The sequence below is a fragment of the Mesorhizobium sp. WSM4810 genome, assembly GCF_055811235.1.
This window is the reverse complement of the sequence record NZ_JBVVQV010000004.1, coordinates 97,960-212,366: the sequence shown is the minus strand read 5'-3', so window position 1 is coordinate 212,366 and position 114,407 is coordinate 97,960. Positions and strand designations below refer to the sequence as shown.

Annotated in this window: 102 protein-coding genes, 1 tRNA gene, 1 pseudogene and 2 riboswitches (1 of these 106 running past the window's edge); of the genes and pseudogenes, 42 read left to right on the top strand and 62 right to left on the bottom strand. The window is 62.9% G+C overall.

Annotation, left to right across the window (positions count from 1 at the left end; genetic code table 11):
• Window positions 1-1,137, top strand: partial view of a GcvT family protein gene (locus tag AC0L3O_RS08230; protein WP_473615315.1) — the end only. Its footprint begins 1,449 nt before the window's first position; only the last 1,137 of its 2,586 coding nucleotides appear in the window; the start codon falls outside the window, past its left edge; the stop codon is at window positions 1,135-1,137.
• A 70-nt stretch (window positions 1,138-1,207) separates the two neighbouring features.
• Window positions 1,208-2,575: a M24 family metallopeptidase gene (locus AC0L3O_RS08225; protein ID WP_473534090.1), complete on the top strand. Its 1,368-nt coding sequence runs from the start codon at window positions 1,208-1,210 to the stop codon at window positions 2,573-2,575.
• Window positions 2,576-2,581: 6 nt separating this feature from the next.
• On the opposite strand, the gene AC0L3O_RS08220 is transcribed toward AC0L3O_RS08225, so the two are convergent.
• Together AC0L3O_RS08220 and AC0L3O_RS08215 are read right to left on the bottom strand one after the other, a co-directional pair.
• Window positions 2,582-3,382, bottom strand: a complete 801-nt coding sequence (locus AC0L3O_RS08220; protein ID WP_473534091.1) for a phosphate/phosphite/phosphonate ABC transporter substrate-binding protein — start codon at window positions 3,380-3,382, stop codon at window positions 2,582-2,584.
• Between the two features lie 85 nt (window positions 3,383-3,467).
• Complete coding sequence (locus AC0L3O_RS08215; protein WP_473534092.1) at window positions 3,468-4,478, bottom strand: fatty acid desaturase; 1,011 nt, start codon at window positions 4,476-4,478, stop codon at window positions 3,468-3,470.
• Between the two features lie 228 nt (window positions 4,479-4,706).
• Between AC0L3O_RS08215 and AC0L3O_RS08210 the strand changes: the two genes are divergently transcribed.
• Window positions 4,707-5,549: a helix-turn-helix domain-containing protein gene (locus tag AC0L3O_RS08210; RefSeq protein WP_027154489.1), complete on the top strand. Its 843-nt coding sequence runs from the start codon at window positions 4,707-4,709 to the stop codon at window positions 5,547-5,549.
• An 83-nt stretch (window positions 5,550-5,632) separates the two neighbouring features.
• Window positions 5,633-6,649: a betaine--homocysteine S-methyltransferase gene (gene bmt / locus AC0L3O_RS08205; protein WP_473534093.1), complete on the top strand. Its 1,017-nt coding sequence runs from the start codon at window positions 5,633-5,635 to the stop codon at window positions 6,647-6,649.
• A gap of 111 nt (window positions 6,650-6,760) precedes the next feature.
• On the opposite strand, the gene AC0L3O_RS08200 is transcribed toward bmt, so the two are convergent.
• The 4 genes from AC0L3O_RS08200 to AC0L3O_RS08185 form a co-directional block, all read right to left on the bottom strand.
• A complete protein-coding gene (locus AC0L3O_RS08200) occupies window positions 6,761-8,854 on the bottom strand; it encodes a vWA domain-containing protein (RefSeq protein ID WP_473534094.1) in 2,094 nt (697 codons plus the stop codon).
• Between the two features lie 2 nt (window positions 8,855-8,856).
• Window positions 8,857-9,417: an RNA polymerase sigma factor gene (locus AC0L3O_RS08195; protein WP_473534095.1), complete on the bottom strand. Its 561-nt coding sequence runs from the start codon at window positions 9,415-9,417 to the stop codon at window positions 8,857-8,859.
• A gap of 137 nt (window positions 9,418-9,554) precedes the next feature.
• Complete coding sequence (locus tag AC0L3O_RS08190; RefSeq protein ID WP_473534096.1) at window positions 9,555-10,226, bottom strand: hypothetical protein; 672 nt, start codon at window positions 10,224-10,226, stop codon at window positions 9,555-9,557.
• Between the two features lie 107 nt (window positions 10,227-10,333).
• Window positions 10,334-11,908, bottom strand: coding sequence for a trimethylamine methyltransferase family protein (locus AC0L3O_RS08185; RefSeq protein WP_287342797.1), 1,575 nt, complete (start codon window positions 11,906-11,908; stop codon window positions 10,334-10,336).
• 271 nt (window positions 11,909-12,179) lie between these two features.
• Between AC0L3O_RS08185 and AC0L3O_RS08180 the strand changes: the two genes are divergently transcribed.
• Entirely contained in the window at window positions 12,180-12,878 is a 699-nt protein-coding gene (locus AC0L3O_RS08180; protein WP_095494578.1) for a corrinoid protein, read from the top strand.
• A 129-nt stretch (window positions 12,879-13,007) separates the two neighbouring features.
• On the opposite strand, the gene AC0L3O_RS08175 is transcribed toward AC0L3O_RS08180, so the two are convergent.
• Both AC0L3O_RS08175 and AC0L3O_RS08170 read right to left on the bottom strand, forming a co-directional pair.
• Window positions 13,008-13,217, bottom strand: coding sequence for a hypothetical protein (locus AC0L3O_RS08175; protein ID WP_287285310.1), 210 nt, complete (start codon window positions 13,215-13,217; stop codon window positions 13,008-13,010).
• A 274-nt stretch (window positions 13,218-13,491) separates the two neighbouring features.
• Window positions 13,492-13,632, bottom strand: coding sequence for an entericidin A/B family lipoprotein (locus AC0L3O_RS08170; RefSeq protein ID WP_036263015.1), 141 nt, complete (start codon window positions 13,630-13,632; stop codon window positions 13,492-13,494).
• Window positions 13,633-13,696: 64 nt separating this feature from the next.
• Between AC0L3O_RS08170 and AC0L3O_RS08165 the strand changes: the two genes are divergently transcribed.
• Complete coding sequence (locus AC0L3O_RS08165) at window positions 13,697-14,326, top strand: DUF1638 domain-containing protein (RefSeq protein WP_473534097.1); 630 nt, start codon at window positions 13,697-13,699, stop codon at window positions 14,324-14,326.
• 4 nt (window positions 14,327-14,330) lie between these two features.
• Here AC0L3O_RS08165 and AC0L3O_RS08160 read toward each other — a convergent pair whose 3' ends face one another.
• On the bottom strand, window positions 14,331-15,254 hold the full coding sequence (locus tag AC0L3O_RS08160; RefSeq protein WP_473534098.1) for an NAD-dependent epimerase/dehydratase family protein: 924 nt from the start codon (window positions 15,252-15,254) through the stop codon (window positions 14,331-14,333).
• Between the two features lie 123 nt (window positions 15,255-15,377).
• Between AC0L3O_RS08160 and AC0L3O_RS08155 the strand changes: the two genes are divergently transcribed.
• The 11 genes from AC0L3O_RS08155 (at window position 15,378) to AC0L3O_RS08105 (ending at window position 28,679) form a co-directional block, all read left to right on the top strand.
• Window positions 15,378-15,950 (top strand): DUF4893 domain-containing protein, encoded by a 573-nt coding sequence (locus AC0L3O_RS08155; RefSeq protein ID WP_287285307.1) that lies wholly within the window; start codon window positions 15,378-15,380, stop codon window positions 15,948-15,950.
• A 412-nt stretch (window positions 15,951-16,362) separates the two neighbouring features.
• Window positions 16,363-19,770, top strand: coding sequence for an AAA family ATPase (locus AC0L3O_RS08150; RefSeq protein WP_287342806.1), 3,408 nt, complete (start codon window positions 16,363-16,365; stop codon window positions 19,768-19,770).
• Window positions 19,771-19,820: 50 nt separating this feature from the next.
• Window positions 19,821-20,357 carry a nuclear transport factor 2 family protein gene (locus AC0L3O_RS08145; protein ID WP_473615314.1) on the top strand — a complete coding sequence of 179 codons (537 nt, stop codon included), beginning with the start codon at window positions 19,821-19,823 and terminating at the stop codon, window positions 20,355-20,357.
• 439 nt (window positions 20,358-20,796) lie between these two features.
• Window positions 20,797-21,708, top strand: a complete 912-nt coding sequence (locus AC0L3O_RS08140; RefSeq protein WP_473534100.1) for a fatty acid desaturase — start codon at window positions 20,797-20,799, stop codon at window positions 21,706-21,708.
• A gap of 247 nt (window positions 21,709-21,955) precedes the next feature.
• Window positions 21,956-22,258, top strand: a complete 303-nt coding sequence (locus AC0L3O_RS08135) for a virulence factor (protein WP_128173850.1) — start codon at window positions 21,956-21,958, stop codon at window positions 22,256-22,258.
• Entirely contained in the window at window positions 22,251-22,850 is a 600-nt protein-coding gene (locus AC0L3O_RS08130; protein WP_027154500.1) for a methylenetetrahydrofolate reductase C-terminal domain-containing protein, read from the top strand. The genes AC0L3O_RS08135 and AC0L3O_RS08130 overlap by 8 nt, the downstream gene beginning before the upstream one ends.
• Window positions 22,847-23,938: a methylenetetrahydrofolate reductase gene (locus tag AC0L3O_RS08125; RefSeq protein ID WP_027154501.1), complete on the top strand. Its 1,092-nt coding sequence runs from the start codon at window positions 22,847-22,849 to the stop codon at window positions 23,936-23,938. The genes AC0L3O_RS08130 and AC0L3O_RS08125 overlap by 4 nt, the downstream gene beginning before the upstream one ends.
• Window positions 23,939-24,016: 78 nt before the next feature.
• Entirely contained in the window at window positions 24,017-24,991 is a 975-nt protein-coding gene (locus AC0L3O_RS08120; RefSeq protein WP_023798928.1) for a methyltetrahydrofolate cobalamin methyltransferase, read from the top strand.
• Window positions 24,942-27,071, top strand: a complete 2,130-nt coding sequence (locus AC0L3O_RS08115) for an ASKHA domain-containing protein (protein WP_473534277.1) — start codon at window positions 24,942-24,944, stop codon at window positions 27,069-27,071. The genes AC0L3O_RS08120 and AC0L3O_RS08115 overlap by 50 nt, the downstream gene beginning before the upstream one ends.
• Window positions 27,072-27,261: 190 nt before the next feature.
• On the top strand, window positions 27,262-27,447 hold the full coding sequence (locus tag AC0L3O_RS08110) for a hypothetical protein (protein WP_473534101.1): 186 nt from the start codon (window positions 27,262-27,264) through the stop codon (window positions 27,445-27,447).
• 248 nt (window positions 27,448-27,695) lie between these two features.
• Complete coding sequence (locus AC0L3O_RS08105) at window positions 27,696-28,679, top strand: alpha/beta hydrolase (protein WP_023798924.1); 984 nt, start codon at window positions 27,696-27,698, stop codon at window positions 28,677-28,679.
• Window position 28,680: 1 nt separating this feature from the next.
• Here AC0L3O_RS08105 and AC0L3O_RS08100 read toward each other — a convergent pair whose 3' ends face one another.
• Window positions 28,681-29,580, bottom strand: a complete 900-nt coding sequence (locus tag AC0L3O_RS08100; RefSeq protein ID WP_023798923.1) for a LysR substrate-binding domain-containing protein — start codon at window positions 29,578-29,580, stop codon at window positions 28,681-28,683.
• 207 nt (window positions 29,581-29,787) lie between these two features.
• Here AC0L3O_RS08100 and AC0L3O_RS08095 point away from each other — a divergent pair, with 207 nt between their 5' ends.
• The 3 genes from AC0L3O_RS08095 (at window position 29,788) to AC0L3O_RS08085 (ending at window position 31,729) form a co-directional block, all read left to right on the top strand.
• Window positions 29,788-29,976 carry a hypothetical protein gene (locus AC0L3O_RS08095; RefSeq protein ID WP_023798922.1) on the top strand — a complete coding sequence of 63 codons (189 nt, stop codon included), beginning with the start codon at window positions 29,788-29,790 and terminating at the stop codon, window positions 29,974-29,976.
• 335 nt (window positions 29,977-30,311) lie between these two features.
• Window positions 30,312-30,446: a hypothetical protein gene (locus AC0L3O_RS08090; RefSeq protein ID WP_023798921.1), complete on the top strand. Its 135-nt coding sequence runs from the start codon at window positions 30,312-30,314 to the stop codon at window positions 30,444-30,446.
• A 344-nt stretch (window positions 30,447-30,790) separates the two neighbouring features.
• Complete coding sequence (locus tag AC0L3O_RS08085) at window positions 30,791-31,729, top strand: GlxA family transcriptional regulator (protein WP_268931722.1); 939 nt, start codon at window positions 30,791-30,793, stop codon at window positions 31,727-31,729.
• 53 nt (window positions 31,730-31,782) lie between these two features.
• Here the strand turns inward: AC0L3O_RS08085 and AC0L3O_RS08080 are convergent, their stop codons facing one another.
• The 11 genes and pseudogenes from AC0L3O_RS08080 to AC0L3O_RS08030 form a co-directional block, all read right to left on the bottom strand.
• Window positions 31,783-32,631: a DUF1194 domain-containing protein gene (locus AC0L3O_RS08080; RefSeq protein ID WP_128166906.1), complete on the bottom strand. Its 849-nt coding sequence runs from the start codon at window positions 32,629-32,631 to the stop codon at window positions 31,783-31,785.
• Between the two features lie 239 nt (window positions 32,632-32,870).
• Window positions 32,871-35,432 (bottom strand): GcvT family protein, encoded by a 2,562-nt coding sequence (locus AC0L3O_RS08075; protein ID WP_128166908.1) that lies wholly within the window; start codon window positions 35,430-35,432, stop codon window positions 32,871-32,873.
• Window positions 35,433-35,588: 156 nt separating this feature from the next.
• A pseudogene (locus AC0L3O_RS08070) lies at window positions 35,589-36,341 on the bottom strand (FkbM family methyltransferase).
• A complete protein-coding gene (locus tag AC0L3O_RS08065; RefSeq protein WP_128166910.1) occupies window positions 36,338-37,573 on the bottom strand; it encodes a hypothetical protein in 1,236 nt (411 codons plus the stop codon). The pseudogene AC0L3O_RS08070 and the gene AC0L3O_RS08065 overlap by 4 nt, the downstream one beginning before the upstream one ends.
• A gap of 21 nt (window positions 37,574-37,594) precedes the next feature.
• Entirely contained in the window at window positions 37,595-39,067 is a 1,473-nt protein-coding gene (locus tag AC0L3O_RS08060) for an aspartate aminotransferase family protein (RefSeq protein WP_473534103.1), read from the bottom strand.
• Window positions 39,068-39,090: 23 nt separating this feature from the next.
• Entirely contained in the window at window positions 39,091-40,098 is a 1,008-nt protein-coding gene (locus AC0L3O_RS08055) for an NAD-dependent epimerase/dehydratase family protein (protein WP_023798914.1), read from the bottom strand.
• Window positions 40,095-40,541 carry an EamA family transporter gene (locus AC0L3O_RS08050; protein ID WP_023798913.1) on the bottom strand — a complete coding sequence of 149 codons (447 nt, stop codon included), beginning with the start codon at window positions 40,539-40,541 and terminating at the stop codon, window positions 40,095-40,097. Before AC0L3O_RS08050 ends, AC0L3O_RS08055 begins: the two co-directional genes overlap by 4 nt.
• A 120-nt stretch (window positions 40,542-40,661) precedes the next feature.
• Window positions 40,662-42,014 carry an FAD-binding oxidoreductase gene (locus tag AC0L3O_RS08045; protein ID WP_473534104.1) on the bottom strand — a complete coding sequence of 451 codons (1,353 nt, stop codon included), beginning with the start codon at window positions 42,012-42,014 and terminating at the stop codon, window positions 40,662-40,664.
• Window positions 42,015-42,016: 2 nt separating this feature from the next.
• Window positions 42,017-43,450, bottom strand: coding sequence for a UbiA family prenyltransferase (locus tag AC0L3O_RS08040; protein WP_473534105.1), 1,434 nt, complete (start codon window positions 43,448-43,450; stop codon window positions 42,017-42,019).
• 260 nt (window positions 43,451-43,710) lie between these two features.
• A complete protein-coding gene (locus tag AC0L3O_RS08035; protein WP_023798910.1) occupies window positions 43,711-43,974 on the bottom strand; it encodes a hypothetical protein in 264 nt (87 codons plus the stop codon).
• Between the two features lie 184 nt (window positions 43,975-44,158).
• The gene (locus tag AC0L3O_RS08030) at window positions 44,159-46,648 is read right to left on the bottom strand and encodes a mechanosensitive ion channel family protein (RefSeq protein ID WP_473534106.1); all 2,490 of its coding nucleotides are present in this window, start codon (window positions 46,646-46,648) and stop codon (window positions 44,159-44,161) included.
• A gap of 215 nt (window positions 46,649-46,863) precedes the next feature.
• Between AC0L3O_RS08030 and AC0L3O_RS08025 the strand changes: the two genes are divergently transcribed.
• The 4 genes from AC0L3O_RS08025 to AC0L3O_RS08010 all read left to right on the top strand — a co-directional run bounded on the left by AC0L3O_RS08025 (window position 46,864) and on the right by AC0L3O_RS08010 (window position 52,108).
• The gene (locus tag AC0L3O_RS08025; protein WP_287174639.1) at window positions 46,864-48,123 is read left to right on the top strand and encodes a sarcosine oxidase subunit beta; all 1,260 of its coding nucleotides are present in this window, start codon (window positions 46,864-46,866) and stop codon (window positions 48,121-48,123) included.
• A gap of 88 nt (window positions 48,124-48,211) precedes the next feature.
• A complete protein-coding gene (locus AC0L3O_RS08020) occupies window positions 48,212-48,508 on the top strand; it encodes a sarcosine oxidase subunit delta (RefSeq protein WP_287174641.1) in 297 nt (98 codons plus the stop codon).
• Complete coding sequence (locus tag AC0L3O_RS08015) at window positions 48,505-51,528, top strand: sarcosine oxidase subunit alpha (RefSeq protein ID WP_473615312.1); 3,024 nt, start codon at window positions 48,505-48,507, stop codon at window positions 51,526-51,528. The genes AC0L3O_RS08020 and AC0L3O_RS08015 overlap by 4 nt, the downstream gene beginning before the upstream one ends.
• Window positions 51,521-52,108, top strand: a complete 588-nt coding sequence (locus tag AC0L3O_RS08010; protein WP_473615311.1) for a sarcosine oxidase subunit gamma — start codon at window positions 51,521-51,523, stop codon at window positions 52,106-52,108. The genes AC0L3O_RS08015 and AC0L3O_RS08010 overlap by 8 nt, the downstream gene beginning before the upstream one ends.
• Before the next feature lie 37 nt (window positions 52,109-52,145).
• On the opposite strand, the gene AC0L3O_RS08005 is transcribed toward AC0L3O_RS08010, so the two are convergent.
• Complete coding sequence (locus AC0L3O_RS08005) at window positions 52,146-52,850, bottom strand: nitroreductase (RefSeq protein WP_023798904.1); 705 nt, start codon at window positions 52,848-52,850, stop codon at window positions 52,146-52,148.
• A 305-nt stretch (window positions 52,851-53,155) separates the two neighbouring features.
• On the opposite strand from AC0L3O_RS08005, the gene AC0L3O_RS08000 reads away from it, so the two are divergent.
• The 5 genes from AC0L3O_RS08000 to AC0L3O_RS07980 are packed head-to-tail and all read left to right on the top strand — an operon-like array spanning window position 53,156 to window position 60,776.
• Window positions 53,156-53,743 (top strand): helix-turn-helix domain-containing protein, encoded by a 588-nt coding sequence (locus AC0L3O_RS08000; protein WP_031254773.1) that lies wholly within the window; start codon window positions 53,156-53,158, stop codon window positions 53,741-53,743.
• A gap of 16 nt (window positions 53,744-53,759) precedes the next feature.
• On the top strand, window positions 53,760-56,213 hold the full coding sequence (locus AC0L3O_RS07995) for a GcvT family protein (RefSeq protein ID WP_473534108.1): 2,454 nt from the start codon (window positions 53,760-53,762) through the stop codon (window positions 56,211-56,213).
• A complete protein-coding gene (locus AC0L3O_RS07990) occupies window positions 56,210-57,109 on the top strand; it encodes a homocysteine S-methyltransferase family protein (protein ID WP_287174649.1) in 900 nt (299 codons plus the stop codon). Before AC0L3O_RS07995 ends, AC0L3O_RS07990 begins: the two co-directional genes overlap by 4 nt.
• The gene (locus tag AC0L3O_RS07985) at window positions 57,109-58,290 is read left to right on the top strand and encodes a pyridoxal phosphate-dependent aminotransferase (RefSeq protein ID WP_473534109.1); all 1,182 of its coding nucleotides are present in this window, start codon (window positions 57,109-57,111) and stop codon (window positions 58,288-58,290) included. Before AC0L3O_RS07990 ends, AC0L3O_RS07985 begins: the two co-directional genes overlap by 1 nt.
• A complete protein-coding gene (locus AC0L3O_RS07980; protein ID WP_473615309.1) occupies window positions 58,287-60,776 on the top strand; it encodes a GcvT family protein in 2,490 nt (829 codons plus the stop codon). The genes AC0L3O_RS07985 and AC0L3O_RS07980 overlap by 4 nt, the downstream gene beginning before the upstream one ends.
• Window positions 60,777-60,920: 144 nt before the next feature.
• Here AC0L3O_RS07980 and AC0L3O_RS07975 read toward each other — a convergent pair whose 3' ends face one another.
• The 7 genes from AC0L3O_RS07975 to AC0L3O_RS07945 form a co-directional block, all read right to left on the bottom strand.
• A complete protein-coding gene (locus tag AC0L3O_RS07975) occupies window positions 60,921-61,508 on the bottom strand; it encodes an NAD(P)H-dependent oxidoreductase (protein WP_287230256.1) in 588 nt (195 codons plus the stop codon).
• Window positions 61,508-62,089, bottom strand: coding sequence for an NAD(P)H-dependent oxidoreductase (locus tag AC0L3O_RS07970; protein ID WP_473615308.1), 582 nt, complete (start codon window positions 62,087-62,089; stop codon window positions 61,508-61,510). Before AC0L3O_RS07970 ends, AC0L3O_RS07975 begins: the two co-directional genes overlap by 1 nt.
• A gap of 203 nt (window positions 62,090-62,292) precedes the next feature.
• Window positions 62,293-63,693 carry an FAD-binding oxidoreductase gene (locus tag AC0L3O_RS07965; protein ID WP_473615306.1) on the bottom strand — a complete coding sequence of 467 codons (1,401 nt, stop codon included), beginning with the start codon at window positions 63,691-63,693 and terminating at the stop codon, window positions 62,293-62,295.
• The gene (locus tag AC0L3O_RS07960) at window positions 63,690-65,003 is read right to left on the bottom strand and encodes a cytosine deaminase (RefSeq protein ID WP_473615305.1); all 1,314 of its coding nucleotides are present in this window, start codon (window positions 65,001-65,003) and stop codon (window positions 63,690-63,692) included. Before AC0L3O_RS07960 ends, AC0L3O_RS07965 begins: the two co-directional genes overlap by 4 nt.
• A gap of 226 nt (window positions 65,004-65,229) precedes the next feature.
• A complete protein-coding gene (locus tag AC0L3O_RS07955) occupies window positions 65,230-66,081 on the bottom strand; it encodes an ABC transporter permease (RefSeq protein ID WP_473615304.1) in 852 nt (283 codons plus the stop codon).
• On the bottom strand, window positions 66,068-66,898 hold the full coding sequence (locus tag AC0L3O_RS07950; protein ID WP_473615302.1) for an ABC transporter ATP-binding protein: 831 nt from the start codon (window positions 66,896-66,898) through the stop codon (window positions 66,068-66,070). The genes AC0L3O_RS07955 and AC0L3O_RS07950 overlap by 14 nt, the downstream gene beginning before the upstream one ends.
• Window positions 66,899-66,907: 9 nt before the next feature.
• A complete protein-coding gene (locus AC0L3O_RS07945) occupies window positions 66,908-67,912 on the bottom strand; it encodes an ABC transporter substrate-binding protein (RefSeq protein ID WP_287230266.1) in 1,005 nt (334 codons plus the stop codon).
• Window positions 67,913-68,168: 256 nt separating this feature from the next.
• Here AC0L3O_RS07945 and AC0L3O_RS07940 point away from each other — a divergent pair, with 256 nt between their 5' ends.
• Both AC0L3O_RS07940 and AC0L3O_RS07935 read left to right on the top strand, forming a co-directional pair.
• Window positions 68,169-68,552: a RidA family protein gene (locus tag AC0L3O_RS07940; protein ID WP_473615301.1), complete on the top strand. Its 384-nt coding sequence runs from the start codon at window positions 68,169-68,171 to the stop codon at window positions 68,550-68,552.
• 212 nt (window positions 68,553-68,764) lie between these two features.
• Window positions 68,765-69,568, top strand: a complete 804-nt coding sequence (locus tag AC0L3O_RS07935; RefSeq protein ID WP_287066384.1) for a creatininase family protein — start codon at window positions 68,765-68,767, stop codon at window positions 69,566-69,568.
• A 282-nt stretch (window positions 69,569-69,850) separates the two neighbouring features.
• Here AC0L3O_RS07935 and AC0L3O_RS07930 read toward each other — a convergent pair whose 3' ends face one another.
• Window positions 69,851-70,360 (bottom strand): tyrosine phosphatase family protein, encoded by a 510-nt coding sequence (locus tag AC0L3O_RS07930; protein WP_473615299.1) that lies wholly within the window; start codon window positions 70,358-70,360, stop codon window positions 69,851-69,853.
• Window positions 70,361-70,475: 115 nt separating this feature from the next.
• Window positions 70,476-71,516 (bottom strand): threonine-phosphate decarboxylase CobD, encoded by a 1,041-nt coding sequence (gene cobD / locus AC0L3O_RS07925; protein WP_473615298.1) that lies wholly within the window; start codon window positions 71,514-71,516, stop codon window positions 70,476-70,478.
• Here cobD and cbiB point away from each other — a divergent pair.
• Entirely contained in the window at window positions 71,515-72,483 is a 969-nt protein-coding gene (cbiB, locus tag AC0L3O_RS07920) for an adenosylcobinamide-phosphate synthase CbiB (protein WP_287219204.1), read from the top strand. The genes cobD and cbiB overlap by 2 nt on opposite strands.
• Window positions 72,484-72,655: 172 nt before the next feature.
• Here cbiB and cobO read toward each other — a convergent pair whose 3' ends face one another.
• Genes cobO through AC0L3O_RS07900 form a run of 4 tightly spaced genes read right to left on the bottom strand, consistent with a single transcriptional unit; the run spans window position 72,656 to window position 74,765 of the window.
• Window positions 72,656-73,270 (bottom strand): cob(I)yrinic acid a,c-diamide adenosyltransferase, encoded by a 615-nt coding sequence (cobO, locus tag AC0L3O_RS07915; RefSeq protein WP_023798885.1) that lies wholly within the window; start codon window positions 73,268-73,270, stop codon window positions 72,656-72,658.
• Between the two features lies 1 nt (window position 73,271).
• Window positions 73,272-73,769 carry a bifunctional adenosylcobinamide kinase/adenosylcobinamide-phosphate guanylyltransferase gene (gene cobU / locus AC0L3O_RS07910; protein WP_473534278.1) on the bottom strand — a complete coding sequence of 166 codons (498 nt, stop codon included), beginning with the start codon at window positions 73,767-73,769 and terminating at the stop codon, window positions 73,272-73,274.
• 22 nt (window positions 73,770-73,791) lie between these two features.
• A complete protein-coding gene (locus tag AC0L3O_RS07905) occupies window positions 73,792-74,556 on the bottom strand; it encodes a CbtA family protein (protein WP_473615296.1) in 765 nt (254 codons plus the stop codon).
• Between the two features lie 29 nt (window positions 74,557-74,585).
• Window positions 74,586-74,765: a CbtB domain-containing protein gene (locus AC0L3O_RS07900; RefSeq protein WP_023798882.1), complete on the bottom strand. Its 180-nt coding sequence runs from the start codon at window positions 74,763-74,765 to the stop codon at window positions 74,586-74,588.
• Between the two features lie 37 nt (window positions 74,766-74,802).
• A riboswitch (cobalamin riboswitch) is annotated at window positions 74,803-75,011 on the bottom strand.
• 318 nt (window positions 75,012-75,329) lie between these two features.
• Between AC0L3O_RS07900 and AC0L3O_RS07895 the strand changes: the two genes are divergently transcribed.
• Together AC0L3O_RS07895 and AC0L3O_RS07890 are read left to right on the top strand one after the other, a co-directional pair.
• Entirely contained in the window at window positions 75,330-76,322 is a 993-nt protein-coding gene (locus AC0L3O_RS07895) for a heparan-alpha-glucosaminide N-acetyltransferase (protein WP_473615295.1), read from the top strand.
• Entirely contained in the window at window positions 76,319-76,825 is a 507-nt protein-coding gene (locus AC0L3O_RS07890) for a methyltransferase family protein (protein WP_051407790.1), read from the top strand. The genes AC0L3O_RS07895 and AC0L3O_RS07890 overlap by 4 nt, the downstream gene beginning before the upstream one ends.
• 3 nt (window positions 76,826-76,828) lie before the next feature.
• On the opposite strand, the gene AC0L3O_RS07885 is transcribed toward AC0L3O_RS07890, so the two are convergent.
• Window positions 76,829-77,215, bottom strand: coding sequence for a MerR family transcriptional regulator (locus AC0L3O_RS07885; protein ID WP_023685221.1), 387 nt, complete (start codon window positions 77,213-77,215; stop codon window positions 76,829-76,831).
• Between the two features lie 135 nt (window positions 77,216-77,350).
• Complete coding sequence (gene mgtE, locus AC0L3O_RS07880) at window positions 77,351-78,763, bottom strand: magnesium transporter (RefSeq protein ID WP_023798879.1); 1,413 nt, start codon at window positions 78,761-78,763, stop codon at window positions 77,351-77,353.
• Window positions 78,764-79,160: 397 nt separating this feature from the next.
• On the opposite strand from mgtE, the gene AC0L3O_RS07875 reads away from it, so the two are divergent.
• Both AC0L3O_RS07875 and AC0L3O_RS07870 read left to right on the top strand, forming a co-directional pair.
• Window positions 79,161-80,492, top strand: coding sequence for a glycosyltransferase family 4 protein (locus tag AC0L3O_RS07875; protein ID WP_236377083.1), 1,332 nt, complete (start codon window positions 79,161-79,163; stop codon window positions 80,490-80,492).
• A complete protein-coding gene (locus AC0L3O_RS07870; RefSeq protein ID WP_287230289.1) occupies window positions 80,489-81,262 on the top strand; it encodes an HAD-IIB family hydrolase in 774 nt (257 codons plus the stop codon). Before AC0L3O_RS07875 ends, AC0L3O_RS07870 begins: the two co-directional genes overlap by 4 nt.
• A gap of 22 nt (window positions 81,263-81,284) precedes the next feature.
• Here the strand turns inward: AC0L3O_RS07870 and AC0L3O_RS07865 are convergent, their stop codons facing one another.
• Window positions 81,285-82,997: a GH32 C-terminal domain-containing protein gene (locus tag AC0L3O_RS07865; protein WP_287230290.1), complete on the bottom strand. Its 1,713-nt coding sequence runs from the start codon at window positions 82,995-82,997 to the stop codon at window positions 81,285-81,287.
• A 409-nt stretch (window positions 82,998-83,406) separates the two neighbouring features.
• Between AC0L3O_RS07865 and AC0L3O_RS07860 the strand changes: the two genes are divergently transcribed.
• Window positions 83,407-84,336: a dihydrodipicolinate synthase family protein gene (locus AC0L3O_RS07860; protein ID WP_287230292.1), complete on the top strand. Its 930-nt coding sequence runs from the start codon at window positions 83,407-83,409 to the stop codon at window positions 84,334-84,336.
• 281 nt (window positions 84,337-84,617) lie between these two features.
• Here AC0L3O_RS07860 and AC0L3O_RS07855 read toward each other — a convergent pair.
• Window positions 84,618-84,702 (bottom strand) — tRNA-Leu (locus AC0L3O_RS07855).
• 180 nt (window positions 84,703-84,882) lie between these two features.
• Here AC0L3O_RS07855 and lipB point away from each other — a divergent pair.
• Window positions 84,883-85,626, top strand: a complete 744-nt coding sequence (gene lipB, locus AC0L3O_RS07850; protein ID WP_473615293.1) for a lipoyl(octanoyl) transferase LipB — start codon at window positions 84,883-84,885, stop codon at window positions 85,624-85,626.
• 334 nt (window positions 85,627-85,960) lie between these two features.
• Here the strand turns inward: lipB and AC0L3O_RS07845 are convergent, their stop codons facing one another.
• The 23 genes from AC0L3O_RS07845 to AC0L3O_RS07735 form a co-directional block, all read right to left on the bottom strand.
• Entirely contained in the window at window positions 85,961-86,641 is a 681-nt protein-coding gene (locus AC0L3O_RS07845; RefSeq protein WP_036269595.1) for an ABC transporter ATP-binding protein, read from the bottom strand.
• Window positions 86,641-87,927, bottom strand: coding sequence for a lipoprotein-releasing ABC transporter permease subunit (locus AC0L3O_RS07840; protein WP_023798872.1), 1,287 nt, complete (start codon window positions 87,925-87,927; stop codon window positions 86,641-86,643). The genes AC0L3O_RS07845 and AC0L3O_RS07840 overlap by 1 nt, the downstream gene beginning before the upstream one ends.
• Complete coding sequence (gene proS / locus AC0L3O_RS07835) at window positions 87,924-89,252, bottom strand: proline--tRNA ligase (RefSeq protein ID WP_473615292.1); 1,329 nt, start codon at window positions 89,250-89,252, stop codon at window positions 87,924-87,926. Before proS ends, AC0L3O_RS07840 begins: the two co-directional genes overlap by 4 nt.
• A gap of 578 nt (window positions 89,253-89,830) precedes the next feature.
• The gene (locus AC0L3O_RS07830; protein ID WP_023798870.1) at window positions 89,831-90,115 is read right to left on the bottom strand and encodes a DUF1467 family protein; all 285 of its coding nucleotides are present in this window, start codon (window positions 90,113-90,115) and stop codon (window positions 89,831-89,833) included.
• Window positions 90,112-90,516 carry a methylmalonyl-CoA epimerase gene (mce, locus tag AC0L3O_RS07825; RefSeq protein WP_287230295.1) on the bottom strand — a complete coding sequence of 135 codons (405 nt, stop codon included), beginning with the start codon at window positions 90,514-90,516 and terminating at the stop codon, window positions 90,112-90,114. The genes AC0L3O_RS07830 and mce overlap by 4 nt, the downstream gene beginning before the upstream one ends.
• 105 nt (window positions 90,517-90,621) lie before the next feature.
• The gene (locus tag AC0L3O_RS07820) at window positions 90,622-92,292 is read right to left on the bottom strand and encodes a ribonuclease J (RefSeq protein WP_287174687.1); all 1,671 of its coding nucleotides are present in this window, start codon (window positions 92,290-92,292) and stop codon (window positions 90,622-90,624) included.
• Between the two features lie 117 nt (window positions 92,293-92,409).
• Entirely contained in the window at window positions 92,410-93,231 is an 822-nt protein-coding gene (locus tag AC0L3O_RS07815; protein WP_287230301.1) for a biotin--[acetyl-CoA-carboxylase] ligase, read from the bottom strand.
• Between the two features lie 4 nt (window positions 93,232-93,235).
• Window positions 93,236-94,672 (bottom strand): NADH-quinone oxidoreductase subunit NuoN, encoded by a 1,437-nt coding sequence (gene nuoN, locus AC0L3O_RS07810; protein ID WP_091594340.1) that lies wholly within the window; start codon window positions 94,670-94,672, stop codon window positions 93,236-93,238.
• A gap of 19 nt (window positions 94,673-94,691) precedes the next feature.
• Window positions 94,692-96,197, bottom strand: coding sequence for an NADH-quinone oxidoreductase subunit M (locus AC0L3O_RS07805; protein WP_023798865.1), 1,506 nt, complete (start codon window positions 96,195-96,197; stop codon window positions 94,692-94,694).
• Window positions 96,197-98,170, bottom strand: a complete 1,974-nt coding sequence (nuoL, locus tag AC0L3O_RS07800; protein ID WP_287259834.1) for an NADH-quinone oxidoreductase subunit L — start codon at window positions 98,168-98,170, stop codon at window positions 96,197-96,199. The genes AC0L3O_RS07805 and nuoL overlap by 1 nt, the downstream gene beginning before the upstream one ends.
• An 11-nt stretch (window positions 98,171-98,181) precedes the next feature.
• The gene (gene nuoK / locus AC0L3O_RS07795) at window positions 98,182-98,490 is read right to left on the bottom strand and encodes an NADH-quinone oxidoreductase subunit NuoK (RefSeq protein WP_023798863.1); all 309 of its coding nucleotides are present in this window, start codon (window positions 98,488-98,490) and stop codon (window positions 98,182-98,184) included.
• A gap of 1 nt (window position 98,491) precedes the next feature.
• Entirely contained in the window at window positions 98,492-99,112 is a 621-nt protein-coding gene (locus AC0L3O_RS07790; RefSeq protein WP_091594336.1) for an NADH-quinone oxidoreductase subunit J, read from the bottom strand.
• Window positions 99,113-99,237: 125 nt separating this feature from the next.
• Window positions 99,238-99,729, bottom strand: a complete 492-nt coding sequence (nuoI, locus tag AC0L3O_RS07785) for an NADH-quinone oxidoreductase subunit NuoI (RefSeq protein ID WP_023798861.1) — start codon at window positions 99,727-99,729, stop codon at window positions 99,238-99,240.
• On the bottom strand, window positions 99,729-100,772 hold the full coding sequence (gene nuoH, locus AC0L3O_RS07780) for an NADH-quinone oxidoreductase subunit NuoH (protein ID WP_023798860.1): 1,044 nt from the start codon (window positions 100,770-100,772) through the stop codon (window positions 99,729-99,731). Before nuoH ends, nuoI begins: the two co-directional genes overlap by 1 nt.
• A gap of 1 nt (window position 100,773) precedes the next feature.
• Window positions 100,774-102,855 carry an NADH-quinone oxidoreductase subunit NuoG gene (nuoG, locus tag AC0L3O_RS07775; RefSeq protein WP_287056155.1) on the bottom strand — a complete coding sequence of 694 codons (2,082 nt, stop codon included), beginning with the start codon at window positions 102,853-102,855 and terminating at the stop codon, window positions 100,774-100,776.
• Complete coding sequence (locus AC0L3O_RS07770; RefSeq protein WP_023798858.1) at window positions 102,855-103,163, bottom strand: pentapeptide repeat-containing protein; 309 nt, start codon at window positions 103,161-103,163, stop codon at window positions 102,855-102,857. The genes nuoG and AC0L3O_RS07770 overlap by 1 nt, the downstream gene beginning before the upstream one ends.
• Before the next feature lie 8 nt (window positions 103,164-103,171).
• Window positions 103,172-103,864: an NADH-ubiquinone dehydrogenase gene (locus AC0L3O_RS07765; protein WP_128173885.1), complete on the bottom strand. Its 693-nt coding sequence runs from the start codon at window positions 103,862-103,864 to the stop codon at window positions 103,172-103,174.
• Window positions 103,865-103,992: 128 nt separating this feature from the next.
• Window positions 103,993-105,297: an NADH-quinone oxidoreductase subunit NuoF gene (gene nuoF / locus AC0L3O_RS07760; RefSeq protein ID WP_023798856.1), complete on the bottom strand. Its 1,305-nt coding sequence runs from the start codon at window positions 105,295-105,297 to the stop codon at window positions 103,993-103,995.
• A gap of 10 nt (window positions 105,298-105,307) precedes the next feature.
• On the bottom strand, window positions 105,308-106,639 hold the full coding sequence (locus AC0L3O_RS07755; protein WP_473615289.1) for an NADH-quinone oxidoreductase subunit E: 1,332 nt from the start codon (window positions 106,637-106,639) through the stop codon (window positions 105,308-105,310).
• On the bottom strand, window positions 106,640-107,830 hold the full coding sequence (locus tag AC0L3O_RS07750) for an NADH-quinone oxidoreductase subunit D (RefSeq protein ID WP_128166991.1): 1,191 nt from the start codon (window positions 107,828-107,830) through the stop codon (window positions 106,640-106,642). It abuts the gene before it with no gap.
• A 9-nt stretch (window positions 107,831-107,839) separates the two neighbouring features.
• The gene (locus tag AC0L3O_RS07745; RefSeq protein ID WP_287174710.1) at window positions 107,840-108,439 is read right to left on the bottom strand and encodes an NADH-quinone oxidoreductase subunit C; all 600 of its coding nucleotides are present in this window, start codon (window positions 108,437-108,439) and stop codon (window positions 107,840-107,842) included.
• Window positions 108,440-108,447: 8 nt separating this feature from the next.
• A complete protein-coding gene (locus AC0L3O_RS07740) occupies window positions 108,448-109,029 on the bottom strand; it encodes a NuoB/complex I 20 kDa subunit family protein (protein ID WP_027156092.1) in 582 nt (193 codons plus the stop codon).
• Window positions 109,020-109,385 (bottom strand): NADH-quinone oxidoreductase subunit A, encoded by a 366-nt coding sequence (locus AC0L3O_RS07735; RefSeq protein WP_128166995.1) that lies wholly within the window; start codon window positions 109,383-109,385, stop codon window positions 109,020-109,022. The genes AC0L3O_RS07740 and AC0L3O_RS07735 overlap by 10 nt, the downstream gene beginning before the upstream one ends.
• Window positions 109,386-109,720: 335 nt before the next feature.
• On the opposite strand from AC0L3O_RS07735, the gene AC0L3O_RS07730 reads away from it, so the two are divergent.
• From AC0L3O_RS07730 to AC0L3O_RS07715, 4 genes are all read left to right on the top strand, one after another.
• Entirely contained in the window at window positions 109,721-110,920 is a 1,200-nt protein-coding gene (locus AC0L3O_RS07730; RefSeq protein WP_023798849.1) for a winged helix-turn-helix domain-containing protein, read from the top strand.
• Between the two features lie 29 nt (window positions 110,921-110,949).
• Window positions 110,950-111,154: riboswitch (cobalamin riboswitch) on the top strand.
• Between the two features lie 38 nt (window positions 111,155-111,192).
• Complete coding sequence (locus tag AC0L3O_RS07725) at window positions 111,193-111,627, top strand: DUF1636 family protein (protein ID WP_128173888.1); 435 nt, start codon at window positions 111,193-111,195, stop codon at window positions 111,625-111,627.
• Entirely contained in the window at window positions 111,624-112,661 is a 1,038-nt protein-coding gene (cobW, locus tag AC0L3O_RS07720; protein ID WP_473615288.1) for a cobalamin biosynthesis protein CobW, read from the top strand. The genes AC0L3O_RS07725 and cobW overlap by 4 nt, the downstream gene beginning before the upstream one ends.
• Before the next feature lie 18 nt (window positions 112,662-112,679).
• On the top strand, window positions 112,680-114,407 hold a 1,728-nt coding region (locus tag AC0L3O_RS07715), incomplete at its 3' end, for a cobaltochelatase subunit CobN (protein WP_473615287.1).

Genomic DNA, 114,407 nt, shown 5'->3' with positions numbered 1-114,407 from the left:
GGCGTCACCGAGATCGCCAATTTCGCCAAATACGAAGTCTCCGGGCCGGGATCGGAAGATTTCCTCAACCGGCTGATGACCAACCGCATGCCGAAGACCGGCCGCATTGTGCTGACCCCGATGCTAAACGAGTTCGGCAGGCTGATCGGCGATTTCACCATCGCCAAGGCGGGCGAAGAGCGCTTCATGATCTGGAGCTCGTCGGCGGCGCAGAAGTATCATATGCGCTGGTTCGAGAAGCACCTGCCGAAGGATGGTCCAGGGGCGTCACAGGTCCGCATTCACCGCTTCGACCAGACGCTGGTCGGCTTGTCGATCGCCGGGCCGAAATCACGCGACCTGCTGCAGAAACTGGTTGACGCCGACATCTCGACCAAGGCCTTCCGCTTCATGGACTTCCGCGAGATGGCGGTCGGCGGCGCGCCCTGCATGGTCAATCGCATCACCTATACCGGTGACCTCGGCTACGAGATCTGGATGGCGCCGGCCTACCAGCGTCTCGTCTACAAGGCGATCAAGGATGCCGGCGAAGAGTTTGGCCTGGTCGATTTCGGCATGCGCGCCCTGCTCTCGATGCGCCTGGAAAAGAATTTTCCGACCTGGTTCCGCGAACTGCGCCCGATCTACGGGCCGTTCGAGGGGGAGATGGACCGCTTCGTCAAGCTGGAGAAGAACGACTTCATCGGACGCGACGCGGCAGCGAGGGAGCAGGCAGAAGGGCCAAAACTGCGCCGTGTCTCCTTCATCGTCGATGCCGCAGACGCGGACGTGATGGGCGACGAACCAATCTGGGCCAAGGTCGGCGGCAAGGACTACGGCACGGTGGAAAAGCCGCACGGCTATGGTGCGGCGCGTTTCGATACGGACGGCAAGGAAGTGCGCGGCTCGAGCGCCGCGGAAGGCGCTTCGGCCGTGCGCGGCATCGTCGACGGCGACTGGCGCGTGGTCGGCTGGGTCACCTCCGGCGGCTATGCCCATTACGTCCAGGAATCGATGGCGCAAGGCTATGTGCCGGCGGCCTTGGCCGCGGACGAGAGCGCCGGACTGTTCGAGATCGAGATCCTCGGAAGCCGACGACCAGCCCGCATCAATGTCGAGCCGCCTTTCGACCCGAGCGGCGAGAAGATGCGGGCCTGAAAGCATTGGACCCAAAGGCCCGCCCTCGGGCCTGACCCGCGCGGCCGATTGATATCGGGAGGATAGGAAAATGAGCGATCCGGGCGTCGAGCGACGGTTCGGTCGTCATCGCAGGATCGCGCCGTTCGAGCCAGACGAAGCAGGCTCAATCGATGCGTTGCGCCTGAAGTCGCGGCAGAAGGCCGCTGAACTCAACCAGCATGTGCTTGGCTACGGCGCACTGGCGGAAGCCGAGTGGCACGCCGCCGGCATTGCTGCTCCCGACCTGCCCGCCATGCGCCAATACCGGCTCGACCGCATCCGCGCCGAGCTGAAGCGCCGCGGCTATGCGGGAGCCTTGCTCTACGATCCGATCAACATCCGCTATGCGACCGACTCGACCAATATGCAGCTCTGGGTCGCGCACAATCCGACAAGACATTGTTTCGTTGCCACCGAAGGTCCGGTGGTGCTGTTCGACTATTTTTCCTGCGAGCACCTTTCCGACCACTCCGGCGTCGTCGACGAGGTTCGGCCGGCAGTGTCTTGGATGTATCTCTACAGCGGCGACCTCACCGAGCAAAAAGTCCGCCGCTGGGCCGCCGGGATTGCCGATCTGGTCAAGCAGCATGGCGGCGGTGTCAGTCGCATCGCCGTCGATCACATCAATCCCGAGGGCGTCGAAGCGCTCGCCCGCCTCGGCATCTCGATCGCCAATGGCGAAGCGCTGATGGAAAACGCACGCCTGATCAAATCGCCCGACGAAATCCTGGCCATGCGCCGGTCGATCGTCGCCTGCGAGGCGGCGATGGGCGAGATGGAAGCAGCTTTGAGGCCAGGGATTTCCGAAAACGAATTGTGGGCCGAACTCCATCGCGGCAACATTGCGCGTGGCGGCGAATGGGTCGAAACCCGGCTCTTGACGTCCGGCCCGCGCACCAATCCCTGGTTCCAGGAATGCTCGTCGCGAACGATCGCAGCCGGCGACCTCGTCGCTTTCGATACCGATTTGATCGGCCCTTACGGTTTCTGCGCCGACCTGTCGCGCACTTGGCTCTGCGGCGACACCGAGCCGTCCAACGAGCAACGCGAGCTGTTTCGCATCGCCGCCGACCAGATCGCCCACAACATCGGCCTGATGCAGCCGGGCACATCGTTCCGCGATCTTGTCGAATGCTCGGCGGTGCCGCCCGGAGATTGTTTCCCGACGCGTTACGGCGTGCTCTATCATGGCGTCGGCCTGGCAGACGAATACCCGACGCTGCCGCATGCCATCGACTGGACCGAAGACACGCCCGACGGCGTGCTTGTGTCGGGCATGGTGCTTTGCGTCGAGAGCTATATCGGCCGGCTTGGCGGACGCGAGGGCGTCAAGATCGAGGAGCAGATCCTGATCACCGAAACCGGCAACGAGCAGCTTTCGACCTATCCGCTCGATGAGCGGCTGCTCGGCGGCTGATTGTCTTTATGCGGTCGCCGCGACCGCCTCGCGCAGCGCCACCACGACCGTTTCCGGTGTCGTTCTGGCAGTGATGAACGGCAGGCCCTTGCGCCGCGTTGTCCAGCCGACGACCGTGACCGCTTCCGCTGCCGGCTCGAAGCGCCGCGCATTGGCCCAGCTCTGGCAGTCTATGGCCGCGACATCGGCCTTGCCCTCGGCAATGGCGACGATCGAGGCGCGGTGGCCACCGCTTTCGCTGCGCTCGGAGAAGATGTCCAGGCTTTCGCCCAGCGCCTCCAGGTCACGCGTCGGCGCGATAATGCCCGACATGGAATCGAGGCTGTTGAAGGTAAAATGCTTGTCACGCAGGACATCGAGCGGGATGAGCGGGCTGCCATCGGACGGTGAGGCAACCGTCGGCGCTTCACCTGCACGCATCACGAGCGCGCTCGAATAGAGTTCACCCTGCCCGCCCTCGAACGCGTCGTAACGCGGCTGGCCGATCAGTTGAACATGCGTCGCCAGCCCGAGTTCCATCGGACCCCAGCAGGTCTGAGCGAGCAGCAGCGCCGGATGCAGCCAGAGGCCGAAAAAATCCAACTCGTCCGGCGGCAGCGTCGCCGGATCGGGCGCGATGACCTTTCCGGCGGCGTCGCGGATGCCGCCTTCCACAGGCCGCAGATCGGCATTGACGCGAGCGATGGTCTGCGGCGCGTCGATGCCTTTTTGCCGGAAGGCATCACGCAGCCGCGCCCATTGGGCGTCGACCTCGCTCCGCATTTCAGACCAGTCATACATCGGCAAGCCGGCAACGAAATCGCTCATGCCGGGACTTTAATCGTTACGCTGAGAAAAATTGACGAGGCCATTGACGCGCACCTGGGCATCGCTGTCGGCAATACCCAAAAATTCATTCTTTCGGCGGCTCGGCCGGTACCGGCGCACTGCCAAGCCCATTGAGGCTGCGCGCCCTGACGCGCGGCTTGAACGCCCGGCCCGGTTCCGGCGTGCGCCGCAGCACCGGGTGGACGATCGGCTCCTTGGCCTTGAAGGCATATGCCCTAAGCAGCGCGAAATAGTTCGGATAGGCATAGCCATTGTTCATCCGCAGCCACTCGTCACGGCGCTCGCGAAACAGCTTCGGCAGCCGGTACCAGGCCACCGTCGGGCTCTTGTGATGAACGAAATGCAGATTGTTGTTGAGGAACAGGAACGACAGCGGCGAACGCTCGACGATCACCGTACGGCCTTCCGGATGCTCCGACCACTGATGCTCGGCAAAGGTGCGGATCGAGATCAGCGACTGGCCCAGCCACACCGGCACCAGGATGTAGAGCCATAGCGGGATGCCGAAGCCGAACTGCACGACCGGCAGCACCACGGCGAGGCCGATGGCGTGCAGCAGCCATGCCTTGCGGATCACCTTGTCGCCGGCAAGCATCTGCCTGGCATCGTCGATGAAGAAGCCGGTGCACGACAGCCACGGGCCGAGAATGAGCCGGCCGATCATGGTGTTGTTGATCTTCAGCAGGAACTTCATCGCCGGCGGCAATTCGTCATGGTGCCACAGCGCCTTGTAGTAGCTTTCAGGATCGTCAAGCGGATCGGTCAGCCGTTCGTCGGCATGATGGCGCAGATGAATGGTCTTGAACCGCCGGAACGGCCAGACGAGACCAATCGGCAGGAAGACGAAAGCTTCGTTGAACTGCGCATTGCGGGTTGGATGGCCGTGCAGGACTTCGTGCGCCAGCGAGGATTGCAGCGCCGCCATCAGGGCCAGAACGACGAGCGCCAGCAGCGGATAGGACGGCCACAGGAACAGGCCGGCTGCGAGCCAGGTGCCGTAGCAGAAAAACGCGAGGAAGACCGTCGGCCATTCGATGGCCGGTGCATTGCGCCGTCTGTTATTCCTGCTTGTCATCGATCGACCACTGCCCTTCCAGTCGCCGGAACCGTTTTGATTCCTGACAGCATTGTGTCAGGAGCGTCGTGATGCTGCAACGCGACAAAGCGCACAAAATGTTGCGATTGCGCATTTTCAGCTGCATGTGTTATCTATTGTAAACAGGCTTGAGGATTCATTTACGCCCAAAGTGCCAGGTCGGCGGGTTCGGCGAATTTTTTTTCTCCCAATGGCTGGAATGACGATATGGACAAACGCGACCTGTCGACGGTCTTTCGGGAGCGCCTGAAAATGCTCCTGACACGATCCGATCTGAACCAGTCCGCTTTCGCGACTGCGGTGGGCATCGACCGCTCGGCGCTTTCGCAGCTGCTGTCCGGCGCCTCGACACGCCTTCCCCGCGCCGAAACGCTGCTCAACATCGCCGCCGAATTCAAAGTGTCGCTCGACTGGCTGCTCGGCCTCAGCCAGGACGAAGGCCTCACCGGTGAAATCCGCGAGAGCCTGGAGATCGAGGAAGCGCCTGACGGCTTCGACCGCACGCTGCTGGCCAGATGGCATGCCGAGGCCGCGGGCACGAAAATCCGTTACGTGCCGGCCGGCATTCCCGATCTTCTGCGCACCGAAGCGCTCGTCGACTACGAGGCCGGTATCGCCAACAAGAGCCGTGAGGCCCAGGCCGGCGAGACGCAGTACCGCATCGACTACAACCGGCGGCCGGAAACCGACATGGAAGTCTGCATGCCGCGCCATACGCTGGAGATCTTTGCGCGCGGCCTGGGCGTCTGGGACCGTTTCCCTGAGGCCGCCCGCCACCAGCAGCTTCTTCATATGGCGACGCTGCTCGACGACCTTTATCCCACCTTCCGCCTGTTTCTCTATGACGGACGGATGCGTTATTCGATCCCCTACACCATCTTCGGGCCTTATCGCGCCGCCATCTATGTCGGCGACATGTATCTGGTGCTGAACGCGACCCAGCCGGTCCGCAAGCTGACCAGCCATTTCGACAATCTGATCCGCGCCGCCGACATCAATGCGCACGAAGCAGCCAGCTTCACCCAAAGGCTGGCGGAAATGCGATTTTGACGGCTTGCTTCCTGCACCGACATTGACGTCATATAAAGATTTCTTTATATCCCGACAAAGAATCCCGGAAGGCGTGATTTCCAATGACCAATCCAATCGACGCTTTGCTTGCCGAAAAGGGCGTTCTGCTCGCCGATGGCGCCACCGGCACCAATCTGTTCGCCATGGGGCTAGAGGCCGGCGAGGCTCCAGAGTTGCTGAACGAGACGGCGCCGGACACCATCACCAGTCTGCACCAGAACTTCGTCGATGCCGGCGCCGACATCATCCTGACCAACTCCTTCGGCGGCACCCGCCACCGGCTGAAGCTGCACCATGCGCAGGACCGGGTTTACGCGCTGAACAAGCGCGCCGCCGAGATCGCCCGCGCTGTCGCCGATAAGGCCGGCCGCAAGGTCATCGTCGCCGGCTCGGTCGGCCCGACCGGCGAGCTGCTGGTGCCGCTCGGCGCCATGACCTATGACGAGGCGGTCGACGCCTTTGCCGAACAGATAGAGGGCCTGAAGGCCGGCGGCGCCGAAGTCGCCTGGATCGAGACCATGTCGGCGCCGGACGAAATCCGTGCCGCAGCCGAAGCCGCGATCCGCGTCGGCCTGCCCTATACCTATACCGGCTCCTTCGACACCGCCGGCCGCACCATGATGGGGCTGTTGCCGAAGGACATCCACGGCGTCACCGATGGCTTGTCGCAGGCGCCGCTCGGTGTCGGCGCCAATTGCGGCGTCGGCGCCTCCGACATCCTCGCTTCACTGCTCGACATGACCGAGGCGAAGCCGGAGGCGACGGTGATCGTCAAGGGCAATTGCGGCATTCCGGAATTTCGCGGCGCCGAAATCCACTATTCCGGCACGCCCGAGCTGATGGCCGACTATGTCAGGCTGGCCGTCGATGCCGGCGCAAAGATCGTCGGCGGTTGCTGCGGCACCTCGTTCGCCCACCTCGCCGCCATGTGCAAGGCACTCGATGCGCACACAAGGTCGGATCGCCCTACCGTCGAAAAAATTGTCGAGCGCATCGGCCCGATGCGCAACAAGCAGGCGACGGTCAACACCGTCGAGACCAGCGAAGCCCGCCGCGAGCGCCGGCGCAGCCGCGCCTGACGCAATTGAAAAGGCCGGCAAGGTTTTCCCTGCCGGCCTGCCTCACCGCCCATCGGTGGTTTTCCGTATCAGAACGATCCCATCTGAGGAAAACCGGCCGTCACACACCCACTACCGGTTACCGCCGAGCGCCGAGGCAAGGCGCACCAGCGAGAGGAACTCGGACCGGTACCCGAACGGGTCGGCTCCACGGGCGGCAGTGGCAATCTCGATGATCTTGTCGTAGCCGAACTTCGCGGTCGCATCCTCGTCGCGCAGCTTCTGGCCAAAAGCTGCGACGGCAACGGAGAATCGCTGGTCGATGCTGGCCTGGTCGAAACCAGCCACTTCGTTGGCCGATGTCACCGGCGTGGTGATCAGCTTCGAGGCATCCTCGTTCGGCAACTTGTAGCGGATCTTGACGAAGGCATATTCGTCGGCATTGGCGACGCCGCCATTGTTCACTGCAGCCTGGCCGTAGCGCAGCGGATCGATCTTCTCGCCGCCACTGTCCTTCGGCGTGATCTCGTAGATCGCGGTAACCGAATGCCCCGAACCGATCTCGCCGGCATCGACGCGGTCATTGTTGAAATCCTCGCGGTTCAAGGCCCGGGTCTCGTAGCCGATCAGCCGGTATTCCGAGACTTTTTGCGGGTTGAACTCGACCTGGATCTTCACGTCCTTGGCGATGGTGAACAATGTCGAGGACGCATCCTCGACCAGCACCTTCTCCGCCTCGGCCAAAGTGTCGATATAGGCGGCGGTGCCGTTGCCGTTCTGGGCGATGGCCTGCATCATCTGATCGTTCAGGTTGCCGCGGCCGAAACCGAACACCGACAGGAACACCCCGGTCTTGCGCTCCTTTTCGATCAACCGCTTCAGATCGTCATCGTCGGTCTGGCCGACATTGAAGTCGCCGTCCGTCGCCAGCATCACGCGATTGATGCCGTCGTTGACAAAGGATTTCTGCGCCAGCCGATAGGCTTGCCTGATACCCGCCTCGCCGGCCGTGCTGCCGCCGGGCGCCAACGTGTCGATGGCATTGAGGATCTTGTCCTTCTCCGAAACCTTCGTCGGCTCCAGGACAGTGCCGGCATCGCCCGCATAGGTGACGATCGAGACGGTATCGTCGGGCTTCAATTTGTTGACCAGAAGCCGGAAGGCCGACTGCAGGAGCGGCAGCTTGTCCTGCTCGTTCATCGAGCCCGACACGTCGATCAGGAAGACCAGGTTGGCCTTGGGCTGCTCGGCCGGCTTGGCGTCGAAACCCTTGATGGCGACATGCATCAGCCTGGTGTGCTCGTTCCACGGCGTCGGCATGACGCTGACGGTCGAGTTGAACGGCGTCGAGGCAACGTCCGGACCTTTCCAGTGATAGGGGAAGTAGTTGATCATCTCCTCGACGCGGACGGTGTCGGCCTGCGGCAAAGCACCTTCCCTGAGCGAGCGCCGCACGAAGGAATAGGAGGCCGTGTCGACATCGATCGAAAAGGTCGACACCGGGTCTTCGAGCGCGGCACGCACCGGATTGCTCTTGAATTCCTCGACGCGGTCGCGGTTTTGCTCTGGGAGCGGCATCTGGTCAGCTGGGGCGGTCGAAGGCTGAGCCATCAACTTGGATTCAGCGCCCTGCATGCGGCCAGCCTGCGTGGCTCCGTCGGCTTTCGGAGGAGAATTAGACATCATCACTCTGCCAGACGGCGCAGCTCCACCATCCTGTGCGAACTCACCTTTCGGCGCAGGTGCCGGCTCGGGCGCCACATTGCGGGCCAGAGCGTCCTGCTGCGCCAGGCCGGCAGCCGATTGTGGCTTCGGCGGCGATGCCGGGGCAAGCGCCTCGGCTGCGACGCGGCTTTCGGCGTCGGCATCGGCTTTCTTCGTAGCCAGTGGTTTATCGGCCAGCGTTTCGCTGATCTTCTCGTTCCCACCGGAATAGAACGGCTGCTCCTGCAGCATATAGATGGTGGCGTATCCGGCGATCGGCAGGGCGACGAGCCCGGCAATGGCCGGGGTAGCGAAGAGTTTCTTTTGCATGATTTCGCTCCAGAGCTTTTGTGCTCGCTCTGTGAGACGAAGCCCTTTCGCCGTTCCTTGGGCGGCAGGTGAAGTTTTTTCGCCCAGGTCGTAAGCCCGCATGGCGGCCTCGAAGGCACGCGCCTTCGCGTCGATACCGGGTGCCGGTGCTGCGATGTTGCGCAGCCTGTTGAGTTGGTTGTCGTCGACCATGATCACACTTCCCCGGCTGAAAGCATGAGCGCCTTCAACCGTTTCTTCGCTTCATGGATGTGCCAGGAAACCGTCGTCTCCGAGATGCCCATCGCCTCGGAAGCGAGTGCGTGGCTCAGCCCTTCGCCATAGACGAGCAGCACTGCATCGCGCTGCTTGTCCGGCAGCATCCGCACCGCCACCCAAAGCGCCTCGGCTGGATCTTCGGGCTCGGCCGGGGCCTCTCCCGAGATCAGCTCGTAAGCCCCATAGGCTTCGGTCTTGATCGCCTCGCGGACGCTCTTGCGCATCATGTCGCGTGCCGCATTCAGCGTCATGGTGTAGAGCCAGGTGGTGAAGGCGCCGCTGCCATGATAGTCACGGATCGCCCGGCCGAGCCGGACGCAGACTTCCTGGGCGATATCCTCGGCATCGGCCTTTTTCCCGCACCAGCGATAGGCGGCGCGATAGACGAAGTCATAGTGCCTTTCGAGCAATTTGCCGAAAGCCCCCCTGTCACCGCCCTTCGCACGACCGATCAGCTCGGCGTCGGAGGCTTCGCTTTCATCCAGCATCATCGCCATCATTTGCCTGTTGGACGAAGGCTAATGGCGATTCCTTGGGATGATGGAAGGATTTTTTTGCAGGGCGGTCAGATGACCACCAGCGGGCTATCGGGGTCGCAATGCGGTGTTCAAGTTTCGTGCGGCATTCGGCGACGCTACAGGCCCGCGAACGCGACCATGTGGAAGGCTTGAACCTGTGGCGGATAGCGATAGGCCGCGCCGTAGGGACAGGCGTTGCGGTCGAGACAACCGCCGGTTCGGCAAGGCGCGCCGTTGTGCCCACGCACATGCGCCAGACAGGTCTTGTGCGCGAAACCATCCGCAGAATAGGCATCGACCGGACAGGATTTCAGGCAAGGTTTGTCGACACATGCATCGCAAAGGTGAACCACTTCGCGAGTTTCCCCAAACGCAATCTCGTCCTCGAACAGCAGCGCGCCGCGATAGGCGTGCCACAGCCCGTATTGCGGATGCATGAGGATACCGAGCGGCGACGGTTTCAGACCCTCCGCCTGCATCGCCCATTGCTGGAACGGCAGATACGGTCTGTCGGACGGCGAAACGGCGCGCGCGCCGAATGTCTTCGCCACTGCGCCGATCACTTCGCGCGACCATGCATCGAGCGGATCGGCAACAGTTTGCGATTGGCCTTCCCGCCAGCGCAGAAAATGCGGCCACGGCGCGGCGCCCGCCTGCCCCACCAGCAGGACGGATCTGGCGGCAGCGCCGGAGAGACCGGAGGGTGTTTCCTCACCGCCTGCAAAATTGAAGCCGCCGCGCAGGATGAGGCCGTGGGCGGAAAGCGCCGCCGCTATATCTTCGACCATGCTGCGCTCAAGGATCATCCCTTCCTGTCCGGCTCGGAGAAGGCGCTCCGCCAGACTTCCTTGTGGATGATGTTGGCGACTTTAGCCCCGCCTGACTCGGGCTCCTTTCAGGTGAAGGCGTCGGCCATCGACGCCTTCTTGCTGGCGATGAAGTCCTTCAGCCCATCGTCGATGCCCTGATCGAGATGCGGCGCCTCGTAGCTTTCCAGCCAGCGGCGGGCGAGTTCGTTGGCGCGCTGCGGTGCCGACTTTTCGCCTTCGGCCAGCCACTGCTCGTAGGAATTGTTGTCGGCGATGCTGGAACGGTAGAAGGCGGTCTGGAAATTGGCCTGGGTGTGGTCACAGCCGAGATAGTGGCTGCCCGGGCCTACCTGGCGGATGGCGTCCATCGCCTGGCCGTTCTCCGACAGGTCGAGGCCTTCGGAGAACTTCTGGGTCATGCCGAGCTGGTCGATGTCCATCATGAACTTTTCGTAGCAGGAAGCGAGCCCGCCCTCGAGCCAGCCGGCCGAGTGCAGCACGAAATTGGTGCCGGCGAGGATCGTCGAGTTCAGCGTGTTGGCGCTCTCATAGGCCGCCTGCGCGTCCGGGATTTTGGAGGCGCAGAGCGAACCGCCGGTGCGGAACGGCAGGCCAAGCCGGCGCGCGAGCTGCGCCGCGCCATAGGAAACCAGTGACGGCTCCGGCGTGCCGAAGGTCGGCGCGCCAGACTGCATCGAGATCGACGAGGCGAAGGTGCCGAACAGCACCGGTGCGCCCGGCCGGATCAGCTGCGTGAACGACGCGCCAGCCAGCACTTCGGCCAGGACCTGGGTCAGCGTGCCAGCGACCGTCACCGGGCTCATTGCGCCGGCGAGGATGAACGGCGTGACGATACAGGCCTGGTTGTGGCGCGAATAGACTTTCAGCGCCCCCAGCATGGTCTCGTCGAACACCATCGGCGAATTGGCGTTGATCAGGCTGGTCAGCACCGTGTTGTTCTCGACGAAATCGTCGCCGAACACGATCTTGGCCATCGCAACCGTATCTTCGGCGCGCTCCGGCGCGGTGACCGAACCCATGAACGGCTTGTCCGAATATTTGATGTGGCTGTAGATCATGTCGAGATGGCGCTTGTTGACCGGCACGTCGACCGGCTCGCACACCGTGCCGCCCGAATGGTGGATCGACGGCGCCATATAGGCGAGCTTCACGAAATTGCGGAAATCCTCGATCGTCGCATAGCGCCTGACGCCGTCGAGGTCGCGCACGAAGGGCGGGCCGTAGACCGGTGCGAAGACCGTGGCGTTGCCACCAATCTGCACCGAACGTTCGGCATTGCGGGCATGCTGGGTGTAGACGGACGGCGCGGTCTTGAGAAGTGAGCGGCAGAGCCCCTTCGGGAAGTGCACGCGCTCGCCCTTGACGTCCGCGCCGGCCTCTTTCCACAGCTGCAGCGCCTCGGCGTCGTCGCGAAAGATGATGCCGATCTCCTCGAGCACCGTGTCGGTGTTCTTCTCGATCAGCGCCAGCCCTTCCTCGTCCAGCACCTCATAGACGTTGATCTTGCGCTTGATGTAGGTGAGCTGGGTGCCGGGGCCGCCACCCGACCGCGCCGCCCGCCGGGCAGCGGCACCACCACTGGCGGCGCGCCCGCGCCGCGCGTTTGACGCTTCCTGGTCGACCGGCGCGTTCTCACTCATGATCGTTCTTCCCTGACTTTTGTTCTGGCACAATTATTATGGCCGCATATCGCGGCTTCTGGCCGGATCGTAATCATGCACCCTATTCGAAACGGCCCGCCAGCGCCAACGCCTGTCGCAAAATCGACAAGAATTCCAATAGATTTGCAGTCGCTTTCCTTTTGCGGGAAGTCGCAAATCAGCTATGGACGCAAGCCTGTAGCGGGTTAGGTATTGACGTGATATTTGAGGCCCCGCAATTGCATCTGTGCGGCAAGGAGCTGGATTAAAAATGGCCGACGACGAGATCATCCTTTCCGAGCTTTCCGACGACGAACTCGTGCAACAGATGCACGACGACCTTTATGACGGGCTGAAGGAAGAGATCGAGGAAGGCACCAACATCCTGCTCGAGCGCGGCTGGGCGCCTTACAAGGTGCTGACCGAGGCGCTGGTCGAGGGCATGCGCATCGTCGGCGAGGATTTCCGCGATGGCATCCTGTTCGTGCCGGAAGTGCTGTTGTCGGCCAACGCAATGAAGGCGGGCATGTTCATCCTGCGTCCGCTGCTTGTCGCCACCGGCGCGCCGAAGCAGGGCAAGATGGTGATCGGCACCGTCAAGGGCGACATCCACGACATCGGCAAGAACCTTGTCGGCATGATGATGGAGGGCGCCGGCTTCGACGTCATCGACCTCGGCATCAACAATGCGGTGGAAAAATATCTCGACGCCATCGAACAGCACCAGCCCGACATCATCGGCATGTCGGCGCTTTTGACCACGACCATGCCCTACATGAAGGTCGTCATCGACACGATGAAGGAAAAGGGCATCCGCGACGACTACGTCGTGCTGGTCGGCGGTGCCCCGCTCAACGAGGAATTCGGCAAGGCCGTCGGCGCCGACGCCTATTGCCGCGACGCGGCCGTGGCAGTCGAGACCGCTAAGGATTTCATGAAGCGCAAGCACAACGTCCGCGCTTCGGCCTGAACTGACGAGGAGAACACAAGAGCATAAGTACGGAGCCCGTACTTATGCTCTTGCAGACGAGGCGCCGCGTAGCGCCGGCATGTCAAGACTTCAACAAGCAACAGCGACCCGCGTAACGGCTTGAAGTGCCTATTCAGACTCTTTCGCCTCTTCCTTTTTCAGGATCGGCGTGTCGGCGGTTGTATTCGCGACGCTTGCGACTGTGGTTTGCTGATCTACGCTTGCAGCTTTGGTTTGCTGATCTACGGAAGCCGTCGTTTTGTTGTGGCCGACACATTCCGCTGCGGCGCCGGATACCGATAGGCCCAGAGCGGCGACAACCAAGAGAGCGGTCTTCATTCTATGCTCCTAGCTTCGTTGTTGAGGTACAGGGAAAGACTACCGGCATGTCCCGCATTGGAAAAGTCAACTTTTTGTGCCTGCCGTGACGATAGGGAATTGCGGAGAGGTGGACACCCAAGCCTGCGCTTCGGCCCATCTCCGCGAACTCGCATGGACAACAGAACGAACCACGCCTTGCGGCGCGGCTTTGTTGCTCCCATATGTTACAAGGGCTTAACGCGCATCGCTTGAACTTCCTCGACAGCGGTGCGCCTTGTTGATATCCGCGGGATCAGGGATTTTGGACCGTATCCTCGACCGCGTTGGCTGTCGATTTGACATCCCTGCCGACACCGCGGACGGTGTTGGCGCAGGCCGAAAGAGCCAGGGCGCAAGCGAGGATGGCGATCGGCGCAATGCGTAGCGGTTTCATGAATGGTATCTCCCTCAACAGATAGATTCGTGGGATAGCAACGAAAATCGGTTAGACTGGTTCCATGAGCATTGCGCGAAAACTACACCCCGATCAAGGTGACAGGCTGCTTGTCATCGCCTGCGGGATGATTGCGCGCGAAGTTCTGGCCGTTACGGAGCAGCTGGGGCTCGACCATCTCGACCTGACCTGCCTGCCGGCGGAGTTCCATTTCTACCCGGACCGCATCGCGCCGGCCATGGACAAGGCAATCGAGAAGGCCAAGGCGGACGGCTACACCAATATTTTCGTCGGCTATGCCGATTGCGGCACCGGCGGCCTGCTCGACCGCGTCTGCGAGAAGCATGGGGTCGAGCGCATGGCCGGTCCGCATTGCTTTGCCTTCTACCAGGGCATGGAAGCCTATGCGAAAATCGCCGACGACGACATGATGTCGTTCTACATGACTGATTTCCTGTGCCGGCAGTTCGATGCCTTCTTCATGAAGCCGCTCGGCCTCGACAGGCATCCGGAGCTGATCAAGGACTATTTCGGCAATTACCAGAAGCTGGTCTATATCGCCCAGACCGACGATCCGGAACTAGACAAGGTCGCCGAGAAAGCCGCGAAAATGCTCGGCCTCGCCTATGAGCGCCGTTCCACCGGCTATGGCGACCTGACGACGGAGCTGGCCAGCGCCGCGGCACACGGCTGACCGTTCAGGCCGCTCCTTCTTCCGCTGCTAGCCCGGCGAGCACAGCGGCAAAGCTCGTCTTGCAGACGAAGCCCAGCCTGTCCCGCGCCCGCGACGCGTCATAGACACGGTCGATCGAGGGAAACATCGTCCAGCCCTTTCGCGCGTAGAGCGCCGGAAATTCCGGAAAATAGCGGGCGACGACGGGCGGCGCGTCAGCGATCAATGCCTCGCAATCATCAGGCCGGAACGGCGTGGGCGCCGAGACGATGAAGATATCGAAGCCCAGTCGCGGCGCCTTCTCCAGCGCCGCGACATGGGCCTCGGCGGCATCTTCCACGGTCAGTCGGCGGAACAACAGCTCATTGGCCTTGGTGTTGGCGTCCGACTGCTCGATCGCATGCGCCATGTCGTCTGCCTCGGGAAAGAACCGGGCGGTGCGCAGCACGATCACCGGCAGTCCGGACTGGATGTGATAGAGGCGGCAAAGATGTTCGGCCGAAAGCTTGGTTACGCCGTAGATGTTGCGCGGCTCGGGCGCCATGTCTTCCGTCAGCCAGGCGGCCTTGCGCGCACCGCCGGTGAGGCCGGCGCGTATGGCTTTCGAGATCATCAGCGAGGTCGTCGACGTGAAGACGAAGCGCTGAACGCCCGATAACACCGCCGCGTCGAGCAGGTTGAGCGTGCCGCGCACATTCGTCTCGATGAAATCCTCATTGCGGTGGTGTTCGATATCAGGCTTGTGCAGTGCGCCGCTGTGGACGATCGCCTCCATGCGGTTTTCCCCGACCGTCCGCATCACCAGATCACGGTCGGCGACCGAGCCGATCACCTGCGTTGGCGCCGACGGGACCGGATCCAGCCCGATGACGTCATGGCCAAGCGCCCGCAGGCGCAGCGCGAGCGCGCTGCCCAGCCAGCCTGACGACCCCGTAAACAAGATCCGCATCGGTGAAACCACGTGTTTTAAGCTGACTGCTGTTAAGCACGGATGACAGGCCGCCGCGAACCGGTAAGTTGGATGCCAAACGAGAAAACACGCTGTTCCAGCCGTCGACCGGGAAACGCACCGATGATCGCTCGCCTCCTGATTGCCGCAGGCGTTTTCTGCTTCGCCCTGCCCGCGCTCGCCGATGGCGAGGTGCAGAAGCTGATCACGCCCGCCGACAAGGTGCGGCTCGACAAATATGACGAGACGCGCAAGGCAGCCCTTGATGAAGCCAGGGCCGGCGACGACGCCGAGGTCAAGCAGCTCGACGCCTTGCTGGCAAAGCCGCTGGTCGCGTTTTCCGGCAAGGACCTGGCCGGCAGCTGGCAGTGCCGCACCATCAAGGCCGGCGGACTGAGCCCGCTCGTCATCTATGGCTGGTTCAAGTGCAAGGTGAGCGACGATGGTTCGGGCTGGATGCTGGAAAAACGCACCGGTTCGCAACGCACCAAGGGCCGTTTCTTCGACGACGGCGAAAAGCGCGCGATCTATCTCGGCTCCTTCTTTGTCAACAACGATCCCGCAAAACCCTATGGCAGCGGCCCGCAAAGCGACCAGGTCGGCTATGCCTTTCGCAACAGCGCCAACGAATGGCGCATCGAGTTCCCGGCCCCTTATCACGAATCGAAGCTCGACATCCTTGAGCTCAGGCGCTGAGCCCGCTGTCCTGAGGCCGATCACAGGGTTAACCCGGCGGTCCAAGCGAACCCACGCGCTGGTGGTGAAGTCCTGACGCTTGGTACACACGTAGAAGGACGCGAGACGACCCCTTGCGGACCATCCCTGATGAGAGGTCAAGGGAACGTCGTGACCCTTTCGCGACCTTGGTTCGCGACCTTGGCGCGGGCGTGGTTTAAGGACAGCTGTGGGGATCTGCCGTTCGTTCCAGCGATCTGAAATTCGGCAGGGTTCAAAGACCGGACGGTTGATCCGCCTACCTCGCTAACACGCCGGCCGCTAGAAGCCCGTCGGCCACAACTTCCATGACGTTGCATAGGACCCCAGTTGTGTAAGACTGCCGGACTGTTGCCGAAGGAGCCCTCCGGCGTCTCCACCGCGGAAGTGGGACATGGACATTGAGGAGTGGCTGCGCAGCTTAGGGCTGCAGCAATACGGCACGGCCTTTCGTGAGAACAACGTCGAGGCCGAAGTGCTCCTGCGGCTGACGGCCGAGGATCTCAAGGACATCGGCGTCAGTTCGGTAGGGCACCGCCGGAAGCTTCTGGAGGCTATTGCCGAGCTGCGGGAAAGTTCCTCTGCAATCTCAGCTGAAGGTGTCAAAGCCTTGACTCAAGTCGCCGAACTTGCGTCGGCACCGGCGTCCCCAACCGGTGCCGAGCGGCGGCAACTGACCGTGATGTTCGCTGATCTGGTCGGCTCCACCGCGATTTCGGCTCGGGTCGATCCCGAGGAGATGAGTGAGATCATCCGAGGCTACCAGAATTGTTGCGCAGGCGAGATTACCCGCTTCGAGGGACACATTGCGAAATTCATGGGCGATGGTGTGCTGGCATATTTCGGCTGGCCACGAGCGCATGAAGATGATGCCGAGCGGGCGGTGCGCGCAGGCTTGGCGGTTGCCAGTTCAGTGGCGCAACTGCGGGCGCCGGATGGCAAGCCGCTTGCGGGCCGGGTGGGGATCGCGACGGGTCTCGTGGTGGTCGGTGAGCTTGTCGGCGACAAGGAAGCGCGCGAGCGGGCGGTGGTCGGCGAGACGCCGACCTTGGCCTCGCGACTGCAGGACTTGGCCCGGCCGGGCAGCGTAATTGTCGCCGAGAGCACAAGACATCTGCTGGGCGATCTGTTCGAGTTGGAGGATCTGGGACCACAGGTTCTGAAGGGCTTCGAGACGGCCTTGAAAGCCTATTCCGTCAGAGGCGAGGGCCGGGCCGAAAGCCGCTTCGAGGCATTCCACACCGGCGCGCTGACGAAGCTCGTTGGCCGCGAGCAGGAGCTGGCTCTGCTTCTGGAACGCTGGTCGCGGGCGGAGGAAGGTGAAGGACAGGTGATTCTCCTCTCCGGGGAGCCGGGGATTGGCAAGTCGCGCATTGTGCGCGCCTTGCGCGAGCACTTGGCCAACGAATCGTACATCCCGCTCAGCAATTACTGCTCGCCGTACCACACCAACAGTGCGCTTTATCCGGTGGTCGGACTTTTGGAGCGGGCGGCGCATTTCGACCGTGATGACACCGCCGAGATGAAGCTCGATAAACTTGAAACTCTGCTCGCTCGGGGCGGCGAGCAGGACCGGGAGGCGGCGCAAGTACTGGCCGCTCTGCTTGCGATCCCAACCGAAACACGCTACCCGCCAATCGATCTGCCGCCACAGCGCATCAAGCAACGCACGCTGGAAATCTTGGTCGAGCAGCTCGCCGGCCTAGCCAGGCAGAAGCCTGTGTTGGCCGTATACGAGGATGTGCATTGGATCGACCCTTCGACACTAGAGCTGCTGGGCCTGGTAATTGAGCGGGTCCAGCGTCTCCCGGCACTGGTTCTGATCACCTTCCGGCCGGAATTCAGCCCACCCTGGACCAGCCATGCCCATGTGACCCAGCTCTCGCTTTCTCGTCTCACGCGACGGCACGGCGCAGCCGTGGCTCTCCGCGTCACCGGCGGCAAGGCGCTACCGCGCGAGGTTCTGGACCAGATCATGGCGCGAACTGACGGGGTTCCGCTATTCGTTGAGGAACTGACCAAGACAGTCCTGGAGTCAGGCCTTTTGCGGGACGTCGGCAATCATTTCGAGTTGACCGGAACTCTCCCGCCGCTGGCGATCCCGGCTACGCTGCACGACTCGCTAATGGCTCGCCTCGATCACCTGGCGCCGGTCAAGGAGGTGGCGCAGATCGGGGCTGTAATCGGCCGCGAATTCTCGCACGATCTGCTGGCCGCCGTGGCGCCGCACGACGAAGGCAAACTGCAGGACGCTTTGGCCCAGCTCTGCAGGTCCGAGCTGATCTATTGCCGCGGTGCGCCGCCGGAAGCGACCTACAGCTTCAAGCATGCGCTTGTGCAGGATGCGGCGTATTCCAGCCTTCTTAAAACTCGGCGGCAGCAGATGCACGCGCGCATCGCCGCGGCTCTCGAAGAGCGTGTGGCAGCGGGTTCCGAGGCTTTGCCGGAGATCATTGCCCATCACTGCACCGAGGCAGGCCTTATCGAGCGGGCAGTCAGCTACTGGTGGCAAGCCGCGCAATCGGCGATCCAGCGCTCTGCAATTTTGGAGTCGATCGCGCACCTGGAAAATGGGCTAAGACTTGTCCGCACGCTACCTGACACTCAGGAGCGCGTCCGCCTGGAGCTGGATATGCAGGTGGCGTTGGGCACCGCCTTTATGGCGGCCAAAGGTTGGTCGTCGCCGGCCACCGCAGCGGCGTTCGCGCGAGCCGAGGAGTTGTGCGAGCGAGTGGACGACATCACTCTGCGCAGCGTGGCCGATTACGGCCGGTATCTCGTCTACCTCCTGCGTGGTCAACTCGATGCTGCGCTGGCAACGACGACATCGATGCTGCGCAGGGCCGAATGCGACTGCGATCGGGCCACAATCATGATCGCACACCGGTGCGTCGGCATCACGTCGGTGCACCGGGGAGATTTTGATGCCGGACGCAAGCATATGGAGGCGTCGTTGGCGCTGTACGATCCGAACGAGCACGCTGCGCTTGCCTATCGATTCGCCTATGATCCCCGTATCGCAAACCTTTGCTATATCGCCCACGCGCTGCTGCACCTCGGTTATCCCGATCAAGCATTCGAGAAATACACCGAGTTGTTACAGGCTATAAGACACCACCGGCACAGCCCATCCGCGGCGTTCGGCCTGTTCCAATCGGCCCTGTTTTGCACTTATTCGAGAGATCTCGGCGCGTATAAGCGCGACAGCAACTTTGGTGCGGATGAGGCCATTGTCGATGAACTGATCTCAATCAGTACGGAGCACGGTTTCTCACTTTGGCGTACAGCAGGGGTCATTCTCAAGGGTTGGGTTCTGATCCAGGCGGGTGAGTCGGATAGCGGTCTTGCTCAAATGCGTGACGGCATAGTCGAATGGCGTGGGCACGACGCTAAGCTTTTTGTGCCACGCTGGCTGCTCATGCTCGCCAGCGCCCTCAGCAGGCTTGGCAACCCACGCGCGGCACTCGACAGGATCGAGGAAGGGCTCGCATTGATCACCGAGACCAACGAGCGGTGGAACGAGACTGAGTTGCACCTCCGCAAGGGCGAACTGCTCCTGGACTTGAAGGCGGACGAGAAGGCCGAGGCTTCCTTCCTGCACGCGCTTACCGTGGCCCAACATCAACGCGCCAAGCTTTGGGAGCTGCGAGCCGCCACATCTCTTGCCCGACTCTGGGTCCAGGGAAACGAGCGGCAAAGGGCCCACGACCTTCTCGCACCGGTTTGCGGCTGGTTCACAGAGGGCTTCGCGACGCCGGACATCAAGGAAGCGAGGACGTTCCTCGATCTAGTAGAATCCTGATCTGCCGTTTTGGACAATCTGCTGCAGTCAACAATCTCAGGGAGGAGATGATGACGTTCCATTCACTCAGGACACGGGAAAAATTACACCCAGCTCGGATTTCGGCGGCGGTGCTGATCGCAATCACCTTGTCTGCCTTCGCGGTCGCTGCGGCGGAAGCGGCAAATGCAGCGGAAGCGGCAAAGAGATTCTTCGACGCTTACCGCGATCGGAAGGTGGACGCCATGACCACTCTTTTTACCGAGAATGCCACGTTCGTCTACTTGCCTTTCGGTGACGCTGGTTCCGGCAATGTCCTCAAAGATGGCGTGCCGGTCTGGCGGACGCTGATCGATGCTTTCCCTGACCTGCGCAACGAGGTTAGCACAATCTGGGAGGACAAGAGCGGTGACGTTGCCTTCGTGGATGTTCACATCGGCGGAAAGCAGACTAAGGACGCGTTTGGAATCACGAACAAAGGCAAGGAGTATTGGTTGCGCCATCTGTTCATTCTGGAAACTAACGAGGAAGGCCGGATCATCAAGATCACGAGCTTTTGGGACAACGCTACTTGGTACACTCAGCTCGGCAAGACCAGCCTAGAGTGATCGCGAGTCGCGCTCTATTGCGCTCGAATGAGCCACATAACGACCCCGGCCGAAACGGCGCGATTCATCCAACCCCAGGAAGCCGCGCCGGGTCGCTCGTCCCGAAGTAGCGCGTCAAGTCCAATCACTAGATGTCTGAATTGAGTGCGGATAACGATTTCGCAAGTGAGACCACGAAGGTCTGATATGGCGCTGCCTGTGCGTTCCAATCGGCGACACGGACGGCAGTTAACCGCCCATCGCTGCAATTCAATTTGGGTATCAACCGTCAGATTTTCACGACTAGCACTATGTCTTTGCGGGCGCCGCGCCGCAGCCTGCCTTGGAAACAATGGTACCATCCGACGATCTGGTTCCATCTCTGGACCGGCGCAAAAACCGGCGTCTGGCAACGAGCGCCGATTTACCGGACAGCGCTCTGGCGATAAGCTTGGCACTTATGAGCGAAATCGACCACCGCACCATCATCGCCAGCCTTTCGGTCGAGGATCGTCGCGACCTCACCGCCAAACTGGACGGGCCCGGGATTGTCCGGCTGGCCGTTCACGGCGGGCTGGTTGTGGTGCTGGGTGCGCTGATCGCCGCCCGCATTCCGTTCTGGCCGGTTCTCGTGCTGCCGCAGGGAATCCTGGTCGTCTTTTTCTTCACGCTGTTGCACGAGACGATCCACGAAACCGCCTTCAGGACGCCGTGGCTCAATCGCGCCATCGCCGCCGTGACCGGCTTCCTGATCCTGCTGCCGCCGGCATGGTTCCGTTATTTCCATCTCGCGCACCATCGCCACACGCACGATCCGGACAACGACCCCGAACTGATGGCTCCGAAACCGGAGACCATCGGCCAGTATGTGCGCTATCTCTCCGGGATCCCCTATTGGAGCGGCATGGCGCGCGTGATCGTCGTCAACGCCGCCGGCCGCAACGGCGACGGCTTCGTGCCGGACAAGGGCCGCGACAAGGTGATTTCGCAAGCGCGTTGGTTTCTGATCGCCTATGCGATGCTGCTGGCAGCCTCCCTGGCCGTGCAGTCAGCGCTGCTGTTGTGGGTCTGGATTGTGCCGGTGCTCGTCGGTCAGCCGTTTTTGCGGGCCTATCTGCTGGCCGAGCACGCGCTCTGCCCGCATGTCGCCAACATGCTCGAAAACACACGCACCACCTTTACCACAAGCCTGGTACGCTTCATGGCGTGGAACATGCCTTACCACTCCGAGCACCATTCTTATCCTGCCGTTCCCTTTCACCGCCTGCCGCGTTTCCACCAAATTGTCGCCGAACATCTCCGCACGACCGAGCGAGGCTATGTCCGCTTCCACAGGAAGCTTGTCGGCAGCTTCGATCGTCGCGCCGGCTGATCAAAACCAGGCCAAGCATCGAATATTTTCGCGTTTCCGTTGCGGCTGCCAATTGCGTCGCTTTTGAATGCGCGCGCGTCGTCCCATAACAAGCAGCCCGACAGCGCTTCCGGCAATGCTCGCACTCACTACAGCGCCGCGCGTCCTATTGGACGCGCAATGGACGCTGTAGCACTTTAAGTCGGCGCATGATCCTTTCCAAAATCGATGCCGATTTTCGGGGTCATGCGCGAGGAGTAGGAAATTCATGGCCGATCTGATCGTCGTCTACTGGCGCGACATCCCCGCCCAGGTCATCGTCAAGAAGGGCCGGCAGAACGCCAAGCGCGAACTGCCGCTGCGCTTTACCGAGGCGATCGACATGTGCGCGATGCGTACCGGCGCCGGCGGCACCGACGACTACCTTGCCGAATGGCGCAAGGCCGACCCCATGCCGGTCAGCGACGATCTTGAAGGCGAGGCGGAAAAAGCCTTTCAGGACATCGACGCGAAATACGACCGCGAGCGGCTGGTCGCTCTGGTCAAGGCGGGCGGAAAAGAAGATGTCTGAAACGACCCCGGCGATTACCCAGGCCACTCTGGTCAAGAAGGCAGCGCCGAAATCCGACTACAAGCCGGCCGACGTGTCGCCGCAGCGGCGCGTGCAGCGCTCCTTCGCGGTCAGGCTGTGGTCCGTCCGCCACTCGCGACTGCTCGAATGGTTCTACGCCAGGTTCTCCGACATGTTTTTGCTCCTCCATCCGCTGTGGAAGCGCATCGGTTACGGCCGCGTCGAAGGTCCGATCAAATTCGTCGAAAAACGCGTCAAGGGTTTTATGTTCGACTGCCGAATGTGCGGCCAGTGCGTCCTTTCTTCTACCGGCATGTCGTGCCCGATGAATTGCCCCAAGCAATTGCGCAACGGCCCTTGCGGCGGTGTGCGCGCCAACGGCAATTGCGAGGTCGAGCCTGATATGCCGTGCGTCTGGGTCAAGGCCTGGGAAGGTTCACGCAACATGGTGCATGGCGACAAGATCCTCGACGTGCAGAAGCCGGTCGACCAGTCGCTGCGCGAGACCTCGGCATGGCTGCGGGTGACCGCACAGGCCGCCGCCGCCCGCGAAGCCGCGCGCAATGTTCCAAAACCTGGGGCACCGGCATGATCGGCCGCCAGCCCGACGAGAACCCGGCCGGCATCCATCTGCCGCTCGACCCCCTGCCCGGCCACACCTCGCGCGGCCGGCTGGAGCGCGTCCTGAGGCGCGGCGAATTCGCGGTGACCACCGAGCTCAACCCGCCGGACAGCGCCGATCCGGAAGACGTCTACAACCGCGCCAAAATCTTCGACGGCTGGGTCGACGCCATCAACGCCGTCGACGCCTCGGGCGCCAACTGCCACATGTCGTCGGTCGGCATCTGTGCGCTGCTGACCCGCATGGGTTATGCCCCGATCATGCAGATCGCCTGCCGCGACAGGAACCGCATCGCCATCCAGGGCGACGTGCTGGGCGGGGCGGCGATGGGCGTCGCCAACATGCTGTGCCTGACCGGCGACGGCGTGCAGGCCGGAGACCAGCCAGGCGCCAAGCCGGTATTCGATCTCGACTGCATGTCACTGCTGGAAACCTGCCGCATCATGCGCGACAACGGCAAGTTCCTGTCCGGCCGCAAGCTGACGACGCCGCCGCAGCTTTTCCTCGGCGCGGCGATCAACCCTTTCGCGCCGCCGATCGATTTCCGCCCCTACCGGCTGGGCAAGAAAATCGCCGCCGGCGCGCAATTTGTGCAGAGCCAGTACTGCTTCGACGTGCCGATGTTCCGCACCTACATGCAGCAGGTCCGCGATCTCGGTTTTACGGAAAAATGCTTCATCCTGTGCGGCGTCGGACCGCTGGCCTCGGCCAAGACCGCCAAATGGATCCGCTCAAACGTGCCGGGCATTCATATCCCCGATTCGATCGTCAAGCGGCTGGAAGGCGCCCAGGACCAGAAGAAGGAAGGCAAGCAGCTCTGCATCGATATCATCAACGAGGTGAAAGAAATTCCCGGCGTCTGCGGCGTCCATGTGATGGCCTATCGCCAGGAGGAATATGTCGCCGAGATCGTCGATGAATCGGGCGTGCTGAAGGGGCGCCAGCCCTGGAAACGCGAAATCCGCCGCGACGATCAGCTCGTCGCCGACCGGCTCGACCACATTTTGCACGACGAGATCACCGAAACGCAGGTCGACATGGTCAAGACCGCGCATTGATGGCGCGGACGCCACCATTCGCTTGATCGAAAACAGAAACGATATAAAGAAGTCTTTATATCACGAGGGAGAGATTGCATGACCCGGACGATCGTCGCCTCGGCGACACGAGAAATCATCATCGGCTTCGACCAGCCCTTCTGCGTGATCGGTGAGCGCATCAATCCAACCGGGCGCAAGAAGCTCGCGGCCGAGATGATCGCAGGCAATTTCGATACCGTCATCAGGGACGCGCTGGAACAGGCCGCCTGCGGTGCGACCATGCTCGACGTCAATGCCGGCGTCACCTCGGTCAACCCGAACGAGACCGAACCCGGCCTGCTGGTGCAGACGCTGGAGATCGTGCAGGGGCTGGTCGACCTGCCGCTGTCGATCGACAGTTCGGTGACCGCGGCGATCGAGGCGGCGCTCAGGGTCGCCAAGGGCCGGCCGCTGGTCAACTCCGTCACCGGCGAGGAAGAAAAGCTCGAAGCCATCCTGCCGCTGGTCAAGAAATACAATGTCCCGGTGGTTGCCATCTCCAACGACGAGACAGGCATTTCGATGGATCCGGATGTGCGCTTCGCCGTCGCCAAGAAGATCGTCGAGCGCTGCGCCGATTTCGGCATTCCGGCGCATGACGTGGTCGTCGACCCGCTGGTCATGCCGATCGGCGCGCTCGGCGACGCCGGCCGCCAGGTCTTTGCCCTGCTGCGCCGGCTGCGTGAAGAGCTCAAGGTAAACACCACTTGCGGCCTGTCAAACATCTCGTTCGGCCTGCCGCACCGCCACGGCATCAATGCTGCCTTCATCCCGATGGTGATCGGCGCTGGCATGACCTCGGCGATCATGAACCCGGTGCGGCCGCAGGAGATGGAAGCGGTGCGCGGCGCCAATGTGCTGAACGGCACCGACGAGAACTGCACCAACTGGATAAGGACCTACAAGGACTACAAGCCGGCCGAAGGCGGCCAGGCGATCGCGGCGCCCACGCAAGTCAATGCGCCGGGCGAAGGTAATGGCAATGGCGGTCGCCGGCGCGGCGGTCGTGAAGCCCGTATGGCCCGAGGATAAGCGCGCAATCGTGAACTCTCCTGCCAACATCACCGATCCGCTCGTGCTGTTCATGCCGTCCGGCAAGCGCGGGCGGTTTCCGGTCGGCACGCCGGTGCTCGATGCCGCACGCCAGCTCGGCGTCTATGTCGAGAGCGTGTGCGGTGGACGCGCCACTTGCGGGCGCTGCCAGGTCGAGGTGCAGGAAGGCAATTTCGCCAAGCACAAGATCGTCTCTTCCAACGACCACATCTCGCCCAAGGGCGCCAAGGAGGAACGCTACGAACGCGTGCGCGGCCTTCCCGAACGGCGCCGCCTGTCCTGCTCGGCGCAGATCCTGGGCGATCTCGTCGTGGATGTGCCGCAGGACACGGTCATCAACGCCCAGACCATTCGCAAGGATGCCGACACCAGGGTCATTGCCCGCGATTCGGCAATCCACATGTGCTATGTCGAGATCGAAGAGCCCGACATGCACAATCCATCAGGCGATCTCGATCGCCTGAAGATCGCGCTGATGAAGGACTGGGGGCTCAACAGCCTCGATTTCGATTTCCATCTGCTGCCGCAGGTGCAAGTCATCCTGCGCAAAGGCAACTGGACCGCGACCGCCGCCATCCACAAGGATGCCGACAGCGAGACCGCTCGGGTCATCTCGTTGTGGCCCGGCCTCAAGAACGAGGCCTACGGGCTTGCCTGCGATATCGGCTCGACCACCATCGCCATGCATCTGGTGTCGCTGCTGTCGGGCCGCGTCGCCGCCTCGTCAGGCACGTCGAACCCGCAGATCCGCTTCGGCGAGGATCTGATGAGCCGCGTTTCCTATGTGATGATGAACCCGGACGGCCGCGAAGGCATGACGGTCGCGGTGCGCGAGGCGATCTCGGGTCTCGTCGACAAGGTTTGCGCGGAAGGCAACGTCCAGCGCAACGACATCCTGGATTGCGTCTTCGTCGGCAATCCGATCATGCACCATCTGTTCCTCGGCATCGACCCGACCGAACTCGGCGGCGCGCCCTTCGCGCTGGCTGTCTCGGGCGCCGTGCACATCAAGGCGTCGGATATCGGCCTGAAGCTCAACCAGGGCGCTAGGCTCTACATGCTGCCTTGCATCGCCGGCCATGTCGGCGCCGACGCGGCTGCGGTGACGCTGTCGGAAGGCCCGCACCGCCAGGACGAGATGATGCTGATCGTCGATGTCGGCACCAATGCCGAGATCGTGCTCGGCAATCGCCAGCGGGTCGTGGCGGCCTCGTCGCCCACCGGTCCGGCCTTCGAGGGCGCGGAAATCTCCGGCGGCCAGCGCGCTGCGCCCGGCGCCATCGAGCGCGTCCGCATCGATCCCGACACGCTGGAGCCGAAATACCGCGTCATCGGCTCGGAACTGTGGTCCGACGAGCCCGGCTTCCTCGACAGCGTCCAGGCAACCGGCGTCACCGGCATCTGCGGCTCCGGCATCATCGAGGTGGTCGCCGAGATGTACCTGGCCGGCATCATCTCCGAGGACGGCGTCGTCGACGGTGGGCTCTGCGCCCGCTCGCCGCGCGTCACCGCCAGTGGCCGCACCTTCTCCTACGTGCTGAAGGAGGGTGAGCCGAGGATCACCATCACCCAGACCGACGTGCGCGCCATCCAGCTCGCCAAGGCGGCACTCTATGCCGGCACCAAGCTGTTGATGGAAAAGCAGCACACCGATCATGTCGACCGCATCCACTTCGCCGGCGCCTTCGGCTCCTTCATCGATCCGAAATACGCCATGGTGCTGGGACTGATCCCCGACTGCGATCTCGACAAGGTCTCGGCCGTCGGCAACGCCGCCGGTGCCGGTGCGCGCATGGCGCTGCTCAATCGCGGCTATCGCCGCGAGATCGAGGAAACGGTGAGCCGGATCGAGAAGATCGAGACGGCGCTGGAGCCGAGATTCCAGGAGCATTTCGTCTATGCCATGGCGCTGCCGAACAAGATCGACCCGTTCCCAAAACTATCGGCGGCGGTGAAGCTGCCGCCGCGCAAGACCGTGAGCGAGGACGGCATTGCCGGCGATGCCGCGCCACGGCGTCGTTCGCGCGAAGGCCACGCCGCCCGGCGCGGCCGGGGGTAGCATCCCGCTGCTAAAAGCTGCACTTCGCCCTCATTCTCATTTGCATGCCCATGTTTCCGGATCAGCCCAAACAGAAACAAGGCGCTGTTTTCGCGAAATCCACCCGATACACACGCGGCGCATTTAACCGGCATCGAACGGCAGGCAGGAAATAACTTTCAGCCGCCGCAGCACTCCAAGGGAGATGAAGATGTCGATGTTCGAAAGCCTCGGCCGCTTTGGTACGGCCATCAAGCATGCGCACAACAGGAACAGATCGGTCCGGGCCATGAACAGCCTGCCGCCCGAAATTCAGAAGGATATCGGCTGGCCCGTGTCGCCGCGCAACGACCCGCAGGTCACCTTCTCGGCCCGGCTTCGGGGTTCGGCGCGCTGATGACCTTCGCCGACAAATGCAAGCTGCTGGCCAAGCGCCGGAACCGTCATCCGGCTCCGGCAGCAAGCGACCGTCGGCTGCGCGCCGTACTGCTGCCCAGGCGCTGAGCGATGCTGCGCTGGCCTTGATTGCCAGCCAGATCACAGGGCCGTGTTGAGACCGCGCAAATCTTGACATTCTGGGCGAAGGCACGATCTTCGATTGCGAGGGGTTCTCTTAGTCGGCTCAGCCGAAGTCCGTGTGTCCGCATGCCCAGTATCAAAAGCCACGTCGTTTCCTTCGTGCTCAGGTATAGCCGCAAGAAAGCCTTTTCCAGCCCGGAAAACCTGCAGCGCTGGATCGCCTACGCCCGCAAGACGGAGAACCATCAGCCGCCCGCATCGCTGCATCAGCGTTTCGAGATCGCGACGCGCAGCGTGGACGGCTTTCCCGTGTACGAGATCGCGCCGAAGACCGGCGAGCGAAAGCGGATCCTCTACCTGCATGGCGGCGCCTATGTCTTTCAAATCACGTCTTATCACTGGGGACTGATCGCCGATATGGCCGACCGGCTGGGCTTCGGCATCACCGTGCCGATCTACCCCATTGCTCCCGAACACGATTTCCACGCCATGTTCGGCATGGTCGGCGAGGTCTACCGTCAGATGCTCGACGAAACGGAAGCGCAGGACATCGTCTTCATTGGCGATTCCGCCGGCGGCAACATGGCCGTGGTGCTGACCATGATGGCCGCGGAAGCCGACCTGCCATTGCCGTCGCGCCATGTGCTGATTTCGCCCGGGCTCGATCTGTCGCTCGCCAACCCCGAAGTGTTCGAGGCGGAACGCTACGATCCGTGGCTGGGAATTCCTGGCGGGCTGGAGGCAGTCCGGCTCTACAGTGCCGGCATAGATCCCAGCGACTGGCGCATCAGTCCGCTTTACGGTGACCTCTCGGTGTTGCCGAAAACGCTGCTTTTGACCGGTTCGCGCGACATGCTGACCCCCGACAATCTGATCTTCGCGCAAAAGGCCCGTGCCGCCGGTGTCGCGATAGAGGTTGTGCACGAGCAAGGCATGTTCCATGCTTGGCCGCTGATCGACATGCCAGAAGCGCGGCGCGCGCGGGACAGCATCGTGACGTTTTTAGCCAGCGACACCGAAAGCTATCATGCCAAGGCCGGCGAATTGGCACTGCAAAGGACAGGTCGTGAAGTCCCCACTCACAACCTGTCTACGCCGTCGAAGTCCTGAATCAAAACTTTCCGGTTTCTTTGAACACTTCGAAGGTCGCGCGGATGTGATCGGCAACGGCTTTCACTGGCGCGCTGGCGTCCGGCGCCACGACCATGGCCAGATTGTAGGTGCCGATATCGGGCATGCCGTCCTTCGGGCAAAGCTCGACCATGTCGCTGCCGAGGAACGATTTCGGCAGCGGCGCCACCGCGAGGTCGGACATGATTGCGGCGCGCTGGCCGGCGGTGTGCGCACTCATATAGGCGACGCGGTAGTTGCGGCCCTCACGCCCAAGCGCTTCGAGCGCCCCGGCCCGCCAGGCGCAGCCCTCTTCCCACAATGACACCGGCAGCGGTTCGCGCAGATGCGCGCAGCCGCCCTTGGCGCCGGCCCAGACGATCGGTTCGGTGAGCAGCACTTCGGCGCCGAGCGCGCTGGTCTTGTATGAATTGGTGAGAAGCGTGATGTCGAGCGCCCGGTCGTCCATGCGCCGACGCAGATTGACGCTCTGGTCGATGGTCACGTCGACGGCGATCGAAGGATGCGACTGTGCAAAACGCTTCAGCACGTGCGGCAGCACGCGCTCGCCATAGTCGTCGGGCGAGCCGAGCCGCACCACCCCGACAATGTCGGGGATGATGAACTTCGACACCACCTCGCGGTTGATCGACAACAGCCGGCGGGCGTAGCCGAGCAGCATCTCGCCATCCGTGGTCAGCGTCACCGAGCGCGCGTCGCGCGCAAACACCGAGCGGCCGAGAATGTCCTCCAGCTTCTTGATCTGCATGGAGACGGCCGACGGCGTGCGGAAGACGGCACTGGCAGCGGTGGTGAAACTGCCGGTCTCGGCGATCGCCACGAAGGTGCGCAAGACGTCGAGGTCGAGCAGCGGCAACGGATGATTGAGTGGGGCGTTCATCGGGATCGACCTTCAATTTTTCTGATGCAAACTATCATTCCATTTCGTTTGATTGAACATCACTTTGGGAGGATAGTCAACTCCATCGAAGGCAGACGGCGATTACACTGATCTGCAATCGACACGAAATGAAGCTGAAACAAACCGGATGTAGCGCTTGGTCCGCCGAGCGACCGGCACCCGACCCAATCCTAAAGGAGAATTGAAATGTCTGTCCTGTCATCCATCGGCCGCATCGCGACCGAATTCAGCGCGGCCCGCGCCCGCTACCAGACCGAACGCGCCATCCGCTCTCTGCCGATCGAACTGCAGAAGGATATCGGCTGGCCTGAAGCCGCCGACACCAAGACCGGCACTCGCCACGGCGTTGGATCCTGGGCTGGCGGAGCAAAATAGATCGTGTGTATCAAAAGCTGAGGGCCTGCCGCACAGACCATGTCCGGCAGGCCTTTTATTTGTTGATCAAATGTTCTTTTCGAGCCATGTCGCCGTTGCATGACGCATATGAATACGCCGCATAGCAGCGGGATTCCTGCCTAACGCCTTGTACATATTCACAAATCTTGGGCGGACTGCCCAAACTTATCGCATGCCATGTCGCTTTTCATGTCAAGTGCTTCGCTTTTGTGATTTAGTTTCCCTTCACGTAAGCCTATATCAGCGCCAGCCAACGAGCTGCCCCACTCCATCACGCGAAGGCGACCCGTCTGAGCAACCGAATGGAGATGATGATGAAGCTTTTTGCCCGCCTTTTTGCTCGCCGTGAAATGAGCCTGACGACCGCGCTCGAGCGCCAGCGCCTTGCCAACACAATGCCTGGCCAGACCGGCGCCGTGGCCGCCGCGCGCCTCGGCTTCGTCGCCTGATCTGCCAAGCTCGCAAGCGGCGCTCGCTGCTTCAAAGTTTGATCACAACGCCGCTTCGGTTTGCCGAGGCGGCGTGCCTGGTCATGCCCGACCACATGCGGCCTATGCTCAATCCGGCAGCAGGTTGGGTCGACATCGCATAGCGATTGCCCATTTGCGACCCATGTCGCAAATAAAGTCTTTTCGTTGCCGCCTAGCCGATTGACAGGAAAGATTTTTCCTGATGTCGCTATGCTGATCGCGACATCCTGTTCGCGCCATTGCAGCGTGAGGGTTACCCTGTGAACGTCGTAAATCATCCGATCAGGCGATCGTTTGTATTCTTCCTGGTCCCCGATTTCACCATGATCGCCTTTGCAACGGCGCTCGATCCGTTGCGCTCGGCCAACCGGATGCTCGGCTACGAAGCCTACCGCTGGCGGCTCGCCAGCATCGACGGCAAGCCGGTGCGCGCCTCGAACGGCGTCGAATGCGCCGTCGACACCTCGCTGGAGGACGAACGCAAGAAGATGTCCGGCTCCGAACGGCCGAACATGGCGGTCGTTTGCAGCGGCATCAATGTCGAGCGCTACCAGAACAAATCGGCCTTCGCCTGGCTGCGCGAGGAATACAATCGCGGCGTCGCCATCGGCGGCCTGTGCACTGGCGCTCATATACTGGCCGCCGCCGGCCTGTTGTCCAACAAGCGCTGCGCCATTCATTGGGAGAACCTGCCGGGCTTTTCCGAAGCGTTCCCGAAGGCCAATGTCTTTGCCGACCTCTTCGAGATCGACCAGAACATCTACACCTGCGCCGGCGGCACCGCGGCGCTCGATATGATGCTGAAGCTGATCGGCGACGATTTCGACGACAATCTCGTTAACCGGGTCTGCGAGCAGGTCTTGACTGACCGCGTGCGCAGCCCGACCGATCGCCAGCGCCTGCCGCTGCGCGCACGCCTTGGCGTGCAGAACTCCAAGGTGCTGACCATCATCGAATTGATGGAAGCAAACCTGTCCGAGCCGCTGTCGTTGATCGAGATCGCCGACCATGTCGACCTGTCACGCCGGCAGATCGAGCGCCTGTTCCGCACCGAGATGGGACGATCCCCTGCCCGCTACTATTTGGAGATCCGCCTCGACCGGGCTCGGCACTTGCTGATCCAATCATCGCTGCCGGTGGTCGAAGTGGCGGTCGCTTGCGGCTTCGTCTCCGCCTCGCATTTCTCCAAATGCTACCGCGAGCTCTATGCGCGCTCGCCGCAGCAGGAGCGCGTCGATCGCAAGCAGTTGCTGGCCGCGTAGACAAGGCAAGGCAATATTTTGCACGCGTACCTCTGGCGGATGGCGATTGAAGTCTAGCGGGTGTCGAACATCCAGCTTCGGTCGCGCCACATTTTCTCGCCGACCAGGCAGTCGGTGGCCGGCTTGTCCTGCGCCAGCACCACCGGCGGATGCGCCGCTTCTTCCCCCGCCCATTGCGGTGAGGCAGGCCCGGCAAGCTCAAGCACCAGCTTGCGGCGGATCGCTTCGGGAAATTGCGTCCACTCGTTGACCGGGATCATGAACGCGCCGGGCCCGCCGATGACGCAGTCTGTGTAATAGCGGTCGAGATAGTTGACGTCGTAGACGCTGGTGAAGCCGCCCCGGGTCATCAGCGGCAGGCCGTTGATGGTAATGCCTTGCCTGACCAGTTCGTCACGGATGATGTCGACGGGGGCACCTTGATTGTTGGGGCCATCGCCTGAAATGTCGATGACACGCTTGACGCCCTGAAAGCCGCTCTCGGCGAAGAGATCGCTGCTGAATTGCAAGGCACCGGAAATCGAGGTGCGCCGCGCGCTGTTGGGCGCATGGGCGGAGAGTTGCTCGACCACCCGCTCGGCGTCGGCACGATTGGCGATCACCGTCCACGGCACGATGATGTGCTGCCAGGTCGTGCCGGCCCATTCGACATAGGTGACGGCAATCTTGCCGTAGGCGCCGTCGGCGATGGCCTGCAGTACCGTGTCATGCGTCAGTGCCGCGACATAGCCGCGACGCTGGATTTCGAGTTCGGCCGGCGACATCGACAGCGAAACGTCGACCGCCAGCACCAGTTCGACGTCAACGGGATCGGCAGCGCGGGATTCCGGCGCCTGGACGAACGTCAGCGCCAGCGCGGCGGCGCCTGAGAGGAGATGTCCTGCGCGGGGAAAAGCAGACATGCCGCAAGGTAAGCGAAAATCGTCGCACCACAAAGCGAAAAGCCTAGCCCCGGGCTAATGCATGTCGTCCAAAAGCATGCCCTCGGGCTTGAACCAAGGATGCGCAGCGGGTTTGGGCAACGACTTGCATAAAAACGAGAACTTAAGGCGCTGCCGCATGACCCCACAAAACGTGACGCGCCTTAAGTCCTTGCATTCACATTTTTGCGAGTCCGCCCCTCACCTCTTTTGTGGGAGGCTCAGCTTCGTGGCTTGAGATTCTCCGGGTCGTAGAGCGGCCTGTAGCCGACGGCGGCCACTTCGACCGGGTATTTCTCGCCGAAATATTCGACATCCAGCTTGCGGCCCTCCTGGCAATACGTCCACGGCAGATAGGCGAGCGCAATGTTCTTGCCGATGGTCGGGCCGTAGGCGACCGAGGTCGTAAACGATCGGCGGCCGAGTTCATCGACCAGCGTTTCACCCGTTTGCGGGTCCATCACCGGCAGCGTGCCGACGGGATAACGGGCAACGCCGTTGGAATCGACATTATCCGTCATGACAAGTGTGCAGAGCATGGCCGGCTGATGCGCGCGGGCGCGATAGTCCAGATGCTTTGCCTTGCCACTGAAATCGGCCTCCTTGACCTTTGGGCGGGCAAGATCGGCCTCCAGCAGATTGTACTCGGTCAAAAGATCCGCATTCTGCAGGCGCAGGCTCTTCTCCATGCGGCGGCTGTTGGCATAGGTCTCGACGCCAAAAGCCATCACGCGGGTCGAACGCAAAGCATCCCATACGGCCAGGCCGTCTTCGTATCGCATGTGCAGTTCCCAGCCCTGCTCGCCGACATAGGAGATCCGGAAAGCGGTCACGTCCTTGCCGGCGATCCTGACAGGCTTGATCGCCGCAAAGGGGAAATTCTCCGGCGTCAGGCCGTCCGGGTCTTCCACGACCTTGCTCAATGTTGCCCGGGCGTTCGGACCCCAGATACCGACGGTCACGTATTTTTCGGTCACGTCGGTGATGGCGACATCGAACCCTTTGTCTTCTGCCGTCCGCCGCATGTAGTGGAAGTCGCGCGGACCGGCATCTGCGCCGTCGATGACACGGCAGCGGTCGGCCATGCGGATGACGGTCAGGTCGGCGCGCACCATGCCCTCATCGTCGAGGAAATGGGTGTAGATGCCTTTGCCGATATTGCCGTCGCCGCTGATCCTGGCCGCGCACAGCCACTCCATCAGCGCGACATGATCAGGGCCTTCCACGTCGTACATTGCGAAATGCGACAGGTTGACGATGCCGCAATCCTCGCTCATGGCGAGATGCTCGGCATTGGAGACGCGCCAGAAATGGCGGTTGTCCCACTCGTTTTCGCGCACCGGCACGCGGTTGCCATATTTCTCGAGCAGGTGCTCGTTGGCGGCATAGCCATGGGCGCGCTCCCAGCCGCCGAGTTCCATGAAATAGCCGCCGAGTTCCTTCTCGCGCTCCCAGAAGGGCGAGCGGCGCACGTCGCGAGCCTTGGAGAAGGGCTCGCGCGGATGGACGGCCGGATTGTAGACCTTCATCGCCGTTTCGGTGCAGCGGTCCCAGATGAACTGCTCTTGCGTCTGGTGCGGATAGAAGCGCGAATAGTCGATGGCGTGGTGGTCGATCGACGTCCGGCCGTCCGTCATCCAGTCGGCGATGAGCTTGCCCATGCCGGGGCCGTCCTTGACCCAGATCGCGACGGCATACCAAAGGCCCCGCACCTTCTGGCTCTCGCCCATGGAGGGGCCGCCGTCTGCCGTCACCTGCAGAAGCCCGTTGAAGGAATGGCTCTCATTGTAGCCCAGTTCGCCCAGGATCGGCGTCAGTTCCATGGCGCGCTCGAGCGGCGCCAGGATCTGTTCCATGTCGAGGTCGCGCTGCGAGGGCGATAGACGGGCCTGGTCCTTCTCCAGAAGGTCGCGCGGATGGCAAAGGCGCGGATTGGTCTCTTCGTAGTAGCCCCACTCGATCTGCCCGCCTTCGGCGGTCTTGGGATCGCCGGTGTCGCGCATGTAAGCCGAGTTGCCCTGGTCGCGCAGCAGCGGCCAGCCGATCTCCTTGCCGGTGCCGGCGAACTCGGTATAGGGCCCGAAGAAGGTGAGCGGATGGTCGATCGGCATGACCGGCAGGTCCTCACCCACCATTTCCGCGATCAGCCGGCCCCAGATACCGGCGCAAACGATCACGTAGTCGGCTTCGATGGTGCCGCGATCGGTCACCACGCCCTTGATGCGACCGTTCTCCACGACGAGCGACCTGGCCGGCGTGTTGGCGAAGGATTTGAGTTTTCCGGAGGCTTCCGCCTGGTCGACCAGCTTGCCGGCGACCGTCTGCGAGCGCGGGATGACAAGACCGGCATCGGGATCCCACAGGCCGCCCTGCACCATCTCTTCTTCGATCAGCGGGAATTTCTGCTTGATCTCGGCCGGCTCGATCAGGCGGGCACGCGTTCCGAAAGCCTTTGCCGAGGCGATCTTGCGCTTGATCTCCGCCATGCGATCGTCGTCGCCGACGCGGGCAACCTCGAGGCCGCCGATACGGGCGTAGTGACCCATCTTTTCGTAAAAATCGATGGAGTAGAGCGTCGTCCAGCAGGACAGGAAATCATGGCTGGTGGTGTAGCAGAAGTCGGAGGCGTGCGCTGTCGAGCCGATATCGGTCGGGATCCCTGACTTGTCGATGCCGACGATGTCGTCCCATCCGCGCTCGATCAGGTGATGGGCGATCGATGCGCCGACAATACCGCCCAGCCCGACGATGACGACCTTCGCCTTTTCCGGAAACCCTGCCATTGCCCGCGACTCCAAAGTGGTAAAGCGGGCACCGGCGCCCGTTTGATCGGCGCACAATATGCAGGCGGCAGCCGCCATGCTACCGCCTGTTTGCGACACGCTGCAGATGCGACGCGACCCGAAAGGATCAGCTGCTTTCGGGCCCGGGGCTATCCCTCAGGCGAAGGCCCAGATGTCCTCGGCCTGGAAGCCGACCTGGTAGCCAGCGGTCTTCAACTTGACCACGACCTGGCCGATCTCGGCCGCCGGCAACGCACCAACCTCGACCTTGATCATGCCGGGACGGTAGCGCTCTAGGTCGAGCTGCTCGAAGACGATCCAGTCGGCGCCTTCGCAATCGACAAGGAAGGGTCGATATGGGTGATGCCGTTGCGGTCGAGCAGCGTCTGCAATGTCTCCGACGGCACTTCGATATCCCTGAGGTGCGGCGCGAATTTGTTGAAGTTGGCATCGGCCTGGCCCCAGGCATTCTTGCCCGACATCAAATTTGTGTCGGTCACCGACGAGCAGCCGATGAACTCGATCGGCAGCGTGCCAGCCTCGAGTGCGGCGGCATCGAAGGTGTGGACCGTGATCGTTCCCTTGGTCTTCGTCACTGCGACCGATGACGAAGCGGCCCGTATCGGTATAGTTGGCGTGCAAGCGCTTCTGGTTGTGCGGGATCGGCTCGACCAGTACGGCGCGAGCGTGCGGGATGCGGTGCAGCCACGGCGTCACATCGTCGAACAACACGCCATCGCAGGCGCCGACATTGACCATCTGGAACCGCCTTTTTGCCCCACTGAGGCGCGCCTTCAGCGCGGCCTTCGCCAGGAACTTCGTACCGCGCAGCGACGGCCCGCGATCGAGGATGCCAGCGGGGAGGCCGAGCGACAGCGCGATGCGCGCCAGGCTGGAAACGGAACTCATGACTTGTCTCCAGGAATGACGTGCAATGGCGCGGCGCCGCGCCCTTTGGTGCTCGCTGATGCCCACAACGCCATGAATGGCCCGGCGAGCAGCAGGAACGGCGGGATCAGATTGGGAAAATAGATGCGGGTGTCGTGGATCGGGAAGACCGTGAATTTGGCCGATACGCCGAGCACCAACGCCGCAAACAGAATGCCGGCGCGGCGGTCGAACTTGAAGCCGGCACGGCTTGAGGCATACCACCCCGCCAGCGCCAGCACCGAGACGCCGACCCAGTTGTTCAGGCCGACGGCACGGACCACGGAGACGGCAAAAGCCCGGAGGTAGGCGACAGCCGAGAACGGCGGATCGAAGCCGGCCATATTGTAGTGCTGCTCGATCGAGGAGAACCACAGATGCGGCCACCAGCCGGGATGCTGCGCCCAGTGCGAGATGGCGAAATAGGCGACGAGCGAGGCGGCAAAGCCGGCCAGCGCGCCCCACGCCCTCTGCCGGAAGGCGACCAGCAACACGGCAAAAATAGCAAGGAAAACAATATTGTCGGGCCGAGCCATGAAAGCGAGGAAAAGCAGGATCGCGGTGGCCACTTCACGACCGCGCCTATAGGCAAAGAGCCCGCCGAGGAACAGCGCCGAGCACAGCAGATCAGGCGTCAACGCCCGCGCCGCGTCACCGAAATCGGCCATGATCAGCACCGCGCCGAGAACCGGCGTCAGCGCCAGCGCGCCCTCAGAGCGCAGCCAGAGCAGCGCGATCGCGCCGAACAGCAATACCGAGAACACCTGCAGCAGCCGCATCGCCGCGACCGGCGACATCGCCGAGCTCATCGTCGACAGGATCTCGGCGTAAAGGAACTTGATCCGGTACATGCCGAGCAGCGAATGGAAATCGGCGGCATTCCCGGCCATATGACTGCGGAAGCCGCCGCCATCATCGGTCAGCGCCTGGTAGTCGCTCGCCGACAGGCCGTCCCTGACCGTGCCATAGGCATAATCGTGCAGCGCCTGCACATCGCGATAGGTGCCCTCCTCGGCGATCGCGAGGTAGGGCAGCATGTCCCAATTGGCGTCAGGCATGAACCATGCCGTCGCCGCGGTCAGCAGAATGTAGAGCGCGAAGGCAGCCGCGCCGATCGGTGCGGCAAGACGCGCATAGGTGCCCTCGCCCCATGCCAGACCGGCCTTGGTCAGCCGGTCGAGCAGGTTTGTCGGAGCCGGAGACTTGCTCAGCATGGTCTCGCTCGGCGCACCTGGCTAACGGACCTGGCTTTTGACGAAATCCTTCACGATCGACACGATGCCGCGCGACAACAGGCTGTCGAGCGCCTCGACGAAGCGGTCGACATGTTCGCGCTGGCAGATCAGCGGCGGTTCGAGACGGATGACGTTGCGGTTGTATTCGGTGAAGGCAACGAGCACGTCATAGTCACGCAGCAGCAAAGCACCAATAAAACCGGACAAGGATCCCTTCAGCTTGTCGTCAAGCACGCTGACCACAGGCCGCAGCACCATCGGCAAGGTCTGCGAAAAGTCGTGGAATTCCAGCCCGACCATAAGGCCTTTGCCGCGGACCTCCTTGATGATCTTCGGGTATTTTTCCCGCAACGTCTGCAGGCGTTGCAGCAGATAGTCGCCGGTGACCGCGGCGTTGTCGATCAGCCCCTCGTCGTAAAGCACGTTGAGCGCCTCGATCGAGGTGACGCAGGCCTCGCCCATGCCGCCGAAGGTGGCCATGGCGTGGATCATCGCAGTCTTCGGCGTGCCGTAGGCCTTCATATAGACCTCGCGCCTGGCGATCATCGCGCCGACCGCCGCCTTGCCGCCACCGAGCGACTTTGCCAGCGCCGTCACGTCCGGAACGACGCCGTAGTGCTCGAAGGCATAGAAGCGGCCTGAGCGGCCATAGCCGCACTGCACCTCGTCGGCGACCCACAGAACACCGTATTGGTCGCAGAGCGCACGCAGCTTCTGCCAGTATTCGGCAGGCGCCTGGATGATCCCGCCGCCGCCCTGGATGGTTTCGAGCACGATGACGCCGACCTCGGGATCGGAGCGGAACGTGCGCTCGACCGCTTCGACGTCGCCGAACGGAATGCGCATGACATTGTCGGCCATCTTGAAGTCGGCGCGATAGAGCGAGCCGTCGGTGATCGCCAGCACGCCCTTGGTCTTGCCGTGGAAGGAATTCTCGGCATAGACGATTTTCGGCCGCTTCGGGCCGGCGGCGCGCTCGGCGAGCTTCACCGCCGCCTCCATGGCTTCGGAGCCGGAAGAGCCCAGAAACACCATGTCGAGGTCGCCGGGCGAGCATTTGGCGAGATTGTGCGCCAGCGCCGCCGCATACTGCGACATGAAGGCGATGGCGATCTCCTGCCGCTTCTCCTCCTGGAACTTTTTGCGCGCCTCGAGAAGGCGCGGATGATTGTGGCCGAAGGCCAGCGAGCCGAAGCCGCCGAAGAAATCGAGGATCTTGCGGCCGTTCTGGTCGATGTAGAACATGCCTTCGGCGCGCTCGACCTTGATCTTGTGGAAGCCGAGCAGCTTCATGAAATGCAGCTGGCCGGGGTTGAGATGCGCCTTGAACAGGTCGGTCATGCGCGCGACGTCCATCGCCTTGGCCTGCTCGACGCTGATCAGATCGGGCTTGGCGGTGGTGGCGGGCGAAAGCGCCGGCGCGCTGACCGTGGCGCGCGCAGTCGTGTGGTCTGGCTTGGTCATCACGGTCATCTCAAGAGTCTCCTGCTGGCCCGTCACTCGGCGGGCACATGTTTGGCGGCGACGGCATGGCCGTCTTTCTTGGCGCGATATTCGCTGTAGGCGGCGATCAGCATGTCCTCGTCGCGATATTGCGGCACCCAGCCGAGCTGGCGTTCGGCCTTGGACACGTCGAGCACGCAGTCCTCGTCGGCGATCAGATACTGCTCCGGATCCATGATCGGCATGTTCAAGAGGTCGAGCAGGTCGAGCGTTCGCTTGACTGCCCAGCCCGGGGTCGGGATCAGGATCGATTTCGAGCCGGCATGCCTGATCAGGTCGCCGAGCAATTTCCGGACCGGCGGCGGGTTGAGCGAGCCGAGATTATAGGCCTCATCAGGCACGCCGGCCTTCCACGCGGCGCGCGCCGCCTCGGCGCAGTCGAACACCGAGATGAACTGATACGGGTTCTTGCCCGAGCCGATCATCGGCACCGGAAGGTTCCAGTCGATCAGCTTGAACAGTTTTTCGAGGATGCCGAGGCGGCCGGGGCCGATGATCAGGCGCGGCCGAAACAGCGAGATCGACATGCCGCGCTTGCGCCATTCGACGGCCAGTTCCTCGGTCTTCTGCTTCGACCAGCCATACTCGCCGAGCGGCGCAACCGGGTGTTCCTCGGTCATCGGCTGCGTGACCGTGTGGCCGTAGATCATGTCGGTCGTGTAATGGACGAGCTTGGGCGCGCCGGCTCTGTCCATCGCCTGCATGATGTGCTCGGTGCCGTGGAAATTCACCGGGAAGAAGAATTCGTGGCGCCTGGCGCGCACCTGGATCGGCGACAGCATTTTCGCCGACAGATTATAGACCATGTCGTCGGCCTTCAGCCCGACCGAATCGACCGAGGCCGGATCGGTGACGTCGCACCCGACATATCGGGCGGAGCGGTAATGCGGCAGGTCGCTTTTAGCGATATCGGCGACGACCACCTCCTCGCCGTCGGCCAGAAGTTTTGGGGCAAGGTGGCGGCCGACGAAACCGTCGCCGCCGAAGATCACATGTCTCATCGAACGATCCCACTGTGAATCTTGTCGGACGAAAGGGAGGCGGTTTCCTCGTCATGCCCGCGACCACCCAAATCCCGGCCGCTTTGGGCGATCAGCACCGTGCCGACGCAGATGAAAGCGATGCCGGCGATACGCCAGCCATTGAGGTCTTCGCGGAAAATGAAATAGGCGAAGATCGCAACGGCGACATAGGCGAGACTGAGGAACGGATAGGCGAAGCTGAGCTCTACTTTGGACAGCACATAGAGGTGCGACGCCATCGAGATGACGAAGGTGCACAGGCCGAGGAAAATCCATGGGCTGAAGACGATCTGCAACAGCTTCAGCAACGGATTGGCGCCTTCGAAGGAAATCGAACCGAGTGACATCATGCCCTGCTTCAGCATGAGTTGCGCGGCGGCATTGGTCATGACCGTGAACAGAATGAAGACGATGTATTTCATGTTTTTTCCATCAACCCTCCCCCGTCCTATTGAAAACCTCCAAACATTTCGTGAAGCACAAAAAGTCTTGAGGAAAGCTTGAGTTATCGACGCATTAACCACGACATATTCGAATGTTATCTATTCCGCGGCTTCGGCGGTTCCGTGTCGCGCCTCGAGCTTTTTCGCCGTTCGCGCCCAGAAACTCGACATGAAGGCGGGATCGCGGATCGCTTCGAGGCGTTGCCATTCCGGAAAGGAGGCTGCGAAAACGTCGTCGCCCATGCGGGCGTCCTTGTAGGGATTGATCGCGCCACCGGCCTCGACTGTGATTTGGTCGAGTTCCTTCAGCAGCGCCAGCGTCGCCCGGCCACGGTTGGGGAAATCCAGCGTCAGCGTGAAACCCGGCCGCGGGAACGACAGCAGTGCCGGCGAGCGGACCCCGCCGAAGCGCTTCAGGACTGTGAGGAACGAGCCCTGCCTGGCCCGTTTTGCCGCCGCAAGCAACGTCGGCACCACTCGGCGCGCGACGTCTTGCGGCATCACGCTCTGGTGCTGGAAAAGCCCGTTCGGCCCATAGAGCCGGTTCCAGTTGCCGACGCCGTCGAGCGGAAAGAAGAAACCCTGGTACCCGACCTGGCGCGGCGCTGTCGACCGGCCTTTCTTCCACCGGTAGGCGGCATTGAACGCAGTCAGGAACGGCCGGTTGAGCACGTTGAACGGCGGCTGGAACGGCACCGAAAGATTTTCACCGGCCCGCAAGGCCACATGGGAGCCATGCTCGGCGTGATTGCCGGTGAACAGCAGCCCGCGCCCGCGACTTTGGCCGCCGGCAAGCTGGTCGATCCAGGCGACGACGTATTCGTTGGCCTGATCGGCCGCTTCTGCAAGTTCGAAGAACTCGCCGAGATTACGGAACGGCGTCACCTTCTCGATGATGTCGAGCGATGGCACCCTCATCAGCCGGATCGATGCGGACAGTATCAGGCCAGTCAGCCCCATGCCGCCGATCGTCGCCGCGAACTGGCGTTCATTCTCGGTGGCCGAGCAATAATGGGCCTGTGCGTCTGATCTGAGCAGCGTCAAGGATTCGACGTGGCAGCCGAAGGTGCCGCGCCGGTGATGATTCTTGCCGTGAACGTCGTTGGCGATGGCGCCGCCGAGCGTGACGAACTGCGTACCCGGAACGACGGCGGGAAAGAAGCCGTATGGCGCTGCATGGGCGATGATGTCGGACAGAAGCACGCCGGCCTCGGCCTCGATCACGCCGGTCTCGGCATTGAAGGCGCGGATCCTGTTCAGCGGCCGCATATCGACGATCGTGCCGGCTCCATTCTGGCAGGAATCGCCATAGGAGCGGCCGTTGCCGTAGGCGAGCAAAGCGTTTCTTGTCGCCTTGCCGCTCTTCAGCAGCGCAACAGCGTCGTCCGCCGGGATCACATCGAGTGCCGGTGGCGTGGCAAGACCGAAGCTCTGGAACCGCTCCTGCCCCACGTCTACCAGCCTCCGACGACCAGAAACACAGCGCCGATGAGCACGACGATCTGGCTGCGCCAGTCGCGGATGATGAAGACGACCGGATCGTCATGCATCTGGTCGCGGCGGGCGAGAATCCAGACGCGCATGGTCAGGTAAAGCACGATCGGCGCCAGCGGCCAGACCAGCCAAGGATGCGGATAAAGTTCGCGCACCGCAGCGCTGTCCATATAGAGCGCCAGCACCAGCGCCGAGGAAAAGGCCGACGCCATGCCCGCCTGGGCGACGATCTCCTGGTCTTCGGTGCGGTAGCCGCGGCCGGCAATGCGCTCGCCGGCCGGAATGGCGGTCGTGCGCAGCTCGACAAACCGCTTCACCAGCGCCAGCGACAGGAAAAAGAAGATCGAGAAGGCCAGCAGCCAGAACGAGACGTCGACCCCGGTCGCCGCGGCGCCAGCCAGAACGCGGATGGTGTAGAGACTGGCCAATGTCAGCACGTCGATCAGAAGCATGCGCTTGAACGACAGCGAATAGCCGGTGGTGATGACCATGTAGCCGCAGAGCACGCCGAGGAATTCGATCGGCAGCAGAAGCCCTGCGCCAAGGCCTATTGCGAGCAGCACCATCATTGAACCGAGGCCGAACGGGATCGACAGCGCGCCGCTGGCGAATGGCCGGTTGCGCTTGGTCAGGTGTTTGCGGTCGAGCGCGAGATCGAAGAAATCATTGAGGATGTATATGGCGGAAGCGACCGCGCTGAACGAGACGAATGCCAGCAGGCATTCCCAGATCATGTCGGCGTTGAAGTATTCGTGCGACAGCACCATCGGCACTGCGATCAGCGAGTTTTTCAGCCACTGATGAACGCGCAGCATCTTGACGATGGTTCTGAATGTCGGCTTCGGCGCCGGCATGATTTCAGCACTGTGCGCGGCCTGCCAGCGCGCGGCATGACGGTCGGGCGCGACGACGATTGCCGTGCGCGCGGCGTCGAATACCTTAAGGTCGCGCCGACTGTTGCCGGCATAGTCGAAGCCGCCATCGCCATAGGCGGCGACAAGCGAGGCGCGCTTTCTGCCTGACGTCATGTTGTGGGGGCCGTCAGTCGCCAGGACGCGATCGAATATCCCGAGATGTGCGGCGATCGCCTCGGCGAATTTACGCGGCGTCCCGGTCGCCAGCACGATCTTGCGGCCTTCGCCATGTTCGGTGCGAAGGCGCTGAAGCAGCGCCTCGCGGTAGGGCAGCGACGCAGGATCGATGTCGATGCGTTGAGCGATGGCCTGCTTCAACCGCGCCGGCCCGCCGGCGAGCCAGAACGGCACCAGGAAAACATAGAGCGGATTCTTCTTGAGAAGGATGAACAGACCTTCCCACAACAGGTCCGTCGCGATCAGCGTGCCGTCGAGATCGACAGCAAGCGGGATTGCGTTCCTGTCCGACCGCACATCCATTCTTCGTTGCCCTGCCTAAAAGCGCATGATCCCGAAAGTCGACCTTTCGGAAAGGATCAGGCGCCGATCCAAAACCCCATGCTTCGGCGTCTTCGGCCCGATATAGCGGGCAACAGCGCAGCGATCGTTAAAGCGTCCGGCCCGGCCTGGCTTTCGGGACGGTATTTTCCCTTTCATCGTTAAGTTTCGATAACCCGAAACGATCAAAGGCCGGGCATTTGCCCGGCCTTCTAAAAACTAGTCAACGTTTTTTGACGCGGTTACTTGATGCGGGCGACGCCGCCAGAGATTTCGATTGTTTCCGAACCGGTCAGCGCTTCGAGGTCGCCATTCGGCATGGTAACGAAACAGCCGGTCGGGCAGAATTCAGCGGTTTCGCCGGCGGCCAGCGCCAGCTCCGTCTTGCCACCGCCTTCGGTCACGACGAGTGTGCGGGTCTCGGCGTCCTTGTTGGTGGCGCTGGCGGCAAAGGCTGAACCGCCCACGGCAAGAAAAGCGATGGCGGCGACGAGCGACTTCCACATTTGCAGTATCGGTGTTGCCACCGCCTCTGTTGCATTTCGCAAGGCATTTCCGCCCTTTGCATGTGAGCTTATATGAGATGCCAGCTGAACGGCAACTGAATGCCGCATTCATGCCGCAATTGCTTTGGCTGCGTCGGAAGCGCAGGTATCAGCCGTTCGCAGGCCGGCTGAATATCAATAAACCCTAATCGGGATCCGGCTTGCGGGTCTTGCGCCCGGATCTGGCCAGGCGTTTCGTCTCGGCCACGGCTTCCGCCTTTGCTTGCTCCTGTTCGGCAAAATCGACTTCGATCTTGTCGTCATCGATCGGCCACGCCTCATGCTTCTTGGTCTCGACGACGGCGCGCGGCGCCGACGGAATTTCGATATGCTGATCGGCGAACTCGTCGAGGACGGCAAACCGAATGTCGTTCTGCACGATGTTGCCGTTCATCACGTCGGCCAGGAACACACGGATTTCGAATTCGAGAGCGGCCGCCCCGAAATTGGTGAACAGCACGAAGGGTTCCGGATTTTTCAGCACCAGCGGATGGCCGCGCGCAATCTCCAACAGCACAGCATGGGCCTGCTTGACGTCGCTGCCGTAGGCGACGCCGACCTTGATGTCGATGCGACCGAGCTTGTTGCGGTGCGTCCAGTTGCCGACCGCATTGTTGATCAGGTTTGAATTGGGCAGGATCACCGACTGCCGCTGGAACGTCTCGATCTCGGTAGCGCGCACGCTGATCTTCTTGACCGTGCCGCTGATCTCACCGGCGACGATCCAGTCGCCGACCTTGAACGGCCGCTCGGCCAAGAGGATCAGGCCGGAGACGAAGTTGGAGACGACATTCTGCAGGCCAAAGCCGATACCGAGCGACAGGGCGCCGGCGACAAGCGCCAGGTTGGAGAGATCGATGCCCGCCGCCGAGACGCCGACGAGGGCTGCGAGCGCGACGCCGGCATAGCCGACCGCCAGCCGGATCGAGTTGCGCACGCCGGTATCGACCTTGCCGCGCGCCATCACCGAGCCGTCGAGCCAGCCCTGGAACCAGCGCGTCAGGAAATAGCCGATGATGAAGACGACGATGCCGGTGAGGATGCCGGTCACCGAGATCGTCACGGAGCCGACGGTGAGGCCCGTCGCCAGCTTGTACGCCCAGGCCTCGATGTCGCCGGGCTGGAAGCCCCACATCAACAGGATCATCGGCAGGAACACCAGCACGATCATCAGGTTGATGGCGACGCTGACGACCAAGCCGAGCTGGTCGAGCGCGGACTCCTCATAACTGGAATTGGTCGATAGCCAGCGCCCGATCGACGTGTTGGCAAAGCCACCTTCCTCGCTGATCGCCCGCGCTGACAGGAAGCCGATATAGGCGGTCACCAGAATGGTACCGGTGACCACGACCTGCAGCGAGACGAAGATGGCAAGGCCGATATAGCCGAGCAGCGCCGTGGCAATGGTGAAAAGGCCTAGCGCGACAGCGGTGTAGCGCAGCCACGCCGGCCAGGGGCGCCAGCTTCCGTCGGTGGCCTTGAACGGCTTCAGCAGCGCCATCAGGATCAGGATGATGCCGACGATGACGGTGGCGACAAAACTTCTGGCGATGGTCAGCGACAGCGGCGAGCCCATCGTGTCGTTGACCACCGACAGGAAATAGTTGACGCCGATCACTACCGCCATGGCGGTCGTCAGCCGCACCAGCCAGCGTGCCGGGCCTGATTCAACGGGGATGAGCCGCCAGTTCGGCAGCCGCGGCTCCAGCGTCGCATTGGCCAGTCGGTTGACGCAGAACACCACCGCGATGACCCCGACCAGCGCCTTCAGGAAAACGCCAATGTCGCCGCGCAACACATTGTAATAGTTGAAAAAGAACACGGTCGAGACCAGGAAGACGCCGACCGCCAGCGTCGGCAGCAATGTCGACCAGAACGCCACCGACAACCGGCTGAGATAGGACGGATCTTCGACCGACGGGTCCGCTTCGAAGATACCCCCGAACAAACGCCGCCCACCGACAAAAAGCACCGCCGCCAGGGAAAGCGCCGTCAAGGTCGCGGCCAGCACGGCCTGGAACTTGAACTTGAAGACAAAGGCCAGCCACGACGACACTGCCTTGTTGAAGCCGGTAAATTCACCATTGGCATCGGAAATGACTTCAGGGCTCAACGCGTCGGACAGCACGTAGCGCTTGGTGAGCAGATTGCGAAACAGCTCGCTGCGCATATTGGCGATCTTGGCGATGAGGCCGCTGATTCGGATCGACAGGTTTTGCGCCGCGGCGATGACAGCATTGATCTCGGCCTTTTCGGACGCCAGCGCCTGGCGTTCGCTGGTCACGATGTCGGGTTCGGGTGGCTGGCCCGCGGCCGGCGGCGCCGCGAGCTGATCGAGCCTTGCGTTGATCTCCGAAAGGCGCGGGCGGAAGACAAGCGCGCTGTCCAGCGCACCTCGCGACATTTCCTCGAGCTGCAGGCGGATGTCGACAAGGCTGGCGTCGTCGTCACCGTCCTCCTGGATTTTCTTTTCGAGATTGTCGGTCCTCGTCGTCAGGTCCTGCAGGATTTTCTGCTGGTCGGCGACCACTCCGGAGGCAGCCTGCTCAAGCCCCTGCGCCGCCGCATCAATCGACAGCGGCGCCGAGGCGACGGTCGCCAGGACCAGTACGAAGCGGAGCAGTCGGAAAAGCATGATCGTTTGGCGACTCACAGGCGGTAAGGCGTTCTAAAGCTTGCCCTTGATAAAGACGCTGATACCGGGGAGCAAGCCGTCCCGCCCTGCCGCCCTTCGGAGTCGGCCAGTCGAAAAGCGATGGCGCAATATTGGCTTTGCGGCAGCGGCCTGCTCTATAATGTGCCGCATCGCCCAAAACGGCTGACGAAAAGCCAGAACGGACAACAAAAAGAATGGCGGAATATTCGGCCTTCTCGCTTCTCAAAAATGCGCTGACCGGCAACAAGGACTGGAAGCCGGCCTGGCGCAAGCCGGATCCGAAGGCGTCCTACGACGTGATCGTCATCGGCGGCGGCGGCCATGGCCTGTCGACCGCCTATTATCTCGCCAAGGAGCACGGCATCACCAACGTGGCGGTGCTGGAAAAGGGCTGGCTCGGCTCCGGCAATGTCGGCCGCAACACGACAGCCGTCCGCTCCAACTACCTGCTGCCGGCCAACACGCGCTTCTACGAACATTCGATGAAGCTGTGGGAGAACCTGTCGCACGATCTCAACTACAACGTCATGTTCTCGCAGCGCGGCTGCCTCAACCTCGCGCACACGCCCGCCCAGCTCGACGATTTTGCCCGCCGCGGCAACGCCATGCGCCATCTCGGCGTCGACGCCGAACTGATGACCACGGCCGAGATCGCGCGCCTGGTGCCGGCGCTGGACGTCTCCGCCACGGCGCGCTTCCCAATCGTCGGCGGCCTAATGCAGCGGCGCGCCGGCACCGCCCGCCACGATGCCGTCGCCTGGGGCTATGCGCGCGGCGCCGACCGCCGTGGCGTCGACATCATCGAGAATTGCGAGGTCACCGGCTTCCTGCGCGACGGCGACCGCATATCAGGCGTCACGACCTCGCGCGGCGAGGTTCGCGCCAGGAAGGTGGCGGTCGCGGTGGCCGGCAGCACCGGGCAAGTCATGCGGCTCGCCGGCATCGATACGATGCCGATCGAGAGCCAGGTGCTGCAGGCCTTCGTGACGGAATCGCTGAAGCCGTTCATCAACACGGTCCTGACTTTCGGCATGGGCCATTTCTACATGTCGCAGTCGGACAAGGGCGGCCTTGTCTATGGCGGTGACCTCGACGGCTACAACAGCTACGCCCAGCGCGGCAGTTTGCCTGTTGTCGACGAGGTGATGAGCGAGATGTTGGCGCTGTTTCCGGGTCTCGCCCGGGTTCGCATGCTGCGCTCCTGGGGTGGCGTTTGCGACATGTCGATGGACGGTTCTCCCATCATCACCACCGGCCCGCTGCCGGGCATGTATCTCAACTGCGGCTGGTGCTACGGCGGCTTCAAGGCGACGCCGGCCTCCGGCTGGTGCTTTGCGTGGACCATAGCCAAGGATGAACCGCACGACATCAACGCGCCCTTCACCCTGGATCGCTTCCATCGCGGCCTGGTGATCGACGACAAGGGCCAGGGCGCGACGCCGCGGCTGCATTAAACCATGATCCCGAACCGCAGGTTGGCGTAACCAAGATTGGAAACCGGTTTTCGGCCAAGATCATGGTCAAACGAGAAGATACAATCGCATGCTGATTACCTGCCCTTATTGCGGCCCGCGCGACGTCATCGAGTTCACCTATCAGGGTGACGGCAACCGCGAGCGCCCTCAGCCTGCCTCGCAGGACCTCGATGCCTGGAACGCCTATGTCTATGACCGATTGAACCCGGCGGGTGACCACAACGAGATCTGGCAGCATTCCGGCGGCTGCCGCGCCCATCTCAGGGTCGTGCGCAACACGCTGACACACGAGATCTCCAGCGTCGCGTTCACGCGCGGCGACCACAAAGTGGCTGCCCGGCACAAGGCGGAGGCCAAGTCATGAGCCCGCGCCGCACCGATGCCGGTGGCCGGATCGACCGGCTGCGAACCATCCGGTTCACCTTCGACGGCGCGCCTTACACCGGCCATGCCGGCGACACGCTTGCCTCAGCGCTGCTGGCCAATGGCGTCACCCTGTTCGGACGCTCGTTCAAATATCACCGTCCTCGCGGGGTGCTGACAGCAGGCGTCGAGGAACCGAACGCCCTGGTGACGGTGTTGCGGGGCGAGGTTCGCGAGCCCAACATCGCCGCGACCATGGTCGAGATCCATGATGGGCTGACCGCCGTCAGCCAGAACCGCTTTCCATCGCTGGCCTGGGATGTCAGCGCCGCCAACCAGCTCGGCGGCAAGCTTCTGTCTGCCGGCTTCTATTACAAGACCTTCATGGGGCCCGCGATCGGCCCGCTGAAGAGCACGCGTTTCTGGATGTTCTGCGAGCATTTCATCCGCCGCGCCGCCGGTCTCGGCCGCGCCGGGACCGCTGCCGACACGGCGCGTTACGAGCGCATGAACGCCTTCTGCGATGTGCTGGTGGTCGGTTCCGGTCCGGCCGGACTGATGGCCGCCAGGGCAGCCGCCGATCAGGGCGCGCGTGTCATCCTCAGCGAACTCGAACCGCATTTCGGCGGCTCGGCCAACTGGTCGGGCGAAACGATCGACGGGATGCCCGGGGCCGACTGGGCAGCGCGAGCCGCCGGCCAGCTCGAAGGCTATGACAATGTCCGCCTGCTGCCACGCACCACGGTCTGGGGGTATTATGACGGCAACACGCTCGCCGCGCTTGAACGGGTTGCCGACCATAAGGAGAGGCCCGGCAAGGGCGAACCACGCCATCGCTACTGGATCATTCACGCCAAGTCGGTGGTGCTGGCCACCGGCTCCTTCGAGCGGCCGCTGGTGTTTCCGGGCAACGATCGGCCGGGAGTGATGCTGGCGCATGCCGCCGAGCGCTACGCCAACGAGTACGGCGTGCTGGCGGGCAACAGGATCGCACTGTTCACCAACAATGACAGCGCCTATCGCTCCGCCCTGGCGCTGAAGAAGGCCGGCGCGGCGATTGTCGCGATCGTCGACGTGCGGCCGGAGCTTTCGAGCGAGATGCGCGAGCTCGCCGATGAAGCGGAAGCCAAGATCCTTTTCGGTCACGCCGTGGTCGCCACCGAAGGCGGCAAGGCGCTGTCCGGCGTCAAGGTGCAGAGCTTCGACATGGCCAACGGCGCGCTTGCCGGCGAGGCGCGCAGCATTCAAGCCGACTGCCTGCTGATATCGGGAGGCTGGTCGCCGACCATCCATCTGGCCAGCCAGGCCGGCGCCAAGGCGGAATGGAATGCCGCCAGACAAGCCTTCCTGCCACCGAAGCCAACCCAGCAATGGCCAACACAGCGATGGCCAACACAGCAATGGATTGGCGCCGGCGCTTTCACCGGCAGCTTTTCCACCGCCGAGGCAATCGCCGAAGGCCGCGCCGCCGGGCTTTCGGCGGCAGGTGGAACAGGTGCGCCAACGGCCCTGCCGGTCGTCGAAGCCGCACCCGGCGGTCCCGACCCGGCCCCGGTGTTCGAGATCAGGGCCGATGGAAAAAGCTTCGTCGATTTCCAGCACGACGTGACGGCGGAGGATGTACGGCTGGCGCATCGCGAAGGCTTTGTCTCGGTCGAGCATTTGAAGCGCTACACCACGCTCGGCATGGCGACCGACCAGGGCAAGAGCTCCAACATACCCGGCCTCGCCATCATGGCCGAGGCGCTGGGCAAGCCGATTCCCGAAGTCGGCACGACACGCTTTCGCCCACCTTTTTCGGCCGTGTCGATCGGCTCACTGGCCGCGGAGCGTTTCGGCGACTTGAGGCCCGAACGACTGACGCCGATGCATGACTGGCACGTCGCCAACGGCGCGACCATGTATTCAGCCGGCCTCTGGTATCGCCCGATGATTTATGGCCATCCCGGCGAGACGATCGAGCAGGCCTATGTGCGCGAAGCCAGGGCGACGCGGGAGAGCGCCGGCATCGTCGATGTCTCGACGCTGGGCAAGATCGCCGTGCAGGGCCCGGACGCGGCGGAATTCCTCGACCGGGTTTACACCAACATGTTCTCGACATTGGCCGTCGGCAAGGCCCGCTACGGGCTGATGCTGCGCGAGGACGGCCTCGCCTTCGACGACGGCACGACGTGGCGGCTCGGCGAACAGGACTTCCTGATGACCACCACCACCGCCAATGCCGGCAAGGTGATGCAGCATCTGGAGTATTTCCTCGACGTCATCTGGCCGGAGTTGAAGGTCCATGTCACCTCGGTGACCGACGAATGGGCGGGTGCGGCGATCGGCGGGCCTAGGGCGAGAGAGATCCTTGCTGCTTGCGTCACCGGCACCGCCGTCGACAACGCAACCCTGCCTTTCATGGGCATCGTGCACGGCAAGATATCAGGCGTGCCGGTGATGATCTGCCGGCTTTCCTTCTCCGGCGAAATGGCCTTCGAAGTCTACTCCGGCGCCGGCTACGGCGCACTTGTCTGGGAAGCCTTGATCGAAGCCGGCAAGCCGTTCGGACTGGTGACCTACGGGCTTGAGGCGCTTGGCACGTTGCGCATCGAGAAAGGCCACGTCACCGGCGCCGAGATCGACGGCCGCACCACCGCACGCGACCTGCATCTCGACTGGATGCTGTCCAGGAAGAAGCCCTTCATCGGCTCGGCGATGATGGATCGCGAGGGCCTGATCGCGCCTGGCCGCCTGGAACTCGTCGGCCTGATTTCGCTGGACAACCAGCCGCTCAACGGCGGCGCGCACATCGTCGAAGCGCTTGACGAAGCCAATCCGCACGATTCCATCGGCCACATCACCGCTTGCTGTTATTCGCCGGCGCTCGGCAAGTACATCGCGCTCGCTCTGGTCAAGGACGGCAAGGCACGGCGCGGCACGCGCGCCCATATCTCCGATCCTCTGCGCAACCGGTTCGGCCCGGTCGAGATCGTCTCCAACCACTTCTTTGATCCGGACGGGAGCCGCATGCATGGTTGAGCGCCAATCCCCGCTTGAGCTGGAGCTGCGCACCGGCTCGCATGGCGATTTCGAACACGGCATCGAGGTCATCCTATCCGAAACCAGGCCGGGATCGATCCTGCAGCTCGCTGCCTGGCCGGGCCAGCAGAAGGCGTTGATAGCAGGCATTCGCACCGTTACCGGCCTTGCGCTGCCCGATGGCGCCGGCGCCGGCAGCACCGACGGCGTGAGGTCGGTGTTCGGTTTTGCGCCGGGAAAATTCACCGTGGTCGACGAGGCCGAGGGCCTGGCATCGGCCTTTGCCAATGTCGTCACCCCTGATATCGGCACGGTGACTGACCTGTCGCATGGCCGCACCGCGATCCGCATCGCCGGACCGAGGGCCGAATGGGTGCTGGCAAAGTTCTTCGCCATCGACTTCGCGCTGCCGGCCTTCCCGGTCGGTGCCGGCCGCTCGACCATGCATCATGACGTCTTCGCCCAGATCCAGCGCACCGGCGCCGACCAGTTCGACATCTATGTGTTCCGCTCGTTTTCGCGCTCGTTCTGGAAGGCGCTCTGTCACGCCAGCGAGGAAGTCGGCTACGAAGTGCAGTAGACCGACGCGGCGCGTCGTCACCACGCTTGGCGTCACCTCAACTGGCGAACGTCACCCACTCTTCCAGCGGCGCGCGGTCGGTGCGGAACGCGTTTTCGGGCTTGGATGTGTCCTCACGGCCAAGCGCCATGCCACAGACGACGATCTCCTCGTCGGGAATGTTGAGCACCGGCCTGATCTGCTTGTGATAGGGTGCAAAGGCCGCCTGCGGGCAGGTGTGCAGACCCCTGCCCCGAGCCGCCACCATGATGTTCTGCAGGAACATGCCGTAATCGATCCACGAGCCCTTGTTCAGCCGCCGGTCAACGGTGAAGATCATGCCGACCGGTGCGTCGAAGAAGACGAAGTTGCGGTCGTGCTGCGCGCGCATCCTGTCGACCTCACGCCGGCCAATGCCGAGCACGCTGTAGAGGCCGAAGCCGTTGGCTCGCCGCCGGGTCAGATAGGGCTCGAAGAACTGGTCGGGATAGTAGCGATACTCGTCCCACTCGGCCTTTTCGGCACGGATGCCGGAGTTGAGGATGGCGTCGGTGATCCGTTGCTTGACCTCGCCCCTGGTCACGTAGACCCGCCAGGGCTGCATGTTGGTGCCCGAAGGCGCCCGCGCGGCAACGGCGAGTATGGCGCGGATCGTCTCGTCGTCGACCATGTCGGGCAGGAACGCCCGCACCGAACGGCGCGACGTGATCGCCTCGTCGACGATCGCCGCGCCGTCCGTAATCTTAGTCCTGTTTTCCAGCATGGGCGTCCCTTTGCGCGTGCCACGGAAACCGGAATCGATTCCGGAAAGGATACATGCGCCGTCTAGAAATGAGAGAGCACCATTGCGGTCCAATTTGACGCATGGCGCTCTAACGCAAGCCTCGACCGGACGCCCTCACTGGCCGTTCGAGGCCAAGCCTTTGCCTGAACCGTCAAAACGGCGCAAGCAAATCTTGTGGCCCTCATGAAAATTCTCTTGATTTTTTCACGAACCTGACCCCTGATGATATTTGCCCTCAATTTTTCACCAATTTCACCAGACAGATTTTTACCGAGAAAAAAGCTTTGACCTCAACCGCCGTCAGATCGGAGCAGGAAAACCGCGAACGGCTGCTGGCCGGCGATATCAGGGCGCTGCGCAGGGCGCGCGGGCTGACGCTTGCCGAGACCGGCCTGAAGCTCGGCCGCTCGGTCGGCTGGGTCAGTCAGGTCGAGCGCGGCCTGTCGATACCGTCGCTTAGCGATCTCAGAGGCTTCGCGGAATTGTTCGGCGTGCCGGTCAGCCTGTTCTTCAGCCACGACGTGCCCGTCGAGAACGAGCGCGGCGTGGTCGTCCGCGCCGGCAGCCGCCGCACGCTTGGCACAAGCGATTCCGGCCTGGTGGAGGAGCTTCTTTCGCCCGATCTCGGCGGTAGCTTCGAGATGCTGCGTTCGGTCTTCGCGCCGGGTGCTGAACTGAAGACCGAAGCCCGCCGGCCGACGGAGGAAGCCGGATATGTCGCTTCCGGCAGCTTCGACATCGAGATATCAGGCGTCTGGCACCGGCTTGGCGAAGGCGACTCCTTTCGCTTCGACGGCAAGCCGTTCCGCTGGCGCAATCCCGGTGCGGAGCCGGCGGTGGTCATCTGGGTGGTTTCGCCACCTGTCTACTAGAGGTCTGGAGAAGAATATGGCCGGTTTGCCGACCACGGCACGTGTGGTGATCATCGGAGGCGGTGTCGTGGGTGCGTCGGCGCTCTACCATCTCGCAAAGGCGGGCTGGACCGACTGCGTGCTCCTCGAAAAGAACGAGCTCACCTCCGGCTCAACCTGGCATGCGGCCGGCAACGTGCCGACCTTCTCCTCGTCATGGTCGCTGATGAACATGCAGCGCTATTCGACCGAGCTCTATCGCGGGCTGGCCGACGCGGTTGGCTATCCCATGAACTACCATGTCACCGGCTCGCTCAGGCTGGCCCATACAGCCCAGCGCATGCAGGAGTTTCAGCGCGCCAAGGGCATGGGCCGCTACCAGGGCATGGACATCGATGTGGTCGGGCTCGACGAGATCAAGCGCCGCTACCCGTTCATCGAAACGCATGAATTGAAGGGCGCGCTCTACGATCCGAGCGACGGCGACATCGACCCGGCGCAGTTGACCCAGGCGCTGGCCAAGGGCGCCCGCGACCTGGGTGCGAAGATCATTCGCTTCTGTCCGGTCACCGGCGTGCGCCGCGACAAGGACGAGTGGGTGGTCGAGACCGCTCAGGGCGAGATCCGCTGCGAGATCGTCGTCAACGCCGCCGGCTACCGTGCGGCCGAAGTCGGCAGGATGTTCGACCGCGACGTGCCGATGATGGTGATGAGCCATCAATATATCCTCTTCGAGGAAATCCCCGAACTGGCCGCGTGGTCTAAGGAGCAGGGCAAGAAACTGCCGCTGCTGCGCGACGTCGACACCTCCTATTATCTGCGCCAGGAAAAGAACGGCATGAATCTCGGCCCCTATGAGCGCAATTGCCGTGCGCATTGGGTCGGCCACAACGATCCGATGCCAGACGATTTTTCGTTCCAGCTGTTCCCCGACGATCTCGACCGGCTCGAGGACTATATGGCCGATGCCGTCGCCCGGGTGCCGATTCTCGGCACCGCCGGCCTGTCCAAGGTCATCAACGGTCCGATCCCCTACGCGCCGGACGGCAACCCGCTGATCGGCCCGATGCCCGGCGTGCCGAACGCCTTCGAGGCCTGCGTCTTCACCTTCGGCATCGCCCAGGGCGGCGGCGCCGGCAAGGTGCTGGCCGAATGGGTGACTGAAGGCCAAACCGAATGGGACATGTGGTCCTGCGATCCGCGGCGCTTCACCAGCTTTGCCTCGGCCCCGGATTACTGCGTCGCCAAGGGCATGGAAATCTACGGCAACGAATACGCCATCCAGTTCCCGCGCCATGCCTGGCCGGCAGGCCGCGACCGCAAACTGTCGCCGATCCATGATCGCATCAAGGCGCTCGGCGCTTGCTTCGACGCCTATAATGGCTGGGAGCGCGCCACCTGGTACGCGCAGGCCGGCGACGACGTCTCGGAAACCGCGACGCTGACCTTCCGCCGCGACGGGCCGTGGCAGCATCGCGTGCGCGAAGAATGCCTTGCCGTGCGCGATGCCGCCGGCATTTTGGACCTGCCCGGGTTCTCCCGCTTCAATCTCGACGGTCCGGGCGCGGCCGACTGGTTGAGCCAACAGATCACCGGCCTGGTGCCGAAACCCGGCCGCATCGGCCTCGTCTATTTTGCCGACGACAAGGGCCGCATCGTCACAGAAATGTCTGCCGTTCGCCACGACGAGAATTTGATGACGCTGATCACCGCCGCGGTGGCGCAATGGCACGATTTTGAATGGCTGAAATGGCGCATGCCGAAGGACGCCTCGTTCAGGCTGGTCGACCGGACCGAGGAATACGCAACGCAGATCCTCGCCGGGCCCAATTCGCGAAAAATCCTCGCCGATATCTGCGCCGCCGACCTTGCTCTGCCCTGGCTGACCCACCAGGAGACGACAATTGCCGGCCGTTGGGCAAGGCTGTTGCGTGTGTCCTTCGCCGGCGAACTCGGCTGGGAAATCCACACCAGGATCGACGACACCGCCACCGTGTTCGACGCCGTCTGGGCGGCTGGGCAGAAGCATGGCCTGAAACCGTTTGGCATGTACGCGCTGGATTCATTGCGGCTTGAAAAATCCTATCGCGCTTGGAAAGGCGACCTGTCGACCGACTATTCAATCCTGCAGGGTGGGCTGGAGCGTTTCGTCAAATGGGACAAGCCGGATTTCCGTGGCAAGGCGGCGCTGCAAAACGAGAAGCAGCAGGGCGTGAAGAAGCGCTTTGTCACGCTGGTCGTCGAAAACCCCGGCGACTGCGACGCGCCAACCATGTCGACGCTGTGGCATGACGGCCGGATCGTCGGCGAGACGACGTCCGGCGGCTGGGGTCATCGGATCGACAAGTCGATCGCCCTCGGCGTGCTGCGCGCCGACCTGACTGAGCCGGGAACTGCGGTCGAGGTCGAGATCTTCGGCGAGCGCTTCAAGGCGGTCGTGCAGAAGGACGAACCGCTGTGGGATCCAAACAACGAGAGGTTGCGCGCATGAATTCAGTCATTCTCACCGACGGCGGCATGGGCCAGGAACTGGTCCGCCGCAGCAGCTCCGATCCCACCCCGCTATGGTCGGCCAGGGTGCTGATCGACGAACCGGACCTGGTGCGCGACCTGCATGCGGAGTTCATTCGGGCCGGCGCCCGCGTCATCACCATCAACACCTATTCCGCAACCCCCGAGCGGCTGGCGCGCGAGGGCGCGGAAGAGCTGTTCAAGCCGCTGCAGCAGCGCGGCATAGAACTGGCAAGGCAAGCGCGCGACCAGGCCGGCGACGCGGCAATCGCCGGCTGCCTGTCGCCGCTGTTCGGCAGCTACGCACCGGCCCTGACGATATCCTTCGAGGATACGCTCGACATCTACCGCCGCATCGTTGCCGAGCAGGCCGACGGTGTCGATCTGTTCCTGTGCGAGACCATGGCGTCGGCCGAGGAGGCGCGCGCGGCTGTCACCGCCGCGTCGGAAAGCGGCAAGCCGGTGTGGGTGTCGTGGACGCTCGCGGATCACGGCGCGCCGCGGCTGCGCAGCGGCGAAACCATAGCGGCGGCAGCAAGAGCTCTCGACGGCCTGCCGGTCGCAGCCAGGCTGATCAATTGCTGCCGGCCCGAAGCCATTGCTGCAGCGCTGCCCGAACTGATCGCTCTCGGCGGGCCGGTTGGCGCCTATGCCAACGGCTTCACCTCGGTCGAGGCGCTCAAGCATGGCGGAACGGTGGAAGTGCTGCACGCCCGCCACGACCTCGATCCGGATGCCTATGCCGACCAGGCAGTCGGCTGGGTCGAGGCCGGCGCCGACATCGTCGGCGGCTGCTGCGAAGTCGGGCCGCCTCATATCGCGGCCCTGCGCGTCCGGCTCGAACAGGCCGGCTACGAAATTTCGGGAGTAGCATAATGCCCAGACCGTCATCGCGCATTTCCGGCATCGTGCCTTCCGGCAAGGACGGCTGGGAGGTCCATTTCGCCGCCTGGACGCGCAAGCAGGCCGGCGAGGACATCATCATGCTGTCGGTCGGCGACCATGATTTCGACACGCCGACGCAGACGATCGAAGCCTGCGTGACCGCGGTTCGCGCCAGCAATCACCACTATACCCCGCTTGCCGGCATTCCGCGCCTGCGCCAGGCCATGGCGGCGGCCTCGACCGCCTGCACCGGCGTTACGACCAACCCCGACCAGGTCATCGCCACACCGGGCGGGCAGGCGGCACTTTACGCGGCGGTGCAGGCCGTTCTCGACCAGGGCGACCATGCCATTGTGGTGGCGCCCTATTACGCGACCTACCCAAACACCTTCAGTGCGGCGGGCGCCGATTTCACCGTGGTCGAGACACCCGCCGAGGATGGTTTCCAGCCGCGCGCCGCCGACATTCGCGCAGCACTTCGGCCGAACACCCGCGCCATCCTGATCAACACGCCGAACAACCCGACGGGTGCCGTCTATTCGCGCCAGCGGCTGGAAGAGCTGGCGCAGATCTGCCGGGAGCATGACCTCTGGCTGCTGTCGGACGAGGTCTATTGGACGCTGGGCGGCGGCGAGCACGTCTCGCCGCGTTCACTGCCAGGCATGGCGGAACGCACGCTGGTCATCAATTCCATGTCGAAGAGCCACGGCATGACCGGCTGGCGGATGGGCTGGCTGAGCGGGCCCGAACAGATGATCTCGCTGCTGACCAACCTCAATCTGGTGACCACCTACGGCCTGCCGGCGTTCATCAGCCTCGCTTGCGCCGAGGCGCTGGAAAACGGCTATGGCGTCAAGGAGATCGCCGAACGCTATGCCGCACGGCGCAGCGTCGTCCTCGATGCCATGCGCGGCATGAACAACATCACCGTGCGCGGCTCCGAAGGCGGCATGTATGTCATGCTCGATATCTCGGCTCTCGAGCCGGACGACGAGAAATTCGCCTGGGCTCTGCTCGACAAGGAAAAGGTCGGCGTCATGCCCGGCTCGAGCTTCGGCAAGGCCGCCGCCGGCCATATTCGCGTCAGCCTCTGCCAGCCCGAGGCGGTGCTTCTGGAAGCAACCCTTCGCTTGCGCCGCTTCGCGTCCAGCTACCGCCGCGAGGCCGCATGAGCGCCCTGCCCCAGAAAACCATTCTGACCAAAACCAATCCGCCCAAAACCATTCCTCCCAAGGCGAGGGCCGTCATCATCGGCGGCGGCGTCTCCGGCTGCTCGGTCGCCTATCATCTGGCCAAGGTCGGCTGGACCGACATCGTGCTGCTCGAGCGCAAGCAGCTGACATCGGGCACGACATGGCACGCCGCCGGCCTGATCGGCCAGTTGCGCGGTTCGCAGAACATGACGCGGCTGGCGAAATATTCGGCCGACCTCTACGTCAGGCTGGAGGCCGAGACCGATGTCGGCACCGGCATGCGCCAGGTCGGTTCGATCACCGTGGCGCTGACCGAGGAACGCAAGCACGAGATTTATAGGCAGGCGTCGCTCGCCCGCGCGTTCGATATCGACGTGCGCGAGATTTCGCCAAACGAAGTCAAGCAGATGTACCCGCATCTTAATGTTTCCGATGTGGTCGGCGCCGTGCATCTGCCGCTCGACGGCCAATGCGACCCGGCCAATATCGCCATGGCGCTGGCCAAAGGTGCGCGCCAGCGCGGTGCGACGATCGTCGAGAATGTGAAGGTCACCAAGGTTCACACGAGGAATGGCTGCGTCACCGGCGTTTCCTGGATGCGGGGCGACGAGCAAGGCATGATCGAGGCCGATGTCGTCGTCAATTGCGCCGGGATGTGGGCACGCGAGCTTGGCGCCCAGAACGGCGTCAGCATCCCGCTGCATGCCTGCGAGCATTTTTATCTCGTCACCGAACCGATCCCCGGCCTGACCCGGCTGCCCGTGCTGCGCGTGCCGGACGAGTGCGCCTACTACAAGGAAGATGCCGGCAAGATGATGCTCGGCGCCTTCGAGCCGGTGGCCAAGCCGTGGGGCATGGACGGCATAAGCGAAGATTTCTGCTTCGACCAGTTGCCCGAGGATTTCGAACATTTCGAGCCGATCCTCGAAATGGGCGTCAACCGCATGCCGATGCTGGCCAGCGCCGGCATCCACACTTTCTTCAACGGCCCCGAGAGTTTTACGCCTGATGATCGCTATTATCTCGGCGAGGCGCCGGAGCTGTCCGGCTACTGGATGGCGACCGGCTACAACTCCATCGGCATTGTCTCCTCAGGCGGCGCCGGCATGGCGCTGGCGCAATGGATCAACGATGGCGAAGCACCCTTCGATCTGTGGGAGGTCGACATCCGCCGCGCCCAGCCGTTCCAGAAGAACCGCCGCTATCTCAGAGAGCGCGTCTCCGAGACGCTCGGCCTGCTCTACGCCGACCATTTTCCGTACCGGCAGATGGCGACCTCTCGGAACGTCAGGCGCTCCCCGCTGCATGAACATCTGAAGGCACGCGGCGCGGTGTTCGGCGAGGTTGCCGGCTGGGAGCGGGCCAACTGGTTCGCGCGTGAGGACCAGGAGCGCGAGTACCGTTATTCCTGGAAACGGCAGAACTGGTTCGACAACCAGCGCGACGAACATCTGGCGGTCCGAAACGGCGTCGGCCTGTTCGACATGACCTCGTTCGGCAAGATCCGTGTCGAGGGCCGCGATGCCTGCGCCTTCCTGCAGAGGCTTTGCGCCAACGACATCGAGGTGGCGCCGGGCAAGATCGTCTACACCCAGATGCTCAACAAGCGCGGCGGCATCGAGAGCGACCTTACCGTCTCGCGGCTATCGGAAACGGCTTACTTCCTCGTCGTGCCGGGCGCCACGCTGCAGCGTGATCTCGCCTGGTTGAAAAAACATCTCGCCGATGAATTCGTCGTCATCACCGATGTCACCGCGGCCGAGGCCGTGCTCTGCCTGATGGGCCCGGATTCGAGGCAGCTCATTCAAAAGCTGAGCCCGAATGATTTCTCCAACGAAACCAATCCGTTCGGAACGTTTCAGGAGATTGAAATCGGCATGGGGCTGGCCCGCGCCCATCGCGTCACCTATGTCGGCGAGCTCGGCTGGGAGCTTTATGTCTCGACCGACCAGGCCGCACACGTGTTCGAGGCGATCGCTGAGGCCGGCGCCGATGTCGGCCTAAAACTTTGCGGCCTACACACGCTGGATTCCTGCCGCATCGAAAAGGCCTTCCGGCATTTCGGCCACGACATCACCGACGAGGACAATGTGCTGGAGGCAGGCCTTGGATTCGCAGTGAAGACTGCCAAGGGCGATTTTCTTGGCCGCGATGCCGTGCTGAGAAAAAAAGAAACCGGATTGAACCGCCGGCTGGTGCAGTTCCGCCTGAAAGACACGCAACCCTTGCTCTTCCACAACGAAGCGATCCTGCGCGACGGCAAGATTGTCGGCCCGGTCACCTCGGGCAATTACGGCCATCATCTCGGCGGCGCCGTCGGCCTCGGCTACGTGCCTTGCCAGGGCGAGAGCGAGGCGGATGTGCTGTCGTCTTCCTACGAGATCGAGATCGCCGGCGAGCGCTTCGCCGCGGAAGCGTCGCTGAAGCCGATGTATGATCCGAAGGCGGAAAGGGTGCGGATGTAGCCCTTTTTCCTTCGCCCCGTTTACGGGGAGAAGGGGGCCCGAAGGGCCGGATGAAGGGGCGGCACAAGTCTTGCAAGGTTCACGCTGCCCCTCATCTGCCTGCCGGCATCTCTCCCCGTGAACGGGGAGAAGGACGCTCATCTCTCAAAACCGCTCCAGTTTCGCCCGCACTTTCGCAAGGAAAGCAGCCCGGCTCCCGGGTGTCGACGCATCCATCAGGTAGTGCGCCAGAAAGAACGTCCTGCAGCGGGTGGCGCAGAGCGCCCGCATGCCGCGCAGGATTGTCTTGCGTCCCGGCTGGCCGACGACGACGCTCCACCAGGTCGGTGCGCCGCAGGTCGTGATCACCCCGATCTTCGTCACATGCCTCACCAGTGAATGGATCCGTCCCTTGCCGGCCGGCAGTCGGAAGGCGACGTCGGTCGCCCACACCCGGTCGAGCCAGCCCTTCAGCATTGCCGGCAGCCCGTACCACCATGTCGGATAGACGAAGAGGATTGCCTGGGCCCAGTTGAGATTTTCGATATGCGACTTGAGCGCCGGATCCTGCGGGGCGTGCTCGTTATAGAAGCGTCGCTCGTCGCAGCCCATGACCGGATCGAAATTTTCCGCATAGAGGTCGAGCAGCCGCACCTCCCAGCCTCTCGCCTTCAGCACCTCGATGGCACTATCCCGGATCGCGGCGCAAAAGCTTTCCGGGACCGGATGGCAATAAACCACCAGGACCCGCATCAGAAGGCATCCATGCTGGCGGCGACTTTCGCCGTGAATCTCTTCCGCGTTTCATCGGTCGACAGGTTCATCGAATAATGCGCGAGATAGGACACCGAGGCGCCTGGCTTGACCGTAGCGCACAATACACGCTTGACCAGCTTGCGCGGCGGGTCGCCCATCAGCATGGCATGGAGCCGGCTGCCGCCATAGGTGGTGACCGCCGCCATCTTGCGGATGTTGTGCAGCGAAGGCTGCACCTTGCCATTGGCCAGCTTGAACGAGACGCCGGGCAGGAAGACGCGGTCGAAAAAGCCTTTCAGGATCGCCGGATAGCCGTAGTTCCACACCGGAAACGACAGCACCAGCGCCTCTGCCCGCAGCAGGCGCTCGACATAGGGCGCTGCCGGATCACCGGCGCCGCGCTCGTCGTGATAACCGAGCCGCTCGGCCCGTGTCAGCCGCGGGTCGAAATCCTCGGCATAGAGATCGCAGTCGTCGACGGTGTGACCGGCGGCCGTCAGCCGCTCGACGATCGTCCGGTGCAGACCGGCGTTGAAGCTGGTTTCGACCGGGTGAGCGTAGAGGATGAGGATGTTCACCGAAGTCCTCGCGGGTCGGCGCGAGGCACCCCCCTCTGCCCTGCCGGGCATCTCCCCCTCACGGGGGGAGATTGGCCGTCATTTCTGCCTTCGCCAATCTCCAACCATGAAAGAGGAGCGAGACGGCGAGGCTGCCGATCTCCCCCCTTGAGGGGGAGATGGCCGGCAGGCCAGAGGGGGGTACAGCGCCGCACGCTCATCGTTCACTCCGCCTTCTGCAGCCCCTTGAACAGGAACGACTTGCCCGAGCGATAGTCGTAGTCAGGGTTCTCCCAGGCGATCATCTTGCCGGGATTGAGCAGCCCTTGCGGATCGGTCTCGCGCTTGAAGGCGAGCTGCACCTCGTCCGTCTGCTTCATGCCGCCCTCTTCCAGCGTGTAGCGGTGCGGATTGAAGACCCAGCAGCCATTGTCTTCATGGATGCGGATGATCTCGTCGAGCCGCTCCGCCGTGGTGAAGCGGACCAGCGGCAGTCCAGCGACGCCGATCGCGCCGTCGAAGCGGATGAATTCGAGATGAACCGGCACCTCGTCGCCGAAGCGGTCGATCATCGCCTTGACGTAAGCGAGGTGATCCGGCGAGGGATAGCGGGTCTGCAGATAGGTAATATCAGGGTCGACCCTGATGGCGCGCAGCGTCGTGTGGTTCCAGGTTAGCTCATAGGCCGGCGGCAAGCCCTTAAGATCGGCCTCCTTGTCGGCGCGGAAGACGATCTCGCCCTTGCTGCGCGCCGTGAGGGCAACAAAGGCGTCCATCGCCTGCGGCGCGATCATGCACACGACGATGCTTTGCTCGCGCCGGAAGAATTTCTGGTGCCGCTTGAAATAGTCGTAGGGGATCGGAGCGGCGATCGGCGTGATCAGCTTCGCCAGGATGCCGTCCTGGATGGCGAGATCGTTGCCGAAGCCGGCCGCATCCATGAAATCGTCGAAGCCGACGATGACATCGATCCAGTCATAAGCAGCGGTCAGCGGCATCTCGACCTCGGTGATGATGCCGTTGGTGCCGTAGGCATGCATCACCTTCAGCACCTCCTCACCGGCAAGATCCATGATGCGAGGCTCCGCCTCCATCGTCACGGTCCTGAGCCGGATGACGTTGCCGAGGTCGCGCAGCCCGCCCCAGCGGATCGAGCCGATGCCGCCCGAGCCGCCGGCAACGAAGCCGCCGATCGAAGCGGTGTTATAGGTCGACGGCGACATCCGAAGCTCCTGGCCGGAATGGGCGCGCGTCGCCCTGTCGATGTCGGCGAGGACGGCACCTGGACCGGTCACGACGCGACCAGGCGATATCGTCTTGATCGTATTCATCTCGGCGAGATTGAGCACGACGCCGCCGGACAAGGGCATCGCCTGACCGTAATTGCCGGTACCGCTGCCGCGCGGCGTCACCGGAATGCCATGCCGGTGGCACGCGGCAAGCACGCGGATCACCTCGAGTTCGGTCTTTGGCGTCACGATCAGGTCGCCGGTGACATGGTCGAGCTGTTGCTTGAGCACCGGGCTGTACCAGTAAAAATCGCGGCTCTTCTGCTGGACAATCGCCGGATGGTCGTCGATCTTCAGACCGTCGAGATCGCGTTTGAGCGCAGCCAGGTCCATCATCGCACCATCAGATCGTCGAGTTCGGCATAGTCGGGCAATTGGCGCTCGATGGCGCGGCCATCATGCACCACGGTGCGATCCGATTCGGGCCGCGACAGCATTTCCGTCCAGCTCCGTCCCCTAAAAACGACGAAGTCGGCAGCGCCGCCGGCGGCAAACGTGCCAAAACCGTCGAGCCGCATCACCCTGGCCGGCGTCGAAGTCACCGCTTGCGGCCAGTCGCCGACCGGGTGATCGAAATGCAGGATACGCGTCGCCATGCGATAGACCTCCAGCATGTCGAGATCGCCATAGGCGTAGAACGGATCGCGGGTGTTGTCGGAGGCGACGGCGACGGGAATGCCGCGCGCCTTCATCTCGTGCAGCAGCGTCACGCCGCGCCAGCGCGGCGTGGTGTTGTCGCCGCGCCGGTCCTGCAGATAGAGATTGCACATCGGCAGCGACACCACGGCGAGCCCCGCCTTCGCCATCTTGTCCAGCGTGTCGAGCACGTCGAGATCGGGCTGGCGTGCCAGCGAGCAGCAGTGGCCGACGAGGATGTTTCCCTCAAACCCGTTCCACAGCGCCGCTTCGGCGATCTTCTTCAGCGAGATCGCCGAGATGTCGTCCGTCTCGTCGGCATGGAAATCGAGGTCGAGGCCATGCTTGATCGCCTGCGCGAAAACCCGATCGAGAAGCTCTTCCAGGTCCGGCAGCATATAGGTGACGACGCCAAGCACGCCGTTGGCCGCAGCGACGCGTTTGGCCAGGCTCTCGAACCATTTCTTGTCGCGCACACCTTCGATGCCGAGCAGGCAGGCGGCCTGCAGCTCGATGCGGCCACGCCATTTCTCCCGTACCGTCTCGAACACCGGCCAGGAGATCTCCTCCTGCGGTGCGACGCTGTCGAGATGGGTGCGCAAAGCCCTGGTGCCGTGCGCGTAGGCGCAGCGCAGCGAAAAATCCATGCGGCGAGCGACGTCCTCGGCGCTCCAGCGGGCAGCACGGTCGGCGCCGGTGGCGTTCAGCGCACCCATGAAGGTGCCGTCCGGATTGGGTTTTCGAGGCCAGATATGGCCTTTGTCGATATGGGTGTGGCAGTCGACGAAGCACGGCATGACGATACGGCCGCCGAGGTCGACGGCGCCTGCGGGTGTGTTGGACCGGCGATTCGCGACGATGCTCGCAATCCTGCCGTCGGCGACGGCGATGTCGGCGAGTGCAAAGCCGTCGCTGTCATAGGCAGCGGCAAGGTCCGGCGTCAAAGATGAATGAAGCCGGACGTTGGAAAGTACGAATTGGCCGGTTTCGGGAATAATTTCTGAGGTCATCGCTGCCCCTCATCTGCCTGCCGGCATCTTCTCCCCGTGAACGGGGAGAAGGGGGCTGACGGCAGCCTTGACGCTCGTTCTGCGACGCTGGTGGTTGGCGAAACCGCCGATGAAAGCGCCCGTCTCCCCGTCTCTATACGGGGAGAAGTGCCCGGCAGGGTGATGAGGGGCAGCGCCAACGACGAAAAGGACGCCAGGCAGTTTTTGCCTTGAGCACACAACACCATCATCGCTCCTGCTTCAGCGCACTCTCGTGCCAGCGTCGCAGGATCAGGTGCGAGATCAGCGACAGCACCAGGAAGATCAAAATGCCGGTGAACGAGATCAGAATCAGCGCCGCAAACAGCCGCGGTGCGTTGAGCCGGTAACCGGCCTCGATGATGCGCGAAGCCAGCCCCGACGACTGTCCCTGGGCCCCGGCGACGAACTCCGCCACCACCGCGCCGATCAGCGACAGGCCGCCGGCGATCTTCAGCCCGCCGAGGAAATACGGCATCGCCGCCGGCAGGCGCAGATAGCGCAATTGCTGCCAGCGGGTTGCGCCGTTGAGCTTGAACATGTCGCGCAGGTTGCGGTCGACGGAGTTGAGGCCGAGCGTCGTGTTGGACAGAATCGGGAAGAAGGCGACGATCCAGGCACACAGCAGAAGCTTCGTCGTCTGGTTGTCGACATAGATGTTGATCAGCGGGAAGATCGCGACGATCGGCGTCACCTGCAGCACGATCGCAAACGGGAAGAACGACATCTCGACCCATTTCGATTGCGTAAACAGCACCGCCAGCCCGACACCGCCGATGACGGCCAGAAGCAGGCTGAGAAAGGTGGTCCTGAGCGTCACCAGCAGCGAGGAGAACAGCAGCCCGGCATCGTCGAACAGCGTTTGCAGCACCACAGCGGGGCGCGGCAGGATATATTTCGGGATGTCGTTCCAGACGCAGATGCGGTCCCACAGCCAGATCGCCAGGACCATGATCGCCAGCGGCAGCAGCCATCGGCCGATCCGCTCGAGCCGCTCCTGGCGCACGCGACGCGCCTCCTCTGGATCCAGGGTTACGGCAGTATGATCAATGGCCGTCATGATGCGGTCCGGCGGTTGAGTTGATGGCGCCGATCAGCACATCGGACGCCTGGCGGCAGAGCGCGGCATAGGCGGGCGAGGTGCGGAAGGCTTCGTTGCGCGGATAGGACGCATCGATGGCGAGTTCTTTGAAGACCCTGCCCGGCCGCGCCGCCATGACGACGACGCGGCTGGAGAGGAAAACGCTTTCGAAGACGCTGTGGGTGACGAAGACGACGGTAAAACGCTCGTCCTGCCACAGTTCCAGAAGATCGTTGTTGAGCTTGAAGCGGGTGATCTCGTCCAATGCCGCAAATGGCTCGTCCATCAAAAGCACGCGCGGCTTGGTCACCATGGCGCGGGCGATCGAGACGCGCATCTTCATGCCGCCGGACAATTCGCGCGGCACGGCTTTCTCGAAGCCGGTCAGATGAACCCGCGCCAGCATCTCCATCACGACAGGCGCAGCCTTGGCCCGCGACATGCCCTTCAGCCTGAGCGGCAGCCAGACATTGTCGAAGACGTCGGCCCACGGCAGCAGCGTCGGTTCCTGGAAGACGAAGCCGATGTCAGAGCGATCGGCAGCGCTGCTGCCGCGCCAGTCGAGCAGGCCGGAGGTCGGCGTTGCAAGACCGGCGATGAGGCGCAAGGCCGTCGACTTGCCACAGCCGGACGGGCCGAGAAGGCTGACGAAGTCGCCTTCCCGGATCGCCAGGTCGACGTCGCTGAGCGCTGTCACGCCGTTGGAAAAGACCTTGCCGACGCCGCGCAGCGCCAGCAGCATCGGACCTTTGCCCGATGCGCTTGCCGGCGCTTGCGCCACTTTCTCCTGCATCATGCCCGGGTGCTATTTCTTCAGCTCGATCCCGACGCCCTTGTTGACGAAGGCCAGTGTGTAGGACTTTTTGATGTCGACGTCGGCCGGCACGACCTTGGCCTTGACCATCTTGTCGTAGAAGCTCTGGATGCGCGCGTCGGTCATCGCGCCGATGCCGAGTTTTTCCGTATCGCCGGAATCGACGATGCCGAATTTCTTCATCTGCTCGATCGAGAACGCGATCTGCTCGTCGCTGATGTCGGGGTTGTCCTTCTTGATCGCCGCGTTGGCGGCAGCGTTGTCGCCGTAGAGATAGTTGTACCAGCCCTTGGCCGAGCCATCGACGAAGCACTGAACCACCTCCGGCCGCTTGTCGATCGTCGCCTGCATGGTCTCGATCGTCGTCGCATAGGTGTCGAAGCCGTAGTCGGCGAGCAGGAACAGATTGGGCTGGAAGCCGCCTTCCTTGGCGACGGCGAAGGGCTCCGAGGTCACGTAGCCTTGCTGGATCGACTTCGGATTGGCGATGAAAGGTGCGGGGTTGAACGTATACGGCACGCGCTTGGCCGGATCGAAGCCGAACTCCGTGATCATCCACTGGAAGTAGCTCTGTGCACCTTCGTCGCCGATAATGTACTGGTCCGCGTTCTTCAGATCCTCCCATCTGTCGAGCCCTTGACCCGGATGGCTCATGATCACCTGCGGCTCTTTCTGGAACGAGGCGGCGACGACGCGTAGCGGAATCTCCTGCTGCACGGCGTCGAAGGCCTGCAGCATGTTGCCGCCCATGTAGAAGTCGATCTTGCCGGCAAGCAGCAGCGGCCGGCCGCTGACCTGCGGTCCACCTTGCATGATCGTCACGTCGAGCCCGCAGGCGGCATAGGTGCCATCAGCGACCGCCTGATAATAGCCCCCGTGCTCGGCCTGGGCGAGCCAGTTGGTGCCGAAGGTGATCTTCTCGTTTGCTGCCGCGTTCAGCGTGCTTGCGGCAAGCAGCACGATCGCGCCAGCCGAAATCTTGAGTTTTCCGTCCATTCACACCACCCTCAGTTGACTCCGGCGCGCCGCGCGCCGGGCTCGACACCATCGATCGAAGAAGCAAGACACATGCCATCGCCCGGACCGCCCGCCTTGCGCAACAGTGGGGCGCGAAAGCCGGACTGGTCATGCCGTACCGGGGGCATCGTGCCTATTTTTTGAACGCCTGTCCATAATCGCCCTGATAGTATGCACTGCATCTTGAAGGCTCGCCTGATCCGGCTTTACGCTGGCAGTCAGACCGGAGATTTTCATGTTCAAATTCCTGACGCCGAAGTCGATCAAGCCGCCCTTTGCCCGCTACAGCCATGGCGTCGAGGTGCCGCCCGGCAAGCGGCTGGTGCTGTGTTCTGGCCAGGTCGCCATCACGCCGGACGATAAGATCCCGGAGGATGCCGGCGCGCAGGCCGAGCTCTGTTTTCAAAACATCGCAGCGATTCTCGGCGACGCCGGGCTTGGACTTTCCGACATCGTGCGCATCAACGCCTATGTCACCGATCGCGTCTTTCTGAAACCCTATATGGACGTTCGCGATCGCCTGTTCACCAGCCCGGCGCCGGCATCGACGCTAATGATCGTGTCCGGCTTCGCGCGGCCGGAATTCAAGGTCGAGATCGAGGTCGTCGCGGCAGGGTGAGGAGCCGGCTGGAATCGACAGGCCGTTGATCTCCAGTTACACGACAAAGGCTGGTGCTGCCCCTCATCCGCCTGCCGGCACCTTCTCCCCGTATAGTGACGGGGAGAAGGGAAGCGCTCCAACGCTGGCGCCCCCCTCTCCCCGTCTCTATACGGGGGGAGGGTACGGGTGAGGGGCAGCGCCAACGCCGCCAGTTTGCTCGAGGTTTCAAAATGACCGTTGCAACGAAACGCGTGTGGTGGGGCGACTATCGGACCACAGAATACGCCACCATCGACCCGGAGGCGACAATCGCAGTTCTGCCGGTGGCGGCGATCGAACAGCACGGGCCGCATCTGCCGGTTTCGACTGACACCTCGATCATGAACGGCATGCTCGAAACGGTGATCGCGCGCCTGCCTGGCGATCTCGACATCCGCATCCTGCCGGTCCAGGCGGTGGGCAAGTCGAACGAGCACCTGCATGCGCCGGGAACCCTTACATTGCCGGCGGCGACCTTGATCGAGGCCTGGACCGAGCTTGGCCTGTCGGTCGCACGGGCCGGGTTAAGGAAGCTGATCGTCGTCAACTCGCATGGCGGCAACGAGGAGATCATGGGCATCATGACGCGAGAATTGCGCGTGCGGGCAAAGATGCTGGCGGTGAAGACGAGTTGGCAGCGCTTTGGCCGGCCGGCCGGCTTGTACACCGAGCTTGAGGATAGCCACGGCATCCATGGCGGCGATGTCGAGACCTCGCTGATGCTGCATTTCCGGCCGGATCTCGTCGACATGGCAAAGGCCGACAATTTCGTGTCCAACGTCGCCCGCGCCGAAAAGCAATTTTCGCTGCTGCGCCACACCGGAACGCACGCCTTCGCCTGGATCGCCACCGATCTCAACCCGAACGGCGTGGTCGGCGACGCCAGCATTGCGACGGCCGAAAAGGGCCGGCTGACCGCCAACCATCAAGCCGACGGTTTCATCAGCCTGTTGAAGGACGTGCGCAAGGCCAAGCTTGCAGATTGGCTGGCCTAGGAGGCTTTTCGCCAGCGCCGCGCCGCCCCTCACCTGCCTGCCGGCATCCTCTCCCCGTAAACGGGGCGAGGGCGCCCTCATCAATGTTTTCGCCAATCGCCGGCATTGCAAAAAAGGCGCCAGCGCTGCGGCCAGCCCCTTCTCCCCGTCACTATACGGGGAGAAGGGGCTGGCAGGCAGATGAGGGGCAGCGCCGACGTCGCCAATACCTGCAGCGATCAAAGCACGAGTAGGTTGCTTGGTGGCTTGATGGCTCAAACAACTGTCCTCAAGACTAGGAAATCAGCCGTCGATCTTCAGCTCGAAAGGCGTGCCTTCGAAGGCCTCGGCGCCGCGCCCGATCGCCTGGATCGCACCGGTCATGCGGCCGTTGCGATCGAGCAGCGCGTCGGCGACCGCGATCAGCCGCGGGTTGGGTGTCGCCGTGGGCGACAGTGCACGCAGCGTCTCAGCCAACTCGACCTCGCAGCGCTGCGGCGCCAATGCCGCCGCGATGATGTAGGCCGAGGCCGTCGACCGGCTGATACCGGCATAGCAATGCACGACCAGCGGCCTTGCACGATCCCATCGGCGCGCGAAATCGAGCAGGTTGCGAACATGCCCCTCACCCGGCATGGTCATGCCCTCCTGCGCCACCGCGATATCGTGCATGACCAGGTGCAGATGGTTCTCCCGGGCGATCGACGCCGGCCGCGTCACCTCGGTGCCGGCAGCCAGCAGCGAAAGCAGCCGCTCGGCCCCGGTCTTCGCGACGGTTTCCTCGATTTTCGACAGCGAACAGACATGGATCATTGGTTGAGCTCCCAGTGCATGTCGCGCAAAAGTGCGCAGTGGTTTTGCGATAACGACATGCATAAAAACAAGAACTTAAAGCGCGTCGCATGAGTCCGTTCAATTGTGACGCGCTTTAGGCCCCATCGTCGCGCTGTTGCGTCCAGTCGGCAAGAGCCGATTCGAGCCGCCGCCATTCCTCGTCAGGTCCCGGCAGCCCGGCGCGCAGCACCTCCGGCCGGCCGGAAAAATGCCGAAGCAGGATGCCGCGCTCGCCAAGCGCCGAAAACAGACCGGCGGCGTCCGCCAGCCTGACATAGCGGAACAGGGTGGTGCCGCCGGCAACAGCAACGCCGAAGCGGCCGAACAGCGCATCGAGCCGCGCTGCATCCCTGGCCAGACGGTGCCGCATCTCGGCCTGCCAGCCGCTGTCGGCAATCGCACGGATGCCATATTCGAGCGCCGGACCGGCAACCGCCCACGGCCCGAACTGCGCCTCCAGCCGTTCGACCGTCAGTGCGTCGGCCAATGCAAAGCCGAGCCGCAGGCCGGCAAGGCCAAAAAACTTGCCGAAGGAGCGCAGCACGACGATGCCGCCATGCTCGACATCGCCGGCCAGGCTCTCGCCAAGCGGGCCGACATCCATGAACGCCTCGTCGACGACCAGCAGCCCGCCTCTGGCGCGCAATCGTTCGGCAAGCGCAAGCAGCTTCTCGCGCTCGACGATGCGACCGTCCGGATTGTTGGGGTTGACGACGATGGCAAGGTCGGCTCCTGCCAGGGCATCGAAATCGTCGACCTCCATCGCCGCATGGCCGGCGATGGCCGCTGCCCGCTGATGCTCGGCATAGGTCGGCCCGAGCACCAGCGCCTTGCCGGGGCTGACCAGCGAAGCGACGCGCGGCAACAGGATCTGCGTGCCCGGCGCTGCCACCACATTGGCCGCCGATGGTGCGCCATAGGCGCTCGCCGCGACATCGGCAAGATCACGGACCCGCGCAGCTTCCGGCAATCTCGACAGGGCGGTGGCGGGCAGCTCGAAAAACGGATAGGAGTGCGGATTGATACCGGTCGAGAGGTCGACGAAGGGCTGCGGCGCATGCGGAAAAAGCGCCCTCGCCCGGCCAAGGCTTCCGCCGTGATCCACCACTGCCGCCGCTCCATCAAGAGACTTCATGTCGATCCTGATCGCTTTCCTGTCACTGCTTGTTGAATTCGCTGTCGGCTATCCCAGCTGGCTGCTCGGCGCGATCGGCCACCCCGTCACCTGGTTCGGCAGGCTGATATCCTTTCTCGACCGCAGGCTCAACCGCGATACTGATTCCGACGCCCTGCGCCGCCGGCGCGGTGTTCATGCGCTGCTGATCATCGTGCTGGTGCCGGCCACCATCGCTTTCGCTGTGGAAACCATGCTTGCGGGCATTCCAGCCGGATTGATCCTCACCGCGCTCCTGGCGACATCGCTGCTGTCGCAGAAGAGCCTGGCCGAGCATGTCGAGGCGGTGGCCGACGGACTCGACAATGGCGGACTCGACATCGGTCGTGTTGCCGTCTCGCAGATCGTCGGCCGCGATCCGGAAAAGCTCGACAGAGCCGGTGTCTGCCGCGCGGCGATCGAAAGCCTGGCCGAGAATTTTTCCGACGGCGTCGTCGCGCCGGTCTTCTGGATCGGCGTCGGCGGGCTGGCCGGCGGCGTCGCCTACAAGGCCGCCAACACCGCCGATTCGATGATCGGCCACCGCACGCCGCGCCATGAGGCTTTCGGCCGGGCGGCGGCGCGCTTCGACGATCTGATCAACCTGCCGGCGTCGCGGCTGACCGCACTGCTTATCGTGCTGGCCGCCTTCCTCGTCAAAGACGCCGATGCCGGCAACGCCTGGCGCACCGTGCGGCGCGACGCGAAAAAGCACCGCTCGCCCAATGCCGGCTGGCCTGAGGCGGCGATGGCCGGCGCGCTCGGCCTGGCGCTGGCCGGGCCACGCTCCTACGACGGCGTCATGGTCGACGACGCGTTCATGGGTGAAGGCGGCCGCCGCGATGTCGAGAGCGTGGACATCAGACGAGCGCTAAGACTCTATCGGGTTGCCGACTTTCTGCTGATGGGACTGTTCGGCTTGCTGTCGGTGATCGTCATCGTTGCGTGACTGCGGCCTCCCCTTCTCCCCTTGTGGGAGAAGGTGGCCGCGAAGCGGCCGGATGAGGGGTGTTCCAGCTTGGTACCGACGGCGCTCCGTCCAGCACCCCTCAACCGTCTTGGCGCTACGCGCCAATCCACCTTCTCCCACAAGGGGAGAAGGAGAAGTGGCGGGCAAAACCTCAAAACTCTATGCCTTGCTGCGCCTTCACGCCGGCGGAAAAGTGATGCTTGGTCACGCCCATCTCGGTGACCAAATCGGCCGCCTCGACCAGCGCCGGCTTGGCGTTGCGGCCGGTGACGACGATATGCAGGTTTTCGCGGCGGCCCTTCAGCGCCGCCACCACCGTGTCGAGATCGAGATAGTCGTAGCGCAGCGCGATGTTCAACTCGTCGAGCACCAGAAGGCTAATCGATGGATCGGCCATTAGCTCGAGCACCTTGGCCCAGGCAGCCTCGGCGGCGGCGATGTCGCGCTTCAAATCCTGCGTTTCCCAGGTAAAACCCTCGCCCATCGTGTGCCAGACGACCCGGTCGCCGAAAGCGGCAAAGGCGTCCTTCTCGCCGGTATGCCATTTGCCCTTGATGAACTGGACGACGCCGACACGCCTGCCGTAGCCAAGCATCCTCAGCGCCAGCCCGAAGGCGGCGGTGGTCTTGCCCTTGCCTGGCCCGGTGTTGACGATCAGCAGTCCCTTCTCGACCGTCTTGGCCGCGACCTCGGCGTCCTGCACCGCCTTGCGCTTGGCCATCTTGGCGCGGTGGCGTTGCTCGTCCCTGTCATCGATATCGGTCATATCACTTCACCTTGAGCGGCAGTCCCGTCACCATCAGCAGCACCGTGCCGGCGACGGCGGCGACCTGCTGGTTGAGCCGGCCGGCGGCATCGCGAAACCGGCGGGCAAGCGCATTGTCAGGCACGATGCCCTGGCCGACCTCGTTGGAAACCACGAACCACGGCCCGCGCGGCCGCGACAGCACATCCGCCAGCCCTCGGCATTCGGCCTCAATGTCGCGTTCGGCCAGCATATGGTTGGACAGCCACAGCGTCAGGCAGTCGATCAGGACAGGCCGGCCGTCAGGCAGCGCCCCGATCGCGCCGACGAGATCGAGCGGCGCATCGATCGTCGTCCAACCGTCGCAACGCCGCGCTCGGTGCAGCGCGATGCGTTCGTGCATCTCGTCGTCATAGGCTTGCGCCGTGGCGATGTAGGTCCACGGCGCTGGACAGGCCGTCACCAGGCTTTCGGCATGCGCGCTCTTGCCCGAGCGTGCACCGCCGACGACCAGGGTCAGCTTGCTGCCTGGAGCAGCGCGATCAGGCAAGGCTGTCGCGCAGGCCGGTTGCGGCGCCGGTCAAGCGGCCGCGCACCACGCCGACGACAGCGCCGAGCACCAGCCAGAACACCAGATTGGTCAGCGTCACCGCCACCACGAACTGGTGGTGCATGCCTTCCGGGATCGGCGATTCGAAACTTTCGGGCTGCGGCGCGCCGACAATATGCGGCGCGACGATCAACGCTACGGCAAGAAGGGCCAGCGGCAGCGATTTGCGAAAGGCGAGCAGCCCGAGACCGGCAGCCGTCGCCACCACGGTCGCCGTCCACCAGATCTGGCGCTGGGCGAAATCGGCCGCCGGCATCGCCGGCAGTTCGGGCGGCAGGCCGAGGTTCGGGGCCAGCGTGAACACCGCGAAGCCGGCAAGGCCCCAGAACAGGCCCTGTCGCCAATTGCCGATGCCGCCGGCGAATTCCGAAGCGGCGACCAGGATCAGCGCAAAGCCGATGCCGGTGACGACGTTGGCAACGACGTTGAAGGCGAAGCGCTCGAAGCCATCGGCCGGCGCCCAGCCTTCCTCTTCCGCGGTGGCTGCTTCAGCCGGCACGGCGCTGCTCATGGCATTGCTGCCTGCTGCGGCCGGCGCCAAACCATGGTCATGCGTGTGACCACCGCCGGCCTGTTCGTAGACTTCCGCCTTGAGGATGAGTGGCACCGTGGCGTAGGCCTGCATGCAGGCGAGAACGACGCCGGCCACAAGCCCTGCCATCGCCGCGATGAACACGACGTTGCGAAACAGTGTCATGGTGTCAGCCCCTCGTCAGTGGCCCCCCGTCAGTGGCATGGAAAGCCCATCGAATGGCGATAGTCGTGAGCGGCATTGTGGACCGCATCGATATGCGAGAAGCCGACAAAGCCCATGACGAAAACGCCGAGAAATGCAGCAAGCGCCAACTGCACAAAGCGCGACTGCGAGGAGACGGAAGCGCCGAGCGAGACGGAAGCGGTATTCATGTCTTGTCCTTTCGCCCTCCACCCGAGGGCATAGAAGTCAGTTCTCCTGTCGCCGGCAGGTCTCCTGGCTCGCGGATCAGCGCCCTTCCCCACCTTCCCGAAGAAGCTCTTCCCGAAGAAAATCTTCAGTGGCATATGGAGAGGACTACCGCACACAGTTGCGGGGGCAGCCACGGCATCGGGCGAATTTGCCCCTACCGCATTCCCTCTTGGTTCCAAAACGGAACCGACGACGGCTGCGACTATAGGCAGAATCGCCGCGCCCGGCAAACCAAATTCCGCCAGCTAGCAGCGCGAATGCGCCGTCAAGGTAATCGTTTCTCGTGGGCTCTTCCTTCTCCCCTTGTGGGAGAAGGTGGCCTCGCGAAGCGAGGTCGGATGAGGGGTGTTCCAGCTTGGCACCAACAGCGCTCCGGCCAGCACCCCTTCAACCGTCTTGGCGCTGCGCGCCAATCCACCTTCTCCCACAACAAGGGGAGAAGGAAGAAGGAACGGCGCCTGTCTTCTTTTGTCCGGGGCAACCATGATAATCGTCTTGCAGCACTGAATCAGAATTGCGAGACCATGACCATTCCTACGCCGGCCGTTCAGGACCGATCCAGGCGCATCATCGCCATCGACGTCGCCCGCGGCATCGCTTTGCTTGCCATGGCGAGCTACCATCTCACCTGGGATCTCGAATTCTTCGGCTACACCGATCCCGGCCTGACCGCCTTTGGCTGGTGGAAATTCTACGCGCGCTGCATCGCTTCGACCTTCCTGTTCCTGGTCGGCGTCAGCCTGTTCCTCGCCCATGGCAAGCAAATCCGCTGGAACGGCTTCTGGAAACGCTTCGCCATGGTCGGCGGGGCGGCGCTCGCCATATCGGCCGCCACTAGGCTTGCCACACCCGACAGTTTCATCTTCTTCGGCATCCTGCACGAGATCGCGCTCGCCAGCCTGCTCGGCCTGGCGTTTCTGCGGCTGCCGGCGCTGGTGACGCTGGTTGTCGCAGCTTTCGTCATCACCGCGCCGCTCTACCTCAGGTCCGGGATCTTCGATCATCCGGCCCTGTGGTGGGTCGGCCTGTCGGCAACCAACCCGCGCTCCAACGATTATGTCCCGCTGTTTCCATGGTTCGGCGCTGTGCTTGTCGGCATCGCAGCGGCAAAGCTTGCCTTCGCCTCCGGCGTGCTGACGCGGCTGGCGGGCCTGGCGCCCGGCCGCTGGACTAATCCGCTGGTCTTTATCGGCCGGCACAGCCTCGCCTTCTATCTGATCCACCAGCCGGTGCTGATCGGCTCGGTCTGGCTGACTTCGCAAGTCATGCCGGCAGCCGTCGAAACCAGGCAGGTCACCTTCCTAAAAGAATGCCAGGCATCGTGCGAGCAATCGCGCGACACGGAGTTCTGCAGCAGCTATTGTGTCTGCATGCTCGATACGCTCGAGGGCGAGGCCACGCTTGATCGGCTCTACCGCAACGACCAGGCTGCTGAATGGAAGGCGCGTCTCGACGAACTCGCCGGCGCCTGCACTGCCAAGGCCGACGGCACTTTGATGGAGGGAGGAGCACAATGACCGACCATCAGCAGAAACCGGGCCAACAGAAACCGGGACAGCAAAAACCGGGGTTTATACCGTGGCCGCCGCTGATCTATGTCGCGGCCATCGCCGTCAGCATCGCGCTTGGCTTGCTTTATCCGCTGCCATGGATCGGCGGCCTTTTGGGCGACATCCTGTTCGCGGCCGGCTGGGTGGCATTGTTCGGCGTCGTCGCACTCTGGTTCACGGCGATCCGCATCATGATCCGGGCAAAGACGACGCTCCACCCGAACGCCGTGCCGGACCATCTGGTTACATCGGGCCCCTTCGCCGTCAGCCGCAATCCGATCTATCTGGCCAACACGCTGCTGATGATCGGCGTTGCCCTTATCTCGGGGAACGTATGGTTCCTGCCGCTGGCGATCATCGCCGCCTTCGCAACGCAGAAAATGGCGATCGAGGGCGAGGAAAAAGTTCTGGCAACGAAATTCGGCAAGAAATACCGGGATTACGCGAAAAGGGTGCGGCGCTGGATTTGAGCTTCAGGTGTTGACGCCAAGCTCCACCAGCCGCTCGACGCAGGACTCTTCGGCCTGGTCGAGTTCGGCCAGGGTCTCTTCGAGGTCGCGGCGCTTCTGGCGCAGATCCTCGCGCTTTTCCTCGATGCGCTTGATCATCAGATTGAGCTGACCGACCTCGCCGGGCGGCTCCTTGTACATCTGGATGATTTCGCGGATCTCGTTGATCGAAAAGCCGAGCCTCTTGCCGCGCATGATCTGGCGGATGAGGTGCCGGTCCGACGGGCGAAACAGCCGCGTGCGGCCGCGCCGTACCGGCTGCACCAGCCCCTCGTCCTCGTAAAAGCGCAGCGTCCGCGTCGAAACATCGAATTCGCGGGTCAGTTCGGTTATCGAATAATATTCCCGCATCATCACTCCAAATGCCCGGCCGCGCTGCGAGTTCCAACCATGCGGTCTCGCTATCCGCACGCGTGTCAGAATCGGCCAGAGGCTGTTCCAAAATCTCGCATGGCATTTACGTAAAAGTCAATTGAGTGGCGTCGCTCACACGCCGAACCACCATGTGGCGAGGCCGAGAAAGGCAAAGAAGCCAACAACGTCGGTAACCGTCGTGACGAAAACCGCCGAAGCCACGGCCGGGTCGATCTTGAACCGGTCGAGCAGCAGCGGGATCAGGATGCCGGCAAGTGCGGCCACGAACATGTTGATGATCATCGCCGCGGCGATGATGCCGCCCAGATTGGGATCGCGGAACCAGGCGGCGGCGACGATGCCGATCAGGATGGCGAAGATGATGCCGTTGATGAAGCCCACCCCCATCTCGCGGCGGATGATGCGGCCGGCATTGTAGATGTCGAGGTCCCTGGTCGCCAGCGCCCGCACCGTGACCGTCATGGTCTGCGAGCCGGCATTGCCGCCCATGCCCGCCACGATCGGCATCAGCACCGCCAGCGCCACGATGTGCTCGATCGTGCGGTCGAACAGGCCGATCACCGAGGCCGCCAGGAACGCCGTCAAAAGGTTGACGAGCAGCCACGGAACGCGCGAGCGCGAGGTCGAAAGGATGCTGTCCGACAATTCTTCGTCGCCGACACCGCCCATGCGCAGCAGATCCTCCTCGGCTTCCTGCTGGATGACGTCGACCACGTCGTCGATAGTCAGCACGCCGACCAGCCGCTCGTTCTCGTCGACGACGGCAGCGGAGAGAAGGTCGTATTGTTCGAATTCGCGCGCCGCCTCCTCCTGGTCCATCGTCGCCGGAATGGCGTGCCTGGTCTCATGCATCACCTCTTCGACCTTGATCGAGCGCTTGGTGCGCAGGATCTGGTCGAGGTCGATGGCGCCGAGCAGCTTGAAGCTCGGATCGATGACGAAAATCTGGCTGAAGCGGTCGGGAAGGTTGTTGTCCTCGCGCATGTAGTCGATGGTCTGGCCGATCGTCCAGAATGGCGGCACCGCGACGAACTCGGTCTGCATGCGGCGGCCGGCAGTCTCTTCGGGATAGTCGAGCGAGCGGCGCAGCCTGATCCGCTCGGTGAACGGCAGTTGCGACAGGATCTCGTCCTGGTCTTCCTTTTCGAGATCCTCGAGAATGTAGACCGCGTCGTCGGAATCGAGGTCCTGGACCCCCTGGGCAATCTGGGCGTTGGGCAGGCTGTCGACGATGTCGCGGCGGATAGCCTCGTCGACCTCGGTCAGCGCGGAAAAATCGAAGTCGGCGCCCAACAATTCGACCAGCGCGCGGCGCTGTTCTGGATGAAGCGCCTCGATCAGGTCGCCGAGTTCCGATTGGTGCAGGTCGTCGACTTCACGCTTTAGCGTCAGCGTGTCGCGATCGGCGATCGCGGCGCCGATCTGGGCAAGGAACGACGACAGAATGGCGCCGTCCTCGCCATAGATGTCGGCGCTGTCCTCAGCGGTCCTGGCGCCGGTCGTCTGTTCGTCCTGGCCTTCCACAAGCGCCTCCCGCCATTCAAAATTCCGGAAAAGCTGCGTGTCAGGTCTAGCGCATGACCATGAAAATCGGAATCGATTTCCAGAAAGGATCATGAGCAGCGTCAAATTGCTACAGCGTCTGTCAGATTTCGAAGTCGATGTCAGCCGGCGCAATCATCCACCAATCGCACAACGTCTTCGGCTCTCCCATAAGCGTCGCGCCGAGGCTCCTCGGTATGTTCCCTATCGGCGTCTCTGGGGGCTACCATTGCGGGCGGAGTCAATATTCTCACCGACGTGCCACCAGCCTGGCGGCCGCCTGGCGCTTTCGACATTTGCGGATGGCGGCTGGAAACCTTATATAACCCAACTTGTGCATGCTGCGGCGTGCGCAGATCAATCGTAGAGAAGGATACAGATGCCGGACTCGGATGCGGCGATACCTCGAATTGCTCTCATTTCAACCCACGGCTACGTAGCAGCCAACCCGCCACTGGGCGCGGCCGATACCGGCGGACAGGTGGTCTATGTCCTGGAACTTGCCAAAAAGCTGGCCCAGTTGGGTTATGCCGTCGATATCTGGACGCGACGATTTGAAGACCAGCCTCCTGTCGATGAAGTGGCCGACGGGGTTCGCGTCCTGCGTGTCGCCTGTGGCGGACCCGATTTTATTCCGAAGGAATATCTCCACCGCCACCTTCTCGAGTGGTGTGAAAACGCGCTGCGCCTGATTCGCCGGGAAAATCTCTCCTACGACTTCATCAACAGTCACTACTGGGATGCGGGCGTGGCGGGGCAGCGGCTGTCCGAAGCGCTCAATATCCCGCACATCCATACGCCGCATTCGCTTGGCATATGGAAGCAGCGCCAGATGAAGACCGACTACCCTGACAAGGCCGATACTTTCGAGGCCGAGTTCAATTTCAGCGAGCGCATCAAGCACGAGACGATCATCTATCGAAGCTGCGCCATGGTGATCGCAACAACGCCGCCGCAAGTCGACATGCTGGTCGAGGACTACAGCCTCGAGCGCGACCGCGTGCACATGATCCCGCCCGGTTACGACGACAACCGGTTCTTCCCCGTCAGCGAGGCGTCTCGCCGGTTGATCCGCCATCGGCTCGGCTTCGAAGGGCGGACGGTCCTGGCGCTCGGCCGGCTCGCCACCAACAAAGGCTACGACCTGCTGATCGATGCGTTTTCCGTGGTGGCGCCACGTGTGCCGGATGCGGTCCTGAGGCTCGCTGTCGGCGGCGAGAACATGGACGAGCAGGAGCAGAAGATCCTCAACCAGCTCAAGCAACAGGTCGAACAGCTAGGCTTGCAGGATCGTGTCGTCTTCTCCGGCTATGTCGCCGACGAGGACCTGGCCGATACCTATCGGGCGGCGGACATGTTCGTCCTGTCGAGCCGCTACGAGCCGTTCGGCATGACCGCGATCGAGGCAATGGCCTGCGGTACGCCGACCGTGGTTACGATCCATGGCGGCCTCTACCGCGGGATCAGCTATGGCCGGCATGCGCTTTTTGGCGATCCGTTCGACAAGGAAGATCTCGGCATCACCATCGTCAAGCCGATGAAGCACCAGCGCCTCTACGGCCGCCTGGGCCGCATGGGTGCGCACAAGGCGCGCAGCCTGTTCACCTGGACAGGCATCGCCCAGCAGCTGGTCAGCCTTGTCGAAGGCCGTCCGGTGCTGAAGGCGGTTGACGATCATGACTGGGACGAGCCGTGGAACGACGGCGATTGAAACCGATCGCGCTTTTGTCGAGTGATCTCGACGGGACCCTGGCGGGCGATGCGCCGGCGACGTCACGCTTTCGATCAAAATGGCAAGCGCTCGATCCCGAGCACCGGCCGGTTCTCGTCTACAACAGCGGTCGCCTGGCCGACGACATCTTGAACTTCGTCGACGAAGTCGGCCTGCCGGCGCCGGACTATGTGATCGGCGGTGTCGGCACGATGCTCGCCGGTCCGCGGCACACCTCGCGCCCCACACACTTTACTGATTTGGGGCATTTTACCCAAAGATTTTCGGAAGGCTGGTCGCTTGAAAAGGTCGATGCGGTGCTCGGGCCGCTCAAAGACACCGTCCGCCAGCCCGACGGCTATCAGCACGCCTTCAAATCGAGCTGGTACCTGCTCGACGCCAGTCCGGAAGCCCTTGCCAGCATCGAGCGCGCTTTGGCCGAGGCCGGCCTGTCGGTGACGATGGTTTATTCGAGCGGACGCGATCTCGACATCCTGCCGCGTTCAGCAGACAAGGGCCAGGCGCTGGCCTGGCTCTGCAATGAACTCGGCATCGGCCTCGATGAGGTGGTCGTCGCCGGCGACACCAACAACGACCGCAGCATGTTCGAGCTGCCGGGGGCGCGTGGAATTGTCGTCGCCAATGCGCTTCCCGAACTGCTCGACATGGCGCGGGCCAACCCGCTCATCTACAGCGCCAAGCAACAGTTCGCCCTTGGCGTCGTCGAAGGCCTCGTTCATTGGTCGGTGTTTGCGGACGCCCGATCCTGAACTGGAAATATTTATCTGGTTGTCACGGTTTGAGGGCCCATACCGTCGCGTGTAGAATGGCGCCCGTTTCGGCGATGAGACGTGCCGATTGCACCGGCTCAAACCCGCTGATCCGTTTCGTGCCAGCCCAACGACCGCGATCCGCAAAAACCTCAATCGATCCGTAGTCGAGGAATATCCGCAGCCGTTTTGGACGGGCTCCCTTGGCAATATAGTGAGGGGATTCCACTGCGTCGTCTCCATGACGAATGGCAAGTCCCTCGTCGTCGACGACAACCTCGAGGCGGACGGTTGGATGTTGCAGCTTCAAGTGGAAATGGGCACCCGGCTTTTCGAGTTCGAACAGGATTTCGACGGCGCCGTTGATGAAGCTTACCTGCTCTCCGGCTGCGAGGCGTGTCCGGTCCAGAATATGGCTCCGCAGGCTCTCGGCAGCGCCGATGGGCGGGGTGTGCAACTCGCCTGCAGACAGATGGATATTGCGAGGCAATGTCATGGCCGTGGGAAAATCGATCGCCGGTCCGGTGTCGGCCCAGTTGGCAAGCCAGCCTATGCCAACAATGGCATCGCCGTCGGCGAAGGCCTGGAAGGCGTAATTGTCCGTCCCGAAGTCCAGTTCCTGTTCGAATTCCTTGGCAAAGGTCCGACCATCGAACCAGCCAACAATGGCCATTGTCAGGTTCTTGCGCCGGGTCGACTGGTCTTCACTGTTCATCAGCCCGAGAATCAGGACCCAGCGCGTCGCGGGGTCGGTCGCAGGCCCGTCGAGCGGCAGCAGACAGGGACATTCGATCGCCGTCGTCCGATAGTGTTTCTCGACCAGAAGCTTGCCGACATACGTCCATCCGGTGGCGGCCGTATGGTCACGGGTTTCGTAGAGCAGGACAACGCCGCCTTCATCGCTCTGGCTGCCCAGCAGCATTTTCCAAAGGCCATCCGGTCCCCTGAAGACGTATGGGTCACGAAAATCCGCTGTCAATCCCTGGTCAAGCGGGCGGTATGGCAGGATGACGTGCGCGTCTCCCGCCATGATGAGGTCGCTGGAAGTGGCGGTGAGTTGGATCTGCTGTTCCGGGATACGGTCCTGTACCTGCTCGGTGAAAAAGACGCGAATGCCCGGGCCATCGGCAAGCGGGATGGCCGAGCCGGAATAGGCACCGCCCCGTTTGTCGGGCCTGGCAGTAAGATCTTCCGACGGAAACAGGAAGATTGGCATGTGACGCCACCGCAAATAATCCGAAGAGACGGCGTGCCCCCAATGCATCGTGTTCCAGCGAAGCCCATGCGAATAATGCTGATAGAACAGATGTGGGCGGCCACCAAACCGGCCAAATCCGTTCGGATCGTTCATCCAGCCGAACGGCGGACGAAAATGATAGCTGTCGGGGATGTTCGGTGGGGCATTTCCCGGATTGGTGTGGAGAACTGTAATGCCTGTCTCCAGCACGTCGGCCAATGCGAACCAGTAGGCAACCGAAACCGAGGTCTGATCCGCATCGTAATCCAGTTCGACACTGCCGCCGCCGAAGACGTGAAAAATTCTGAATTCATGCTCTTCGGCGTTCGCGACGCTCACCTCGCCGAACTTGCCGCGAACGTTGGAAAACGACAGCGAGCCTGGAACGTCCGGCCTGGTCGCCTTGAGCCAGATATGGAAGGTGGCGTTGACCGGCAGATCGGCATGCAGGCTTCGAATGGTGTTCCCGGCCGCAATCCTTACCTGGCTGTCACTCATAAATAGGCTCCGTTGCGTGCGGCTTTCCCAGGCAAAACCGGATGCTCGACCTGGAATGCATTGCAGAAGGTTAAGGCTGGATTTTGACTTTGGCAAAGTCATTCCCCAGGATCGACAGTCCTTGAGGTCAATCGCCGCACGGATCGCCGCCTACAATTGCTGAACTCGCGGCGGAAGAAGGTTGACGGCGCAAAGAGCATGGCTGCATTGTTCGACGGCGCAACACCTTCTCTTTTCCGCGGGTTTCGACCCACGGCGCAATCCCGTGCAGCCATTGTCCAGATCGGCCAACCAGTTGTCCGCATACAATGGAACGACGGCCGGGACCCCGCCCGTCCGGACCGACTGCCGGGTTGGATCGGACCGTCGGTCCTGCGCTATGACTGAAAGCTGAATTTAGGAGGATCTCATGGCCATCGGCCCTGACACCAAAGGCGTTTACACCATTGCCCCGACGCCGTTCGAGGCGGATGGCAAGATCGACTGGGAATCGCTTGATTCGATGGTCGATTTCTACGAGCGCTGCGGCGTCGATGGGATGACAATCCTCGGCATCATGGGTGAGGCCCCGAAGCTCGACGCCGGCGAATCGCTCGAGATCGTCAAACGTGTCGTGGCGCGCACTAGGCTGCCGGTCATCGTCGGCGTCTCTGCCCCCGGCTTCGCCGCCATGCGCAGCCTTGCGCGCGCCGCGATGGAGCTTGGCGCGCGGGGCGTGATGATCGCGCCGCCGCCGGCGCTGCGCACCGACGACCAGATCGTCACCTACTTCCGCAACGCATCCGAAGCGGTCGGCGAGGATGTTCCTTTCGTCCTGCAGGATTATCCGCTGACCCTCTCGGTGATCATGGCGCCGGCCGTCATCCGCCGCATCGTCACCGACAACCCGGCCTGCTTCATGCTCAAGCACGAGGACTGGCCGGGCCTGGAGAAGATCAGCGCGCTGCGCGGCTTCCAGAAGGACGGCTCGCTGCGGCCGCTGTCGATCCTTACCGGTAATGGCGGCCTCTTTCTCGACTTCGAGATGGAGCGCGGTGCCGACGGCGCGATGACCGGCTATGCCTTCCCCGATATGCTGGTCGACATGGTGAAACTGTCCGCCGCCGGCGAGCGCGACAAGGCGCACGATCTTTTCGACGCCCACCTGCCCTATCTGCGCTATGAGCAGCAACCCGGCGTGGGGCTTGCGGTACGAAAATATGTGATGATGAAGCGCGGCGCCATCGCGTCGGACGCCCAGCGCAAGCCGGGCAGTGCATTGTCGGCGGCGGCCAGACAAGAGGTCGATTATTTGCTCATGCGGCTGGAAAGTCGCGTCCGCAAACAAGCCTTGAGATAATGCACTAGCGGGCTATTTTGCCGCGCAATCACATCAATATACAGCCGCTTGCGTGGAAAGCGCATTTTTCGCCGAGCATTCCCACGTGTCCGTTTCGCGGCACGGTTCGGTCTTTGAAGCAGCTGGCATATGATGGCGGGTCAAACCACGCGGTCAGGGCGCGGCATTCCGCATCCAAACAGCAACGGGTTCGCGCAGTGTTCAGTTTGCACAAACAGTCTTGGAAGGACTGCAGGGAAACAAAAAACGCACAATGAAAATAACAGCTTATTGGATAAAGCTGGTGCGGTCGAGAAGACTCGAACTTCCACGGGTTGCCCCACAGCGACCTCAACGCTGCGCGTCTACCAATTCCGCCACGACCGCACGTGGTAGGAGCCGGAACGAACCGGCTCGCGGCGTGTAGCAAATCGTTTCCAGCGAAACAAGGGCGCGTCGCGCAATAATTGCCCGGGCTTCGGCATAACCCTCCAAAGAGCTGAAACGCGCTCGCAACTGGACGTTTCACCCGATTGCCGCCATATGTGAGGCGACACGAGACACACCATGACAGAACGCAGCCAGATCGCCACGTCGTTCCTGCCCCTGCCCGGTTCGGCGCCGGTCGAATGGCGGATCGAACCCGGCCTCACCGCCTATCCGGATGCGCTTGCCGTGATGGAGGCGCGTGCCGAAGCGATCCGAGGCGGCGCCGCCGGCGAGATGGTCTGGCTGGTCGAGCACCCGCCGCTCTACACCGCCGGCACCAGCGCCCGCATCGAGGACCTGATCGAGCCCGAACGTTTTCCGGTGTTCGCGGCGGGACGCGGCGGCGAATATACCTATCATGGGCCGGGCCAGCGGGTCGCTTATGTGATGCTCGACCTGAAGCGGCGGCGCGAGGATGTCCGCGCCTTCGTCGAGGCACTTGAACAATGGATCATCGGCACGCTGGCCGCTTTCAACGTGCGCGGCGAACGGCGCGAGAACCGTGTCGGCGTCTGGGTGGTGCGGCCGGATCGCCCCGCCCTGCCCGACGGATCGCTCGCCGAGGACAAGATCGCCGCCATCGGCATCAGGCTGAGGCGCTGGGTGAGCTTTCACGGCATCGCCATCAATGTCGAGCCGGATCTCAGCCACTTCAGCGGCATCGTGCCGTGCGGTGTGCAGGACCACGGCGTCACCAGCCTCGTCGACCTCGGCCTTCCCCTGGCAATGGCCGATCTTGATCTCGCGCTGAAATCCGCCTTCGAGGATGTCTTCGGACCCACCGCAGCTCCGCTTGTCGAAACGGCCCGCAAGGCCGGCTGACAAGGCGGCGCTGAACCGCAGAGCTCCGACGCAGCCCCTCACCCGTGAAGAACGAGGCGCGCTGCCTCACATCGCTCCGATCCAGATCGCCATGGAAATGAGAAACGTGCTCATGCACACCAGTGACACGACATCCTGAACAAGACCGGTCATAACGCTCTCCTGTTTTCAGTATGTTCGCATTTTGTTCTGATTTTGTTCGAATGTCAACGGGCTCAGTCAGAGCGTGTTGCGAAATTCGGGCGCTCAGTTCGGCACGGTTAAGGAAAGGTTGAGATCGGATTTCACTGTTTCCGCGCTGGCTGCGCGTGGGAGATGCAGCCAGACAGCACACCTAGAGCGGAACAACCTTGCCGTCGGCCAGCGTGACGCGACGGTCCATGCGCGAGGCAAGCTCGTGATTGTGGGTGGCGATCAGCGCCGCCAGGCCCGACTGCCGGACAAGCGCCCCCAGTGCCTCGAACACATAGGAGGCAGTGACCGGGTCGAGGTTGCCTGTCGGCTCGTCGGCCAGCAGCACCAGCGGCGCATTGGCGACGGCGCGGGCGATGGCGACGCGCTGTTGCTCGCCGCCGGACAGTTCGGACGGCCGGTGCTGCGCGCGTTTGCCGATCTGCATGTAGTCGAGCAGTTGCGCCGACCGCTCGGCAGCCTCCTTGCGCGTCAGCCCTTTTATCAGTTGCGGCATCATGATGTTTTCCAGCGCCGTGAACTCGGGCAGCAGGTGATGGAACTGATAGACGAAGCCGACATCGTTGCGGCGGATCGCCGTTCGCTCGTCGTCGGAAAGCCGCCCGCAGGCGCGGCCGGCCAGAATGACATCGCCGGCGTCCGGCCGCTCCAGCAGTCCGGCGGTGTGCAACAGCGTCGATTTGCCGGTGCCCGAAGGCGCCACCAGCGCCACGATCTCCCCGCGCTTCAACGAAAAATCGGCGCCGTTGAGGATGGTCAGCTTGCGCGGCCCCTGGACATAATGCCGCTCGACGCTCTTCAGCTCGATAATGGCATCGGCCATCATTCGTACCTCAGCGCTTCGACCGGATCGAGCCTGGCCGCGCGCCATGCCGGAAACAGCGTCGCCAGGAACGACAGCACCAGCGCCATCAGCACCACCGAGATCGTCTCGCTGGCGTCCATGCGGGCAGGCAACTGGCTCAGGAAATAGAGCTCGGGATTGAACAGCCTTTCGCCGGCCAGCCAGGAGAAGAACTGGCGAATGCGCTCGACGTTCAGGCAGATGACGACGCCGAGCAGGACGCCGGCGAGGGTGCCCACCACGCCGATCGCCGCCCCCGTCATCAGGAAGATGCGCAGGATCGCGCCGCGCGTGGCGCCCATGGTGCGCAGGATGGCGATATCGTGGCCCTTGTCCTTGACCAGCATGATCAGCCCCGAAATGATGTTGAGCGCGGCAACCAGCACGATCAGCGTCAGGATCATGAACATGACGTTGCGCTCCACTTGCAGCGCATCGAAGAATGTCCGGTTTCGTTCTCGCCAGTCGACCATGGTTATCGGCCGCTGCGATGCCTCCTCGACCTTCGGCTTCAGCGCGTCGACATTGTCGGGATTGTCGACATAGATCTCGATCGCCTGGGCCCGGCCATCCATGTTGAAATAGAGCTGCGCTTCCGAAAACGGCATGTAGACGATGGAGCTGTCATATTCCGACATGCCGACCTCGAAGATCGCCGTGATCGGGTAACCCTTCATGCGCGGTGTCGTGCCGAGCGGCGTGACATCGCCGTCGGGGGCGATAAGCGTGATGGTGTCGCCGAGCACAAGACCAAGATTGTCGGCCATGCGGCTGCCGATGGCGACGCCCTCGCCTGTGTCGAAGCCGGCGATCGAGCCCTGCTGGATATTGTTGGCGACGATTGAAATCTTGCCCAGGTCCTCGCCGCGTATGCCGCGCACCAGCGCCCCCGACCCGCCGCCGACATTGCCTTGCGCCAGCACCTGGCCGTCGATCAGCGGAATGGCGTATTGGACGCCGGGCACGCCGTTGATGCGGCCGGCGATCTGCGCATAGTCCTCCAGCGGCATGTCGAGCGGCTGCACGATCAGATGGCCGTTGACGCCGAGGATGCGCGTCAGAAGCTCGGCGCGAAAGCCGTTCATGACAGCCATCACGACGATCAGCGTGGCGACGCCCAGCATGATGCCGAGGAACGAGATCGAGGCAATGACGGAGATCACCGTCTCCTTGCGGCGCGAGCGCAGATAGCGCCACGCGACCATGCGTTCAAACACGGAAAAAGCTCCGGCGGCCATGGGTTTAGCTGCTGCCGCTCCACTCATCCGGCAAAACCGAAGCGTTTCTTCACGTCTTCGATCGGCAGCGTCTCACGCTCGCCGTTCCTGCGGTTCTTGATCTCGACCTCGCCGGCGGCCACGCCGCGCGGCCCGACGATCACCTGCCACGGCAGCCCGATCAGGTCGGCTGTGGCGAACTTGCCGCCCGACCGCTGATCGGTGTCGTCGTAAAGCACGTCCTTGCCGACGGCGACAAACGCTGCATAGAGTTCATCGCAGATGCGGTCGCAGTCGGCGTCGCCGGCTTTCATATTGATCAGGCCGATGTCGAAAGGCGCCACCGCCTCCGGCCAGATGATGCCGTTGTCGTCGTGGCTGGCCTCGATGATCGCCGCGACCAGCCGCGTCGGGCCGATGCCGTAGGAACCTCCGGAAGCAAAATGATCCTTGCCGTCGGGCCCGGTCACCTTGGCGCCCATCGGCTTCGAATATTTGTCGCCGAAATGGAAGATGTGGCCGACCTCGATGCCGCGCGCCGAGACCCGGTCGCTTGTCGCGACCTTCTCCCACGCCGCCTCGTCGTGCATCTCGTCGGTCGCCGCATAAGGCGTCGTCCATTTCTTGACGATGTCGCCGATCTCGGCATCGTTGGAGAAGTCCGTGTCCGCCCCCGGCACATCAAGTGCGAGATAGTCGCGATGGCAATAGACCTGGCTCTCGCCGGTTTCGGCCAGGATGATGAATTCGTGGCTGAGGTCGCCGCCGATCGGCCCGGTATCGGCACGCATCGGGATTGCCTGCAGCCCCATGCGCGTGAACGTCCTGAGATAGGACACGAACATCCTGTTATAGGCCGCCCTGGCGCTTTCGAAGTCGAGATCGAAGGAATAGGCGTCCTTCATCAGGAACTCTCTGCTGCGCATGACGCCGAAGCGCGGCCGCACCTCGTCGCGGAATTTCCACTGGATGTGATAGAGATTGAGCGGCAGATCCTTGTAGGACTTCACATAGGCGCGGAAAATCTCGGTGACCACCTCCTCGTTGGTCGGTCCATAGAGCATGTCCCGATCCTGCCGGTCCTTGATGCGCAGCATCTCCTTGCCATAGTCGTCATAGCGGCCGCTTTCGCGCCACAGCTCGGCCGACTGGATGGTCGGCATCAGGATCTCAAGCGCGCCGGCCCGGTCCTGCTCTTCGCGAACGATCCGGCAGACCTTGTCCAGCACCCTCTTGCCGAGCGGCAGCCAGGAAAAACTGCCTTGCCCCTGCTGGCGGATCATGCCGGCGCGCAGCATCAGCCGGTGCGAGACGATTTCGGCCTCGCGCGGATTTTCTTTAAGGATAGGCAGGAAATAGCGCGACAAACGCATGGACCGGTCCGTGAGAGAGAGGATTGCCGCACCGGAATCGGCGCAGCGCAGGCTTGCTTGCCCCGGCTTCATAGCCATTTCATGACGGAATGGAAACCCGCCTCCCCCCAAGCCAACTGGCAGCCAACTGGGCGGCCACTGGGGCGTCGCAAAGGCGCCGCAGTGCCGCGTTCGCCTTGCTGGTCGTTTCGCAAGCAACGCCTGCCATACTATTGTGCAGTGCAGCACGAGATTGCTTATTTCCGGGCAAAATTCTGCGTGACATTTTCACCCGGCTTGGTCTAATGTGCGCCGATAAACGAGAGGGCGGAAAGAAATCTGCTCTCCTACGCGGTCAAAGTCTTGGGAGGATGCGATCTAGGCGCGGTTACTCGCTGCCGCCGGATACCGGAAACAGATCGGACGCGTTTAAATTGCAAGGCCTCGTGCCTTGCATTTTTTTTGTGCAATCATTTGGTTAGCACGACAAATTGCTAAACCGCTTTACCTGGCGCCAGCACAGCCGGTTCGGAACCTGCATCGGCTTCCAGCCCGGATTGGTGCTCGCATGCAAGATGTGGCCAGCCGTACCCGGCGGTCTAGTTTTCGGGACTCCGGCTGAAATCCGGCACGATGTGCGGGATGTCGTCGATGCCGAGGCCGAGCCCCCGCGTCATGCCATAAAAGATGCCAAGTAGAACCAGCGTGACGATCGTCGTCCGCAGCACCGCGCGCAGCATATGCGGTCCGCGCGGCGCGCTGGATACCGTGCCCAGCGTCACGTCCTCATCCTCGTCCTGCGTCCTCAGGCTGAACGGCAGGATGGCGAACAGCACCACCCACCATGTGATGAAGAACAGGGCGAGAAATGAAACCCAGCTCATGCTTGCTCCAGTTCGACCAGCGTGCCGAAGAAATCCTTGGGATGCAGGAAAAGCACCGGCTTGCCGTGCGCGCCGGTCTTCGGGTTGCCGTCGCCCAGGACGCGGGCGCCGCTGGCCTTGAGGTGTTCTCGCGCGGCAAGAATGTCGTCGACCTCATAGCACAGATGATGCATGCCGCCCGAGGGGTTCTTCTCGAGGAATGCCGCGATCGGCGAACCCTCACCAAGCGGTTCCAGCAATTCGATCTTGGTATTGCCGACATCGACGAACACCACCGTCACGCCATGCTCCGGCAGCGCCTGCGGCGCCGTCACCCAAGCGCCGAGCATGTCACGATAAGCCGCTGTCGCCGCAGCCAGATCCGGCACGGCAAGCGCGACATGGTTCAGGCGTCCAAGCATTGGTTTTCCTCAGGGCAGTAAGGCAATAGGGCAGTATGGGAGTAGGGAAAAACGACTTTCTCCCCCTACTGCCGTACTGCCGTACTGCCCTACTCCCCTATTCCCTTACCTTGTGACGAACACCGTCACCAGCGGCTTCTTGCCCCAGGCTTCATTGGCGGCGCCACGGACGGCGCGGCGCACTGCCTCCTGCACGAGGTCGAGATCTCTTCGGCGCTGACGGGGGATGGAGTCCACGGCGCCGATTGCCGCATCGATCATCAGGTCCTCCAGGCTCTCGCCGCGGCCATCGGCCTCGGCGACGCCGATGGCGACCAGATCGGGATCGCCGGCGAGCTCATATTTGTCGTCGAGCACGACATTGACCGCGACATGGCCGGCGAAAGACAGCTTGCGCCGGTCGCGAATGCCCATCGCCTGGTCGGTGCCGATCAGCCTGCCGTCCTTGTAGATGCGGCCGAACGGCACCTGGTCGATGATCGCCGCCGCACCGGGATAGAGCCGCAGCATGTCGCCGTTGCGCACCTGCGCCACCTGGCCGATGCCGGACACCGACATCAGCGATCCCTGCGCCACCAGATGCGCCGCCTCGCCATGCACGGGAACGCCGATCTGCGGCCGCACCCATTCATACATCTTGCGCAGCTCGCTGCGGCGCGGATGGCCCGAGACATGCACCAGCGCATCACCGTCCTCGATGATCTTGATGCCGAGGTCGATCAGCCGGTTCTTGATCTCGAGGATACCCTTCTCGTTGCCGGGAATGGTGCGCGAGGAAAACACCACCGTGTCGCCTGCCGTCAGCGACACCGATTTCATCTCCTCGCGCGACAGTTTCGCCAGTGCCGCAAGCGGCTCGCCCTGGCTGCCGGTGCAGATGATGACGAGGTTTTCGCGCGGGATGAAGCCAAAGTCCTCCTCGGCGATGAATTCGGGCAGCCCATCCATGTAGCCGAGTTCGCCGGCAACATCGATGACCCGCTTCAGCGAGCGGCCGAGCACCAGGCACTGCCGGCCGGCATCGCGTGCCGCCTTGGCAATGGAGACGATGCGTCCGACATTGGAGGAAAAGGTGGTGACCGCAACGCGGCCCTTGGCGCTCTGGATGACGCCCTTGAGGCCCTCGCCAACCGCGACTTCCGACGGCGACACCCCTTCCCGCAGCGCATTGGTGGAATCGCAGATCAACGCCAGCACGCCCTTGTCGCCATAGGCGCGAAAGCGCGCCTCGTCGGTCAGCGGACCGATCGTCGGCGCCGGATCGATCTTCCAATCACCGGTGTGGATGACGGTGCCGGCCGGCGAGGTGATCGCCAGCGACATCGGCTCGGGGATCGAATGCGCGACCGGGATGGCCTCGATCTCGAACGGGCCGACGCTGAACTTTTCACCGGCGCGGTAGATCGTCACCGGGATCTTTGGTGCGCCCTGCTCGCCCTGCCGCTTGGCTTCCAGCAATCCAGCGCCGAACGGCGTCATCCAGACCGGCGCCTTGAGCTTCGGCCATGTGTCGAGCAGCGCGCCGTAGTGGTCCTCATGCGCGTGCGTGATGACGATGCCACGCAGATTGGCGATGTTCTCCTCGATGAAGCGCGTGTCAGGCAGCACCAGGTCGACGCCAGGCAGGCTGGCATCGGGAAAGGTCACGCCGACATCGACGACGATCCAGTCGCGCGCATTGGCCGGCCCGTAGCCATAGAGGGCGAAGTTCATGCCGATCTCGCCGACGCCGCCAAGCGGCACGAAGACGAGTTCGGCGTTTTCCGCTGTCGCCATGATCATTCCTTTCCTGGCCGGTCAACCCAAGCCCGTCAAACTCTGGGGCCAGTCAAACCTGAGCCCGTAAAAAACTTGGCCTGTCAAAACCTTGGCCTGCCAAACCTGGGGGGCCTGTCAAACCTGGGCCGACGCGACCGCACCGAAATGCACGTCGCCGGCGGCGATCGTCAGAACCGAACCCTCATCGTCGCGGATCACGAAACGGCAGTCCTCGTCAATGGTCTCGAACGTGCCGCGCACCACATTACCGTCAATTCTGACAGCAACCTGCCCGCCAAGCCCTGCCGCACGCGCCAGCCAGCGCCGCCTGACGGCGGCCAGCCCGCGCCCATCGTTCCACAGCCGCGCATTCTCGCTCCAGGCATCCGACAGCGCCAGAAACAATGTCTCGGCATCGCAAGCAGCGCCCAGCGCGCCAAGCGATGTCGCGGGATAAGGCAAATCCTTGGGGTATGCCGCAACATTGACACCGATGCCCACCGCCACCGCAAAGCGATCCCCTTCGAGTATCGCCGATTCCAGCAGGATGCCGGCAAGCTTGGCGCCGGAGGCGAGCACATCGTTGGGCCATTTCAGCTCGAAACGGTTTTTTCCATCGCTGCCGCCGTCGAGGCCGATTGCGATCCTGCCCTTCGGCACGACGGCGTCGAGCGCGTCGGCCAGCGCCAGGCCGGCGACGAAGCCGAGCGTCGCAGCCAGGCGAAGCTCGGCATTGGTGACCACCAGCAGGGTCGCCGCCAGATTGCCCTCGGGCGTCGCCCAGACCCGGCCGCGCCGGCCACGCCCGCTTTCCTGTTTTTTCGAAACGACCCAGAGCTTGCCCGGATCTCCCGCCCGCGCATGGTCGAGCGCCAGCGCATTGGTCGAACCGACGGTGTCATGAGCCTCGAGCCGGAACCCTTCCGAGGCCGCTGTTGGAGCCAGCCGAAATGCCATCCCGTCAGAAGAATGTCTTGGCGGCGGCTTCGGCATAGGTGCCGATCGGCCCGCCGATCAGCACGTAGAACAGCACGAAGGCGCCGCAGACGCCAAGCACGATGCGAAGCTCGGTCGCCATCGGCACGAAGCCGCCGACCGGTTCGTCGAACCACATGATCTTGATGATCCGCAGATAATAATAGGCGCCCACCACCGAGGCCAGCACGCCGATGATCGCCAGCGCGTAGAGGTTGGCGTTGATGGCGGCAAGGAACACGTACCACTTCCCCCAGAAGCCGGCGAGCGGCGGAATGCCGGCCAGCGAGAACATCAGGATGGTCAGGATCGTGGCCATGATCGGATTGGTCGACGACAGCCCGGCGAGATCGCTGATCTGTTCGACATTGCCTTCCTTGCGCCGCATGGCGAGGATGAAGGCGAAGGTGCCGAGCGTCATCACCAGATAGATCAGCATGTAGATGGCGACGCCGCGAACGCCGGCCTGGCTGTTGGCGGCGAGGCCGACCAGGGCGTAGCCCATATGGCCGATCGAGGAATAGGCCATCAGCCGCTTGATGTTGGTCTGGCCGATAGCCGCAAAGGCGCCGAGCAGCATCGAGGCGATCGAGATGAAGACGATGATCTGCTGCCAGTCGGCGGCGATCGGCTGGAAGGCGTCCATGGTGACGCGCACGATCAGCGCCATTGCCGCCATCTTCGGCGCCGCCGCGAGGAAGGCCGTCACCGGCGTCGGCGCGCCTTCATAGACGTCGGGCGTCCACATGTGGAACGGCACCGCCGATATCTTGAAGGCGAGGCCGGCCAGCACGAAGACCAGGCCGAAGACCAGGCCAAGCTGCCGCTCGCCGCCGCCAAGTGCTGCGGCGATCTCCTGGAAGCCGGTGTTGCCGGTGTAGCCGTAGACGAGGCTGATGCCGTAGAGCAGCATGCCCGACGACAGCGCGCCGAGAACGAAATATTTCAACCCCGCCTCGGTCGAGCGCAGATTGTCCCGGTTGATCGCCGCCAGCACGTAGATCGCCAGCGACTGCAGTTCGAGGCCGAGATAAAGCCCGATCATGCCGTTGGCCGAGATCATCAGCATCATGCCGAGCGTGCACAGCAGGATCAGCACCGGATACTCGAACTTGTCGAAATGCTCCGCCTTGGCGAAGCGCATCGACATGACCAGCGTCACCGCCGACCCGATCAGCGCCAGCACCTTCATGAAGCGGGCGAAGGGATCCTGGACGAAGGCTTCGCCGTAAGCGTTGCCCTGCCCGGTGGAAAGGATCGTCCAGAGGCCGGCAACCACCAGGACGGCGACGGCAAGGCCGCTGACCGTGGTGGTGGTGTTGGCGCGCGAATAGGCGCCGAGCATCAGCAGCGCCAGGGCGCCGACGGCGAGGATCAGCTCTGGCGTCGACAGCGACAGGCTGGAGAGAAGGTCCGGCGTCATGGTTCGCAAACCTCTCGGGTCAGTTCGCCGCCGCGGTCTGCGCGGTGTCGATGGATGCGGTGACATTGGTGACGAGCGCCTTGACCGATGCGGCGGTCGCGTCGAAGACCGGCGCCGGGTAGACGCCGAAGAAGATGACCAGCACGGCCAGCGGGTAGATGATCACCTTCTCGCGCGTCGACAGGTCGAGCAGGCCTTTCAGGCTGTCCTTGGTCAGCGCGCCGAAGATCACCCGGCGATACAGCCACAGCGCATAGGCCGCCGACAGGATGACGCCGGTGGCGGCGAAGAACGCCACCCAGGTGTTGACCCGGAACACGCCGAGCATGGTCAGGAACTCGCCGACGAAGCCGCTGGTGCCGGGCAGGCCGACATTGGCCATGGTGAAGATCATGAACACGGTGGCGTATTTGGGCATGTTGTTGACCAGCCCGCCATAGGCGTCGATGTCGCGCGTGTGCATGCGGTCGTAGATGACGCCGACGCAGAGGAACAGCGCGCCGGAGACGAGGCCGTGCGACAGCATCTGGAAGATCGCCCCCTGGACGCCTTCCTGGTTCATCGCGAAGATGCCCATGGTGACGAAGCCCATATGGGCGACCGACGAATAGGCGATCAGCTTCTTCATGTCCTCCTGCATCAACGCCACCAGCGAGGTGTAGATGATGGCGACGACGGACAGCGCGAAGACCAGCGGCGCAAACATCTCCGAGGCGATCGGAAACATCGGCAGGGAGAAGCGCAGGAAGCCGTATCCGCCCATCTTCAGCAGGATGGCGGCCAGGATCACCGAACCGGCCGTCGGCGCCTCGACATGGGCGTCCGGCAGCCAGGTGTGCACCGGCCACATCGGCATCTTCACGGCGAAGGAGGCGAAGAAGGCGAGCCATAGCCAGGTCTGCATGGAGGCCGGGAAGTTGTGCGTCAGGAGCGTCGGGATGTCGGTGGTGCCGGACTGGAAGAACATCGCCATGATGGCGAGCAGCATCAGCACCGAGCCGGCCAGCGTGTAGAGGAAGAACTTGAACGAGGCGTAGACGCGCCGCTTGCCGCCCCACACGCCGATGATGATGAACATCGGGATCAGGCCGGCTTCGAAGAAGACGTAGAACAAGACGATGTCGAGCGCGCAGAACACGCCGATCATCAGCGTCTCCAGCAGCAGGAAGGCGATCATGTAGGCCTTGACGCGCTTCTCGATTGATTCCCACGAAGCCAGGATGCAGAGCGGCATCAGGAAGGTGGTCAGGATGACGAACAGCATCGAGATGCCGTCGACGCCCATATGGTAGGAGATGCCGGAATCCAGCCAGGCAAACTTCTCGACGAACTGGAAGCCGGGCTCCGCATTGTCGAAGCCGGTCCAGATGAACAGCGAGATGATGAAGGTGATACCAGTCGTCCACAAGGCAATGGCGCGGATGTTGCGGCGGGCATTCTCGCTGTCGTCGTTGATCAGCAGAATGAACAGCACACCAACCAGCGGCAGGAAGGTGACCAGCGAGAGGATCGGCCAGGCGGTCATCAGAGCATCATCCAGGTGACGAATGCGGCAACGCCGATCAGCATGGCGAAGGCATAGTGGTAGAGATAGCCGGTCTGCAGTTTGACGACCCGGTTGGTGACGTCGACGACGCGCGCCGACACCCCGTCAGGACCAAGTCCGTCGATCACGGTGCCGTCGCCGGTCTTCCACAGGAAGTGGCCGAGGCGTTTTGCCGGCCGCACGAACAGGAAGTCGAAGAGTTCGTCGAAATACCACTTGTTGAGCAGGAAGGCGTAGAGCCCGCGATGCTGCGCCGCCAGGTTCTTCGGCATCTCCGGCGCGCGGATGTAGAATTGCCAGGCAATCGCAAAGCCGATCAGCATGGCGACGAACGGCGACAGCTTCACCCAAAACGGCACTTCGTGGATGTCGTGCAGGATGTGGTTCTCCGGCAGCGTGAACAGCGACGCCTTCCAGAACTCGGCATAGCCCTCGCCGATGAAGGCGCCATGGAAGATCACGCCGGCGAACAGCGCGCCCGCCGCCAGGATGTACAGCGGCACCAGCATGACCGGCGGCGATTCATGGACATGGTGCATGACCTCGTGGCTCGCCCGCGGCTGGCCGTGGAAGGTCATGAAGATCAGCCGCCAGGAATAGAAGCTGGTGAAGCAGGCAGCGACGACCAGCAGCACGAAGGAAAGGCCGGCGACCGGATTATGCGCGGCAAAGGCGCTTTCGATGATCGCGTCCTTGGAGAAGAAGCCGGCGGTGCCGATGACCGTCACCGGAATGCCGACGCCGGTCAGCGCCAGCGTGCCGATCACCATCATCCAGTAGGTCTTCGGAATGAGCGTTCTGAGGCCGCCCATCCTGCGCATGTCCTGTTCATCGGAGACGGCGTGGATCACCGAGCCGGAGCCAAGGAACAGCAGCGCCTTGAAGAAGGCATGCGTGAACAGATGGAAGATCGCCGCGCCATAGGCGCCGACGCCGAGCGCCACGAACATGTAGCCGAGCTGCGAGCAGGTCGAATAGGCGATGACGCGCTTGATGTCGTTCTGGACGAGGCCGACGGTCGCCGCGAAGAAGGCGGTGAAAGCGCCGATGAAGGTGACCACGATCAGCGCCGAATGCGACAGCTCGAACAGCGGCGACAGCCGCGCCAGCATGAACACGCCGGCCGTCACCATTGTGGCGGCATGGATGAGCGCCGAGACCGGCGTCGGGCCTTCCATGGCGTCCGGCAGCCAGGTGTGCAGCGGCACCTGCGCCGACTTGCCCATGGCGCCCATGAACAGCAAGAGACAGACGACGGTCATCGCAGCCTGCTTGTCGAGCGCATAGCCGAGGAAGGTCAGTACGGCAGCGCCCTGCGAGCCGCCTTCGGCCGGAATGAACGTCGCCGCATTGGCGAAGATGGTGCCGAGATTGACCGAGCCGAACAGCACGAACACGCCGAAGATGCCGAGCGCGAAACCGAAATCGCCGACGCGGTTGACGACGAAGGCCTTGATCGCGGCGGCATTGGCCGACGGTTTCTTGTACCAGAAGCCGATCAGCAGATAGGAGGCGAGGCCGACGCCTTCCCAGCCGAAGAACATCTGCACGAGGTTGTCAGCCGTCACCAGCATCAGCATGGCGAAGGTGAACAGCGACAGATAGGCGAAGAAGCGCGGCCGGTTCGGGTCGTGATGCATGTAGCCGATCGAGTAGATGTGGACCAGCGCCGACACCGTGTTGACGACGACCAGCATGACCACCGTCAGCGTGTCGATGCGCAGTGCCCATGCGGCCTCCAGCCCGCCCGACTGGATCCAGCGCAGCACCGGCACGGTGAACACCTCGCCCTCGCCGAAGCCGACGGCGAAGAAGGCGACCCACGACAGCACGGCTGATATCACCAGGAAGCCGGAGGTGATGTATTCGGACGCCTTGGCGCCGAGCGACGTGCCGAACAGGCCGACGATCAGGAAGCCGAGCAGAGGAAGGAAGACGATGGCCTGATACATGGTGGTTTCCGTCAACCCTTCATCATGTTCACGTCTTCGACCGCGATCGAGCCGCGGTTGCGGAAGAAGACGACGAGAATGGCGAGGCCGATCGCCGCTTCAGCCGCTGCGACCGTCAGCACGAACAGCGCGAACACCTGTCCGACGAGATCGCCTAGCGCTGCCGAGAAGGCGACGAAATTGATGTTGACCGCAAGCAGGATCAGCTCGATCGACATCAGGATGACGATGATGTTCCTGCGGTTGAGAAAAATGCCGAACACGCCGAGCGTGAACAGGATCGCCGATACGGTCAGATAATGTGCGATGCCGACGACCATCTCAGATTCCTTCGCCCGTCTTGACCTTGCGGATTTCCATTCCCGTTGCCGGCGTGCGGCCGACCTGGGCGGCGATCGACTGCCGCTTGATGCCCGGCTTGTGGCGCAGCGTCAGCACGATGGCGCCGATCATGGCGACCAGCAGCACAAGGCCGGCAATCTGGAAGTAGTAGAGGTAGTCGGTGTAGAGGATGTCGCCGAGCGCTGCCGTGTTCGAGCGCGCGGCAAGGTCCGGAATGGGTTTTGCAACCGTCGCCGCCAGTTGCGGCGCGAATGTATAGCCGCCGAGCACGACGATCAGCTCAGCCGCCAGGATCAGCCCGACCAGCGCGCCGATCGGCGCGTATTGCAGGGCGCCTTCTTTCATCTCGGCGAAATCGACGTCGAGCATCATGACGACGAACAGGAACAGCACCATGACCGCGCCGACATAGACGACGAGCAGGATCATCGCCAGGAACTCGGCGCCGGTCAGCATGAAGAGGCCCGCGGCATTGAAGAAGGTCAGGATCAGGAACAGCACCGAATGCACGGGATTGCGCGCCGAAATGACCATGAACGCCGACGCCACCGCGACAAAGGCGAAGAGGTAGAAAAAGGCCGCCTCTAGTCCATTCAGCATGGGTTCCCCCGGGTTCCTGTCCGAACAGGACGTTCGTCCTGTTCGATGTGTGCTTCGTTCCGCCTCCGGTGCCGAAGCCGCGTGTTCCTTAGACGAGGCCTCTCGCCCCGTCCATGCGTCAAATGTCAGCGGTACGGCGCGTCCAGCGAGATGTTGCGCGCCAGTTCGCGCTCCCAGCGGTCGCCATTGGCCAGGAGCTTGTCCTTGTCGTAATAAAGTTCCTCGCGCGTCTCGGTCGCGAATTCGAAATTCGGCCCTTCGACGATGGCGTCGACCGGGCAGGCCTCCTGGCAGAAGCCGCAATAGATGCACTTCACCATATCGATGTCGTAGCGCACGGTGCGGCGGGTGCCGTCGTTGCGGCGCGGGCCGGCCTCGATGGTGATCGCCTGCGCCGGACAGATCGCCTCGCACAATTTGCAGGCGATGCAGCGTTCCTCGCCGTTCGGATAGCGGCGCAGCGCATGCTCGCCGCGGAAGCGCGGGCTGGTCGGCCCCTTCTCGTGCGGATAGTTGATCGTCTCCTTCGGCGCGAAGAACTGGCGCATCGACAGGAAGAAAGCGCTGACGAAATCCTGCAGCAGCAGGGATTTTGCGGCTTGGGCTAGAGCAGACATCACGCAAACCCCGTGATCTTGAGGAACGCGGCGACAATCACCACCATCGCCAGCGAGATCGGCAGGAAGACCTTCCAGCCGAGCCGCATCAGCTGGTCGTAGCGGTAGCGCGGCACGAAGGCCTTCACCATCGAGATCATGAAGAACACCAGGCAGACCTTGAGCACGAACCAGATCAGCCCCGGCACCCAGGTGAAGGGAGCGAAATCGAAGGGCGGCAGCCAGCCGCCGAGGAACAGGATGGTGGCCAGCGCGCACATCAAGACGATGGCGACATACTCGCCGAGGAAGAACAGCAGGAACGGCGTCGACGAATATTCGACCATATGGCCGGCGACGAGTTCCGATTCGGCTTCCACCAGGTCGAAGGGCGGGCGGTTGGTCTCGGCCAGCGCAGAGATGAAGAAGATGACGAACATCGGGAACAGCGACAGCCAATGCCAGTCGAGGAAGGTGTTTGGCAGGCCAACCCTTGTGCCAAGGCCGTCCTGCTGCGACAGCACGATGTCGGACAGGTTGAGCGAGCCGACGCAAAGCAGCACCGTGACGATGACGAAACCGATCGAGACCTCGTAGGACACCATCTGCGCGGCCGAGCGCAGCGCGCCGAGGAACGGATATTTCGAGTTGGACGCCCAGCCGCCCATGATCACGCCATAGACCTCGAGCGAGGAGATGGCGAAGACATAGAGGATGCCGACATTGACGTTGGCGATCGCCCAGCCCTCATTGACCGGGATCACCGCCCAGGCCGAGATCGCCAGCACCGCCGAAACCAAGGGCGCCAGCAGAAAAACGCCCTTGTTGGCGCCGGACGGAATCACCGGCTCCTTGAACACGAACTTCAGAAGGTCGGCGAAAGCCTGCAGCGTGCCCCATGGGCCGACGACGTTCGGGCCGCGGCGCAGCTGCACCGCCGCCCAGATCTTGCGGTCCGCGTACAGGATGTAGGCGACGAAGATCAACAGCACGACGATCAGCACGACCGACTTCAGCAGGATGAGAAGCGCCGGCAGCACGTAGAAGGAGAAGAAGGTGTCCATGCTATTCCGCCGCCTGCCTAAAACCGTTTTTCGCCAGCGCCGAGCACTCCGCCATCACTGCGGAAGCCCGCGCGATCGGGTTGGTCAGGTAGAAATCCTTGACCGGCGAGGTGAAGGCGCCCTTGCCAAGCCGCCCGCCAAGCTTCGCCACCTTGGCGATATCGTCAGCATTGCCGGCCGCGACCTGGTCGATGCGGGCAAGATGCGGGTATTCGCCATAGAGTTTTGCGCGCAGCTGCGGCAGCGAATCGAACGACAATCTCTTGCCCAGCACATCCGACAGCGCCCGCAGGATCGCCCAGTCCTCGCGCGCATCGCCCGGCGCGAAGCCGGCGCGGTTGGTCTGTTGCACCCGGCCCTCGGTGTTGACGTAGGTGCCCGATTTTTCGGTATAGGCGGCGCCCGGCAGGATGACGTCGGCGCGGTGCGCGCCGTGGTCGCCATGCGTGCCGATATAGACGACGAAGGCGCCGCCGGTCCTGGTCATGTCGATCTCGTCGGCGCCGAGCAGGAACAGCACCTCCATATCGCCCAGCATGCCGGCGACGTTCTTGCCGCCCTCGCCCGGCACGAAGCCGACATCGAGACCGCCGACACGCGCCGCCGCAGTGTGCAGCACGGCAAAGCCGTTCCAGTCGGCTCTCGCGGCATTGACGGCCAGGCTGAGCTTCGCCGCCTGACCGAGCACGGCCGCGCCGTCCGAGCGCGACAGCGCGCCCTGACCGACGATGACAAGCGGATGCGTCGCCTGCTTCAGCACCTGGAAGAATTTGCCGTTGCCGTCGGCCAAATCCTTCAGCGATTCCGGTCCGGCGCCGAGCTGCTCATAGTCGTAGCGCGTATCGCCGACATCGCCGATGACGCCGACCGGCAGGTTGCCGAGCCGCCAGCGCTTGCGGATGCGGGCGTTGAGCAAGGAAGCCTCGAAGCGCGGATTGGCGCCGATGATCAGCACCGCGTCGGCCTGCTCGATGCCCTCGATGGTCGGGTTGAAGAGATAGCTTGCCCGGCCGAGCGACGGATCGAGCGCGGCGCCATCCTGGCGGCAGTCGGTGTTCTTCGAGCCGAGCGAGGCCATCAGCAGCTTCAGCGCATAGATCTCCTCGACGGCGGCGAGATCGCCTGATATGGCGCCGATCTTGTCGGGCGCGGTTCGCGACACCGCTTCCTTGATCGCGGAAAAAGCCTCGGCCCAGCTTGCCGGAGCCAGCTTGCCGTTCTTGCGGACATATGGCCGGTCGAGGCGCTGGGTGCGCAGACCGTCCCAGATGAAGCGGGTCTTGTCGGAAATCCACTCCTCGTTCACCGCCTCGTTGGTGCGCGGCAGGATGCGCATCACCTCGCGGCCTCTGGAATCGACGCGGATCGCCGAGCCGACGGCGTCCATCACATCGATGGATTCGGTCTTGGTCAGTTCCCACGGCCGCGCCTGGAAGGCGTAGGGCTTGGAGGTTAGCGCGCCGACCGGGCAAAGATCAATGACGTTGCCCTGCAGTTCCGATGTCATCGCGCTTTCGAGATAGGTGGTAATTTCGGCGTCCTCACCGCGGCCGATCAGGCCGAGTTCGGAAATGCCGGCAATTTCGGTGGTGAAGCGGACGCAGCGCGTGCAATGGATGCAGCGGTTCATGATCGTCTTGACCAGCGGCCCGATATATTTGTCTTCGACCGCCCGCTTGTTCTCGTGATAGCGCGAGGAATCGACGCCGAACGCCATCGCCTGGTCCTGCAGGTCGCACTCGCCGCCCTGGTCGCAGATCGGGCAATCGAGCGGATGGTTGATCAGCAGGAATTCCATCACGCCTTCCCGGGCCTTCTTGACCATCGGCGTGTTGGTGAAAATTTCCGGCGTTTCGCCATTTGGTCCCGGACGCAGATCGCGCACGCCCATGGCGCAGGACGCCTGCGGCTTGGGCGGCCCGCCCTTCACCTCGATCAGGCACATGCGGCAATTGCCGGCGATCGACAGCCGCTCATGGAAGCAGAAGCGCGGCACTTCGGCGCCGGCGTCCTCGGCTGCCTGCAGCAGCGTGTAGTGGTCGGGTACAGTAATCTCTTTCCCGTCGACCTTGAGCTTTGCCATCAATTGCCCCCGGCGGTCTTCGCCGTCTCATATGCCTGGAACAGGTCTTCAAGGCTGATGCCGTTGATCATCATGCCCGCAACCTGCGCGTCTATCTTCACGTTGCTCATGTTCACGTTGGTGAAATACGCGTTCGAAAGATTGGCGTCTTCCACCTTGGTGTTGCTCAGGTTGGTGCGGTGGATCCTGGCCGCCGACAGGTTGACGTCGTGAAACCGGGTGTTCGACATGTTGACGTCATCGAAACTGGAATTGCTGACGATGGCGTTGCGCACGTCGAGAACATCGCGCCTGTCGTGGACCTCCATCGCGTCGCCTACCTCTCGGCCTTGGCGGCCAGCGCCGCTGCCTGGCCAAGCCAGTTGTCGCGACCGATGCGGCCCTTGAACGACAGATAATCGTCGACCCAGGCGATCTCTTCCGGCGTCCATGTCGCGATCTGGCCGTAGGTCCAGATGCCCAGGCCGTTCAGCACCTGTTCCAGCTTCGGCCCGATGCCCGATATTGCCTTGAGGTCTGCCGGGTTTTCCGGACGATCCATTGCCTTGGGCTGCTTGAAATCCTCCGGCATCAACCCGGCCGGTGCGGCAGCCGCATCCACCACGCTGCGTGCATCATCCATGCTGTTCGCGGCTATGTCATTCACGTTCCTGGCGAAGGACTGCGCCTCGGCGATCAAGGTTTTCGTCGCCGCGCGCGCCTTGGTCGAGGAGCTTGTCCCTGTCTGCGAAAAGCGTTCTACCCTGGCATCGAAATCGTCGACGATCGGCTGGAAGAGCCGCTGCGAGGCCTCGGCGGCTCCCGAGAGCACGCCCATCCACAACCCAAAGGCATGATTGGCAAGCCCGATGCAGAGCGCCGACATCGCTGCCGCACCCGCGACAGGGTGCGCCAGGAGATTGACGGCGCTGGCCATCTCCTTCGGCATCATCCTGGTCAGGTCCTGGTTCATCTTCTCGAACGGGTCCAAATCTGGCATCAAATGTTCGGGTCTCGAATTCAGCGACATAGGTAGTCTCCTGGTCGTTTCTTCCGTATGCCCCGGCCTGTTTCCTCAGATCGGGCATTCGCCCGTATTTCAGATCGGGCTCTTGCCCGTATCTCAAATCGGGCATTCGCCCGTCTTTCAACTCTCGTCTATTCCGCCGCCACCATCACCGGCTCTGCCCGGTGCGCATTGCGCGAAAACTCGTCGATACGCCGCTCCACCTCGCCGCGGAAATGCCGCATCAGGCCCTGGATCGGCCACGCCGCCGCATCACCCAGCGCGCAGATCGTGTGGCCTTCGACCTGTTTGGTCACGTCGAGCAGCATGTCGATCTCGCGCTTCTGCGCCTCGCCGCGCACCAGCCGCTCCATCACCCGCCACATCCAGCCGGTGCCTTCGCGGCACGGTGTGCACTGGCCGCAGCTCTCGTGCTTGTAGAAGTAGGAAAGCCGGGCGATCGCCTTCACGATATCTGTCGATTTGTCCATGACGATGACAGCCGCCGTGCCGAGACCCGATTTCAGGTCGCGCAACGCATCGAAATCCATCGGTGCATCGATGATCTGCTCCGCCGGCACCAGCGGCACCGAAGCGCCGCCCGGAATGACCGCCAGCAGATTGTCCCAGCCGCCGCGAATGCCGCCGCAATGCGTCTCGATCAGCTCGCGGAACGGGATCGACATCGCCTCTTCGACGGTGCACGGCGTATTGACGTGGCCCGAAACGCAGAACAGCTTGGTGCCGACGTTGTTGGGCCGGCCGAACGACGAGAACCACGCCGCGCCGCGGCGCAAAATGGTCGGCGCCACCGCGATCGACTCGACATTGTTGACCGTCGTCGGGCAGCCATAGAGGCCGACATTGGCCGGAAACGGCGGCTTCAGCCGCGGCTGGCCCTTCTTGCCTTCGAGGCTTTCGAGCAGCGCCGTTTCCTCGCCGCAGATATAGGCGCCGGCGCCATGATGCATGTAGATGTCGAAATCGTATCCGGAGGTATTGTTCTTGCCGATCAGCCTGGCCGCATAGGCCTCGTCGATAGCGCGCTGCAGCGCCTCGCGCTCGCGGACGAACTCGCCGCGCACATAGATGTAGGCGGCGATCGCGCCCATGGCGAAGCCGGCGATCAGGCAGCCTTCGACCAGCGTGTGCGGGTCATGGCGCAAAATGTCGCGGTCCTTGCAGGTGCCGGGCTCGGATTCATCGGCGTTGACGACGAGATAGCTCGGCCGGCCGTCGCTCTGCTTGGGCATGAACGACCATTTCAGCCCGGTCGGGAAGCCGGCGCCGCCGCGGCCGCGCAGGCCTGACGCCTTCATCTCGTTGACGATCCAGTCGCGCCCCTTGGCGATGATGCCGGGCGTGTTGTCCCAGGCGCCGCGCGCCATCGCACCGGCCAGCGACTTGTCGAAGCGGCCGTAGATGTTGTTGAAGATGCGGTCTCTGTCCTGAAGCATTGTTCGTCCCTCAGACCGGTTTCTTGCCGAAGACGCGGATATATTCGGCGACCCCGCCCTTGGCCAGCGCCTTGGCCTGCTTGACCCAGTCATCGCGCTCGATGCGGCCCCGCAGGCTGAGATAGCCGTCGACCCACGCGCGCTCGGCCTTGGTCCATGACGCGACTTGCACATAGGTGAAGATACCAAGTGAATGCAGGGTGCCTTCGATATTCGGGCCGACGCCCGAGATCAGCTTGAGATCGTCGACCAGTGCCGGCCTGGCGATGCCGGCCGGACGGTTCTTGTCCTCGAGCGAAGGATTGCCCGTCTTGGCACTGGTCGTCTTGACGGGTTTTTTGCCGGCAGCGCCGATCGGCGCTTCCTTCAACTCCGGCGCCTTGAAAGCAGCCGTCGGCTCAGCCTTGGTCTTGGGACCGCTGCGCTGTTTCAAAACTTTTTCGACTTGCGGCGCGGCCTTGTTGGCATTGGCCGCCGAATGCCGCGGTGCTCTGACGCTCGCCGCCTTTTCCGTCTCTGGTGCGACCTTTGCCGGGGAAGGCGTCTCCAGCGCCGGGCTGGTTTCGGGCGCATCGGTCTTCGGCTTGCTGGCTTTCGACGGCGCAACGGGGGCCGCCGGTGTCTGTACGGCCGGAGCCGCTGGCGTCGCGACAATTGCCGCTGGTGCAGCCGCCCTGGCGGCCTTGGCAGCCGCCTTGGCTTCCCTGTCGCGGGTGGTCTTCAGGATTGCCTTTTCGCTCTTCAGCGTCGTCAGGCCGGTGATCGGCTCGGAGGTGATGCGGCCGTTCTGCGGCCCCGGCTTCACCGAGGCGCCCTTGCCGGCATCATAGAGGTCGATGATCTCGGCAAGCCGCTCCGGCGTCAGATCCTCGAAAGTGTCCTTGAAAATCATCACCATCGGCGCGTTGACGCAGGCGCCAAGGCATTCGACCTCTTCCCACGACAGCGTGCCCTTGTCGTTGGTGTGGAACTGGTCGTGATGGATTTTCGAACGGCACACGTCCATCAGCGCTTCCGAGCCGCGCAGCATGCAGGGCGTGGTGCCACAGACCTGGATATGCGCGCGGGTGCCGACCGGATTGAGCTGGTACTGCGTGTAGAAGGTCGCGACTTCGAGCCCTCTGATGTAGGGCATGCCGAGCATGTCGGAGATCGTCTCGATCGCAGCCTTGGTCACCCAGCCTTCCTGCTCCTGCGCAAGCATCAGCAACGGGATGATCGCCGACTGCTCGCGGCCCTTCGGATATTTGTTGATCCATTGCTTCGCCGCCGCCGCATTCGCCCGGTTGAAGGCGAAGGAGGCTGGCTGGAGGCTGGCTTCTGCGAGACGGCGGACTGACATTTATCGATCGACCTCACCAAACACGATGTCGAGGGAGCCGAGAACGGCGGTGACGTCGGCCAGCATGTGGCCGCGGCACAAAAAGTCCATGGCTTGCAGATGCGCGAAGCCGGGCGCGCGCAGCTTGCAGCGATAGGGCTTGTTGGTGCCGTCCGAGACCAGGTAGACGCCAAACTCGCCTTTCGGCGCTTCCACCGCCGCATAGACCTCGCCGGCCGGCACGCGATAGCCCTCGGTGTAGAGCTTGAAGTGATGGATCAGCGCTTCCATCGAGCGCTTCATCGCCGCGCGCTTCGGCGGCACCACCTTGCCGTCGAGGTTCGACACCGGTCCCGTGCCCTCCTTGCCGAGCAGCAGGTCGACGCACTGGCGCATGATTTTCGCCGACTGGCGCATCTCTTCCATACGCACGAGATAACGGTCGTAGCAGTCGCCGTTCTTGCCGATCGGAATGTCGAAATCCATCTCGGCATAGCATTCGTAAGGCTGCGACTTGCGCAGATCCCAAGCGACACCGGAGCCGCGCACCATGACGCCGGAAAAGCCCCAGGCCCAGGCGTCGGCCAGCGAGACGGTGCCGATGTCGACATTGCGCTGCTTGAAGATGCGGTTGCCGGTGAGCAACGCGTCGAGGTCGTCGAGCGATTTCAGGAACGGGTCGATCCACGTGCCGATATCCTCGACCAGCTGCTGCGGCAGGTCCTGGTGGACGCCGCCGGGCCGGAAATAGGCGGCATGCATGCGCGAGCCGCTGGCCCGCTCATAAAACACCATCAGCTTTTCGCGCTCGACAAAACCCCATAGCGGCGGCGTCAGCGCGCCGACATCCATTGCCTGTGTCGTCACATTGAGGATGTGCGACATGATGCGGCCGATCTCGCAATAGAGCACGCGGATCAGCTGGCCGCGCTTCGGCACCTCGATGCCGAGCAACCGCTCGGCGGCCAGCGCAAAGGCATGCTCCTGGTTCATCGGCGCGCAATAGTCGAGCCGGTCGAGATAGGGCACGGCCTGCAAATAGGTCTTGGCTTCGATCAGCTTCTCGGTGCCGCGATGCAACAGCCCGATATGCGGATCGACGCGATCGACGACTTCGCCGTCCAACTCAAGAACCAGCCTCAAAACACCATGCGCTGCAGGGTGTTGAGGTCCAAAGTTGATGTTAAAATTGCGGACGGAGGTTTCAGCCATTCTGGCGTCTCAATTCGTCTTGGCTTTTTCGTCGCCTGGAAGGACGTAATCCGTCCCCTCCCAAGGGCTGAGAAAATCGAAATTGCGGAATTCCTGTTTCAATTCCACCGGCTCGTAGATGACCCGCTTGGCCTCGTCGTCGTAGCGCACCTCGACGAAACCGGTCAGCGGGAAATCCTTGCGCAGCGGATGACCTTCGAAGCCGTAGTCGGTCAGGATCCTGCGCAAATCGGGGTGGCCCGAGAACAGCACGCCATAGAGATCGTAGGTCTCGCGTTCAAACCAGTCAGCGCCCGGAAACACACCGGTGATCGACGGCACCACCGTCTCCTCGTCGGCCTGGACCTTGATGCGGATGCGAATATTCTGCTTCGGCGACAGCAGGTGATAGACGACATCGAAGCGCTTGGCCCGCGATGGATAATCGGCGCCGCAGACGTCGATGATCGAGATGAACTGGCATTTTGGATCGTCGCGCAGGAAGCTCACAACCTCGATCAGATCCTGCGGCTCGACCGAGATGGTGAGTTCGCCATAGGCAAGCACCGCATCGCCGATCCGGCCGCTCAGCTTCTCGCCGAGATAGGTCGAGAGTTCATTCAGGCTCATCATCGCGCTCACCGCTCGATCGTGCCGGTGCGGCGGATCTTCTTTTGCAACAGAAGGATGCCGTAGAGCAGCGCTTCCGCGCTCGGCGGACAGCCGGGCACATAGATGTCGACCGGCACGACGCGATCGCAGCCGCGCACCACCGAATAGGAATAGTGGTAGTAGCCGCCGCCATTGGCGCAGGAGCCCATCGAGATGACGTAGCGCGGCTCCGGCATCTGGTCGTAGACCTTGCGCAGCGCCGGCGCCATCTTGTTGGTCAGCGTGCCGGCGACGATCATGATATCGGACTGGCGCGGCGAAGCGCGCGGCGCAACGCCGAACCTCTCCGAGTCATAGCGCGGCATCGAGGTATGGATCATCTCGACCGCGCAGCAGGCAAGACCGAAGGTCATGAACATCAGCGAGCCGCTGCGCGCCCAGGTGATCAGCGCCTCGGTCGAGGTGACGAGAAAGCCCTTGTCGGCAAGCTCGTTGTTGATCTCGAGGAAGAAGGGATCATTCGCCCCCACCGGCTTTCCGGTGCTGGGGTCGAGAATGCCTTTTGGCTTCGGCGCGACGAGCGTGCCGGAATTGTCGCTCAATCCCATTCCAGCGCTCCTTTCTTCCATTCATAGGCAAAGCCGATGGTCAGCACCGCCAGAAACACCATCATCGACCAGAAGCCGAGCATGCCGATCTGGCCGAAAGACACTGCCCACGGAAACAGGAAGGCCACTTCCAGATCGAAGATGATGAACAGGATCGACACCAGGTAGAAGCGGATGTCGAACTTCATGCGGGCATCGTCAAACGAGTTGAAGCCGCATTCATAGGCGGAAAGCTTTTCCGGATCGGGATTGCGGTAGGCCACCAGGAAGGGTGCTGCAAGCAGCGCCAGGCCGACGACCAGCGCAACGCCGATGAACAGGACGATGGGCAGGTACGAACTCAACAATGCGTTCATGCTGCAGCTTTCCGTTGGCGGCCAATCCACTCTGATTACAGCACCGGACCCACTTGCGGAAGCGTGACAGTTTAACCACTGAACCGTTTTAGGGGGCTCTATGCTGCAACGCGGCGAGGGTTAGCGCAGGGCTTTCGGTGAAGCAAGTCAAACCTTGTTCAAAACACGGTGCTCGACGGCATATCCGGAAAAACTGGTCCGATCCGCTCCTGTTTGATTTCCTTCACTGTTTACTCCACTTTTCTCTCCTGACATGGATGCCGCCAAAACCCTGCTAGCATGGCGCGGAATCATCGCTCCCACCTTTGGTCAAACGCCGACAGAGTGCCGTCTGCATGAAGGAAAAAATCTCGCTCGCCATGGCCCGGCGCATCGCGCTTGCCGCACAGGGGTTTGCCGATCCTCGCCCTAACGGCACGCCCGATCGCCGCCATCTGGCCCGTGTGCTTGGCCGGACCGGTCTGCTGCAGATCGATTCCGTCAGCGCGGTGGTGCGTGCCCATTATATGCCGCTCTATTCGCGGCTTGGCCCCTACCCGCTCGCCCTGCTCGACAACGCCGCCGTGACGCGCAAGCGCAAAGTCTTCGAATATTGGGCGCACGAAGCCTCCTTTCTGCCGGTCGAGACCTATCCGCTGATGCGCTGGCGCATGGAACGGGCCGAACGTGGCGAGGAAATGTATAACGGGCTGGCCAAGTGGGGCCGCGAGCGCGCCGCCTACATTGAAGATATTTATCGCGAGGTCGTCGAACGCGGCCCGATCGCCGCTTCCGCCCTGGAAGGCCAGAAAGGCTCCGGCGGCTGGTGGGGCTGGAGCGACGCCAAGCACGCTTTCGAATGGCTGTTCTGGGCCGGCCGCATCACCACGGCGTCACGTCGTGGCTTCGAGCGGCTTTATGATCTGCCGCAGCGCGTGCTGCCGCCGGAAATACTTGCCCTGCCGGTGCCCTCGCCTGAGGATGCGCACCGCGAATTGCTGCGCATCTCCGCCCGCGCCCACGGCGTCGCCACAGCAGGCGACCTGCGCGACTATTTCCGCCTCTCTCCCGCTGATATCAAAGGCCGCATCGAGGAACTGGTCGACGGCGGTGATCTTTTGCCGGTTCGGGTCGAAGGCTGGAGCAAGCCCGCCTATCTTCACAAGGACGTTCGTTTTCCGCGCAAGATCGAGGCGCGCGCCTTGCTCGCTCCGTTCGATCCGGTAGTCTTCGAACGGACGCGTACGGAAAGACTGTTCGACTTCCGCTATCGCATCGAGATCTACACCCCTGCTGAAAAGCGCCAATACGGCTATTATGTGCTGCCGTTCCTGCTCGGCGAAAGGATCGTGGCGCGCATCGACCTTAGGGCTGACCGCCGGGCCGGCGTGCTGCGCGTCCATGCCGCCTATGCCGAGCCCGGCGCGCCGCCGCAAACCGCCGCCGAACTTTTTGAGGAATTGCAGTTGATGCAAGGCTGGCTCGGGCTCGAACGTATCGAGGTCACGCCTGCCGGGGATCTGGGTTCGGCTCTCGCCGACATTGCGGCGTCGTAGACGTGCGTTGACACGACTGCCTCCACAAGCCTAAATCCGGTTCAGACGGTCTCCTCTCGGCAAAGGGAGGAGCCAAGAGGGAATGCGGTGCGAAATCTCGATTTCAAATCCGCGGCTGTCCCCGCAACTGTAAGCGACGAGCCAAGGCCGATAACCACTGGGAAAAATCCCGGGAAGGCGGCACGAAGGCGATGACCCGCGAGCCAGGAGACCTGCCGTCTAGGACTTAAGAATCCGATCGCCTGGCGGGTTTTCCGGGCAAGGAGCCTGATTTGGAACGCGACAGCAGTTTTTCGGCTGAGACAGCGGGCGTATTGTCCGGCGATGATGATGCTCTGGCCGACGTCACCGTGATCGTCTGCGCCTCCTGCCGTGACGAGACCGGCTCCGACGGCCATCCTCGCGCCGGCGAATTGTTGGCCGAAGACACGCGCCGCGCCGCCTCTGGCGAAAACATCCGTATCCGCAGCGTCGAATGCCTCGGCAACTGCAAGCGCCGCCTCAGCGCCGCTATCCTGCGCGACGGCTGCTGGAGCTATGTCTTTGGCGACCTGACCGCGACCAGCGGCGCCGATCTCATCACCGGCGCAAAACTCTTCGCCACCTCGACCGACGGCCTCATGCCATGGCGCGGCCGCCCCGATTGCCTGAAGCGCGGCCTCGTTGCCCGCATCCCTCCCCTCGACCTTTTGAAGGACCAGATATGACCACTTCCGTCTCGCGCGTGCCCTGCACCGTCGTCACCGGCTTCCTCGGCGCCGGCAAGACGACGCTGATCCGCCATCTGCTCGAAAACGCTGGCGGCAAGCGGCTGGCCATCATCGTCAACGAGTTCGGCGACATCGGCATCGATGGCGAGATTCTTAAGGGATGCGGCATCGACACCTGCCCTGAGGAAAACATCGTCGAGCTGGCCAATGGCTGCATCTGCTGCACCGTCGCCGACGATTTCGTCCCGGCGCTCGACCAGATCCTGTCGCTGACGCCCAGGGTTGACCATATCCTGATCGAAACCTCCGGGCTGGCCCTGCCCAAGCCGCTGGTCCAGGCCTTCCAGTGGCCGACGGTGAAGAGCCGGGTGACGGTCGACGGCGTCATTGCCGTGGTCGACGGACCGGCGCTGGCCGAAGGCCGCGTTGCCGACGACATGGACGCCCTGCAGGCGCAGCGCGCGCAGGACGAGACGCTCGACCACGACGATCCGGTCGAGGAGGTGTTCGAGGACCAGCTCGCCTGCGCCGACCTGATCATATTGTCGAAGAGCGACCTGATGGACGCCGCCGGCTCGGCCCGCGCCAATGCCGTCATCGGCAAGCACGCCGCCCGCGCGGTGAAGATCGTGCCGGCCTCGCAGGGCAAGGTCGATCCCTCCGTGCTGCTCGGCCTCGGCCTTGCCGTCGAGGACGACATCGAGAACCGCAAGACCCACCACGATGACGAGCTCGATCACGAGCATGACGATTTTGACTCGTTCGTCATCGACATTCCGTCGATTGCCAATCCCGAAGAGCTGGCTTTGCGTGTCGCCACGGCGGCGGAAGAAGAAAACGTACTGCGCGTAAAAGGCTTCGTCGAGGTCGGCGGCAAGCCGATGCGGCTGTTGCTGCAGGCAGTCGGGCCGCGCGTCAACCACTATTACGACCGCGCCTGGACCGCCGCCGACGATCGCCGCTCCCGCCTCGTCGTCATCGGCCTGAAAGGGCTGAACCGCCCGGCGATCGAGCGTATCCTCGCCGGCTGACCTCAGGCACGAGCCGCGATGCACATCCTCACCACCACATCCGCCTCGCTCGACGATCTTGCCGAGCCTGTCGATCTCAGGCAGACGCCTGCGGATGTCGTGGCGCTGTCCTTCACCGACAGCGACCTGGCCGGGCTGGCGGCGGCGTGGCAGGCGGACGCGGATCGGCTGCCGTCGATGCGGCTGGCGGCTCTACGTGACCTGCGCCATCCGATGTCAGTAGACCTCTGGATCGACAGCGTCGCCCGGCACGCCAGGGTTGTTCTGGTTCGCATCCTCGGCGGTTACGACTGGTGGCGCTATGGCTGCGACCAGCTCGCCTCGACCGCCCGCGCGCACGGCATAAAACTGGCGCTGCTGCCCGGCGAATGCCGCGACGAGGATTTGCGGCTGATCGAAGGCTCGACGCTGCCGCGCCAGGAGCTCGACGGCCTGCTCGGCTATTTCCGCGAAGGCGGCCCGGAGAATATGACGGCGCTGGTGCGGAGGCTGGCAAGTCTCGCCGGATCAGACGTGGCGGTCGCGGAGCCGGTTGTCGTGCCGAAGGCGGGATTTTATGAGCCGGGATTGGGGGGCGTAGAAAGACCGGACTTTTCAAATGCCGGCGTTCCTTCGCGCCCCCCTCTGTCCTGCCGGACATCTCCCCCACTTGGGGGGAGATTAGCCGTCACTGACCGCATCGCGAATTCTGTAACGTCTAACGTTGACAACAGCGTCGATGACGGGGCGATCTCCCCCCTTGTGGGGGAGATGTCCGGCAGGACAGAGGGGGGCGCGAAGGAACGCGGCCTTGCAGCCATAGAATCCGCCCCCATCATCCCCATTCTCTTCTACCGCTCGATGCTGCTCGCCGCCGACGTCGCGCCGATCGACGCATTGTTTGAAGCGCTGCGGCAGCGCGGCATGGCCCCCGTGCCGATCTTCGTCTCCAGCCTCAAGGACCCGGCCTCGCTCGCCTTTGTCGAAACCGCGCTTGCCACGCTACACCCTGCCGCCATCATCACCGCGACCGCCTTCGCCTCGGGTGCTGAGCCCGGCGTCGAAACCCCGTTCGACCGCGCCGGCGTTCCTGTCTTCCAGGTCATCGTCGCGACGACACGCCGCGATATCTGGCAAGACAACCAGCGCGGCCTGGCGCCCGCCGACCTCGCCATGCATGTCGTCCTGCCGGAACTCGACGGCCGCATCCTTGCCGGCGCCGTTTCCTTCAAGGGCGAAAGCGAGGTCGATCCAGCATTGGCTTTCCGCGCCTTCGCCAACCGGCCGGAGCCGGACCGCGTCGCCCAGGTGGCGAACCGTGTCGACGCGTTCGTGCGCCTGCAGCGCACGCCGCGCGAAAAGCGCAAGCTCGCCATCCTGATCCCCGACTATCCGAGCGCCCCCGGCCGCACCGGCTACGCCGTCGGCCTCGACGTGCCGTCCAGCGTGCTGGCGATGCTGCACGACCTGAGCGAACAGGGCTACGTCGTTGAAGGGATTCCGCAAACGCCGCGTGCATTGCTGGAGATGCTGGAGTCGGTCGATCAAGGGTTGGCATTGAAGGAGTATCTGACCTTCTCGAAGGAATTGCCTGCTGAGGCAATGGCTGTGGTAGAGGCCGCATGGGGGAATGCTGAAGATGAGACAGGTTGGTGCGAGGCACCCCCCTCTGTTGGGGGGGGGGGGGGGGGGCGGCGGGCGGGGGGGGGGGGGCGCCCCCCCGCGGGGAAAATAAAAAAAAACCCCCCCCCCCACCGGCCACAAACA

Bases quoted from the DNA above. Each gene is read 5' to 3' on its own strand.
- AC0L3O_RS07735 (WP_128166995.1), bottom strand. From the start codon at position 109,385: ATGAACGCATTGTTGAGTTCGTACCTGCCCATCGTCCTGTTCATCGGC.
- AC0L3O_RS07945 (WP_287230266.1), bottom strand. From the start codon at position 67,912: ATGGACGGAAAACTCAAGATTTCGGCTGGCGCGATCGTGCTGCTTGCC.
- AC0L3O_RS07745 (WP_287174710.1), bottom strand. From the start codon at position 108,439: ATGAGCCTGAATGAACTCTCGACCTATCTCGGCGAGAAGCTGAGCGGC.
- AC0L3O_RS08175 (WP_287285310.1), bottom strand. From the start codon at position 13,217: ATGAAGACCGCTCTCTTGGTTGTCGCCGCTCTGGGCCTATCGGTATCC.
- AC0L3O_RS07935 (WP_287066384.1), top strand. From the start codon at position 68,765: ATGACCGTTGCAACGAAACGCGTGTGGTGGGGCGACTATCGGACCACA.
- AC0L3O_RS08225 (WP_473534090.1), top strand. From the start codon at position 1,208: ATGAGCGATCCGGGCGTCGAGCGACGGTTCGGTCGTCATCGCAGGATC.
- AC0L3O_RS08135 (WP_128173850.1), top strand. From the start codon at position 21,956: ATGGCCGATCTGATCGTCGTCTACTGGCGCGACATCCCCGCCCAGGTC.
- AC0L3O_RS08065 (WP_128166910.1), bottom strand. From the start codon at position 37,573: ATGCTGAGCAAGTCTCCGGCTCCGACAAACCTGCTCGACCGGCTGACC.
- AC0L3O_RS08160 (WP_473534098.1), bottom strand. From the start codon at position 15,254: ATGCGGATCTTGTTTACGGGGTCGTCAGGCTGGCTGGGCAGCGCGCTC.
- AC0L3O_RS07955 (WP_473615304.1), bottom strand. From the start codon at position 66,081: ATGACGGCCATTGATCATACTGCCGTAACCCTGGATCCAGAGGAGGCG.
- AC0L3O_RS07965 (WP_473615306.1), bottom strand. From the start codon at position 63,693: ATGATGGACCTGGCTGCGCTCAAACGCGATCTCGACGGTCTGAAGATC.
- nuoK (WP_023798863.1), bottom strand. From the start codon at position 98,490: ATGGTCGTCGGCATCGCACATTATCTGACCGTATCGGCGATCCTGTTC.
- bmt (WP_473534093.1), top strand. From the start codon at position 5,633: ATGACCAATCCAATCGACGCTTTGCTTGCCGAAAAGGGCGTTCTGCTC.
- AC0L3O_RS07790 (WP_091594336.1), bottom strand. From the start codon at position 99,112: ATGCTGAATGGACTAGAGGCGGCCTTTTTCTACCTCTTCGCCTTTGTC.
- AC0L3O_RS08020 (WP_287174641.1), top strand. From the start codon at position 48,212: ATGCTGATTACCTGCCCTTATTGCGGCCCGCGCGACGTCATCGAGTTC.
- AC0L3O_RS07960 (WP_473615305.1), bottom strand. From the start codon at position 65,003: ATGACCTCAGAAATTATTCCCGAAACCGGCCAATTCGTACTTTCCAAC.
- AC0L3O_RS08125 (WP_027154501.1), top strand. From the start codon at position 22,847: ATGATCGGCCGCCAGCCCGACGAGAACCCGGCCGGCATCCATCTGCCG.
- AC0L3O_RS08005 (WP_023798904.1), bottom strand. From the start codon at position 52,850: ATGCTGGAAAACAGGACTAAGATTACGGACGGCGCGGCGATCGTCGAC.
- AC0L3O_RS08035 (WP_023798910.1), bottom strand. From the start codon at position 43,974: ATGTGGAAGTCGCTCGTCGCCGCCATCGCTTTTCTTGCCGTGGGCGGT.
- AC0L3O_RS08015 (WP_473615312.1), top strand. From the start codon at position 48,505: ATGAGCCCGCGCCGCACCGATGCCGGTGGCCGGATCGACCGGCTGCGA.
- AC0L3O_RS07860 (WP_287230292.1), top strand. From the start codon at position 83,407: ATGGCCATCGGCCCTGACACCAAAGGCGTTTACACCATTGCCCCGACG.
- AC0L3O_RS08010 (WP_473615311.1), top strand. From the start codon at position 51,521: ATGGTTGAGCGCCAATCCCCGCTTGAGCTGGAGCTGCGCACCGGCTCG.
- AC0L3O_RS08215 (WP_473534092.1), bottom strand. From the start codon at position 4,478: ATGACAAGCAGGAATAACAGACGGCGCAATGCACCGGCCATCGAATGG.
- AC0L3O_RS08170 (WP_036263015.1), bottom strand. From the start codon at position 13,632: ATGAAACCGCTACGCATTGCGCCGATCGCCATCCTCGCTTGCGCCCTG.
- nuoH (WP_023798860.1), bottom strand. From the start codon at position 100,772: ATGGACACCTTCTTCTCCTTCTACGTGCTGCCGGCGCTTCTCATCCTG.
- AC0L3O_RS07885 (WP_023685221.1), bottom strand. From the start codon at position 77,215: ATGCGGGAATATTATTCGATAACCGAACTGACCCGCGAATTCGATGTT.
- AC0L3O_RS07820 (WP_287174687.1), bottom strand. From the start codon at position 92,292: ATGGCGACAGCGGAAAACGCCGAACTCGTCTTCGTGCCGCTTGGCGGC.
- AC0L3O_RS07975 (WP_287230256.1), bottom strand. From the start codon at position 61,508: ATGCGGGTCCTGGTGGTTTATTGCCATCCGGTCCCGGAAAGCTTTTGC.
- AC0L3O_RS08115 (WP_473534277.1), top strand. From the start codon at position 24,942: ATGGCGGTCGCCGGCGCGGCGGTCGTGAAGCCCGTATGGCCCGAGGAT.
- nuoG (WP_287056155.1), bottom strand. From the start codon at position 102,855: ATGGCAAAGCTCAAGGTCGACGGGAAAGAGATTACTGTACCCGACCAC.
- AC0L3O_RS07895 (WP_473615295.1), top strand. From the start codon at position 75,330: ATGACCATTCCTACGCCGGCCGTTCAGGACCGATCCAGGCGCATCATC.
- AC0L3O_RS07940 (WP_473615301.1), top strand. From the start codon at position 68,169: ATGTTCAAATTCCTGACGCCGAAGTCGATCAAGCCGCCCTTTGCCCGC.
- AC0L3O_RS08085 (WP_268931722.1), top strand. From the start codon at position 30,791: ATGATCGCCTTTGCAACGGCGCTCGATCCGTTGCGCTCGGCCAACCGG.
- proS (WP_473615292.1), bottom strand. From the start codon at position 89,252: ATGCGTTTGTCGCGCTATTTCCTGCCTATCCTTAAAGAAAATCCGCGC.
- AC0L3O_RS07750 (WP_128166991.1), bottom strand. From the start codon at position 107,830: ATGGCTGAAACCTCCGTCCGCAATTTTAACATCAACTTTGGACCTCAA.
- mce (WP_287230295.1), bottom strand. From the start codon at position 90,516: ATGCTTGGACGCCTGAACCATGTCGCGCTTGCCGTGCCGGATCTGGCT.
- nuoI (WP_023798861.1), bottom strand. From the start codon at position 99,729: ATGTCTGCTCTAGCCCAAGCCGCAAAATCCCTGCTGCTGCAGGATTTC.
- cobW (WP_473615288.1), top strand. From the start codon at position 111,624: ATGACCACTTCCGTCTCGCGCGTGCCCTGCACCGTCGTCACCGGCTTC.
- AC0L3O_RS07990 (WP_287174649.1), top strand. From the start codon at position 56,210: ATGAATTCAGTCATTCTCACCGACGGCGGCATGGGCCAGGAACTGGTC.
- AC0L3O_RS07840 (WP_023798872.1), bottom strand. From the start codon at position 87,927: ATGAGTGGAGCGGCAGCAGCTAAACCCATGGCCGCCGGAGCTTTTTCC.
- AC0L3O_RS07980 (WP_473615309.1), top strand. From the start codon at position 58,287: ATGAGCGCCCTGCCCCAGAAAACCATTCTGACCAAAACCAATCCGCCC.
- AC0L3O_RS07815 (WP_287230301.1), bottom strand. From the start codon at position 93,231: ATGGCATTTCGGCTGGCTCCAACAGCGGCCTCGGAAGGGTTCCGGCTC.
- AC0L3O_RS07900 (WP_023798882.1), bottom strand. From the start codon at position 74,765: ATGAATACCGCTTCCGTCTCGCTCGGCGCTTCCGTCTCCTCGCAGTCG.
- cobO (WP_023798885.1), bottom strand. From the start codon at position 73,270: ATGACCGATATCGATGACAGGGACGAGCAACGCCACCGCGCCAAGATG.
- AC0L3O_RS08140 (WP_473534100.1), top strand. From the start codon at position 20,797: ATGAGCGAAATCGACCACCGCACCATCATCGCCAGCCTTTCGGTCGAG.
- AC0L3O_RS08145 (WP_473615314.1), top strand. From the start codon at position 19,821: ATGACGTTCCATTCACTCAGGACACGGGAAAAATTACACCCAGCTCGG.
- AC0L3O_RS08165 (WP_473534097.1), top strand. From the start codon at position 13,697: ATGAGCATTGCGCGAAAACTACACCCCGATCAAGGTGACAGGCTGCTT.
- AC0L3O_RS08095 (WP_023798922.1), top strand. From the start codon at position 29,788: ATGTCTGTCCTGTCATCCATCGGCCGCATCGCGACCGAATTCAGCGCG.
- AC0L3O_RS08090 (WP_023798921.1), top strand. From the start codon at position 30,312: ATGAAGCTTTTTGCCCGCCTTTTTGCTCGCCGTGAAATGAGCCTGACG.
- AC0L3O_RS07950 (WP_473615302.1), bottom strand. From the start codon at position 66,898: ATGATGCAGGAGAAAGTGGCGCAAGCGCCGGCAAGCGCATCGGGCAAA.
- AC0L3O_RS08030 (WP_473534106.1), bottom strand. From the start codon at position 46,648: ATGCTTTTCCGACTGCTCCGCTTCGTACTGGTCCTGGCGACCGTCGCC.
- AC0L3O_RS08155 (WP_287285307.1), top strand. From the start codon at position 15,378: ATGATCGCTCGCCTCCTGATTGCCGCAGGCGTTTTCTGCTTCGCCCTG.
- AC0L3O_RS07865 (WP_287230290.1), bottom strand. From the start codon at position 82,997: ATGAGTGACAGCCAGGTAAGGATTGCGGCCGGGAACACCATTCGAAGC.
- AC0L3O_RS08050 (WP_023798913.1), bottom strand. From the start codon at position 40,541: ATGAAATACATCGTCTTCATTCTGTTCACGGTCATGACCAATGCCGCC.
- AC0L3O_RS07985 (WP_473534109.1), top strand. From the start codon at position 57,109: ATGCCCAGACCGTCATCGCGCATTTCCGGCATCGTGCCTTCCGGCAAG.
- AC0L3O_RS07830 (WP_023798870.1), bottom strand. From the start codon at position 90,115: ATGAGCTGGGTTTCATTTCTCGCCCTGTTCTTCATCACATGGTGGGTG.
- AC0L3O_RS08060 (WP_473534103.1), bottom strand. From the start codon at position 39,067: ATGACCGTGATGACCAAGCCAGACCACACGACTGCGCGCGCCACGGTC.
- nuoL (WP_287259834.1), bottom strand. From the start codon at position 98,170: ATGTATCAGGCCATCGTCTTCCTTCCTCTGCTCGGCTTCCTGATCGTC.
- AC0L3O_RS08150 (WP_287342806.1), top strand. From the start codon at position 16,363: ATGGACATTGAGGAGTGGCTGCGCAGCTTAGGGCTGCAGCAATACGGC.
- nuoN (WP_091594340.1), bottom strand. From the start codon at position 94,672: ATGACGCCGGACCTTCTCTCCAGCCTGTCGCTGTCGACGCCAGAGCTG.
- AC0L3O_RS07755 (WP_473615289.1), bottom strand. From the start codon at position 106,639: ATGTCAGTCCGCCGTCTCGCAGAAGCCAGCCTCCAGCCAGCCTCCTTC.
- AC0L3O_RS08130 (WP_027154500.1), top strand. From the start codon at position 22,251: ATGTCTGAAACGACCCCGGCGATTACCCAGGCCACTCTGGTCAAGAAG.
- AC0L3O_RS07890 (WP_051407790.1), top strand. From the start codon at position 76,319: ATGACCGACCATCAGCAGAAACCGGGCCAACAGAAACCGGGACAGCAA.
- AC0L3O_RS08180 (WP_095494578.1), top strand. From the start codon at position 12,180: ATGGCCGACGACGAGATCATCCTTTCCGAGCTTTCCGACGACGAACTC.
- AC0L3O_RS08100 (WP_023798923.1), bottom strand. From the start codon at position 29,580: ATGAACGCCCCACTCAATCATCCGTTGCCGCTGCTCGACCTCGACGTC.
- AC0L3O_RS08025 (WP_287174639.1), top strand. From the start codon at position 46,864: ATGGCGGAATATTCGGCCTTCTCGCTTCTCAAAAATGCGCTGACCGGC.
- AC0L3O_RS08080 (WP_128166906.1), bottom strand. From the start codon at position 32,631: ATGTCTGCTTTTCCCCGCGCAGGACATCTCCTCTCAGGCGCCGCCGCG.
- AC0L3O_RS07995 (WP_473534108.1), top strand. From the start codon at position 53,760: ATGGCCGGTTTGCCGACCACGGCACGTGTGGTGATCATCGGAGGCGGT.
- AC0L3O_RS08220 (WP_473534091.1), bottom strand. From the start codon at position 3,382: ATGAGCGATTTCGTTGCCGGCTTGCCGATGTATGACTGGTCTGAAATG.
- AC0L3O_RS08200 (WP_473534094.1), bottom strand. From the start codon at position 8,854: ATGGTCGACGACAACCAACTCAACAGGCTGCGCAACATCGCAGCACCG.
- AC0L3O_RS08040 (WP_473534105.1), bottom strand. From the start codon at position 43,450: ATGGATGTGCGGTCGGACAGGAACGCAATCCCGCTTGCTGTCGATCTC.
- AC0L3O_RS07845 (WP_036269595.1), bottom strand. From the start codon at position 86,641: ATGGCCGATGCCATTATCGAGCTGAAGAGCGTCGAGCGGCATTATGTC.
- AC0L3O_RS07740 (WP_027156092.1), bottom strand. From the start codon at position 109,029: ATGGGATTGAGCGACAATTCCGGCACGCTCGTCGCGCCGAAGCCAAAA.
- lipB (WP_473615293.1), top strand. From the start codon at position 84,883: ATGACAGAACGCAGCCAGATCGCCACGTCGTTCCTGCCCCTGCCCGGT.
- cbiB (WP_287219204.1), top strand. From the start codon at position 71,515: ATGTCGATCCTGATCGCTTTCCTGTCACTGCTTGTTGAATTCGCTGTC.
- AC0L3O_RS08120 (WP_023798928.1), top strand. From the start codon at position 24,017: ATGACCCGGACGATCGTCGCCTCGGCGACACGAGAAATCATCATCGGC.
- AC0L3O_RS07805 (WP_023798865.1), bottom strand. From the start codon at position 96,197: ATGACCGCCTGGCCGATCCTCTCGCTGGTCACCTTCCTGCCGCTGGTT.
- AC0L3O_RS07730 (WP_023798849.1), top strand. From the start codon at position 109,721: ATGAAGGAAAAAATCTCGCTCGCCATGGCCCGGCGCATCGCGCTTGCC.
- AC0L3O_RS07905 (WP_473615296.1), bottom strand. From the start codon at position 74,556: ATGACACTGTTTCGCAACGTCGTGTTCATCGCGGCGATGGCAGGGCTT.
- AC0L3O_RS08075 (WP_128166908.1), bottom strand. From the start codon at position 35,432: ATGGCAGGGTTTCCGGAAAAGGCGAAGGTCGTCATCGTCGGGCTGGGC.
- AC0L3O_RS08055 (WP_023798914.1), bottom strand. From the start codon at position 40,098: ATGAGACATGTGATCTTCGGCGGCGACGGTTTCGTCGGCCGCCACCTT.
- AC0L3O_RS08190 (WP_473534096.1), bottom strand. From the start codon at position 10,226: ATGGTCGAAGATATAGCGGCGGCGCTTTCCGCCCACGGCCTCATCCTG.
- AC0L3O_RS07875 (WP_236377083.1), top strand. From the start codon at position 79,161: ATGCCGGACTCGGATGCGGCGATACCTCGAATTGCTCTCATTTCAACC.
- AC0L3O_RS08185 (WP_287342797.1), bottom strand. From the start codon at position 11,908: ATGAGTGAGAACGCGCCGGTCGACCAGGAAGCGTCAAACGCGCGGCGC.
- AC0L3O_RS08195 (WP_473534095.1), bottom strand. From the start codon at position 9,417: ATGGCGATGATGCTGGATGAAAGCGAAGCCTCCGACGCCGAGCTGATC.
- AC0L3O_RS07770 (WP_023798858.1), bottom strand. From the start codon at position 103,163: ATGGAGGTCCACGACAGGCGCGATGTTCTCGACGTGCGCAACGCCATC.
- AC0L3O_RS08210 (WP_027154489.1), top strand. From the start codon at position 4,707: ATGGACAAACGCGACCTGTCGACGGTCTTTCGGGAGCGCCTGAAAATG.
- AC0L3O_RS07930 (WP_473615299.1), bottom strand. From the start codon at position 70,360: ATGATCCATGTCTGTTCGCTGTCGAAAATCGAGGAAACCGTCGCGAAG.
- AC0L3O_RS07765 (WP_128173885.1), bottom strand. From the start codon at position 103,864: ATGTCGCTGAATTCGAGACCCGAACATTTGATGCCAGATTTGGACCCG.
- AC0L3O_RS08105 (WP_023798924.1), top strand. From the start codon at position 27,696: ATGCCCAGTATCAAAAGCCACGTCGTTTCCTTCGTGCTCAGGTATAGC.
- AC0L3O_RS08110 (WP_473534101.1), top strand. From the start codon at position 27,262: ATGTCGATGTTCGAAAGCCTCGGCCGCTTTGGTACGGCCATCAAGCAT.
- cobD (WP_473615298.1), bottom strand. From the start codon at position 71,516: ATGAAGTCTCTTGATGGAGCGGCGGCAGTGGTGGATCACGGCGGAAGC.
- nuoF (WP_023798856.1), bottom strand. From the start codon at position 105,297: ATGCTTCAGGACAGAGACCGCATCTTCAACAACATCTACGGCCGCTTC.